The following is a 114,916-nucleotide window of genomic DNA, read 5'->3' as shown; positions in this document are numbered from 1 at the left end:
GGACTCTTATCCTTGCAGGCGCTGGGCTTAGGGCGATTGTTGAGGCGATTTGTCTAAATGCAAGTGCGCCTGGTGGAAATCTTCAACAGAAAATCAATGGCCTCGTCAGCCAGAACCTTCTTGCTCAGCCGCAGGCGGATCTCCTTCATGAAGAGCGGTACCTTGGCAATGCAGCAATTCATGAGGTCGAGCCGCCCTCCAGGAAGGATGTTGAAGACGGCTTGGCGATTGTTGAGACTCTGCTGAATACAATCTATATCGCTCCGGCGAGTGCGGCGCGTCTGCGGGAGGGACGCATCAAGAAGCAGACACAGAAGGCTAGGGCTGCGGCGCGGGCGAGTGGTGCGAAGAAGAAATAGAGTTAGCTGCCCGATTCGCCCGTTGCGCTGGGCGACGACATGCCCACTGAGGGATACAGCCCAGGACAGGTGTGGGAAGCGCGCCTCTCAAGCTGCAAGGCGCGGTTTGGTGCCACTGCTGTGCTGCCGTACGGGGGCTTTCCGGGGGTTGGGCTACTGCGGTGAACGTCGGAGGTGGCTGATTGGGCTTACGGCTTGATGGTGGGTTCTGTGGATGCTTCCTTGGGATGGAAATCCGCTTCCATAATTGAAATTCGCGGAGATGCGCGGCTGCCAGAGCTGTCGGATGGAGCCAGGTCGATAAGTCGTGGGTAGAGCGTCCAGTCGCCATAGACTACCTTCTCTGGCAGATCAACCAATGGGCCTGCTCTGCGAAAAACTACGAAAAACGCTTCGCGTATTGCATAGTGAGAGCCACGCAGACGGCCAATCGTCTCGTGCATTTGGTGAATGCCCCTGATGAGGTAAGACCTGGGGCTGTTGCCCTTGTACTGTTTTGCTTCGACATATAGCCGGGTGGGCTCCAGAATGTCGGGTCGCAGGCCGGCCGTCGGAACTTCGGAAATCGGGTTGAGTCCCTGGTCAAATAGGTATCGAACAAGCTCTTCGGTGAGGATCGTCTCCGTCTGGGACTTCTTGCCCTCTTCAGCCATCTCGTCTGCGAGGGCAGACATTCGACGCCGATCGTGCCACTCACAGCGGATCTTGAAACGATCGAATACTGCAAGGAGAGACCGCGCCGTGCCAATGCGCGTGATTACGATCTGGGAAAGGCGGTCGAGTGTCTCTTTGAGGGCAGTGACGGCCATGGTCAGTTCCTGCTTGTCGGCGGTAGTGCTCTTTTCGTACAGAAACTTATGAAGCATGTAGGGGTGAGGAAGGTTGTGCACTTCTCGGTAGTGTTCGATGCTGGGAGTCAAGGTGTGGTAACGGTCCGAGATAAGGTGGTCGAGGAAGCTTTCGATGTATAGCACCGCAACACCGGGGGAACTTGCCTCTGTATCTCTGTGGAGGCGCCAAGCTCGTGTGTGGGATGTCGCAAGTTGAGCTCGTCGTTCCTCAAGTGCTTCGAGATTCTCGCGAAGACTTTCGTTGTTTGTTGTGACTTTGAGGTGTTCGATTCTGCGGCGCAAGATTATGAGTAGAGATGCGGGGGGGCTCCAGTCGAGCATGTCGGGAATGACCTGAACGGATTCCCCTTTGGTGATTGCGTTGAAGCAGGAGAAGGTGTCCAACCATGGGTCGCCCCAATGGAAGTCCGTGGGTCTTTCGGTGTCTGAGTCGTCGCTAGTGGGGCACAGGGTTATGAACTCGTCTTTGATGGCGGATAGTTCTCTTGCGTGATCTGCGCATTGTTGCGCGAACTCCTTGAGTTCGCGGGCTGCTGACTGCTTTTCATCATCGAGAATCGCGGCGATGCGAGGTTCACGGCGAAGTGCGTCAATTGTGCGCCGCAATTCTCGCAAAAAGGCTGTGTCGCTTTGGCGAAGAAGGAATGCCAGCTGCCGGCTTACGAGTTCGACTAGGTCTGTGTTCATGGGATGAGTGCTTTCATGCGCCTTGAGGAATCTCGGCGCTGGAGACAGCTCCAGGTGTTCCTGACTCATGTCGACAATGGACTGTGTCCACGCAGTAGTCGATGACTGGACCTCGGCGAATACGCGAGTCGCCTTGGAGTCTGTGGATGCTACCCGTTCCTTGGCAGGAGTTTCCCCAGTTCATCGTTCTGGCGAGCCTAGCGCACGCATGGGCTGAGTACCCCCGTGAGTCTTGCGGATTAGTTGTGCGAGTCGCGGGTGAGCTGACGTACCGGCCCTATCGGAACCTCGCTGAGGGCCAGGCCCACTTCCACTTGGCGCCCGAGGACTTCGCTCGGGCCGAGGCGGACGGGGAGGTGGTGGCCGTGGTCCACTCCCACCCCAATGCCGCCCCGGAGCCGAGCGAGGCGGACCGCGTCATGTGTGAGCGCTGGGGCCTACCCTGGCTCATCGTCAACGTGCCGGTGGGGCACTGGTGTAACGGACCGGGGTAATGGATCGCAGGCGGGTCACCCAAGCTGTTCGTAGCGGGGTCGGCCAAGCGGATCTCCCCGGGGTCGGCCAAGCGGACCTTGAGTTGGAGCAGTCGGGACGGCGGTCCGCACACCCCTGAGTGTTGCCGAGCACGCTTGTTGATGGCCGGGTGAGCCGGCTAGATGATGGACGCCGGAATCCCGAGTCGGTTCAAGGCCCTACGGCCGCCTGGCGGCGGTGCCCGCCGGGCAGCCTTGAGCCGCCTCGTGCTCCGGCTCAAGCTGCAACCGTCGATTCCCCAAGGAGAATCGCCTCAAGAAGAGGCCATCATCGGCGGTGACACCCGGCCGCGCACGTTCGTGATGGACTCCAGTGGTTTCGCGCGTTTGCTGGAGGTGCCCATCAACGAGCCGGTCCGTGGAACGCCGTGGAACCATCAAAAAGCGTGCGCGGCAACAGTAGTCCGGGTTGCCACGGTTGTTGTACCGGCGCACCAGGTGCCCGGACAGCAACGTGTAGGACTCCAGCGCGCCCACCCACAAGAAGTTCGGCGCGTCGCCGCCCACGGTGAGACTGCGCACCACCTGCCCCCAGTCGGACAGCGTGTCCCAGTCCTCCCTCCTCACCGGGCCGGCGCCTTCTCCACCGCCCCACAGCCGCAGCCGCACCGGTGCCCCCAGGTTGAGGCGAAACGTCCCTCGCTTCGCCAGCCGCACGGTGGGCTCCAGTTGCACGAGGCCCTCGTCCTCCCGCGCGCCGCGCCGTGGCAGGAGCGTCAGCGACGTCGCCTCCATGCGCAGCAACCTCGTCCACCGCGAGCCCGCCTCGGTGGTGTCTGTTGATGGAGGTGCCGCCTCGGGTTCAAGCTCACGCGCCTCGGAGACCGGTTCGAGCGGCACCTCCTCATCCCGCTCGATGGCGAGAGCGTCCCCTTCCGGCACGACGTGGGGCGTGGTGCTCGCCTCCGTCCACGCCACGCTGGGGAGGAGCAGCAGCAACACCACGGCCCAGCTTCGACGCACGAACATCGACGCCTCCTGTGATTGCCCCGGCAAGGGAGAAAGACAGAGGTTCTCTGTTCGGTCCGACACGTCGGCGGACGCGGCGACGGGGGCGCTGTTGCGCCAGGCCGCGGCCGAGGCGGCGCGTCACTCCGACGCCTGAAAATAGGGACGCCCCGTTCCGGCCATAGGGGAGCCGGAGCGGGGCGCGGGGTGTGGCGACAGCGACTACAGCGTGGGGGTACCCACGCGATTGCTGCAGTACGCACTGGAGCCGCACGTGGTGCCGACGCTGGTGTACCAGGCCGTCTTGCGGGTGCCGTACTGACGGTTGTCCGCGTGCACGTGCGCGCCAGTGGAGTTGCCCGTGGAGCCCACGAGGCCCAGCGCGCAGCGGTCACACGTCTTGGAGCCGGAGGACACGTTGGAGTTCAGGTGGAGCTGACGGAAGTCCCAGCCAGTGGCGCCGGTGACGACGTAGTAGTTGCCCGCGCCACCGTTACAGGTGGTGCCTCCACTGCAGTTGTTCGCACAGCCGCCGTAGTAGGCGTAGTAGCGGCTGACGTTGATCATCCCCCGGTGGTTCCACTCGCTGCACGTGCCGTTGCTCATGTCGAGCGCGTTGTGGCTGCTGCCCGAGCACGAGTAGTACGTCGTGGAGCCCACGCGAGCGGCCGTGTCACAGATGGCGCCCACCGCCGTCGCGGACATCGCGCTGGTGGCCCATCCCGCCACGGTGAGCGCCACCGTGGCCAACATCCACTTCATTCCCTTCATGAAAACCTCCTCTGAGTTGTTTCGCTGCGGTGATGCAGGGGTCACCTCCGCAGCCGCTGCTTCTCGCGCAGCAGCAGGTGCCACTCCTGGAGGTTGAGCTTCAGCGCGGACAGCCACGCGTCGATTTCCAAGTCCATGCTCGCGTCCACGCCGCGCAGTGACTCCAACAGGGGCCGCGCGGAGGACTGACCCAGCCGGGCGATTCCCTCCAGCGCCGCCTTGCGCACCGCCGGATTCGTGTCGCGCCGGAAGGCCTCCACCAGCGAGCGCCGCGCCCCCTCCGCCTCCGCTCCCGGCACGCCGCCCAGCGCCGTGGCCGCCGCCGCGCGCAGGCCCGGGTCCTCCGATTTCAGCTGTCCGGTGACGCGCTCCACCGCCTCGTGGCCCACGGCCTCCATGGAAATCTCGCCCAGGAGCTTCGCCGCCACCGCCGGGTCCTCCGTCGAGGTCGCCACCGCCACCGCCGTCTCCGACACCGCGCGGTCATGGCCGGAGTACACCTGCGCGCTCTCCTCCAGCAGGTTGTCGGCCACGGCCCGGCGCACCTCGGGGGACGAGTCCCGCGCGAGCTGCTCGTACGTCACCACGCCGCCGTTCTTCGCCATGAACTCCACGGAGGGCGTGGCCCGCAGAGCACGCACCGCCGCCGCGCGCGCGGCCGGGTCCGCGTCTCCAGCGGCCCGGGCGAGCAGCGGCTGCACCAGCGTGGGTGACTCGGCGTGGCTCGCCTTGGTGGCCAGCGCCGCGCCCAGGGCCTCCAGCACCTCCGGCTCGCGCTCCCGCTCCAGCGCGGCTTGCAGCTCCGCGACGGGCAGGGCCAGCGCCGCCTCGCGCAGCCGCACCTTCACGTAGCGCCGCAGCGCGGGTGAGCCGTCCTTCAGCGCCGCGCGCACGTCCACCAGCATCGTCTCCACCGTGCACGTGGAAGGTGTCAGCAGGGGCGGGGCCGCGCTCGCGGGCAGCGCTCCGGACACCAGGGCGGACACCAGCAGCGCGCGCCCCAGGTGCTTCCTCACGAGGGCGTCCATCAGTGCGGCGCTCCTTCCTCGACGAGGCACGCGTGGTGCTCGCCCTTGCCCAGCCAGATGCGGGCGAAGTCCACCGCGCCCGAGGCATAGAGCTGCTTGAACTCCGCGTAGTCGCGCTGGAAGCGCGGGTCCTTCGCGGCGAGCCTCGCCAGCAGCGGCAGCGCCTGCTCCCCGGCGGCGCGCACGGCGAAGCGGAAGATGGCCCAGCGCACGCAGACGTCGTGCTCCTTCTCGAAGGCCGCCTCGTAGATTTTCAAGGCCTCCTCCGGCTCACGGGTGACGCCGAGCCGGAAGGCGGCCATCTCCCGCACGTCGCGCTCGCGGTCCGTGGTGAGGATGCGCTTCAACTCATCGAAGGACTCCGAGCCGATGAGCGGGTTGGAATACGACGGCATCTCCAGCGCGAGCAGCCGCACCGCCATGTCATCCGACTGCCCGGCGATGGAGAGCAGCTCCTTCCAGTACGGGGCATGAGTCCCGGTGCGCTCGAAGTCCTCCTTCATCACCCGGCCCAGGGTGCGAGTGGCCACCCACGCGGTGGAGTCCGTCGTCTCGTCCAGCGCCACGGCCTTCAGCCGCGCGAGGTCACCGGGGGACAGCCGACGCTGCGTCTCCAGCGCGTCCAGCGCCGCCGAGCGGTTCTGCAGCGGCAGGCTCTTGTCCTCGCCCAGCTTCAGCAGCGCCTCCGACACCTTGGCGTCGTGCACGGCCGGCGCGGCCTTGAGGGCGTCCAGGTAGAGCCCCAGCTGCGGAGGACTGGCCTGCTTCGCCCACTCGACGACTTGGAGCGCGCGGCCCGCGTCCTGGCCCACCAGCTCCGTCAGGCGCTCCTGGAGGTACGCCGCCAGCAGGTTGTCCCGATTGCCCACCGCCACGGCCAGCGCCTCGCGCAGCGAGTCCAGCGTGGCTGTCTTGTCGAGCTGTCGCAGCCCGTCCCAGCACCCCGGCATCGGGAGCTGCTCAATCGCCGGTGTCGGCTCGGTGGGAGGCGACGCGCCCGAAGGCGTGCCGACCAGGACGCCGCTCGAGGTGGGCTGCCTCACGGCACTCACGGAGTCGGTGCTGTCCGCGGAGGAAGGAGGAGTCCCGCGGAAGAGCAGCAGCGCGATGGCCGAGGCCACCAGCACCGCGCCCACCAGGGCCCAACCAGGCTTTCTGAAGGTCATCAGGAGAAAGTCGATAGGTGGTTAAAGCTGTGAATTCTTGATTACTTGGAAAATGCGCGAAGGGCAATGCCTTTGTCACGAGCGGGTGACGATGCCTGCTCCCTCCGAGGGCGGGCGTGGGGCGCGAAGAGGAGGCGGACATAGCTTTAAGCCTCCCATCACCGCCGATGCCTGGCAGGGGGAGTCCCATGCATGAGCCGCCACCCGCCGCGTCTGGAGAGGACGCCCGTGCGTCTTCTCGTGGAGCCGTGCCCTGGCATGCCCTGCCGCCCGAGCGCGTGTTCGAGCAACTGGAGAGCGGCGCGGAGGGGTTGACGGACGAGCAGGCGCGAGAGCGGCTGCTGCGCCACGGGCCCAACGTGCTGGAGCGCCAGAAGGGAGAAGGGCCGCTGCGGCTGCTCTGGCGTCAGGTGAACAGCCCGTTCATCTGGGTGCTCATCGTCTCGGCGGTGCTCGCGGTGGTGATGGGGAAGGTGACGGACGGGCTGGTGGTGGCGGCGGTGGTGGTGCTCAACACCCTCATCGGCTTCGTGCAGGAGTTCCGCGCGGGCAAGGCCATCGAGGCGCTGAATCGGATGGTGCCGGAGAACGCCACGGTGGTGCGGCATGGCGACAAGCGCGCGGTGCCGGCCGCGGAGCTGGTGCCTGGCGACGTGGTGGAGCTCGCCTCGGGCGACAAGGTGCCCGCGGACATGCGGCTGGTGTCCTCCCGCAATCTCCAAATCGAGGAGGCCGCGCTCACCGGTGAGTCGGTGCCGGCGGCGAAGCAGCCCGCGTCCGTCGAGGCGGACGCGGAGCTGGGCGACAGGACGAGCGTCGTCTTCGGCGGCACGCTGGTGACGTCCGGCGCGGCCACGGCGGTGGTGGTGGCCACGGGCGGCGCCACGGAGCTGGGCCGAATCTCGGAGATGCTCCGCGGCGCCACGGACCTCCAGACGCCGTTGACGAAGGCGCTCGCGAGCATCGCCAAGGTCATCACCGTGGCCATCCTCGTGGTGTCCGTCCTGCTGCTCGGGGTGGGGCTGTGGCGCGGCTACGAACTCAGCGACGCCGTGGTGGTGGCCATCACCCTGGCGGTGGCCGCGATTCCGGAGGGGCTGCCCGCCATCGTCACCATTGCCCTGGCCATCGGAGTGCAGCGCATGGCGGCCCGGCGCGCCGTCATCCGCAAGCTGCCCGCGGTGGAGACGCTGGGCAGCACCACCGTCATCTGCTCGGACAAGACGGGCACGCTGACGCGCAACGAGATGACGGTGCAGGCGCTGTGGACGCCGACGGGGCGCTACACCGTCACCGGGGTGGGCTACGCGCCTCGGGGAGAGCTGCGCCGGGACGGGCCTCCGCTCAGCGCGCTGCTGGTGCCGGAGGACGTGCGGGAGCTGCTGCTCGCGGGCGCGCTGTGCAACGACGCCGAGCTGCATGACCAGGACGGCGACTGGCGGATGACGGGAGACCCCACGGAAGGCGCGCTGGTGGTGGCGGCGGAGAAGGCGGGCCTCGGCGTGGAGGAGGCTCGCGAGCGCTTCCACCGGGTGGACGCCATCCCCTTCGAGTCCGAGCACCAGTTCATGGCCACCCTGCATGACGATGGCCAGGGAGGCCGCGTGCTGCTCCTCAAGGGCGCGCCCGAGGCCGTGCTGGCGCGGTGCGCGCCGGAGGGCGCCGCGTCGAGCGAGGAGGTGCTCGCGGAGGTGGAGCGCCTGGCGCGGCGGGGAATGCGCGTGCTGGCCGTGGCCTCGCGCGAGCTGCCGGAGGCTCGGGACACCGTGGCGATGGAGGACGTGGAGGGCGGCCTGGAGCTGCTGGGGCTGGAGGGGATGATGGACCCGCCACGCGAGGAAGCCATCGAGGCGGTGCGGGCGTGTCACGAGGCGGGCATCGTCGTGAAGATGATTACCGGCGACCATCTGGCGACGGCGGAGGCGATTGGCGCGCGGCTGGGGTTGCATGAGCCGGGGACGCCCGGTGTCGTGGGCGCGAAGCTGGGGGCGCTGAACGACGAGGAGCTGGCGGACGTGGCCGAGCGCACGAATGTCTTCGCGCGCGTGGCACCGGAGCACAAGCTGCGGCTGGTGCGCGCGCTCCAGCAGCGGCGGCATGTGGTGGCGATGACGGGGGATGGCGTCAACGACGCTCCCGCGCTCAAGCAGGCGAACATCGGCGTGGCCATGGGCATCACCGGCACGGCGGTGTCCAAGGAGGCGGCGGACATCGTCCTCGCGGATGACAACTTCGCCTCCATCGCGGCGGCGGTGGAGGAGGGGCGGCGCGTCTACGACAACCTCATCAAGTCGCTGGCCTTCGTGCTGCCCACGAACCTGGGCCTGGCGCTCATCCTCCTGTGCGGCGTGGCCTTCTTCCCCATCCAGGACTTCGGCGGCGGGCCGGTGCCGCTGATGGCGATGCTGCCCACGCAGCTGCTCTGGATAAACCTGGTGGCCACCGTGTCGCTCGCGTTGCCGCTCGCGTTCGAGGCGCGCGAGTCGGACATCATGCGGCGCAGGCCCCGAAGTCCGGACGCGCCGGTGCTCAGCCACTTCATCGTGATGCGCACGGGCCTCGTCGCCCTGCTGATGACGGCGGGCGCCATTGGCCTGTTCCTCTGGGAGTACTCGCACGAGGTGCCGGAGGTGGGGCACGCGCGGGCGCTGGCCGAGGCGCAGACGATGGCGGTGAACACCGTCATCAGCTTCCAGATTTTCTACATGGTGATGTGCCGCACGCTGACCGGCTCGCTGCGCAAGGTGGGACTGTTCAGCAACCCCTCCGTGTTCATGGGGATTGGCACGCTGGTGCTCCTGCAGCTCGCCTTCATGTACGTGCCCTTCATGCGGCGCATCTTCGGCACCGCGCCGCTGTCACTGGATGCGATTGGCCTGTCCGTGCTGGTGGGCGCGGTGGTGGTGCCGGTGGTGGGGCTGGAGAAGTGGCTGCGCGGGCGCAAGGACGGCGGTCCGGTGGGGCACTCCGGCTCGCACGAGCGCGAGGATGAGGAACACACGCCGCCTCCGGGGCCGCGTCAGCGCCTGCCGGCGTGAGGGACCTCAGCGCGCCGTGCGCGAGGGGCGCGCGGCGGCGTCCGGGAGCTCGGTGTCTTCTGGCTCGAAGACGATGCGGCAGCGGTCCAGCTTGGGCCCGCAGGCGTGGTCCAGGTCGGCGCGGGTGTCGCAGCCGGGGCGCTCCTCGCAGGTGTCGGGCAGGAAGGCCCAGACGAACTGGAGCACGTTGCCCCGGCGGCCCTCGGGCAGTGCGGCGAGGAAGTCCTCGCGGTAGGTGTCGAACAGCCGCGCCAGGTGCACGGTGTCCCGGTCCAGGCGCACGTGGCGCTTGTCGCCCACGAAGCGGCGGCTGGCCTCGTTGAGCTGCGCGTCGAGGTACTCGGGCTGGAAGTGGGAGCTGTCCATGCGCGGGCCGCCCCGGGTGGCGTGGAAGAGCGCGAGGTGGACGCGCGGGTCGGCGAACTCACCGGAGAGGATGCGGTGGCGCAGCGACCACAGGGTCATCCGCCGGCCGCCCACGGGCCACGAGCGCGCCCAGAAGAAGCGCCCCGGCCACGGCTGCTCCACGCTCTCCAGATAGGGATACCCATCCACCACCTGCTGGAGCACGAGCGCGTGGTAGGTGTTGAGCCAGAACGCGAGCGCGTCCTCCGACGTGGGAAAGACCTCCGGCCGGTTGTGCGGAGAGAACGAGGCGAGCGACGCGACGAAGCGGTCCAGCTCCTCGCGCTCGAGCCCCATGGAGGAGAAGTCCACGTCGCCGTCCGGCCGGACATGCCGCAGCACCTTCTCGAAGCCCTGGTAGTGGAAGGGCTCATCGGCGGAAGGCACGGAGGCGGGGAGCAGCCCCTGCACGTACAGCGTCGCCAGTGCCGCCAGCATGCTCATGCTGGCGAAGAGCACGGCGGCCACCAGGTAGCGTCGTCGGGAGGGCAGGGGAGCGTCCACGCGGCGTGCAGCATAGACCAGCGCGAGGCCACGCCACCTGCCCCCACTGGTCTCCCGCCCGGCGAGCACACAAATGGACGCCATGCCCACCGGCCACCCACCTTCGGACTCCTACGACGTCCGTCGAGTCCGCGCCGAAGTTGGCCGCTGTCTCGTCGCAACAGGGGCCGCCGCCATCCCGACGCCGAGGACTCCGCGCCGAAGTCGGCCGCTGTCCCGCCGCTACAGCACCAGCCGTTGCCCCGACGCGGAGGACTCCGCGAAGCTGTTCAGCAGGCGATGCAGCTTCAGCGCGTGCTCGAAGCCCGGCGCGAGCGACGTGCCCTCGGCGAGGTCCTTCGCGAAGGCCGAATAGAGCTGCGCGGTCTGGTGCGCGTCGTCGGTCAGCGCGCCCTTGGGGCTCAGGGTGTACTTCTCCGGCGTCGGCAGGGGCTGGAGCGGCTGGTTGTCGCCCCGCGCGCCGGACACGGTGAGGTCCTGCGACAGGTACAGGTCTCCCTCGGTGCCGGTGATGGTGCAGCCGATGACGCCGCCGTTGCGCTTGCCGGACTCGACATGGGCGGACAGCACCGCGCCGCTCTTCAGCGTGCCGGTGACGAGCACCTGGTCCGGCGCGGTGACGGGGATGACCTCGCCCGTCTCCGCCAGGGTGGTGCGCTCGAACTGGCGCGCGACGAGCGCGGCCACGCTCTGGAAGTCCCCCACCGCCGCCAGCACCGTGTCCAGGAAGTGCGCGGTGATGGTGGCCAGCACGTTGGCGCCCTTGCTGGCGTCCGCCGTGTAGTCATAGGCCTTGGGCCGCGTGTGGCCGAGCATCGACGTGGACACCTGCAGCGTCACCGAGCGCACCTGTCCCACGTAGCCCTCCTGGAGCAAGTCCCGCAGGTAGCGCGCGCCGGGTGCCAGCCGCCGCTGCAATCCGATGACGGTGCGCACGCCCGCCTCGCGAGCCAGCGCCGCCAGCTCCGTCGTCTCCTCCAACGAGGCGCCCAGCGGCCACTCGCAGAACACGTGCTTCTTCGCCGCGATGGCGGCGCGTACCAGCCGCGCGTGCTCGGCCGCGCGCACGGAGACGACCACGAGGTCCACCTCGGGGTGCTCCACCAGCGGCTCGAAGCTCCCGAACGCGTGCGGCACGTCGAACTGGCGCGCCGTCTCGTCAGCGCTCACCTGCCGCGTGGTGCTCACCGCCGTGACGCGGTAGCCCGGCAGGGTCCGCAGCGCGGGCAGGTGCGCGTACGTCGCCCAGCCCCACTGCGGGCTCGCTCCAATGATGCCCACCCGAATCCTCTCCGACGTGCCCATGGCGCCACTCCCTCGTTGGTGACAGGCGGCGCCTCCTCGCTCGGCGGACGCCACCCTGGCCGGCAAGGTAGCGAGCGACCTCGTGGGATTCAAGACGACTGGTCATATTCATGGAAAACCCATGGAGAATCATGGGGTTGGGGGTGATTTCCGCTGGGTTTTGACGGCCCGGGGCACGGGCCCTAAAAGGGAGCGATGCCGAGAGTCAGCGTTCGCGAGAAGCTGCTCGCCGCCGGTCTGGAGACCCTGCGCACGCAGGGGTTCAACGGCTGCGGCGTGCAGGACATCACCGACGCGGCCGGCGTGCCGAAGGGCTCCTTCTACAACCACTTCGACAGCAAGGAAGCGCTGGGCGCGGCGGTGGTGGACCAGTACATGCGCGCCAGCAGCGCGGACCTGTCGCTGCTGCGCGACACGTCCCTCACGCCGCTGCGACGGCTGCGCGCCTACTTCGCCGCGCAGGTGGAGTCGCTCGTCGCGGGCAGGTTCGAGTGCGGCTGCCTGCTGGCGAACTTCGCCGCGGAGATGGCCGACCACAGCCCCCTCATCCGCGAGCGCGTGGCGGCCTCCTTCACCGAGTGGTCCCTGCACCTGGAGGAGGTGCTCCGCGAGGCGCAGGCCGCCGGAGAGGTCGCCCAGGACGTGTCGCCCGCGATGCTCGCCACCTTCATGCTCGGGGCCTGGGAGGGCGCCGTGCTGCGCAGCCGCGTGGAGAAGGGCCGGACTGCGTTGGACGCCTTCCTGCGGCTCGCGTTTGACCGCACGCTGGAGCAGGGCACCCCCGCCTGCACTGTTTAATTAGGGATTGTTGCTTTCTCGCGGGTTGAGACAGAGTGCCTCCCGAATCACGGGAGGGAGTCAGCTTTGTCCATACGTGTAGGTCTTGCTCGCGGGCTGTGTCTCGCGGTCCTGCTCATTGGCGCGGGCGCATTCGCGCAGGGCGTCTCGGTCATCACCGGCACCATCACCAGCGCGGATGACAAGCGGTCGCTCGCGGATGCAGTCGTGACGGCGACGTCACCGAAGCTGCAGGGTGAGCGGGTGGTCGTCTCGGACACGAGCGGCCAGTACCGGCTCGCCCAGCTTCCGCCGGGCACGTACACGCTGCGCGTGGAGCGCGATGGCTTCGAGCCCTTCGTGCGCGCCGACATCGTCCTGCGGTTGGACCGCACCATCCGGGTCAACATCCAGCTGTTGCCCTCGTCCTTCGGCGAGGAGATTTCGGTCAGCGCGGCGCCCACGGTGGACGTCGGCTCCAGCACGACGGGCCTGAGCGTGGACGCGGACTTCCTGCGCACCATGGCCGTCATCCGCCCCGGCTCGAAGGGCTCCGCGTCGCGCTCCTTCGAGTCACTGGCGGAGCTGGCCCCGGGCGCCACGGAGGACCGCTACGGCGTGAGCGTCAGCGGCAGCAGCTCGCCGGAGAGTCAGTACGTGGTGGATGGCCTGTCGGTGAATGACCCGGGCGTGGGCACGCTGGGCACGCCGCTGTCCGTCGAGTTCGTCCAGGAGGTCAACGTCATCACCGGTGGCTACATGCCGGAGTACGGCCGCTCCACGGGTGGCGTGCTCAACGTCGTCACCAAGTCCGGCTCCAATGAGTTTCACGGCTCGGTGTTCGCCAACATGGCGCCCGGTGGGCTGCAGCGCAACGGCACGGTGGTCCGCCAGGAAGGCACCGTCATCTCCGCGCAGGGCCAGCCGTGGAACCAGGGTGACTTCGGCTTTGACTTGGGCGGCCCCATCCTCAAGGACAAGCTCTGGTTCTACGTGGGCGTGGCGCCGTCGTTCAATCGCATCCGCGTGGACCGGCAGCTGAGCACGCTGGACTTCTGCACGGAGGTGGACCCGGCGGCCGGCTGCGCCGCGGTGGGCCAGCGCCGCAGGGACCCGGAGACGGGCTTCGGTCAGGTGACGCCGATTGAAGGCTCGCGCACCACCCGCTTCGCCGACGAGCGCAGCATCCAGTACATGAGCAAGCTGACGTACCTCTTCAACCCGGACCACAACCTCTCCATCTCCGTCTTCGGCACGCCGCGCTCCTCCGGCGGCGACGGCAAGTATGCCTTCAGCGACGACGGTGACCCGGAGGTCTGCGTGGGCCTGTCCTGCACCGGCTTCGTGCAGGGCTCCTACGACTCCATCGCCACCCGGCGCTCCAACGGCGTGCTGGACATGGTCGCCAAGCAGTCCTCGTCGTTCTTCGACAAGAAGGTCCTCGTGGACGCGACGCTCGGCTGGCACCACCAGTCGGACAGCACGCTGCCGTCGGATGGCTCCGGGCTCTTGTCGACCACGGGCCTGTCCTCCCAGCCCAACATCGCCTGGCGCCGCACCCGCAACCCCGGTCCCCACACCATCACCGAGTTCGAGTCGCTGGGGGACCCCTCCGTCTGTGGCGCCACCGAGGCCGAGCAGCGCCGCAACTGTCCCGTCACCGCCTACTCCACGGGCGGCCCCGGCACCATCAGCGAGCAGGAGCTGGACCGGGTCCAGGGCAAGGTGATGGGCACGTACCTGTTCCAGGCGCTCGGCCACCACATCGTCAAGGCGGGCTTCGACGCGGAGCGGATGAGCTTCTACAACAACCGCGCGCGCACCGGCGGCGCGCCCTGGCAGGAGTGCACTGGCGGCGATTGCTTCTACACCCTCAACCAGTACGGCTACCTGGCTGGGCCGGACTCGCCGGTGTTCCTGGCCAGCAAGGAGGGCACGTCCACGTCGATGACGGTGGGCGGTTTCGTGCAGGACAGCTGGTCCATCATGGACACCGTCACGCTCAACGCGGGCCTGCGCTACGACGTGCAGACGCTGTGGGGCCTGGACGACAAGGTGGGCCTGCACCTGCCCAACCAGTGGTCTCCGCGCGTGGGCGCCGTCTACGACTTCACCCAGCAGGGCCGCTCCAAGCTGTTCGTCAACTACGCGCGCTTCTTCGAGAACGTGCCGCTGGACATGGCGGACCTGTCCTTCCCGCAGCAGCAGCTCCTGTCCGCCACGTACGGCGCGCCGTGCAACCCCAGCGACCGCAACTCGCTGGTGACGGACTGCGTGGCCAGCCGCAACCGTCAGCCTGTCGGCAGCCGTGAGAACCCCAACCAGGTCTGGAACGCGCAGGGTGGCGACCGCGTGCCGGTGGACCCGAACATCCGCGCCCAGTCCGCGGACGAAATCATGGTGGGCGGCGAGTACGAGGTGCTGCTCGGCCGCTTCGGCCTCCAGTACACCCGCCGCCAGCTCAACGACGTCATCGAGGACATGAGCCGCGATGACGGCAACACCTTCTTCCTGGGCAACCCGGGCAAGGGGTACTCGTCCGACTTCCCGGAGGCGGTGCGCAAGTACGACGCGGTGAACCTGTACTACCAGAAGGGGTTCTCCAACGGCTGGCTGGCCCAGGCCAGCTACACGTGGTCCCAGCTGCGCGGCAACTACTCCGGCCTGTTCCGCGCGGACACCGGCCAGCTGTCGCCCAACCTCACGCGCGACTTCGACCTGCTGTCGCTCACCACCAACCGCGATGGCCCGCTGCCTGGAGACCGCACGCACTCCATCAAGGTGTTCGGCGCGCGCGAGTTCCAGGTGACGAATGGGACGAGCATCAACATCGGCGGTGGCTACCGCAGCCGCTCCGGCACGCCGCTCAACTACCTGGGCGCGCACCCCCGGCGCAGCGGCTCCGAGACGTTCATCCTGCCGCGCGGCAGCGCCGGCCGACTGCCCTGGGTCCACAACATCGACACCCACGTGGGCGTCAACCAGAAGCTGGCCAAGGACTACACGCTGACCCTGTCGCTGGATGCGTTCAACCTCTTCAACTTCCAGCAGTACACCGCGGTGGACCAGACGCTGACCTTCACCCGCGTCTACGCGATTGAGCAGGGCGGGAAGCCGGCGGATTTGACGGCGTGCCTCACGGCCAACAACCCGGGCTGCAAGGTCATCTCCACTGCGACGAACCTCCCCATCCTCACCTCCGACATCAACCCCAACTTCAAGCGTCCCACCGCCTACCAGGCGCCGCGCTCCATCCGTCTGGGCGCGAAGCTCAGCTTCTAGGCCCCCACCATGAAAGGACAATCACCCATGAAGACTCGTTGGATGGGATGGGGACCAGGCGTCGCCGCGTCGCTCCTGCTGCTCGCGGGCTGTGGCGTGGAGGACCCGGAGCCCCAGTGTGTCGTGGCGCGCGCGGTGAGCGACGGCTCCATCGGCTCGTTCGCCACCGTGTACACGCTGTTGCCCGGACAGAACCCGGACCAGCAATGCGCGCAGCTCAAGCCGGAGGCGCTGGGCCTGCAGAAGTACTACAGCGAGGACGCCAACGCGCCGGACACCGTCGGCGTGCGCAGCTCGCGGCTGGGCAAGCTGGTGACGGTGGACTTCAAGGACCGCCCGGACCTGGACCCCTCGCACACGCCCTACTCGGTGGGCGCGCTGTCCAGCGAGGGCCCTGGAGCGGACCACTTCTGCGACGTGCCCCAGCTGAGCCCCACGCGGCTGGAGGTGCCCGCCACGGACACGCTGCCCGCGCAGAGCTTCCGCTACGAGTGGTCCAACCTGCGCATCTACAACACGCCTGGGATTCCGGGCACGCAGTTCAAGGCGGACCTCAGCTACACGGAGAACGGGTGCACGGCGACGTACCAGGCCAAGGGCATCTGGCCGGTGGTGAGCTGTGCCACCGCGGGCAAGCCGGACGAGACGAAGTGCGACCCGTACGCGGACTACTCCGTGGGCCGCCTGCGCGGCTCCGGCATCAACCCGGTGTTCCCCGTGACGTGTGACCCGGTCGCGCTCATCTGCGTGCTCACGGGTGACGTGCCGTCCGACGAGACGCCCTGAGTCGTGGTGAGGCAGGCCCCTTCCGTTTCATTGAGCGGAAGGGTGCCCGCCGGGCTCACTGGAACGGGGTGGACTGCTGGTCCACGCCGGAGGACTTGCGCCAGTCGGTGAGGTTCGTCTCCTCCTGGGGGTCCACCTTGAACGTCCCGTTGGAGCCGTACCGGTTCCGGTCCATCTTCAGGCCGGGCCGGTGCTGCCGCTGCCCCAGGCGCACCAGCCGGCGCCCCTGGATGCTGTTGCCCCGCACCGTCAGGTCCTCGCTGGGCGCGCCGTTGGAGCCCAGGCCGAGCATCATCCCGTAGCCCTGCGTGCCGGAGATGGCGTTGTCCACCACCTGCACCCCGCGCGAGTTCTCCACGCGGATGCCCGTGCCGTCGCTGCCGCCGCTCTGGGTGATGTCCCGGATGACGTTGCCGCTCACCACCACGTTCACGGGGCTGGGCTGGTCGCCGATTCGCGAGCCGCCCACGGAGATGCCCCGGCCCGCGTCGTAGATGATGTTGTCCTCCACGCGCACGTCCCGCGCGGAGTAGTGGATGACGACGGCCTCTCCGACGGACGTGGGGGACTTGCGGAAGCCGTACATCGTGTTGTCACGAATGACGACGCGATGGCACGTCTTGACGTCCACGCCGTTCTCGTCGTTGCCGTGGAGCAGGTTGTTCTCGATGAGGATGTCGCTCGCCGGAGCGTCTTCCGGCTTGTCGGGCAGCAGGCACTGCACGGAGTCACCTGAGTTGTCGTGGATGTCGTTGCCGCGCACCGTGATTCCGCGCGACGTGGCCTGGATGACGATGCCGTGCGAGTCGCCCTTGGGCTGCTTGCGGAAGTCGTGGATGTGGTTGTTCTCGATGAGGACGTCCCGGGCTCCTCCGTAGGTGGCGATGCCCGCTCCCAGGGTGCCGTGGTGGATGTCGTTGCCGGTGAGGACGGCGCCCGTGGTGTTGCCCTCGAAGAGGACGGCGAAGCGGGGCTGGCCGCGCACGTCGATTTCGAAGCCCTCGATAATCCAGTAGGGCTTGCGCACCTGGACCAGCGTCCCGCCTTTCGGCGTCGGGACGATGCGCGGCCGCCCCTCGCCCACCAGGGTGATGGGGGCATCCGCGCGGCCCGCCTTCACCGCGTTGTCGATGAGCAGGCCCTCCGCGTATTCGCCGGAGCTGACCCGGATGGCCTCGCCGGGGCCCGCGGTCCTCAGCGCGCGGCCGATGGTGCGGAACGGAGCCTGCTTCGTCCCCGCCGCCGTGTCCGAGCCCGAGGTGCTCACGTGCCACTCCCGGGAGAACTGTTTCGGCCGGCGCGTGGCGTGCCGCACGGTGTCGCCGTTCCCCTGGCCGCTCTCCTTCTTGGCGGACGGGGGCTTGTTCGCCGCCCATGCGGGGCTGAACGCCCACAGCGCGCAGGCAAGGCCCCATCCCAGTGTCAGCTGGCTGACCCTCATCCCCATCCCCTCCCCGTCAGAAAAACCCCGCTCCCCAAGTTGCGCACGATGGCGCGCCTGGGAAGCGGGGAAGGGCCCTTTGCCCGTCACACTGGAGACGGGCGTGGATGTGTGGGGCCGTCGTTGCCCCGGGGGCTCAGGGAGGGGCGGGCGTCTTGAACTCGGGGATGAGCTCGCCGGTGAGGCGGATGCTCTTGAGGACGGCCTCGTGCGAGAGGGCGCCCACCTGGTGGAAGGACATGAGGGCGTCGATGCCCAGCGACTCGTAGCGCTTGAGGCCCTGCCGCACCTGGTCCTTGGTGCCGACGATGAGCGAGTCCTGCGCGCTCAAGACCTCCCAGACCTGCTCGTCCGGCACGGCCTCGCCGGACATGATGCGGCCGAGGATGCGCTGGGCCTTGGACACGGGCGCGTTCGGGTCCTTGCCGCGCAGGTACTGGCCCGTGAGGCCGCCACCGGCGGGGTCCTTGGCGAGCGCCTCCAGCTCCGCGGCCGACCTGACGAAGAAGTCCTTGGCCTCGAAGAAGGTGAAGGAGCCGTTGGTGTACCAGGCCGCGGCCTTCGCGGCGCCGTTCTCCATGGCCTCGCGCTCGGAGTCCGCGCAGTGCACGAAGGTGAAGAAGGCCACCTGGTCGTTCACGAACTCACCCACGGGCTCACAGCGCGTCTTCAGCGCCTCGCGGTAGATGTGGATCATCTCGCCGACCTGCTCGGGAGAGGCCCACAGCGTCACGCCGAGCGCGCCCACGCCGTTGCGGCCGGCCTGCTCGAAGGACGCGGGGCTGGAGCACGCCTGCCACAGGGGAGGGTGCGGCTTGCGGTAGGGCTTGGGGATGACGCTGATGTCCTTGACGCGGAAGTCCGGCGTGTCCCAGGAGAACTTCTCCTGCGTCCACATCTTCGGAACCATCTCGAAGGCCTGCTGCATCTGCGAGCGGGTGGAGTCCGCGTCGATGTTGAAGACGCGCCACTCGGGGATGGTGCTGCGCGCCATGCCGAGCTGGAAGCGTCCGCCGCTCAGGTGGTCGATGAACGCGGAGCGCTCGGCGATGCGGATGGGGTGGTTGAAGCGCGCGGGCGCGAGCGCGGCCGAGTGGCCCACGTGGATGTTCTTCGTGCCCATCGCGATGGCGGTGAGCATGATTTCGGGCGCGGAGCTGTGGCTGAACTCCACCGCGGTGTGGTGCTCCACCTGCCACCAGACGCCGTAGCCCATCTCATCCGCGAGCCGCGCCTGCTCCAGCGTTTCACGGATGAGCCGGTGCTCATGGTCCGGCTGGGTCCAGTGTTCCTTCGGGTGCTGCATCTCCGAGAAAATATCGAGTCGCATGTCGGGTCCTTCCCCCTGTAGACCTCGGGTTGATGCGACTGTAGCACCGGGAGTGAGGCTGTCTTGTCCCATGGGTCAATCCTTGCCATGCGAGGGTCCGGGTTGACATCCGTTGTTTGTGTTGCATGGGGCCGCTGCGGGAATGCTCTACTCCGCCCGCCCGCACCTGCCTCCCTCGGGGAGGTGCGGGCTCAACAACGGCCCGTCTCCCTTCCCCTCACCTCGCGCCCCATCTCGCTGGGGAGCCCGGCCGATTCCTGCTCATGCTTGGAAAAGGAAGCTCGAATGCAAATGCAAGGCAAGGCGCGCTGGGGTTGGGCCTGTCTCATCATCGGGATGCTGGGAGTCTCCCTGGGGTGTGGCTCGTCGGAGGAGACGCAGTCGCTGGGAGCGGTGGAGTTCGTGGGGGCTGTATCGGAGGCGCTCGCGGGAGAGGACGTCACGCGAGTCACCGTGACGCTGACGGCCACGGGAGTCCCGGCGTCCACGGTGGCGCTGGTGCAGGACGCGGGGGCGTGGCGGGGGACGTTCCATCAGATTCCCGCGGGGACTGCGCGGACGTTCACCGCGGAGGCGTTCGATTCACAGGGCGCGCTGCGTTATCGCGGCGTGGCGGAGGGAGTCACGATTGTGGCGGGTGCGACGGCGGTGGTGGCCATCACCCTGCAATCCCTCTCAACGGGGACGCCGTTCGACAACACGGTGCCGTGCATCGACTCGCTGGTGGCGTCGTCGAGCATCGTGCTGCCGGGTGGCGACATCGTGCTGCGGGCCACGGCGCACGACAAGGATGTGACTGACACGTTCTCCTATGCGTGGAGCGCCACGGGTGGGGTGTTCACCACCACGGGCACGTCGACCACGACGTGGACGGCGCCGCAGGTCTCCGGGGAGTTCGCGCTGACGTTGACCGTCACGGACTCACGCGGCGCGGCGACGAGCCTGCGCATCGATGTCCGCACGATGTCGACGGACGGTGGGCCGAACTCGGGCGGGGCGAGTGTGAGCGTCGCGTTCAACATGGCGCCGACGGTGCGGGGAATCACGGTGACGCGTTCGCCGGTGCCGGTGGGACAGAGCACGACTGTCACGGTGGACGCGGTGGACGCGGATGGGGACGCGCTGACCTACCAGTGGGCCACGGTGTGCGCGGGTGCCTGGACGCAGGCGACGTCGTTGTCGGCGTCCTTCACGCCGAGCGCGGTGCCGTCTGGAGACCCGTGTGGCAACTGCGCGCTCAACGTGACGGTGTCGGATGCCAAGGGTGGGAAGGGGCAGGGGACGCTGCGCGTCTGCGTGGGTCCGGGCACCGGCCCGAGTGTTCCTCCGCGCATCGTGCTGGCGAACCAGTCCGCGAGCACTGTGGCGGGTGGTGGGGCTGTCACGCTGCGAGTGCTTGCCGAGGATGGAGATGGTGCGGCGCTCACGTTCGGCTGGGCTTCGAGCGTGGGAACGCTGGGCACGGCGACGAACGGCTTCACGTCCAGCGAGGTCCGCTGGACGGCTCCGGCCTGTGTGGCGCAGGGCAGCGCGCCGACTGTCACGGCGACGGTGACCAACGCGCGGGGCTTCTCCGTGGCGCACACGTTCAGCGTGAGTGTGGTCAACGGGCCGGACTGTGGCAGCGGCACGGTGGCGCGGTGGGATGCCACGGGCAGCATGCTCGGCGCACGAGTTCGATTTGGAGCCGTCCTGCTTTCTTCGGGCAAGGTGCTCGCGGTTGGCGGCTACTACGGTTCGACGTTTTTGGCGTCCGCCGAACTCTACAACCCGGAGACGGGGGCCTGGACCGCCGCTGGCGGCCTGCGGAGGGGGCGCTACAGCCACACGATGACCGTGTTGCCTTCGGGCAAGGTGTTGGTGGTGGGTGGCTCTGTCTCGACGCTGTTCGCTTCGGCGGTGAGAGATGTCGACCTTTATGACCCCCAGACCAACACGTGGACCGCAGGGGCATCAATGACCTTTGATCGCAGCGGCCACACCGCGACTTTGCTGCCCTCAGGCAAGGTGCTCGTCATTGGTGGGATAAATAGCTCGGAGAGCATGGCCCGTATCCCGGAGCTGTATGACCCGGAGACCAACACGTGGACGCCTGTCGCGAGTATGGTGTTGGCATTCAATCGAATGGGGCACAGCTCCACCTTGCTTCCCTCGGGCAAGGTGCTGGTTGCTGGAGGTAGCTATGCGGCTGAACTCTACGACGTGGCAACGGACTCATGGACACCCGCTACGGGGCTTACGGGAGCGTCCGGGCCAGAGGCTTACCTCCTGCCTTCAGGCAAGGTCCTGCTTCAGTCCGGCGTCTCGCTGGTGCTGTATGACCCGCAGCTCAACGTCCAGAGTGTCGTTGGCAGATGGACGCATGGTCGTAGTTCTGGGTTCCAGTTGATGCTGCCCTCGGGGCGACTGATGGCGACGGGCGGGTCAGAAACCATCAGTGCTACCACCGAGCTGTTCGACCCCACGACTGGCCTTACCCAGTACTCCGTGAGCATGCCCCACGCCCGGTACAACGGACAGCCTGTCCTGCTCCAGAATGGCAAGGTGCTCATTGCCGGAGGGATGAGCACGGAGGCTGTCTACAACACGGCGGTGCTCTACACTCCGTGAGCCACGCGGAAGTAACCACCTTCGTTGGGTGACACACGCCGAGGATGACGTCCGCCTCCCGGGTACCCGTCCGCTTCCCAGGCCGGGTGCCCGGGAGGGCCTACGTCTGGAGCCTCCTGACACGGCGTATCCGTCGCAGCAGCTATTTTGTACATGTTCGCCGCGCCCCAGCCTGTCCCGTCACGGGGGGAGACGGCGAACATGTACGACAGCTCCAGCTTGGGCCCGAGGCGCCCGCGTCCGACACCTCCAACTCGGCCTGGAGGGCGCCACCGCGAAGCACTGCAGCTCTAGCCCGGTGACTCAGCGCGGAGATACGCGCCCGCCAATCTCCGGGAAGCGCTCATACGCACGCACGAGCGCATCCAGGTGCGTGGGGTTGTCGAGATCGAGCGGCGTATCTGTAAGTCGAACGATCCACCCGCCCGTCGCGGTGCGTCGCGCCAGAGAGAGCAGGTCCGCGTCACGCGAGGGGTCCGGGAAGCCGATAGCCCGAGCGGCAACATCGGACCAGTAGTTCAGCCACCCGAGGTAATAGGGAATCTCTGGCGCGCGGATATCCTTGAAGAGCTTCAGGGCAGGCAGCCCCCGGCGTGGGGACGGCGGCCCTTGCCGCGTGGGTGCTGTCTGATACGCGATGTCCACCTTGGCGGCGTACGGCGTTGCACACCCCCAGAACGCGCGTGCCCCTTCCGCCACGCCTTCCAGCACATCCGCCGCTGCTGCGATGCCGACCACATCCAGCGGCAGTTCTGCATGGATATCGAGCAACGGCTGGCCGCCCGGCGCTTGGAGTCCGGAGGTCCGTAACCCATAAACCGTCACCGGGTAACTCTCGTCGCCGTTACACAGCATCGGGAAGTCCCCGCGCAAGGCCGCCTCAGCGAGCCATCGATCGCGTTGCGTCAATACGACGGGCCGCCCCGCCTTTGTCAGCTCCCATTCCAAGCGCACACCGGGGAACGCCCGTTCGATGCCGTGGACGACCGCGAGCGGGCGGCTGTCGTCACCCAGGAGCGCTGGTGCGTAGACGATGAGGACGAGGGAATCTTGAGGGGTCATCGTATGCATCCCGTGACGACGATATCGAGGGACTGATCCTCGGCGAGCAGAGCGTCTTTGTGCGCTTGGGTGCTCACCCCAACGACGAAGCCATATCCACATGCCGCCGCGAGATCCTGTTCTTCCCGCAGCAACGGCAGTTCCTCTTGGATCGTCATCCGCCGGATGAAGGCATTGTACGTGTCAAATCGATGGGTCTTGATCTCCCACAGCACGCGCACGCCGACTTGCAGCGCATCAAAGCGCTTACCGCCAACGAGCACGTCTTTGCCGGGGTAGCGGTTCGGCGGAAACTTGTCTGCGCACTCGTTATGCGGGGCATCCTCGCCCGCGTGCGGCACCTGGATGGGGTCGCACTTCAGGCGGCGCTCCGCCATCACCGGGGCAGGCGGGTCCCTCCTGTTCGCGCTGGACTTCTCCGCTGTGGGGTTCGCCTCCGGTTCCTTCGAGGATTGAGGAGCATCCCCGGCCCAAAGACCCGGCTCCAGGGTGGGCGGCAACACGCGCTTGTTCGGGCTCCTTGGCAGGGGCTGGGGGCGAACCTGCCCTGGCTGACCGGGGGTGGGGAGGCCCGTTCCGGGCACAGCGGGTGGGCGTACAGGCGCCCAAGCGTAGGTCGCAGGCGCCTCCTGAGTTTCAGGCATATCTTGAGAAGTGGCGCACCCAGCCACGACAACGGCAACGGCTTGGAGGAGTGCGCTGAAAGTTCGGAAGTTCATGCCACGTCCTTTCAGCGTGATGGGCGTGGCCCGGTTCCGTCGACAGGTTGGCTACGCTGCCAGCCTATTCGTTGTGGCCATTCGCTCGAACTCGATAGGGCCGACATAGCCCAGGGAGGAATGACGCCGCTTCCGGTTGTAGAGCACCTCCATGTACTCGAACAACGCTCGCTTCGCTTCCTCACCTGTACTGACGCGAGTGGTGTAGACGAGCTCCAGCTTCAGCGCGGAGAAGAAGCTCTCGGCTACCGCGTTGTCCCGGCAACCGCCCTTGCGCGACATGCCGCGCTCCTCGAGCAACCGGGCCAGCTTCTCGCGTTCCGCTGTCGTCAACGCGCCGGGCTTGCCTCGCCCCTGTCCGTCTTCGTCTGCTTCACCCACAGCCGCAGTGCCGACCCCGTCAGGTCCAGGTCGCGGGTGACCTGCGTGAGGGACTTGCCCTCCACCAGCAGCAGCCTCACTGCCCCGGCCTTGACCTCCTCCGTGTAGCTACGTTGCAGGCGTCGTGGCTTCTTTACTTCCTTCATGTCGGACACCGTACCTGCCTCTTCGTTGGTGTCCACTGAAGCGGCTCTCCCGCACTTGTCCGTCTTGGCCTGCTCCACCCACCTGCGGAAGGCCGTCTCGGTCAGGTCCAAGTCCCGCGCCACCTCCGCGACGGACTTGCCCTCCTCCAGCACCAGCTTCACCGCCCCGGCCTTGAACTCCGGGCTGAAGCTCCGCCGCTGCCGTCTTTTCTTCTCGCTCTCCGACATCGAACACCCTTCCATCACATCGGGGGGGTCCACGGAAGCGGGGGACTCTCACCTTGTGGCCTCACGGGCCAGGACCTGCGCGGCAGGGAAGCGGGGAAGGGGCCCTTGCCCATCACATCGGAGACAGGCAAGGGTGTGTGGGGCCGTCGTTGCCCCAGGGGCTCAGGGAGGGGCGGGCGTCTTGAACTCGGGGATGAGCTCACCGGTGAGGCGGATGCTCTTGAGGACGGCCTCGTGCGAGAGGGCGCCCACCTGGTGGAAGGACATGAGGGCGTCGATGCCCAACGACTCGTAGCGCTTGAGGCCATGCCGCACCTGGTCCTTGGTGCCGACGATGAGCGAGTCCTGGGCGCTCAAGACCTCCCAGACCTGCTCGTGCGGTACGTCCTCGCCGGACATGATGCGGCCGAGGATGCGCTGGGCCTTGGACTCAGGGGCGTTCGGGTCCTTGCCGCGCAGGTACTGGCCCGTGAGGCCGCCACCGGCGGGGTCCTTGGCGAGCGCCTCCAGCTCCGCGGCTGACTTGACGAAGTAATCCTTGAGCTCGAAGAAGGTGAAGGAGTTGTTGATGTACCAGGCTGCGGCCTGGGCGGCGCCGTTCTCCATGGCCTCGCGCTCGGAGTCCGCGCAGTGCACGAAGGTGAAGAAGGCCACCTGGTCGTTCACGAACTCGCCCACGGGCTCACAGCGCGTCTTCAGAGCCTCGCGGTAGATGTGAATCATCTCCCCGACCTGGTCGGGAGACGCAAGCATCGTCACACCGAGCGCGCCCACGCCATTGCGTCCAGCCTGCTCGAAGGACGCCAGGCTGGTGCACGTCTGCCATAAGGGAGGGTGCGGCTTGCGGTGGGGCTTGGGGATGACGCTGATGTCCTTGATGCGGAAGTCCGGCGTGTCCCAGGAGAACTTCTCCTGCGTCCACATCTTCGGAACCATCTCGAAGGCCTGCTGCATCTGCGAGCGGGTGGAGTCCGCGTCGATGTTGAAGACGCGCCACTCGGGAATGGTGCTGCGGGCCATGCCGAGCTGGAAGCGTCCGCCGCTCAGGTGGTCGATGAACGCGGAGCGCTCGGCGATGCGGATGGGGTGGTTGAAGCGCGCGGGCGCGAGCGCGGCCGAGTGGCCCACGTGGATGTTCTTCGTGCCCATCGCGATGGCGGTGAGCATGATTTCGGGCGCGGAGCTGTGGCTGAACTCCACCGCGGTGTGGTGCTCCACCTGCCACCAGACGCCGTAGCCCATCTCATCCGCGAGCCGCGCCTGCTCCAGCGTCTCACGGATGAGCCGGTGCTCATGGTCCGGCTGGGTCCAATGTTCCTTCGGGTGCTGCATCTCCGAGAAGATGTCGAGTCGCATGTCGGGTCCTTCCTTCTGTAGGCATTGGGTTGGTGTGACTATAGCATCCAATGAGTCAGTCATTGTCATGTGGGGGTCGTGGTTGTCATCCATTGTTTGTGGCGCATGCGGTCGCTGCGGAAATGCTCTGTTTCGCTGGCCCGCACCTGCTTCCCTCGGGGTGGTGCGGGCTCACGACCGGCTTGTCTTCCTTTCCTCACCTCGCTGGTGAGCCCGGCCGACTCCTGCTCACGCTTGGAAAAAGGAAGCTCGAATGTAAATGCAAGGCGCGGTGGGTTTCGCGAGGGCTGTCCTTGATGCGCTGTCGCTGGCAGGGGCGTTTGGGTGCGGGCCATGGGTGCGGGCGTCTATGATTGCCTCGAATTCGCGGTGCCGAGTCCGCGTGTTCAGAGTTGAACTGTGCTGATTGGCTTGTGTCTATTCATGGCTTGTTCGATTTCAGGTCGTGAGTATTCTCGAAGTCCCCAAGGCAAAGACATCGCACGCAGCTCTGGCGAGATTCAATCCCGGCTGGGATGGCCCGGTCGGACTCGGCTTGGTGGATGTGATGCCCATGGACTGAAAACCAGGTGGCGCCCTGCTTTTCGTATCACCTACCCGAGGTCGTGGAGGTCGTACTCCGATGAGCAACAGGCTCAACCTTCTGACTCCCGAGTTCATTGAGAACCCGCATCCCTACCTGGCGGAGCTGCGGCGCAGTGGACCCATCGTGCAGGTGGACCCGGGAGGCATGTGGGTGGTCACCCGTTTTGACGATGCCCAGTACGTGCTCAAGTCGCCCCAGCTCTTCTCGTCGCAGGGGCTGCGGATGGGCCTGGAGCCTGCATCGCTCGGGCGCCCCAATCCCATCGTGGACTCCCTCATTTTCCAGGACCCGCCAGAGCACGGACGCCTGCGGGTGCTGGTCAGCCGTGCATTCACCCCCGCGACGCTGGCGCAGTTGGATCCGCGCATCCGTGCTGTCACCCAGGCACTCGTGCGCCGCATGATGGAGGAGCGGAAGGTGGACTTCGTGGACGCCTTCGCCGTGCCTCTGCCCGCCACCGTCCTCGGCTGGTTCCTGGGGTTGGACCCCTCCCTGCAACGTCACTTCAAGCGCTGGACCCACAGCATGGCCGCCATTGGCGCCGCCCGTCCGGAGGACACCGCGCTGATGGAGCAGTGCCGCCGCACTCTCGGAGAGATGGAACAGTATTGCCAGGGCGTCCTGGCCGAGCGGCGGCGGTCCTTGGGGGATGACATCGTGAGCAATCTCCTCCGAGTGGAGGTGGACGGGGAGGCGCTGACGGACCGGGAGCTGATGGGCTTCTTCTTCCTGCTGATCTCCGCGGGACTGGAGACGACGACCAGCCTGCTCTGCCATTGCGTGCGGGTGTTTGCCATGAACCCGGGGTTGCTGCTCCGCCTCAGAGAGAATCGCGCACTCATCCCTCGCTTCATCGAGGAGACGTTGCGCTATGAGCCCAGTTTGATGACCACGATGCGCCTGTGCCGCCAGGATGTGAAGGTGGCCGGCGTGGCGCTGCCCCAGGGGGCCCTGGTCCTGGTGTCGCTGGCCTCCGCGTCGCGCGACGAAAAGTACTTCCCCGACGGTGACCGCTTCGTCCTGGAGCGGGAGGGTCCGCCGCAACTCTCCTTCGGCCATGGCCCCCACTTCTGCCTGGGTGCGATGCTTGCTCGACTGGAGGCGCGCGTCGCCCTGGAGGAAATGGTCTCCAGCGTGGGCCGGCTGGAGCTGTGGACGGAGCACATTGAGTGGACGCCCTCCTTCCTCGTCCGTGCGCCGCAGGCGCTGCCCGTCGAGTTGTTTCCTGTCTGAGTCGTGAACGGTGGCTGCCGGGATGCGTCGTGTGGGCGGCGGGGGCTGTCTGGAGTGTCTGTAATTTCTTGGGGCAGGAAGTGGTTTGCTGAATAGAAATTGGCCGAGAGGCAGGAGACCGACACATGTTAGAGGCGGAGCTTCATCCCAGGCTGACTCGAATCAAGATTCAGGAGTTCCGGACTGAAGCGGAGAGTGCTGTCCGCTCGGGTGAATTACGAAAACTGATAAGGCTGCTCGGCCCCGTGCCAGGAGACCCGCTCCCTCAGGATGTCCCCGCCTTCCAGCCGACCTTCGACGTGGCTGAGATTGAGCGAGAGGCGCGTGTCATCCGAGAGGGCGCACTGGCCCGGGGCTTGGACATCAGTGAGCAATTCACCCAGGCCATGGTCTTCATGCGCCACATCATGGTCCCCGTCAAAGACCCCGCACTGGGGCTGGCCCTCAGCCGTATCTGGAGCATCGTGTTATCGACCGACCTCGAGTCCGAGTATGAACGAGACTTGAGCTTCCTTGTTCTCAAGCACGCGAGCGGAGTGGCCCATCAACCCTCGCCGTTGACCGACTACATCGACCACGCCTTCGCCGAAATAGGCCACTATTGCGATACGGAGTTCCTCGCTCTCTTCAAAAGTCTATTCTACCGGGCCTACGTCGGATTTCTCTTTGAGGTGATGGTGGTCCAGGCAGGCGCGGAGCGCACCGCCCACAGCGCCCGGTACATCCGCGACCAGAATGGGTTCGGCGAATTCTGGTACATCACGCTCCAGTTCATCGACGAGCGCCTGAGCTTCTCTCGTAACCCGATGTTCTGGGTGGATACCATCGAAGCCGGGCGGGACTTCATCGGGCTGGCGAACGACGTTTTCTCTTTCTACAAAGAGGCGCTGGCTCCGGCGGACTTCGAGAACAGCTATCTATTCAGGCAATCCGCGGTGCAGAAGCGCCCCTTCCTGGATGTCTTCAAGGAGACCGTCGACACGACGTTGAGGAGTTACCAGGCCATCCTGGAGGCCGCGTCCTCCGGCCCACCTGAACTTCGCGCCCATGTGGAGTATTACTTGAAGAGCTTCCTTTTTTATCACGTCCGGAGCAGCCGGTATCAACTGAGGGATGTCTATCCCGAGCTGCGCTATTGGGATGAACTCCCCCCTCCCGCACCCGGGCTGGTGGGCTGAACCCGCCTTGAGGAGGACACCCTGTATGCTGAGCGCATGAGCCGCGCTGACTCCCGTGGAATCCTCTTCGACCTCGACGGCACGCTGGTGGACTCGCTGCCGGACATCATCGACAGCTTCCTGTACGCCTTCCCAGCGAATGGCCTCCAGGCACCCACCTACGCGCAGGTGCGCGCCCTCATCGGCCTGCCGCTCGACATCATGTACGCGGAGTTCGCGCCCCAGCACGTGCCCGCGCTGTGCGCCTCCTATCGCGAGCACTACCCGCTGAACTTCCACAAGCGCTCCCGCCCATACCCCGGCGTCCTCGAACTGCTCCGCACCCTGCGCGAGCGCGGCTACCTGCTCGCCGTGGCCACCACCAAGAAGAGCCCCATGGCCCGCCGCTTCGTCGACGCCATGGGCCTGGGCGAGGTGCTGCACCACGTCCAGGGCACGGATGACTTCCCTCACAAGCCCGCCCCCGATGTCCTCCTCCGCGCCCTCGCCGCCCTGGGCACCCAGGGCCTGTGGATGGTCGGCGATACCTCCCTGGACCTCCGCGCGGGCAAGGCCGCCGGCCTCCGCACCTACGGTGTCACCTGGGGCACTCACCCCGTGGAGGACCTCGCCCGTGAAACACCGGACGAACTCCAGCCCGACCTGCGCCGGTTGCTGGAGCACCTTCCTCCCCTGTCCTGAGTCGCTCGCTATACTTGGAAAGTATGGAGCCACTGCCCGACGTCCTCCGTCACTTCCATCCCGTGCTCCCCGCCGCCTCGCTCCGCAAGAAACCCGTACGGGTGGAGGTGGCCGGTCGCGCCTACGCCCTGTTCCGGGACGCGGAGGGGCGCCCCGCCGCGCTCGCGGATGCGTGTCCCCACCGCTTCGCGCCCCTCTCGAAGGGCCGCGTGCGCCCGGATGGTCGGCTCCAGTGCCCGTACCATGGCTGGCGCTTCGACTCGCGGGGCCAGGGCGCCAACCCCAGCCAGCCGGAGCTGCGTCACTGCAACGTGCAGAGCTTCCAGGTGGCCGAGCACCGAGGCTACTTGTGGCTGGCCCACCACGACACGCCGCTGTCCGCCCTGCCGGAGCTGCCCGCCAACGAAGGCTATGTCTTCGGCGGCAGCTTCTCCGTCCTCTTCGAGGCACCGCTGCACGTCGCGCTCGACAACTTCAGCGAGGACGAGCACACGCCCTACGTCCACACCCGCCTGGGCTGGGATGACCCCCACGCGGGCCAGGTTCAGTTCGAGGCGCACAACCGCGAGGACCACACGGAGGTGCGCTACCTCGCGCCTCAGCGGCCCGCCGCGCTCATGAAGCTCCTGGGCGTGCGCGACGGTGACTTGTTCCGCAACGAGTGGGTGACGCGCTTCGACCCGGTGCACACCCAGTACACCGTGAGCTGGGAGACCCCCTCCGGCAAGCAGCGTCCCTTCATCACCCGCGCCAACATCTTCTTCGTGCCGGAGACGGCGAAGACGACGCGCCTGCACGTCTTCTCCTTCCTGCGCTGCGTGCAGCCGCTGCTCACCCCCTTCCTCCCGGTGGCGGCCCGCGTGGCCCTGGAGCTGACGCGCTGGGAGGTCATCGACGACGCGCGCTTCATCCCCACCGTCGCGGGCACGCCCTACAGCCACAAGGGCATGCGCCTGGACCGCTATGACAAGCCGCTCGTCCACCAGCGCCGGCTGATGGAGCGCATCTACTTCCACCAGTCGCGCGCCACCACCGAGGACGAGGTGCCCGTGACGCTCGCCCGCGAGGCGGTGGGCTGAGGACCGCATGAGCCTGGACGCGCGCGTCGTGGAGAGCCTGGTGGCCCAGCGTCGCCGCTTCCTCGCGTTCCTCGCGCCGCGCGTGGGCAGCCCCGAGGAGGCCGAGGAGGTCCTCCAGCTCGCCCTGGTGAAGGGGCTGGAAAAGGGCGAGGGCCTACGCGACGAGGAGAGCGCGGTGGCCTGGTTCTACCGGCTGCTGCGCAACGTGCTGGTGGACCGCCACCGCCGCGCCCGCCGCGAGGAGCGCGCCCTGGCCGTCGAGGACGTGGAGGCCCCCCGCTCGACGGAGGACACCGAGGACCTGGAGTCCTCCGTGTGCGCGTGCGTGGCGGGGCTGACGGACACGCTCAAGCCCGAGTACTCGGCCGCCATCCGCCGCGTGGACCTGGAGGGCACCAGCGTGACGACGTTCGCCCGCGAGGAAGGCCTCACCGCGAACAACGCCGCCGTCCGCCTGCACCGCGCCCGGCAGGCCCTGGGCCGTCGCCTCATCGAGCTGTGCGGCACCTGCTGCACCCACGGCTGTGTGGACTGCGCCTGCGAGCCGGGCCGCCCCCGCGTCACCGGAAGTCCCTGACGAATTGTCGGTGTAATGCCGCCCGGAGTCCGAGCGTCAGCCCTGGCATCAGGGGCGGGCGGGTGCTCGCCCCCTTCGTCGAGGACTCCCATGGACGCCGAATCCCTCCACCGCCTCGCGCTGCCCGTCAGCGCCGTCGCCTTCCTCCTCTTCGCCCTGGTGCTGCCCACCGCGCGGCTGAGCCGCCGCACGGGCCGCGCGGCCTTCGTGCTCCACCGCCGCGCCAATCCCTTCCAGCGCGTCATCGGCGTGTGCATGGGCCTGTTCATCCTCGGGCTGACGGCCTGGAGCGCGCTGTACGCGGCGCTGGGCCCGGAGTCGCTCGGCGTGTGGCCGGTGCCGGACGCCCTCCGCTGGCTGGGCTGGGCCATGATGGCCGCGGGGCTCGTCCTCGTGCTGGTGGCCCAGGTGCAGATGGGCGCCTCGTGGCGCGTCGGCATCGACCGGGAGCCCACGGCGCTGGTGACGGACGGCCTGTTCTCCGTCGTCCGCAATCCCATCTTCGCGGGCATGTTGTGGGTGGTGGTGGGGATGGCCTGCGTGACGCCGAGCGCGTGGACGTGGATGGCGTGCGCCGACTACGTGCTGCTCGTGTCTCTTCAAGTCAGGCTGGAGGAGGAGCACCTCGCGCGGCTGCACGGCCCGGCGTATCGCGAGTACGCGGCGCGGGTGGGTCGCTTCCTGCCAGGGGTGGGGCGATTGGCGGCGGCTGAAGTCACGGCCTGACGGGCCGTCTTGCTTCGTGGAGTCTCGTGCTCCACGAAGTCTCGACGGGAACCGCTGGCCGGTGTCAGTGCGCCGGTTGGACGGGTTCCTGCTGCTGCTGGGGTGCGACGCCGGTGCGGGCCTCGAACGCATTGCAGCCGCTGGCGCCAGAGACCTTCAGGTCGTAAGCACTCAGGTCCGCCTGCATGCAGCGTTGTGTTTCGTTGTCACTGGGATTGGCGTTGCCGCTGGCGAAGTAGCGACAACTCTTGCAGTTGCCCCACGGTCCTTGCGCCATGATGACCTCCTCGGAGAAAGGGGTGCTGCTGTCTTCCTTCCGAGGGTGGGGTCGGTGACGGAGCCTCACAAGCGGGGCTCACACCACCGCCCCAGGAGGCGGTCGGTCCGGCGCCTGGGGTTCAGGCGCCGGACGGTGAAACCTTACGGCTGCTCCACGGGCTGCTTCTGCTGCTCGAGCTGCGCGTCCGGCGGCACCTGCATCCCCGCGGGGTTCTGCTCCGTCGCGCCGGGCAGGGGCTGCACGGTGGGCGGCACCGCCGTCTCATCCTTCAAATCGGAGTCGAGCGAGCGGGCCTCGAACGCACCCACCGAGCGCAAGAGGCGCAGCGCGGCGACCGAGGCCTGGAGGCGCTCGCTCACCAGGCCGATCTCCGCGTTGGTCAGCGCGGTGTTCGCGTCCGCCACTTCCAGGTACGTGGCCACGCCAGCCTTGAAGGAGACGTCGGTGAGGCGCTGGGACTCGCGCGCCAGCTCCACCGTCTGCTCCGCCTTGAGGCGGTTGGCCAGGGCGCTCTCCAAATCCAGCTGCGAGCGCTTCACTTCCTCGCGCGCCGTCAGCTCCGCCTTGCGGGCGTTGGCCTGGGCCTCGACGATTCGCGCGGACGCCTCCGTGAGGTTGGCCTCGCGCAGACCGCCATCCCACAGCGTCCAGTTGGCGCCCAGGGTGATGAGCCAGATGTCCGCGCGGCCGGCGAAGCCCGCGGCGTTGGCGACGCGGTAGGTGCCGGTGAGCCCCACGGTGGGCAGGTAGCTGAACCACACGCCGCGCTTGTTGATGCGCGCCAGCTCCGTCGTCTCACGGGCCGCGGCCACGTCCGCGCGCTGCTCCAGCGAGCGCTGCACGAGGATGTCCGAATCCGTCTTCACCGGCACCTGCGGCTCGGGCGGCGGAGCCACCTCGAAGTCCGCGCTGTCCAGCGCCAGCAGCGTGGCCAGCACCAGCTTCGCGGACGCCAGCGCGTTGCGGGCGCGGATGAGGTCCTGCTCCGCGCGGGACAGGTCCTGCTCGGCGCGCAAGAGCGCCACGCGCGTCACCGTGCCGGCGTCGAAGCGGACCTTGGTGTCCTTCGCGCGAGCGCCGTTGAGCTCCACCAGCCGCTCCTGCACCGTCACGGCCTGTGCCTGCGCCGTGGCGCCGTAGTACGCCTGCGCCACGCCGAAGAGGATTTCGCGGCGCGCCTGCTCCACGTTGAGCGCGGCGACCGTCTCGCTCTTGTAGGCCGCCTGGATGCCCGCCCACAGCTGGGGCGCGATGATGGCCTGGCGCAGCTCCGCCTGGAACTGCCGCTGCACCAGGGGCTGGATGACCACGGGCTCGGGACCCAGCGGGCCGGGAGGGATGACGGCCGCGTTGGAGTTGCGGACGATGGCCGCGCCCACGGCGATGGTGGGCAGATAGCCCGCCCACGCCTTGCGCGACGCCGTGTCCGCCTGACGCAGCCGCGCCTGCGCCGCCTTCAGGTCCAGGTTCTCTTTACGCGCCTGGATGAGTGCGTCTTCCAGGGTCAACACGGGGGGCGGTGCCGCGGCCAGGGTGGCCGCCAGGGTCAACGCCAGAAGTGAGCTCATAACCGCCTCTGCCTCCTCGTGGGGTCCGCGCCGGCGCGAGCCCCATGGGTCCTAGATGGACCAACTACGGGTTGTGTCTTGGGTCCGCGCTCCAGGCGTTGTGCCCAGGCGCGTCATGAACGTCAGGAATTCAGCGCGAAGGGCCGCCCCGGCTCTTATGAAGGTCTTCCGCCGCCGCATTGGCTTCTTCCACGGTCCTGTTTCGGGTCGGCCCCACATAGGCCATGTCGTTAGATTTTGGAAGCTCCGGAATGTAGTAACCCTCAATAGTTGATGAAGTCAATTGTTTAGGTGTCCGGGGTGAATTACCATGAGTGACATGAGTGGAAGCAGCGAGAATCTGGAGCGACGGGGCAAGTCACCGCACTCCGGGCCGGAGGCCCGGGAGGACGAGCCGGGGGACCTGCCCAAGCAGGCGTGGACGCTGCTGTTCGAGCTGATGCACGCCCACATGAGGAACTTCCCGGCGCTGGCGGCCGAGTTCGAGCTGTCCCCGGTGCAGGCGCACGTGGTGCGTCAGCTCGGCGAGGGCCCGCTGGCGATGAGCACGCTGGCCAACTACCTGTCGTGTGACGCGTCCAACGTCACCGGGCTGGTGGACCGCATGGAGGCGCGGGGCCTGGTGGAGCGGCGCAGCAGCGAGCAGGACCGGCGCGTGAAGATGCTGGTGCTGACGGAGCCGGGCGTGGCGCTGCGGGAGCGGCTCCTGGAGCGGTTGGCGGAGCCACCGGAGCTCATCGCCGCGCTGTCGGATGATGACCTGCGCGCGCTGCGCGACATCATGCGCCGGGCGCTGCGTCCGCAGTGACACGCGCGCGGGCCCCAGCCCTCCCGGAGTGGAGGCGGGGCCCGGCGTGCCTCAGTCCAAGAGGAACGTGTACGAGTACTTCATCTCCGTGGAGACGGCCTCGCCCTTCTTGATGGCGGGCTTGAAGCGGAAGCGTTTGATGGCGTCTCGCGCCGCTTCATTGAGGCCGTAGCCGGGGCCGGAGAGCACCTTGGCGGCGACGACGCGGCCCTCGTTGTCGATGGTGATGGACAGCGTCACCGTGCCCTCGATGCCGGCGCGGCGGGCCTCTTCCGGGTAGGGGACCTTCACCTCGGAGGCCACGGTGGGCTCGGAGTCCACCTGGTAGATGGGCGTGTACTTGGGCGCGGAGTAGCCCTTCACGTCCTTGGGGTCCTTCGCGATGCCATCCGCCTTGCCGTAGGCCGTGTTGCCCACGGGCGCGGCGAACGAGCCCGCGCTGGTGGTGGAGGACATCGTCATGCCCACCACGAGCGGCGGCGGCTTGGCCTGGGGCGTGGGCGGCGGCTCGTTGGGGGGAGGCGGCAGCTGCTCCGGCGGAGGCGCTTGCGGCTTGGGGACCTCCGCCACCTTGATGGGCGGGGGCTTCACCGCCTTGGGCTTGGGCGGCGGCGGCTTGGGCTCTTCCTTCTTCTCCTCGGGAGGAGGCGGAGGAGGCGGCTTCTGGACCTCCACCATGACCAGCTCCACCGGGCGCTGGACGACGGGGCGCGGGCGCTCGGCCATGAGGTTCAGGTACCAGAACCCCACGCCGTGCAGCACCAGCGACACGAGGAGGAAGATGCCCACCACCATGAGCGAGCGCTCACGGCGGGGGAACAGGGGAGGGGAGGTGTCGACGGCCGCCTGGCTCATGCGCTGGGCCTTGCGTCAGGGTGTGGCGGGCGCGGCCGCGGGGGCCACGTCCTTCTCGATGTTGAGCGCGAACTTGGCGATGCCCTGGCCCTTCACCGTGTCGATGAGCCGCATCACCTGTCCGTACGCGATGCTCTGGTCGGCGCTGATGATGGCGCGGGTGTCCTTGTCCTTGGCGATGGCCTCGGCCACCTTCGCCCTGAGGTCGGTCTCATTCACCGGGGCGCCGTCGAAGTAGAGCTTGCCCTCCTTGTCGAGCACCACGTTGACGAGCCCCTGCACCGTCTCGCCGCCGTTGGCCGCGCGGGGCAGGTCCACCTCCACCGTCTCGCGGACGATGAAGTTGGCCGTCACCATGAAGATGATGAGCAGCACCAGCACGATGTCCACCAGCGGGGTGACGTTGATGCCGGTGATTTCCTCGTCGTCCTGCTGTGCGCCTCCGGCCATGGGCTAGCGGCCCTCCGCGGCGCGAGCGGCCGTGTCGGGCGTGCGGCCCTCGGCGCGCATGCTGCCCACCAGCGCGTAGCCCAGGGCGTTGGCGCGGCTGGTGAGCGTCTTGAGCTGACGGTTGAAGATGTTGAAGGCGACGACGGCCGGAATCGCGACGGCCAGGCCCACCGCGGTGGCGACGAGCGCCTCCGAGATGCCGCCCATGACGGTCTGCTGAATCGCCGCGCCCTTCACGTTGGCGGAGCCCAGGTCATGGAACGCCTTGATGATGCCGAGCACCGTGCCGAACAGGCCGATGAACGGGGCGTTGTTGCCCAGCGTGCCGAGGAAGGACAGGAAGCGCTCGTACTGGGGACGCTCGCGGGACATGGTGGACGCAATCACCTGCTCCACGGTGTCCGCGCCCTGCGGGGCGGAGGCGAGCGCCTCGCGGATGATGGCGGCCTCCATGCCCGTGCGGCCCTGCACGGCCTTGCGCGCCGCCTCGAAGTCACCGCGCGCCAACTGCACCGCGAGCGCCTCCGAGTTCGGCAGGCGGTTGCGGGCGAAGTACACCGTGCGCTCCAGCATGATGGCGATGGAGAGCACGGAGAGGACGACCAGAATCCAGAGGACCCACTCGGCGGAGGTGAGCGTGACGCCGAGCAGCTTGCTGCTGAGCCAGCCGAGCTCGGGTTGCCCTGTCTGGGCCAGGAGGAGGGAAAGCGTCATGAAGGGAAGCCTGGGGGGAAGTGGGTGACGGGTGTCGGTAACCCGGTTGCCAACTCGTGCGCCCATCTCTTGTTCCGTCGGCCCGGAAAGTCAAATGGATCAGCCTGTTTGTCCGCTTCCCGCGCCATCTGGCACCGACTGGAAACACATTTGTCGCCCGGCCGTCCGCCTTCGTTCCGGGTGGCTCCACGCGAGGGTGCTCGCGCCGCTCCTGGCCCCGTGGCTCAGAGCGGTGCGCCAGCGCGCGGGGTGACCTTGAGCAGTCGGCCGTTCGGCGCGTCGGTGAGCAGGTAGAGCGCGCCCTCGGGGCCTTGGACGACGTCGCGGACCCGAGCGTTCCCCGCCGGCTTCAAGCGCTCCTCTCCGATGACTCGGTCGTTCTTCAAGACGAGTCGGATAAGGGCGTGGCTGGACAGGCCGCCGATGAAGAAGTTGCCCTTCCATTCAGGAAAGAGGTTCCCCGAGTAGATGGTCAACCCAGACGGGGAAATCACGGGGTCCCAGTAGTAGACAGGCTGCTCCATGCCCGGGCCCTGGGAGCTCTCGTGGATGGGCGCGCCGGAGTACTCCTTGCCGTAGCCGATGGTGGGCCAGCCGTAGTCGTTGCCCGGCTCGACGAGGTTCAGCTCATCGCCGCCCAGTGGCCCCATCTCCACTTCCCAGAGCCGGCCCTGGCCGTCGAGCGCGGCGGCGAGGACGTTGCGGTGGCCCCGCGAGTAGATTTCCGGGCGCGCCGCGGGGTTGTCCACGAAGGGGTTGTTGGCGGGCACGGTGCCGTCGGTGTGGATGCGGACAATCTTGCCGAAGTGGCTGTTGAGCTGTCGGGCCTGGACGCGGCCGGTGAGGATGGAGCGCTCGCCCAGGGTGACGAAGAGGGTGCCGTCGTTGGCGAACACGAGGCGGCCTCCCGCGTGCCACCGCGAGTCCAGCGTGGGCTTCATGCGGAAGATGATTCGGAGCGCTTCGATGCGTGGCTGCGGGCCGTCCCTGAGCCTCCCGCGTCCCACCGCGAGCCCGTTGCCGCCTTCGCGTGGCTCGTAATAGGTCCAGTAGATGAGGCCGTTGGTGGCGAAGTCGGGGTCGACCTCCACGTCGAGCAGTCCTCCCTGCTCGCGGCCGTCCACGGGAGGCAGCCCTTCGACGGGCGCGGACTTCACGCCCTGGGGCGTGACGATGAAGAGCTTCCCGGTGGGCTTCTCCGTCACGAGCATGCGCTGGTCCGGCAGGAAGGCGACGGACCAGGGGTAGTTGAAGCCGCCGGCGATTTCGGTGACCTGGTACTGCGTCTGGGACTGCACGGCGGGCGCGCGCGTCTGGCCTGGGAAGGCCGGGTCGAACGCTGACACGTTGGGAGGCGCTGTCCGTGGACCTTGCGCGGCGTCCTGGGCCCAGGCTGTTCCCGCGATGGACAAAAGGGTGGTGCAGGTCAGGGTCGTCCACAAGACACGCAGGTGCATGGGGTTCCTCACGGGGGTGGGGAGAGGGGTGAAGCAGACAGGTATTGGCCCTGGAGCGCGTGCCGCCCATTGGACTCGCGGAGCGTTGTGCGCGGGGCAACACGGCATGCGTGGAGGAGTCAGCAGTGGAGGAAGGGACGCGTCCCTGGCATGTGTCCACTGGTGAAGTGGTGCCCCCGCAGACAGACGAGCGATGACCCGCATGGACTCGGACAAGCTGCTCCTGGTGCTGGACCTGGACGAGACGCTGATTCACGCCCGCGAGTCGCCCTTGGAGCGCCCCGCGGACCTCCGCGTGTTCGGCTTCCACGTCTACCTGCGGCCCCACGTGGAACGGTTCCTCGCCGAGTGCGCGGCACGGTTCCGCCTCGCCGTCTGGTCGTCCGCGTCGGAGCGCTACGTCGAGGCCATCGTCCAGCACCTCTTCCCGCCGGAGCGTCGCCCCGAGTTGGTCTGGGGCCGCGGCCGGTGCACCTTCACCGTGGACCATGCGCGGAGGCTGGAGGAGGGCGGCATGGACTCGGCTTCGCACTACGAATATGCGAAGAAGCTCAGCAAGCTGAAGCGTTTGGGGTTCCGGCTGGAGCGCATGCTCATCGTCGACGACACCCCCGCGAAGTGTCTGCACAACTATGGCAATGCCATCTACGTGCGGCCCTTCGAGGGACAGGAGGATGACGCCGAGCTGCCGGCGCTGTCGGACTACCTGGCCACGCTCGCGGAGGTCCCCAACGTGCGGGTGCTGGAGAAGCGGGGCTGGAGGAATCCGCGCGGCTGAGGGACAGTTCGGCTTCCCGACATCAGGAGCGCATATGACGAAGCCACCGCCGAGGCCCCCCGGCATGCCGCCGCCGCGTGGCGGGCCATCGAGGGACCCTCGGATTCCGGAGGACAGCGCGGACTACTCCGCCGCGCTGGTCGATGCCTCCGCGTACAAGCGCGGCGACATCTCCTTCGACGAGCTGCAGCGTCGAGTCCTCGCGCGGGAGCTGCCGCCGCATCGGCTCGGCGATGCCTATCTCATGATGTCGCCGCCGCCCCCGCCGCCGGGCGTGCACTACGACCCGCTCGTGATGCCCTATGACTGGGCCGGCACCTGGGGCGAAGTCGCGATGACGCTCTTCGCGGGAGAGCTCACGCATCCCGAGTACCAGCGGCTGCACGCCGCGGCGCATCCGAAGTGCCCGCGTTGAGCTGAGGGACGCGGGCGGGGAGCGTCACTCCGGATAGGTGTTCTTCGCTCCCTTCTTGCGCTCCTCTTCCGCGCGCTCGCGCTCCCTGCGCTCGTGTTCGTACGCGTTCGAGCGCTCGCGCCGTTCACGGAGTCCATCGGGGTACTGCGCGGCGATGAGCGGGGCGAAGTGGTAGAGCGCGGCCTTGAGTTCGGGGAAGGGCACCTCGTCCTTCTCGACCAGGACTTCCCAGGGCTCGGACATGGAGCCTCGGGTCATCTCGAAGCCGACGTTGCTCCAGGTCGACGGGACGCGGATGGTGACGGACATGAAATCGCCCGCCGTGCAGGTCCTCGTGAAGACCGTGTCGGGGTGCTTCCGGTGACCCCGCTTGTCGCGCGTGTTGTAGGTGATTTCGCAGGCCTCGAGTGGCCGGAGCTGCTCCTGGATGGACGCCAGCTCCGCGAGGCCGCCCACATCCGTGGTCGTCAGGAAGCCCCCCTTCTTGAGGCCCACGCTCACCACACCCAGTCCGATGCCAACGAAGAGCGTGCCCGCGATGAAGAGGAGCACTTGCGTGCTGGAGTACTTGTTGACGGGTGGGGACCCCGAGGTGCTCTGGGAAGATGGCTGTTCCATTGCCGGAGACGATGCGCCATCCCCGAGCGAAGCCTCAAGGGGATTCCGTACCTCGGAAACATCAGGAACTTGAGCGCTCGAGACTCGGAGTACCGTGCGGCCTCATGGCTCGATACACCGTTCGACTCGACACCGCCCCCGCAGGTCACTCGCTTCCCCCGCTGCTGGTGGACTTCGGGAAGTGGCTCGGCACGCAAACCTACGGGAGCCTTGGCGACTTCGAGCTCATCGCGACCGCCGTGCCCCAGGAGTGGAACCCGAAGGTCGCCGAGCGGCTCCAGCGGGACGCGTTCTGTTTCCTGAACCTGCCGGATGGCTCGTTGCTGGCGCTGCTCCGCTTCGACGCGGAGGCGCCTTGGGCGGTGGTGCTGCTCGGCTCGGAGGGTGAGTCGCGCACCATCTCCTCCAGCCTGGAGGGATTGCTGCACGCCATCGCCGAGGGGAACACGGACATCTCCGATATCGACGATGACGGTGACGGGCGCGAGGCGCTGTCGGACTGGCTGGATGATGCCCGCGTGGATGTGCCCGACGTGGCCGACGCGCTGGACTTCAACGTGTATCTCTCGGCGGGATGACGACACACCTGGGCCTCGTGGACCCGGCGACCGCCGTGCGTGGCTGAAGACGGCGTGAGGTGCTCACGCCGCCTGGCCGGCGCGACGGCTACTTGCAGATCTCCTTGGTCAGCTTGTCTCGCTGGGTCTGCTCCGCCGTCGCCCGCTTGACGGCGTCCTCCATGGCGTCATCCGCCTTCTCCAGCGAGTCCAGGGCGCGGCTGTGCGCGCGCCCCTTCTTCGCGGTGAGCACCACGTCGCGCATGTCCTTGCGCGCCTTCTTCAAGGTGGTGAGCTGTTCCTCCCGCTCCGCGAGCTCCTTCTTCGCCGACTTGCATTCAGGAGACTGGGCGGAAGCACTCGACGCGAACAGCACCGCGGTGATTACGAACCAACGCACACGCCACCTCCAGAGGAAGAGCCTGGAGCGAGTATAGGGCGGCGCGGGAGGTCGTTGAACCGAAGCGCACCGACCTGCTCGTCCTCGCGCTCCGGCGTCAGTGGCTTGTCGCGCGACAGCCGTGCTTCAAATCTTCCGGTCGGGCACTTCGGTGAGGGCGGGGTTGCGCTCGACGACGGGGCCGAGCACCTCGTCGATGCGGCGCATCAACTCCGCCTCCAGCTTCACGCCGGCGGCCTTCGCGGTGTCGTGGACCTGCTCCGGGCGGGAGGCGCCGATGATGGCGGAGGAGACGCCCTTGTTCTGGAGCACCCACGCGACGGCGAGCTGCGCCATGGTGAGCCCCGCCTGCTGGGCCAGCGGACGCAATTGCTGCACGCGGGTGAGCACGTCGTCCTTCATGAAGCGGGCGATGAAGCGCGAGCCGGTGGGGTCCGTGGCGCGGCTGCCCGCCGGAGGAGGCTGGCCGGGGAGGTACTTTCCGGTGAGCACGCCCATGGCCATGGGGGACCAGACAATCTGACCCAGGCCTTCCTCGAGCGACGCGGGGATGACCTGCTCCTCGATGACGCGCCAGAGCATGGAGTACTGGGGCTGACTGGAGACGAAGGGGATGCGCAGCTCGCGGGCGAGCGCGGCTCCCTGGCGAATCTGGTCGGCGGTCCACTCGGAGACGCCGATGTAGTGGGCCTTGCCCTGACGGACGATGTCCGCGAAGGCGACCATCGTCTCCTCCAGCGGCGTCGCCGTGTCGAAGCGGTGGGCCTGGTACAGGTCCACGTAGTCCGTCTGGAGGCGGCTCAGGGAGCCGTGGATGGACTCCATGATGTGCTTGCGCGACAGGCCCCAGTCGTTCTTCCCGGGACCGGTGGGCCAGAACACCTTGGTGAACAGCTCATAGCCCGCGCGACGCTGGCCCTTCAGCGCGCGGCCGAGCACGGACTCCGCGCGGGTGCCGGCGTAGACGTCCGCCGTGTCGAAGGTGGTGATGCCGACGTCCTGCGCGGCCTTCACGCAGGCCAGCGCGGCGTCCTCTTCCACCTGGGAGCCGTGCGTGAGCCAGTTGCCGAACGAAATCTCACTGACGGCCAGACCGCTGCGACCAAGATGACGGAAGTGCATGGGACGCCAGCCTACCAGCGATTCCTAGACAGGATGACCGCGCTGTAGGCCCCCAGTGAGAGCGCGCCGCGCGCGGGCAGCCCGTCCCGTCCGCCCCATTCCCCCCAGACATCGTGCACGGCGGTGTCTCCGAAGTCCGGCGAGTAGCCGCGCCAGTCTCCATTGAAGCGCACCCGCCACAGCCCGTCCGAAGGCAGGCCCAGCTCGTACCCCGTGAAGGCGCGGTGCCCCAGGTTCACGATGACGACCACGTCATCGCCGGGTCCGCCGTGCTCCCAGCGGTGGAACGCCATCACCTTGTCCACGTGGTTCAGGTGGAAGACGTGGACGTGGTCGCCGCGCAGGCCCGCGCTCGTGTCGTGCCAGTTGCGGCGCAGGCGGATGAGGTCCCGGTGCGCCTGGAGGATGCCGCCGAACCAGCCCGGCTTGTTCCAGTCGAGCGGATCTCCATCATCGAAGTGGCCATCCTCCAGGAACTCCTGCCCCATGAAGAGCATGGGGATGCCCGGCGCCGTCAGCGTCAGCACCGCGCCCAGCAGCGCCTTCTTCTTCGCGAGCAGGTCGCCCGGGTTGTAGGGCGACACCTCCGTGGGCAGCCGGCTGCGCCCGTTGGCCACCTCGTCGTGGCTCTCCGTGAAGATGACCCGCTGGGTGGCCGCGCCGTTGTAGTTGAAGTACAGCGCGTCACGGACGGCGTTCAAATCCCGCCCCTCGTCGAAGGGTGCGATGAGCGCGGCGCGCACCGGGTGCACGAAGGCCGCGTCCCACTGCGCGTCGAAGCCCGCTCCTTGTGGATGTGTGACGGCGGGGTCGGCCGCCATGTCCTCCGCGATGAGCAGCTTCCAGGGGAACTCGCGCTTCACCGTCTCGGTGATGGAGCGCAGCAGCTCCCAGCCCGCCGGGTTGTCCACGCCGCTGGCGGTGCGAATCTCCTTCGTCGCATCCAGGCGCAGGCCATCCATGTGGTACTCGCGCAGCCACATCAGCGCGTTGTCGCGCAGGTAGTCGCGCACCTCGGCGCGGCCGTAGTCCGGACGGGTGTCACCCCAGGGTGTGCTCGCGCGCCAGTCCGCGTAGAAGTACACGCCGCCCCGGCCGAACGTCTCGCCGTCGAAGTCCCAGTGTGGCAAGTCGCTGGGCCCCAGGTGGTTGTAGACGACGTCCATGATGACGCCGAGACCACGCCGGTGCGCCTCGTCCACGAAGCGCTTCAAGTCATTGGGCGTGCCGTAGGAGCTCTCCGGCGCGAAGGGGAAGGTGGGGTTGTAGCCCCAGGAGAAGTCCCCCGCGAACTCGGCAGAGGGCATCAGCTCCACCACGTTGACGCCCAGCTCGCGCAGATAGTCGAGCTTGTCGATGGCGCTCAGCCAGTGGCCGGGCCCCCAGCCGGGCGCGTCGTTGAACGTGCCGATGTGCAGCTCGTAGATGACGGCCTCGCGGAAGTCCGGCATCTGGAAGTGGCCGTCGTAGCGCCAGACGAAGTCGCGATGGTCCAGGATGACGCTGTTGCCCGTGGAGTTCGTCACGTCCGCGGCGCGCGGGTCATTGCGCCAGCGCCAGTCGCCGTAGCGGCCCTGGACGACGAACTGGTACTGCTGGCCGTGGCCCGCGCCTGGGATGTCGCGGGAGAAGTTGCCGGAGGGCTCGCGCGCCAGCTCCACCGCGTGCCAGTGGCTGAAGTCGCCCACCACCTGCACCCGCTGCGCATGGGGCGCCCAGACGCGGAACGTCGCGCCGCCGTCGAAGGGGATGACGCCCATTCCCGGCCGCCAGGAAGCCTCCGGCTGTGGCTCCAGCGGGACGAAGGCCGTGAGGAAGCCCGGCGCCTGGAGCTGGTCCGCGGGACCGAACAGCTCCGGCGCGGAGCGAGAGCGCGTGGTGCGCTGCAACACCTGGTTGCCGCGCTGCTTGCACGCGGCCTCGCTGAAGTCCTTGCGCGACCCGCGTGACTCGTCTGGTTTCGTCTCTCGTGTCGACATGCTTCCCTCGCTCCGCGGACGCCGCGCGATGCGCCGCATTCCGACAGCGGGAGGGCCCCAGGGTAAATCCTCCCCAGGGGGCCGACGCTCGTTCAATTCAAGGCACTGGTGGGGTCGTCCGCACCTGCCCAATTCCTATCGTCCCAACTTGCAAGGATTAGTCTGGAGCGGAGAAAAAGGTAAATCGAAAATTAAATGAAATTCGTATAGAGGGCGTTGCGCGACGCGATGTAGCTCCTCGCAGTACAAAGGATGTGTATGAATCTGTTTCGGAAAAGTCTGCTGTCAGTGTCATTGGTCCTTGGGATGAGTGGTTGTGGTGTCGCCGAGATGCCGCAGGACGAGATGGCCACCCTTGACCAGGAGCTGGCGACCGCGGACGCCGTGCCCCTGCCGCTCCCGGTTGGGTGCCTGCTCACCTCGCTGGACACGGACAAGGATGGCATCTGCGACATCGTCGAGATGGTCCTGGGCACCAATCCCAACAGCACCGACACGGACGGGGACCGCCTGAGCGACTACGCGGAGACGTTCGGCTTCGGTGGTATCGACCTGGCCGCGCTCGGGTCGAACGCGCGCAAGAAGGACGTCTTCGTGGAGTTGGACTACTACCCCGGCCTCCAGCCCACCCAGGCCACGTTGAACCGAGTCATCACGGCGTTCGCCAACGCGCCGGTCAGCAACCCGAACGGCACCACGGGCATTACGCTGCACCTGGTGGTGGACCAGCAGATTGCCGCGGCGGACGCGGACGCGGACCTGAACCCCGTCTGGACGGACTTCGACAAAATCAAGTCCAAGTACTTCGCGGCGAGCCGGGGGCCGTTCTTCCACTACATGGTCATCGCGACCCGCTACGACGGGGGCAACTCCAGTGGCATCTCTCGCGGCATCCCCGGCCATGACCTCGTGATGACCCTGGGCTTCGCCGGAGGCGGCTCGTCGCTGGACCAGGCCGGCACCATCATGCACGAGCTGGGGCACAACATCGGCCTGCGCCACGGCGGCACCGACCACGCCAACTTCAAGCCCAACTACCTGAGCATCATGAACTACGAGTACCAGTTCCATGGGTTCAGCATCGGCGGGGTGGCCAACGTGCTCGACTACTCGCGCGTGCAGGTCGCCGCCTTCAACGAACTGGCCGTCAACGAGGGCGCGGGCTTCGCGCCCGTCGCCCCCACCACCGAAGCGGACCTCGCCCGCATCAGCGGGCTTCGCTTCAACGGCGTGTCGGTCGTCGGCAACGCGAGCACCAACACCGACTTCAATGGCAATGGCGTCCTCGACGCCGCGACCTACAGCCGGGACTTCAATCGCAGCGGCTTCGCGGACGTGTTCCCCGCGACGCAGAACGACTGGACGGCCCTGCTCTATGACGGAGGCGGGCAGATTGGTGACGCCGGCCTGGGCATCCTCCGGAGCCTGAGCCGCCAGGAGCGGTTCCTCACCACCCCGGATGAGATGGAGCCCTGCCAGACCGTGAACGAGAGCCGCATGCCGTAGTCCCTCGCTCCACGGGAAGCTTCACATCCCAAGGCCGGGTCCTCCTTCGTGGGGGCCCGGCCTGTTGTTTTTCAGTTCGAGGCGGAAGTCTGGCAATGGGGCGGAATGGTCCTGTTCAACTCTTGACGGTGATGGATTTGTCAGTGTTGTCCGGCCATTGCACTGACTTGAATCCGACAGGGATTGCGCGCCGCGCGGAATGCGCTGCCCGACGTGATGCGAATCCTCGCCGCGAAAGGAAGTGTATGAGCCAGCTTCAGAAGGCGCTGCTGACAGCTTCTCTGATGTTCCTTGGGTTGAACGGATGTGGTGGCACCGAGGTCCAGGAGGCACGGACGGCGAGCACCCGTCAGGACGTGGCCCTGGCCCCGCCGCTCCCGCCCGGGTGTCTGCTCGAATCCCCGGACACGGACCAGGACGGAATCTGTGACGCCGTGGAGGCCACCCTGGGCACCCATCCCAACAGCTCCGATACGGACGGTGACCGTCTGAGCGACTACGCGGAGGCGTACGGACTCGATGGCGTGGACCTGCCCTCCCTGGGAGCGAATCCGCGCAGGAAGGACCTCTTCGTGGAGGTGGACTACTACCCCGGCCTCCTGCCCGCGCAGACCACGCTGGACCGCGTCACCTCGGCGTTCACCACCGCGCCGGTCATCAACCCGGATGGCTCCACGGGCGTCTCGTTGCACCTGGTGGTGGACGAGGAGATTGCCTCGGCGGACGCGGACGAGGACCTGGACCCCGTCTGGACGGAGTTCGACCTCATCAAGGCGAAGTACTTCGCGGCGAGCCGGGCGCCGTTCTTCCACTACCTGCTGCTCGCGAACGAACACAGCGGGGGGAACATCAGCGGTAGCTCTCGAGGCATCCCCGGTCATGACCTCGTGGTGACCCTGGGCTTCGCTGGCGGTGCCACGGCGCTTCAACTGGCCGGTACCCTCATGCACGAACTGGGGCACAACCTCGGCCTGCGCCACGGGGGGGACGACAACGCCACGTTCAAGCCCAACTACCTGAGCATCATGAACCACGAGTACCAGTTCCATGGCTTCACCCTGGGCGGGGTGGCCAATGTGCTCGACTACTCGCGCGTGCGGGTCGCTGCCTTCAACGAGGCGGCCGTCAACGAGGTCGCGGCCTTCACTCCGGTCGCTCCCACCACCGAGGGGGACCTCGCGCTCATCGGAGGGCTTCGCTTCAACAACCGCCTGGTCATCGGCAACGCGAGCGCCAATCTCAGCTTCAATGCCAACCTCGTCATCGAGGCCACGAGCTACGCCCTGGACTTCAACCACAACGGCGTGAAGAACAACGTGTTCCCCGCGTCGCAGAACGACTGGCTGGCCCTGGTCTATGACGGCGCCGGGCAGATTGGCGACTCCCAACTGGGCGCCCTCCGGAGCCCGAGCCGCGAGCAGCGGTTCCTCGTCGCCCCGGACCAGATGGAGCCCTGCCTCACGGTGGACGAGCGCCGCACTCCGTAATCCCAAGGACGGGGCCTCCTTCCTGGGTGACCCGGCGCTCGGTTACCGCTCCGCGTGGCTTGTGGGGGCCGTCCGAGTGTCCGACACTGCCCTTCCTCATGGCCGCCAGCGAAGAACGTCGCCTCCAGGCTCTGGTGCTCGCCCCGGTGCGGCGCGTGCAACGGCGTCTCAACGCCGTGGCCTGGGCCCAGGCGAGCATCGTTCCCTTGTGGGTCACCGTCACGGCCTGCGTGCTCGCCCGGCTGCTCTTGCGTGACGCGTGTGTCTGGGCCCTGCCGCCGTTGGTCCTCGCGGGACTGACGTGGGGTGGGCTCCGGGCTCGCGCGCGCGGCGTTTCGTTGGAGCAGGCGGCCGTGCTCGCGGACCGCTCGGCCAACGCGGGCGGGCTGCTCCTCACCCGCCTGGAGCGTCCCGTGGGCGAGTGGGAGCTGACCGTCAATCAGCTCGTCCGCGACGTGAAGCCGCCCGTGGTGGCGTGGCGCCGCCCCGTGGGGGCTCTGCTGGGGGCGCTGCTGTTCCTGCTCGTCGGCTTCCTGCTTCCATTGCCCGCGCCCCGGGGACCCCGCGCCGTCCACGCCGCCGCCGCCGCGAAGGTGGACGCGGTGCAGGCGCAAGCGGAGGCGCTGTCGCGCGAGGAGCCGCTGGGCGAGGCCGTGGAGGACGAGCTGCGCCGACTGGCCGAAGAGGTCGCCGCCGGTCGCTTCGACTCCGGTGATTGGGAGGCCGCTGACTCATTGGAGCGACGACTCGCCGAGCGCGCCGCCGAGGCCGCCGCCGAGCTGGCTCAGGCCTCCGAGGCCGCGCGGGATTTGGAGGAGGCGCTGGGCGCGGCGGGTGGCGCCGAGGCCGCTTCACGCGAGCGCGAGGCGCTGGAGCGCGCTCTCATGGGGTTGAATCCCTCGGAGTCGGCGAGCGGCGAGTCTCAATCGGAGGGCGAGGACTCTCAGGGGCAGGGTGAGGCCTCGGCCCGTTCGGGCGAAGGACAACAGGGTCAGCAGGGCCAGGACCCGAATGGGACGCAGGGCACCTCTGCGTCGGGACAGCAAGGCACGGCGGAGTCGGAGGGCTCGAAGGAGCAGGCCCGCGCTCAGTCAGCGGGCTCCCTGGACCAGATTTCGGAACTTCGCCAGTCGCTGGAGCGTCGACAGCAGTCACTCGCGCAGCGCTTCGAGCCGCGTGAAGGCCAGGGCCAGCAGGCGAGCTCACGACGCTCGGGCTCGCGTCAGCGGCAGGGCGCACGCGAGCGGGGTGAAGGCGCGCCGCGACCCGGCCAGGACGGTGCGCAACAGGGCGAGGGGCAGGGCGAAGGCGAGGGGCAGGGCGAAGGCGAGGGACAAGGACAGGGGCAGGGGCAGGGGAATACGGGCCATGCGAGCCGGGGGACACGGAGCGGCATGGGGACGGAGGGCGGAGGGCCGAGTCCTCTCGTCTTCGGCGGTGAGGCGGAGATGGACCCGGACCGGCTCGCGTTCGAGCCGCTTCCGGAAGGACAGGGCGGCGAGGCCGGAGAGCTCTGGGGGCTCGAGGCGGCGGACCCTCGCAAGAACACGGGGGCGGCGGGAGGGGCGGGCTCGAAGGGGACGAGCGCGCGGGGTGAGGCGACGGCGGGGCCGGGAGCGCAGCCGTTGTTGCCGCGCAATCGAGACCTCGTGAAGCGGTACTTTGGTGGCGAGTAGTCCGGAAGGGGAGACACACGTGGCAGCGGAGCTTCTCAGTCCCGCCGAGGCACAGGGGGCGGCGGAGGTGGCGGCACGGCTCAGGGACAGCCTGAACACGGTGCTGTTGGACCAGGAGTCCGTCGTCGAGCAAGTCGTGGTCGCGGTGCTCGCGCGCGGGCACGTGCTGCTGGAGGGCCTGCCCGGCCTGGGCAAGACGGAGCTGTGCAAGTCGCTGGCGAAGCTGCTCGCGCTGCCCTTCCGTCGCATCCAGTTCACCCCGGACCTGCTGCCCGGAGACATCACCGGCACCTACGTGCTGGAGGGCGAGGGGCGCCGCGAGTTCGTCTTCCGCGAGGGGCCGCTGTTCGCGAGCCTGGTGCTGGCGGACGAAATCAACCGCTCCAGCCCCAAGACGCAGTCCGCGCTCCTGGAGGCCATGCAGGAGCGCCGGGTGACGGTGCTCGGCCAGACGCGCACGCTGCCGGACCCGTTCTTCGTGCTGGCCACGCAGAACCCCATCGAGCTGGAGGGCACCTACCCGCTGCCCGAGGCGCAGCTGGACCGCTTCCTCTTCCGCATCCAGGTGCCGCCCGTGGGCGCGAAGACGCTGCGCGCGCTGCTCACCACGCGCGTGCGCGGCGCGCCGCCGGAGCTGTCTCCCGTCCTCGACGCAGAGGGCCTCGCGCGCCTGTTCGCCGCAGCCGACCGCGTGCACCTGCCCGGGCCGGTGGCGGACTTCATCGGTCGGCTGGTGGAGGCCAGCGACCCGCGCCAGGCCTCCGCGCCCGACGCCGTGCGCCGCTTCGTGCGTTACGGCGCCAGCCCCCGCGCCGCGCTCGCGCTCGCCGCGGCCGGACGCGCGCGTGCGCTCTTGAGTGGCCGTCCCAACGTGGGCTTCGACGACGTGGTGGCCGCCGCGCCCGCCGCGCTCAACCACCGGTTGGTGCTCGCCTACGAGGCCTCCCTGGAGAAGGTGTCATCGCCGGACGTGGTGCGCGCGCTGCTCCAGGCCGTGCCCGAGGTGCCGCGTGACTAGCGTCGCGGTGCTCTCGCTGTGGCTCCTGCTGGGCACGTCACCCCCGCCGCCACCTCCCGGCAGTCCCGCCGCCATCGCCGAGGAGGCCGCCGTCGCCGCCGAGGCCGCCATGGCCGACAAGGCGCCCTTCGGCTATCGCGACGCGAGTGGCAGCGCGGACTCCGTCACCCAGGGCCCCCTGCGCGTCACGCTGCACGGCGGCGCGCTGAAGCCCCAGCGCGGGTACTGGGCGACGCAGGTGGTGCTGAACAACAGCGGGGCCCAGCCGCTCCCGGTGCGCCTCTCCTTCAGCCCCGCGTATGGAGACACGTCGCGCTCCGTGACGCGCGAGGTGGAGGTGGGGCCCCGACAGCGCGTCGTCGCCTGGGTGCCGCTGCCCGTGGCGTGGCACTCGGTCGTCGTGCGAGTCCTGGCCCCCGGGCTGGAGCCCATCAACGAGTCGCTCTACGCGGACTCCGACCGCTTCGAGCCGGTGCTGGTGGTGGGGACCTCGGGGGACTTCGAGAACGCCACCGCGCTGACGAAGGCGGGAGAGCAGGACGAGCCGTTCTTCTCCACCCGCTTCCTCGACCCCCGGGATGCACCGCGTGAGCTGGCCGCCTACGTGGGCTACGAAATGGTGGTCGTCACGAGCGAGGCCACGGCGGTGCCGGCGGATGTGTGGGCCGTGCTGGAGGCCTACGCCGTGTCGGGAGGGACGCTGGTCATCACGCGTCCCTCGCGTGACTTGCGTGAGCGCCTGCCGCTGCTGCCGGAGGCGACGGCCTCGGAGATGCCCTATGCCTTCGGCAAGGTGTGGACGTGCGACGGCGTCGAGCTCGAGTGCCAGGCGCGGATTCGCGGGGGCGTCAGCAACATCGAGCCGGCGGCGCGGGGCGCGGTGATTCCCGTGGGCTCGATGCCTCGCTGGGTGTCGCCGGTGCTGGGCGCGCACCGGGAGGCGCTGCCCTTGCTGACCAATGCCCGCACGCCCGTGGGGCGCTTCCTGCTGGTCATCTCCGCCTTCGCGCTGGCGGTGGGCCCGGGGGCCTGGTGGTTGGCGAGACGCCGGGGGCCGGTGGCGGTCCTCATCGCGGTGCCCGCCATCTCCCTGGTGACGTGTGTGGCGCTCATCTTCTGGTCCGTGCTGGTGGATGGCTTCTCCGTGCACACCGCGCGCTACAGCTTGACGTGGCTGGACGGAGCACGCTCTCGCGCGGTGACGGTGGGCTTGAGCGCCTGGTACGCGAACCTGTCGCCTGATGTGCTGCACCTGCCCTCCGCCAGCGTGCTCCTCCCGCCCCCTGAGCTGGAGGATGCGATGGCGGACATGGATTGGACGGGAGGCCTCACGGTGGGCGACGGCTTTCTTCCCCCGAGGACGTATCGCGAGTGGGGAGAGGTGGCCGTCCTCCCGTCGCGCGCCCGGTTGGTGGTGAAGCGCGGAGGGGACACGCCCCGCATCCAGAACGCCTTGGGGGCGCGGGTGGAGGAAGGGTACTTGCGGCTGGAGGGGAAGCTGTGGCGTCTGCCGGTCCTGGCGGAGGGCGAGGAGGGCGCGCTCACCATCATGGAGCCCGAATATTTCTCGGCGAGCGAGCGGCTGGGAGAGGGCGCCGAGCTCCGGCTGTCGAATGCCCTGACGTCGTTTGGCGCGAACACTCCCGAGAATGGCTTCATCGCGCGGCTGAGCGGAGCGGGGTTGATGCCGACCAGCGGCCTGCCCGCCGAAGTGGAGGCCGGGGTGCATCTCATCCGGGGGGAGGTGCAGCCATGAGTCCGCTGCTGGAGGTGAAGGGGCTGCGACGCGACTACGGCGCGCTCAGGGCGGTGGATGACGTGTCCTTCCAGCTGGAGCGGGGCAGCATCCTGGGCTTCATCGGTCCCAACGGCGCGGGCAAGAGCACCACGCTGCGCATCCTCGCGACGCTGGATTCGCCCACCTCGGGAGAGGTGTTGCTGGGCGGCCACTCGCTGGTGGATACGCCGGACCGGGTGCGTCCGCTCATCGGCTACATGCCGGACCGGTATGGCACCTATGACGATGTCACCGTCTTCGAGTTCCTGGACTTCTTCGCGCGCGCGTATGGGCTGACGGGCGCGAAGCGGCGCCAGCGCGTGGAGGCGGTGATGGGCTTCACGGGGCTGGGGCCCCTGGCCGACAGGCTCACCACGGCGCTGTCCAAGGGCATGCGGCAGCGCGTGGCGCTGGGGCGCACGCTGCTGCACGACCCGAGCCTGCTGCTCCTGGACGAGCCGGCGGACGGCCTGGATCCGCGTGCTCGCATCGAGCTGCGCGAGCTGCTGCGCGCGCTGGCGGACCAGGGCAAGGCGGTCATCATCTCCAGCCACATCCTCACGGAGCTGGCTGAAATCTGTGACACGTGCGCCATCATCGAGCAGGGGCGCCTGCTGGCCACGGGCAAGGTGGAGGACATCCTCCGGCAGGGCACGGGCGTCGCCGCGGTGGAGTTGATGGTGCGGCTGGCGGTGGCCTCGGGCATGGATGCGACGTGGGCGCGGGCGGAGCGACTGCTCCTGGAGCAGCCGCGCGTGGCGCGTGTCTCGCGCGAGGGTGAGTCCTTGAGGGTGGAGCTGGAGTTGGAGGCCGGTGGTGGCGCGGGGCAGGTGGACGCGGCGGCGGCGGCGCTGCTGGCGGCGCTGGTGACGGCGGGCCTGCCGGTGTGCTTCTTCGGCACGCGGGAGCGCAACCTCGAGGACGCCTTCATGACGGTGACGAAGGGGAGGCTCGCGTGAGCGCGCCGGTGGAATCGAGCGCTGGGAGCACGTCCTTCCAGGAGCGGTGGGGAGATCGCCTCAACCCGCTGGTGGTGAAGGAGGTCCGTCAGGGGCTGCGCACGCGAATCTTCTGGGCGAGCTTCGGCTTGAACCTGATTGCGTGCGTGGTGATGGCGCTCGTGGCCTACGTCCAGACGCGGGAGCTGTCGTTCTCCCATCATGGCCAGGGCTACTTCTTTGCGTTCTTCATCTGCCTGGCCGTGGCGCACTACTTCGTCATTCCGTACGGCGCGTACCGCTCCCTGGCGCGAGAGCGCGAGGACGACACGTGGGTGCTGCTGGTGCTCACGGGGCTGGGGCCTCGCAGGATTCTGCGGGGCAAGGTGGCCTCCGCCCTGGTGCAGGCGGGGCTGTATGCCTCGGCGGTGGGGCCCTTCCTGCTCTTCAGCTACTACCTCAACGGCATCTCCCTGCCCTCCATCCTCACGGTGCTGGGGTTGGGTGGGGTGTGGCTCGTGTTCCTCACCGTGGTGGCGGTGTGCGCGGCGACGCTGGCGGACGGTCGGATGGGGCGCGCCGCCGTGCACTTCCTGGTGCTGGGTGGGCTGGGCATGGCCTTCAGTACGGGGCTGGGGGTCGCGGGCGCGATGAGCGAGTCGGGCAGCCGGCTGTTGAGCCAGTACGGGGTGCGGCTGACGATGGCCGTGGGGCTGGGGGTGATGCTCCTGGATGGCTGGCTGTTGTTCGAGGTGGCCGCGTCGCGGCTGTCGCTCTCCACGGAGAACTACACGAAGGGGCCTCGGCGGGCGGTGGTGGTGCAGATGGTGGTGGCCGTGTTGGTGGGCCTCGGTTTCTGGTGGTACGAGGACCGCAAGCACGTGGTGACGGAGATCTTCTCCATCTTCGGCACGGTGCATCTGACGCTCGTCGGGCTGTTCATGGTGTCGGACGTGGATGGGCAGGCGCGTGCGCTGCGCGCCGGCACGGGCCCGTTGTCCCTGTTCCGCCCGGGGGCGCTGCGTGGCTTCAGGCTGACGGTGCTCCTGTTCGTCATCTGGGCCGGCGCGTGGGCGGTGCTGGCGTTCATGTCGGACGACACGAACACCAACAGCGAGGCCATGCGGATGTTGATGGTGGTGATGCCGGCCTATGCGGTGCTCTATCTGTCCCTGGCGTTGGTGCTGGGGCGGATGCCGAGCTCGGACCGGTTCTCGTCGCCCGCGTCGGTGCGGCTGCTCTTCGTGGCGGCGGTCGGTGTGGCGGCGGGCTTGCCTCCGCTGCTGGCGGAGCTGGCGGGGTTCGAGATGGGAGACCCACTGCTGAACCTGCTGAATCCGGTGGTGGGCATCGCGAACTTCGGGACGTATGACTACTCCTCGAGTGAGCCGGAGATGACGTGGCCGCTGGCCACCTTCGTGGTGGGCGTGGCGTTGCTGGTCGCGTTCCTGGCGGACCGGGCGCTGGTGATGCGTGAGAAGCGGGCCCAGCTGCCGTGAGCGAGCGCCTGGACGAAGCAGCGGTGGGACGGCTGGCGCCGGGGCTGGCGCTGGCGTTGCCGCGAGGGCCTCATCGGGGACGCGTGGGCGAGGTGCGCGCGGCGTCCACGGGAAGCTCGCTGGAGCTGCATGACTTCCGGGCGTACCAGCCGGGCGATGACCTGCGGCAGCTCGACTGGAACGCGGTGGCGCGCACCGACGAGCTCATCCTCCGGGTGCGGCAGGACGAGGTGTCTCCGCGCGTGGAGGTGGTGCTGGATGGCTCGCGCTCCATGGCGCTGTCCCCGCGCAAGGCGGCGTGCGCGCGGGAGCTGGCGTTGCTCGCGTGTGAAGTGGGGGCGCGACAGGGCTTGAGCCCCACGTTGTTCGCGACGGGGGTGCGGTCGGAGCGGGTGCAGGGGACGGCGTGTCGGACCGCGCTGCGGGCGCTGGAGTTCGATGCGGGGGATGACCTGGTGACGGCGCTCGGGAGGCTGCCTCCGCCGAGGGCCTGTGGGTTGCGTGTGGTGGTGAGCGACTTCCTGTTCGAGGCGGACCTGGCGGCGATGGTGGCGCGGCTGTCTCGGGGGGCGGCGGGGTTCTTCCTGGTGCAGGTGCTGGACGCGGAGGACCTGGCTCCGTCGGGCGGGGAGGGTGCGCGGTTGGTGGACTCGGAGAGCGGCGCGGCGCTGGAGGAGCTGCTGACGGAGGACGTGCTGGCCGCGTACGCGAGGCGCTTCGAGGAGCACCAGCGTCAGTTGAGGGCGGCGGCCCTGCGCTCGCGCGGTGCGCTCCTGACGGCGCCCGCCACGGAGTCACTGGATGCCCTGGTGCGGGGCGCTCTGCGGCCCTTGTTCGTCGCGGGGGGGCACGCGTGAGCGGCCGCTTCCACGGGGCGTGGAGAGGACGTGGCTCGCCTTGCCGCCGCGTCGTCGGGGGAGGTGAGGCGTGAGCTTCGGCTTCCCGTGGGGCTTGCTGGCCCTGGGCGCGCTGGTGCCGCTCGTGGCGGCGTACTTCCTGCGGCGCCGGCAGAAGCCCGTCGTGGTGAGCGCGCTGTTCCTGTGGCGCACGCCGCGCCCTCGCGCGGAGGCGGGGCCTCGCTGGGAGCGCTTCACGCGGGAGGCCTCGCTGCTCTTGGAGGCGCTGGCGGTCATCGCGGCTGCGCTGTACCTCGCGGACGTGCGCCTGGGCGAGACGGCGCGGACCAGGCACCTGGTGCTGGTGGTGGATGGGAGTCTGTCCATGTCCGCGCGCGGCCCCGACGGCGTGACGGTGCTGCAGCAGGTCCGTCGCGAGGCCGCGAAGCGTGTCGAGGAGGAAGCCGCCACGCGGGTGACGGTGCTGGCCACGGGACTGACTCCGCGGGTCATCGCGGGCCCGGAGGCCGAGCCCTCGCGTGCCCTGGGGGAGCTGGAGTTCTTCGACGCGCTCGGCGCGGACCACGACCCCATGCCCACGCTCCTGTGGGCCCAGGAGCTCGCGGGCGCGGGAAAGCACGTGGCCTTCTTCACCGACGCGGCCCCTCGGGAAGGACTGGTCATCCCAGCCCCCGTGCGATGGACGGCGCTGGGAACGGCGCGCGACAACGTGGCGTTCATCTCCGCGCAGCGCAAGGACGAAGGTGGCGCGGCGACGGTGACGCTGCGAGTGGCCCGCTTCGGCGCGGGCCCCGAGTCCGTGGAGGTACGTCTCAGCGCGGTCCCGGGGCCCGGGGCGAAGGAGGGCACGAAGCGTGTGGAGAAGGTCTCGCTCCAGGGAGAGGGCACCGCCACGGTGCGCGTCACGTTCCAGAACGCGGGCAACATCCAGGCTTCCCTCACGAGCGATGCGCTGCCGGATGATGGTCATGCACGGCTCGCGGTCTCACCCACGAGGCCCCTCGCGGTGAGTCTGGCCCAGGGCATGGGCTCGCTTGAACGCGACGCGCTGGAGCGCTTCCTCGGGGCCTCGCCTGAGGTGGCGCGAGACGGCGCGTCGGGCGAGGTGTTGCTCATCGGTCCACGTGGCACGGACGCGAAGGTGACGGTGGGCGCATCGGGCAAGTCGCGGACCTTCGTGGGGCCGTTCTTCTCCGAGAAGGGCCACCCGTTGCTGGATGACGTTCAGCTCGCGGGCGTGCGGTGGTCCGCGGGTGAGAATCCTCCGGGACGGCCGCTCGTCACGGCGGGGGACGCGGTGCTGGTGTCCGAAGAGGACGACGGCCGTGTGCACCTCAACGTGGACCTGTCCCGCTCCAATGTTCAGCGCGTGTCCGCCTGGCCCGTGCTGTTGGGCAACGTGGTCCGAGAGGCACGTCGCGCACGCGAGGGCTTCGTCCGACGACAGCTCTCGCTGGGTGAGCCGCTCCAACTGGTGACGCTGCCAGGGAAGCGCTACACGCTGAGGGGCCCCGGTGGCGGCAGGCCGGTGTTCGGCGCGGGAGCGGTCAGCCTTCCACCCCCCGCGGAGCCGGGACGCTACGTGCTGGAGCGCGACGATGGGGACGAGGTGGACTCGGCGGACGTCTTCGCGCTGGATGCTCGGGAGTCGGACCTGCGTGGACGCGGGAGCGTGGACGTCCCCGCGAAGGAACCGGGAGAGGACGAGGCTCGCGCGAACGCCTCGGACCGGACGCGCTGGCCGCTGGTGTTGTTGCTGCTCGCGCTGGTGGGCGACTTCTACGTCACGAGGCGGGTGTCATGACCTTCTCCCTCCCCCAGGCGTGGGTGCTGTTGCTGCCGCTGGGCCTCTTCCTCTGGAAGTTCGGTCGGCGACCCGGCCCGCCCATGTGGCTGCGCGCCACGCTGCTGGTGCTGACGGTGGGCGCGCTCGCGGGCCCGGAGCTGCGGCGAGCCGATGCGGGCAGCGACGTGGTGGTCGTGGTGGACCGCTCCGCGTCGATGCCTCGGGACATCGACCGCACGGCGCAGGAGCTGGTCTCCCATCTGGAGTCACAGCGGCGTCCCGGTGACAGGGTGGGCGTCATCGCCTTCGGCCGCGAGCCCCGCGTGGAGCAGCCCCTGTCCACGGGAGGCTCCTTCGGTGGCTTCACCCGTCAGGTGGACGCGGAGTCGTCGGACCTGTCCGCCGCGCTCGATGCCGCCAACGCCCTCATCCCCCAGGAGCGCACCGGCCGGGTGCTCGTCCTCTCTGATGGACGGGCCACGGGCACGGACGCGCGAGGCTCCGCGCGAAGGCTCGCGGCGCGCGGAATCGCCGTGGACTGGCGTCAGCTCGCCAGGCCCGCGCCTCCGCTCGATGTCGCCGTCGTCTCGGTGGACGTGCCCACCGCCGTGGCCGTGCGTGAGCCCTTCCAGTTCTCCGCGAGCGTCCATGCCTCGGCGGCGGTGACGGGCACGGTGCGGTTGGAGCGCAATGGCCGCCTGCTGGTGAAGGGGCCCTTCGACTTCCAGCCCGGCCCCAACGTGCTGCCCCTGAGAGACCTCATCGACGAGCCCGGCCTCGTGCGCTACCAGCTCACCGTCGAAGTCCCTGGCGACGGCGTGGTGGAGAACGACAAGGGCCTCGCGGTGCTGCGCGTCGAGGGTCCCCGGCGCGTGCTGCTGGTGACGAACCAGCCCAAGGGCACGCTCGCGAAGGCGCTGGAGGCGACGGGGTTGCTCCTGGAGGTCCGCGCGCCCTTCCGCCTCACCCTGGATGACCTGGATGGCGTGGGCTCTGTCGTCCTGGAGAACGTGGACGCGAACACCCTGGGCGAGCCGGGCCTCAACGCGCTCGCGTCCTATGTGGAGCAGGCGGGCGGCGGGCTGGTGATGACGGGAGGGCGTGAGAGCTTCGGCGAGGGAGGCTATCGCCGCTCCCCCGTGGAGCCGCTGTTGCCCGTGTCCCTGGAGATGCGCGAGGAGCAGCGTCGCGCGTCCATCGCCATGAGCATCCTGATGGACTGCTCCTGCTCCATGGGCGCCACCGTGCCGGACGGCCGCACGAAGATGGAGGTCGCCGCCGAGGGCGTCGTGGCCGCGCTCACCCTGCTCAACCCGCAGGACGAAGCCTCCGTGCACATGGTGGACACGGAGTCGCACGAAATCTTCCCGCTCCGCTCGGTGGAGGCGGGCCTGCCCTTCGACAAGGTGGCGCGCGGCTTCAGTGGCGGGGGTGGCATCTACGTGGGCGAAGCGTTGCTCACGGGCCGCAAGCAAATCCTGCGCAGCGAGAAGGCCACCCGCCATGTCGTGCTCTTCTCCGACGCGGCCGACTCCGAGGAGCCGGGCGACTACCGTCGCATCCTGTCGGAGCTGCAGGGGCAGCACGTGACGGTGTCCGTCATCGGCCTGGGCACGACCAAGGACCCGGACGCGGCGCTGCTGAAGGAGGTCGCCCAGCGGGGCGGCGGACGCATCTACTTCGCCGAGGATGCGATGAGCCTGCCGCGCATCTTCAGTCAGGAGACGCTCGCGGTGGCCCGCGCCACCTTCATCGACGAGCCCGCGTCCATGGAGGCCGCGCCGGACCTGCCGCTCCTCGGGCGGTTGCCTTCCGAGGGACTGCCCCAGGTGGGCGGCTACAACCTCACCTATCTCCGCCCTCGCGCCAGCGTGGCGTTGCGCACGCTCGACACCCATGCGGCGCCCGTGCTCGCGATGTGGCCGCGCGGCGCGGGGCGGACAGTGGCCTTCACCGCGGAGGTGGACGGGCCGTTCACCGGCGAGCTGCGCCAGTGGGGTTCGCTGCGGGCAACTCTGGAGGCGATGGTGCGCTGGACCATGGCGGGCACCGCGCCGCTGGGCGAGGCGGTGGTGCGCTCGGAGCGTCGAGGGCACATGCTGCGCGTGACGTTGGACCTGCCCCCGGATGAACCGCTGCCCGCGACGCTGCCCACGCTGATGGTGCTGTCGGGGGACGGAAGGTCCGCGCCCACCGAGCATCTCATGCGCTGGGAGGATGACGACCGGCTGGTGGCGGAGCTGCCGCTGGAGGGAAGCGGCACGTGGCACCCGGTGGTGCGGGTGGGCGAGCGCGCCCTGCGTGCCCCGCCTGTCGCGTTGCCGTATGCCCCGGAGTTCGAGCCGGGGAGTCCCAAGGAGGGGCTGACCTTGCTGCGCTCCGTGGCCGCCGTCGGCGGTGGCGTGGAGCGGCTGTCCATGACGGGGCTCTTCGCGGAAGCGCCCGAGTCCGAGGGACTGCTTCCCCTGGCGCCGTGGCTCGTGGCCCTGGCGCTCGCCGTGTTGCTGGCCGAGGTGGTGGTGCGCCGGTTCCTCTCGGGGCCGCGCGTGCGAAGGCCCGTCGTGGCGACAGCGCCCGCTTCGAGCGCTCCGTCGATGCAGCAGTCGGTGCCGCCCGAGAGGACCGCGAAGGCTTCCGCGCGAGGTCCTTCGACAGCGCCCGACGCGACTCCGGCGGAGGCGAAGCCTTCTGGAGCGGAGCCGAAGTCCGGAGAAGGCGGCGTGGACTCCGCGCTGGAGGCCGCGCGCGCCCGCTCCCGTCGTCGACTGGACCGGTGAGCGGCGAAGCCGAGGCCCGCCGCCCACTGGAAGGTTGCTAGAGGTACGGCGTGCCGCTCACCGGGTTGCCGAACTCGCTCTGCAGGGTGATGCGGATGGAGGAGCTGAGCGGCCACCGCCACGTGTGCTCGAACACGTCAGACAGGTTGACGCCCGCGGCGCGGCTGGCGGCGAGCACGAAGTTGTCCGCGGACGAGTACGGGCTCGTCACGGTGCCCAGCTGCTCCACCTTGCGCCAGAGCTGGAAGATGAAGGGCCAGCCGTGGACGTCCTTGAGCTTCAGCACGAAGGAGGCGAACAGGTCCGTGGTGCCCAGGCCGTTGATGCCCTGGTTGGTGAGCAGCGTGTTCTGCCAGTCGTGCTGGTAGCACGTGGAGCTCCCCGGCCCGATGGGCGTGTTGCTGGCGCCCGACGTGCCGCAGGTGGCCGTGGTGGTCCGGTACGTGTACGTCAGCGCCTTCACGTTGGTGTAGAGCGTGGAGTGGCTCGAGGAGACAGGCAGCCCGTGGTACTCCATGGCCAGGAAGCGCATGAGCACCGCGTAGCCTGTCACCATGGCGTGTTCATAGCTGGGGTTGTTGGACTTGAGCTGGTTGCCATAGAACCAGAAGTTGCGGCCCAGCTCGTAGAAGCCCACCTGGTTGTGCAGGCCCAGCGCGGCGTCGGTGCAGATGTTCGAGTTGTACAGGTCGTACTTGAACTCGATGCCCGTGGAGCCGACGTGGCCGCAGGCCGGGTCCGAGGCACTTCCACAGCCCGTCACATGGCCAGACGGAAGCACCGCGAGGCTGGCCAGCCCCTGGTAGTTGCGGAAGAGCGAGGGAGTCCTGCCGGTGACGTCCCTGTAGAAGGTGTAGCCCTTGTCGAGCCCATCCACCAACAAGGCGATGCGGGGCAGGTCGCAGGTGGTGACGTCCGGGGTGCGCAGGGCGATGTACTGCCCCTTCCAGGCATACAGCGAATGCACCATGTTGTTCTGCGACGTGTAGTTCGCGCGCAGCTGGCAGTACCAGGAATAGGGGTCGCTGAAGTTCCGGTACACGGCTTGATAGCCGTTGACGTGCTGCGTCTGGCAGGCCTGGTTGAGGTCCATCCCCAGGTACTGGCCATTCTTGTAGCAGGACCAGCCATAGGCATTGTTCTGGGTCAGGGTCGCGAACGCCCCCGAGCCATAGCGCTGGACGCAGTGCGCATTGAGGTCCATGGGCGGCAGGTACAGGGCGGCCAGGGCGCTCCCCGGCGCGGCCACTCCCAATACCAACAGCACCGCTCCCACGGCGTTACGACATGAGCGAGCAATCGCGGAGCGCTCAGCGCTCCACGGATGGTTCTTCAGCATGTAGGAATTCCCCCTCTACGGATGTGGCACGGGCCGCCCCCGACTTGGAGGTGTCATCACGATGAGGGGGGCGGCCCGCTCCCTATGAAGCTCACAGGGTAAAGACGAGATACACGGAAAGAACGGTTACCACAACTGGGTCAAAATAATTCCCCCCTACCGAAATCCGGGAATGGGTAGGGAGGCCTCCGCCCGTCCTGGTGGGCGAGGCCGAGGGCGCCGGGGATTCGAGGTATGAGGCGCCGATGACGTACGCACGTTGGGGGCGCCTGGGACTCGCGTTGGCGCTCCTCGCACTCGCCCTCCAGGCCGCGCGGCTGGCGTTGCACAAGGGCTTCAGCATCGACGAGTTCCAGTACGCGCACGCGGCCTGGCTCGTGTCGAAAGGGCAGGTGCCCTACCGGGACTTCTTCGAGGTCCACTTCCCGTTGCTCTACCAGGGGCTGGCGCCGCTGTTCTGGCTGATGGGTGATGCTCCTCGGGGCGTGCTCGCGTTGCGTCTGTCGATGCTCGTGCCGCTGGCGGGAGCGTGTGTCTCGGTGGCGGTGCTCAATCGCCGCGAGGGCCGTGTTTCGATGTGGCTGGCTCCGGTGCTGCTCCTGGCGCTGACGCCGTTCACGCGCTTCGCCACGGAGATTCGTCCGGACGCGCTGGCCTGTGCCTTGTTTCTGGGAGGGCTCGCCGCGTTGTCGGTGCGGCCCGGTACACGGACGCTCGGCTTCATGGCGGGGTTGTTGTTCGCCGCCGCGCTGTGGTCGTCGCAGAAGGTGTTGTTCTACGGCGGGGTGGTGGGCGCGGTGCTCGCGGTGGATATCGTGTGGCGGTGGGGCAGGGCCTCGGCGCTCGTGGCGTGGCCGAGCGCGTTCCTCGCGGGCGCGGGCGTGGGGCTCGCGGCGGTGGCGGCGTATCTCACGGTGACAGGCTCCTGGAGCGACTGGTGGCAGTGGTGCTTCGTGTGGGCGGCGGAGCATCAGCGGCACTACCCGGGCTTCTCGTGGCGGGACTACCTGCTGCCCATGGTCCGCGAGCAGCCCTGGCTCTTCGTGTTGGCGTTGCTGGGGCTCCTCGTCTCGGTGCGCGCGTGGTGGCGCTCGGGAGCGGAGCGCTGGGGGAGCGCGGACCTGCTGTTGCTGCTCGCGGTGCTGGCGACGTTCGGCTCGTATGCGCTCCAGCGCGCGCCTTTTCCGTACAGCCTGCTGCCGTTCCTGGGCGTGCTCGCGCCGTTCATGGCGCGCGGCGTGGTGGCGGCCTTCAGTGGTTGGAGTTCGCCCCCCGCGCGAGTCGTCGCGAGCCTGGCGCTGGGGATGTTGCTCTGTCTTCAGCTCTGGCGACTGGAGGCCCTGCTGGACGGAGGGGGCAATGCCAGACAGCAAGACGTGCTCGCGCGCATCGGCACTCTCACGGGGCCCGGGGATGTCGTCTACGACAACTCGGGGGGCTACGTGAGCCGGCCGCACGCGCACTTCTACTTCTACACGGATGCCTATCTGCGGGGCTCCATCCCGGAGGTCCTGGCGCGCGAGGTGCCCCAGGCCCTGGTGGAGCGCGGCTGCGTGCTGCGCGTGGATGACCTGCGGACGTCGGGATTGCCGCCGTCGCTGCGAGGCTTCCTCGACACGCATTACCAGCCCTACGACGGAGACCTGTTCCTGTGGGGGCAGCGGTACGACGTGTCACCCGGGAGCGCGCTGGAGGACCGCTTCCTGGCCGTGCGTGACGGGCGCTACTTCGTCCAGCCCGCGTCCGCGCTGGAGTCGGGTGCGCTGTTCATCGATGGAGCCCGCGTCACGGAGGTGGAGTTCACGTTGACGCGAGGCGAACACACCGTGCGGTACGAAGGCCCGGTGGAGCGCCTGTATGTGTTGTGGCTCCCGCGAGACGGACAGCGCTGGGTGCCGCGTCCCGAGGCGAAGCCCATCTACTCGCGCTTGTTCTGAGCGACGAGGCCGCGCGAGCAGCCATCCTCTGGCCTGGCGCTCCGTGACGGCGCCCGTCGCGCCTGGGTGCCTCCGAGCGGAGTCCCCGGAAGCACCCGCCTGCCCAGGTGACTGCTACGGCGCGCAGGGCGCCTGACCACCGGCGCGCTTGTAGGCATTCACGCGGTTGGACAGGTTGCCGTTGTCGGTCTCCGGCGAAGTCTGTCGGCCTTCACCCGCGCCGAAGGAGAAGCCGACGGAGTGCGCGGCGGCCAGCTCCGCCGTGTGCGAGAAGAAGTAGTCCACGCGGTTGTCCTTCCACCGCTGGTGGGTGTTCGGCAGGTTCATGTTGCCCACCGGGAGCTGCCACCAGAAGTTCGGCTTGTTGAGCCGCTCGGAGATGGCGCTGGCCCAGGTGAACGCCTGTCGGAAGTGGGGCAGGGTGGTGTTGTTCGCGTCCCACCACGTGTCCTCACCGACGCTCTCGTAGAAGCCCGCGTCGCGGTCCGCCGCCTCCACGACGATGAAGTCCGTGTCCGCCGCGCCCAGCTTCAACAGGAAGTCGGCCACCTTGCGACCCTCCCCCGCGATATCGAAGGACGCGTTGGTGTTGAGGTACACGTCCGTGCGCGTCGACCAGGGGCTGGCGTGCAGGCTCACCTTCGCGTTGGGCGCGTACTTGCGAGCCATCGCAATCATGCACCGGCTCACGCCCACGGCGTTGTTCGGCATGCCCGAGCAGTCCGTGGCGTTGGCGCTCGCCACCTGCGCGGGCACCGTGGCCGGGTCTCCATTCGTGGCGAAGAACTGGAGATAACCCCACAGGTCCGGCTCGATGTGGAGCAGGGCGCGCTCGCTGCCCACCTGCTGCAACGTGAAGCGCCAGTCCGCGAAGTAGCGCCGCATGATGGCCACGTCGTTGAGCGACTGGAGCTGCTGCTCGCCCTCACGCGCGGGCCCGACGCCGCCCAGCAGCTGCTGGTAGTAGGTGATGAAGGGGAGCTGCTGTCGCCCCTTCGCTCCGGACACGTGGCCGCGCACGTACGCACCCGGCGGCTGCGACACGTCCTGCCAGCATCCCCACCACGCGCACGACGCGCCCGCGCAGGACGTGCCGGACGTGGTGCAGCCCGTGGTGCACGACGTGCAGATGTTCGTCGAGTCGACCAGGCCACTGGCGACGTACAGGTAGTGCACGTCGAAGGGCGCGCCGGCCGCCGTGCTGTCCTCCATCTGCGCGCCGACGAGGAGCCGGTTCTTCCCCAGGGACGTGAGGAACGCCTCGCCCATGCATCCGGTGACGACAGGGCCACCGTCCGGCGTCCCACCACCACCATCCGGCGTGCCAGTGCCTCCGTCGTCGGGGAGGTTCGTGCCCGCGTCCGTACCCGCGTCTCCCGAGGGCGAACGTCCATCATCGTCGGAGCTGGAGCAGCCTCCCAGCACCAGCAGGCAGAGGGTGAGAGGAGCGAATCGCTTCAGCCACGTCGAAGTGTGCATGCGCATGACGACAGTCACGCTACTCCGTCACGCCCTGCACGGCTCAAGCACCCGAGACTCCGGGACAGGGGGCCGCCATGACTGCTTCCTCGCACGACATCCAGCCTCGCGATAACAATCTGTTAATCTTTCAATTCAAGAAATTCTTGAATCGCGGTATTCGCGCCGACTACACGTGAGGGTTCCCCCCTGTCAGGCCCGCCAGGTGGCCGGGCTTCCTCGCGGGCGTGGCACATCCCCTCGAGGCCGTGATGAAGACGCGACTGTGGTGGCTGGTGGTGCCCGCATTGCTGGCGGTTGGCTGTGGTCCTGTCGACGACGGAGAAGGCGAGGTCATCGACGAGCTGACCGGGCAGGTGCTCCAGCGGGCCACGGTGAAGTACGACATGCACCGGCTCCTGGAGGACACGCATCTGTTGGGGTACCAGTGGATCACCACCGAGCAGGTGCAGGCGTTCCTGACGCAGCAGGGCTCGTACCTGGCGAACTACCGGGACCCGGCGTTCAGCAACAAGACGGCGGCGGCGCTCATCGTCGAGCGCTCCAAGGCGTACAACATCAGCCCGCTGTACATGCTGGCGCGGATCCAGGTGGAGTCGAGCCTGGTGCAGAGCGGCACCTCCACCAACCTGGCCAAGGCCACCGGCTGTGGCTGTCCGGACAGCAGCGGGTGTGACGCGCAATACACGGGCTTCGGCAAGCAGATTGAGTGTTCGGCGAAGAAGCTGCGCGGCTACTTCACGGACCTGGACGCGGGGCGGGCCACGGTGTCCGGCTGGAAGGTGGGGACGACGAAGGCGACGTTGGACCCGTGCTCGGCGAAGCCGGTCAACAAGGCCACCGCGGCGCTGTACACGTACACGCCCTGGGTGGGCGCGTACGCGACGCAGTGTGGCCGGACCACGGTGGGCGGCTCGTCGCTGGTGGCGGTCATCTACCACCGGTACGCGGACGGCGGCTTCAACTGGGATGCGCCCACGACGTCGGGCTGCGTGTCGGAGACGGCGGGCACGACGGTGCCGAACCTGGGCTGCGTGCAGAGCTCGTCGGACGCGGTGTGGCGGCAGTGCGTGTCCGGCGTCTTCACGGCGGGCAGCACGACGAAGCCCACCAACTGCACCCAGTCGTGGCCGTGGTGCTCCTCCGCCACGCTGGGCCGCACCGTGCCCGCGCGCACGTGCGTCCAGTCCTCGTCGGACCAGCAGTGGAGCCAGTGCGGCGTGGGCGGCGCGTGGGTGAGCTCGCCCATGGCGCCCAACAGCGGCGCCGGCCCCGTGGGCGCGTGCTTCGAGATGCACTGGCTGTAGTCAGCGGCGTCAGTACTCGTTGGTCCAGATGAGGTCCAGGCCACCCGAGCGCGCGTCGCCGTACTGGCCTTCCAGACTCCAGCGCGGTCCGAACTGGTATTCGAAGCGGACCGCGTTGGAGTTCTCTCCCTGCTGGATGTTGGCGCCGACGCGTCCGGTGTAGCCGACGTAGATTTTGTCGGTGACGTAGGTGCCCACCTCCAGCTTGGTGCCGGCCATGCCCGCGCCGCCGGCCTCAATGGAAAGCACGTCCAGCGGCAGCTTCGCGGCCAGGGCCTTGCGCGCCTCGTTGGCGACGAGCGAGCCCACCACGGAGGCGGCCTGGGCGCTGGCCGTCATCGACGCGCCGGAGCCGCGCTCCAGCGTGCGGCGGCCGGTGGCGAGCAGCGTGTAGATTTCGGACTCCGGCAGCGGCGGCTCACTGGTGGGCTTCAGGGTGATGTCGCGGCCCTGACCTCGGATGGTGACGAACACCGTGATGTTGGAGCTGTCGTTGCGGTGCTCCGCGGTGACGTTGATGTACGGGACGGTGGGCGGCCCGGTGAAGCTCACGATGCTGTCGCGCTGCACGTCGAAGCGCCGGCCCAGCACGTCCACCCGGCCGCGCAGCACGCGCACCTGACCGAAGAGGCGCGCCACGTCGGTGTATTCGACGCGGAAGTCCTCCGACAGCCCCAGCTCCACGTTGAGGTCGGAGCCCTTCACCCAGATGTTGCGCGGCGCATTCACGTTCACCCAGTACGCGCGGCCGGGGGGCGTCTCGTCGCCTCCTTCCTCCAGGTCCTCCTCGGAGCCTGGCGCGGGCGGAGGCTCGGTGGAGGGCTGCTGGTTCGGCTCGGGGGCTCCGGGCGAGGGCTGCTGCGCCTGCTTTCGCTTGCGTCGCTCGATGGGCGTGCCGTTGCGCACCAGCACCACGTCCCCGGGGCGCTCCAGGTCCTGGAGGTCCTTGCGCTTCACCTCGGGCAGCTCGATGGTCGCCTCGGGGATGGACACGTTGCGCAGGTTGACGAGCCGCTCGGAAATCGTGCCCTCCACCTTCGCCTTCATGCTCAGCACGGCCATGAGCTGGTCGTCGAAGACGATGGGGAAGTCGCGAGCCATCAATGGATAAGGCTTCCCCGCGGGGCTGGTCAGCTCGTAGTCGCCATTCTGGGTGCGCGTCGCCGTCAGCGGAGCGTCCAGCCACACCGTGCCGCCACCGGCCTTGGCGGACAGCGTCTTGATGGCCAGGGCCTCGCGGCTGGCCTCCAGCGCGAGCTGGATTTCGCGGTACTCCCCCAGGCCCATCAGCCCGAGCTTGCCGTCCTTCCACGCCAGTGAGCCCTGGAAGGTGGGAACGGCCGGAGTGCCCGCCAGCTTCGCGTCCGCCTGAATCAGCCCGCCGATGCTGCGCAGCATCTCCACCGCGCCGGAGAGGAAGGACGGGTCGAAGTCGCGCGCCTTGAGCGTCACGTCCAGCGGCGCCTTCGAGGTGTCGAGGCCGCGCTGAATCGCGGGCAGGGACACGTCCAGCTCCACGCCCCCTTCCACCAGCAGGGTGCCTCCCGCGGGCGCGGTGAGGAGCAGGTCGAAGGCGGAGCGCGCGTTCTGGTAGCCGTAGTGCAGGCGCGCCTGTCCCAGGGCCAGCTCGCCCATGCCCAGCTTCTGCACACCGGCGGTCAGCTCCATGCGCGGCGTGTCCAGCGTGCCGCGCGCGGCCAGCTCCACGGACAGGTCGCCCTGGATGCCCTTGGACGCGGCGCTCGCCTTCTGCGCGGCGGCGCCCGTCGCGCGGGCCTTCGCCACGCCGGGCAGGTGCTGGAGGGCCACCGGGCCCAGGCGGCCCTTGAGCTGGAAGGGGATGTGTCCGTAGACCTCCTGGTCCTGCAGCGCGCCCAGCGGCGCGTCCAGCGTCACGTCGAGCTGGACCAGCGGCCCTTCGTCCCGCTGCGCCGCCAGCGTCACCTTCACGTCCTGGTCATCGCCCACCACGCCGAGCTGCCCGTTCACCGGCGGCAGTCCGTACGCGGTGAGGCCCGCGGCCTTCACGCTCAGGCGCGCCTGCGGCACCAGCGCGGAGCCGGAGAGGGAGAGCTGCGCGGACACGGTGCCCGCGGGCTTCTGCAGGCCGCCCACGCCCTCGAACTGCGCCAGGGGCAATTCAGCGACGAGCGCCTCCAGGTCCACCGAGGCCGCGAGAATGTCATCGGCCGTGGGAGGCCGCGCCATCATCCCGCCCAGCGTGAAGGGCGTGTGCAGCACCACGTACGTCTGGGAGGCCAAGCCCTGCACGTCCACGCGTGCGTCCAGGGTGGCGTCCTCGCGGTCCGACGCCATGCGCAGCTCCACGTCCAAGGGCTGCTTCAGGGCGAAGCCGGGGGGAGGCGCGGTGTAGTTCAGCTTCCGGCCGCGCAGCACGAAGTCCAGCCGCGGCTCGCGCGCGGTGCCGTCGATGCGCAGCTCGCCGGCCACCACGCCGCTCACCGGCTCCGTGCGGCCCAGGAGCTTCATCGTCGCGGCGAGGTCCAGGTCCTCCAGGTCGACCTTGAGGGAGAGCGCGTCCTTGCGTCGCTTCAGCACGCCCTGCACCGGCACGTCGAAGTCCGCGAGGACCTTCGCCACCGGCAGCCCCGCCGACAGCGTGCCCGTGGCGCGGTCCTTCAGGTAGCGCGCATCCAGCGCGAGCTGGAGGTTCTCGTAGCCCTTCACCCGGCCGTCCTGCCAGCGCAGCTTCGTCTCCGCGTCCGGCCGGGGCAGCTTGCCCTTCGCGGTGACGAAGCCCGACACCGTGCCGCCCAGGCCCAGCGACTCCGGGACGGCGATGCGCGGCAGCAGTGTGAGGTCCACCGCCGCCAGCTCCACGCGCGCCGTCACCTGCTCGTTGACGAACGAGCCGAGCACGGACAGCGACTGCTCCCCCGACGCGAGCTTCATCGCGGGCTCCACCTTCACGCCGCCACCGCCGAAGCCGACATGCGTGGGCGCCTGGAGCTTCCACGTCGCCTCCGGCCATGAGAGCACCAGCGATTGGATTTCCAGGCCCTGGTTGTCTTCATCCACCAGCCCGTTCAGTCCCAGGCCCAGCGTCAAATCGCCCAGCGCTCGCACGCTGACCTCCAGGCGACGCTCTTGCGTGGTGATGGTGGCGGACACGTCCCGGAAGGAGCGCTCGCCGGAGCGCAGCGAGCCCACCACCAGCGTGGCGTCCGTGGTGAGCGGACGGGTGACGTCCGGGACCTCGGCCTGGAGCGTGAGGTTCTTCACCGCGATATCCCCATAGGAGAGCGCGGTGAAGTTGCCTTGGACCATCACCCCCGGCGTGCGCGCGGGGCCCTCGGCGCGGAACTCCAGCGTGCCGCTGCCGGACAGCGGCGGCACGGCGCCGGGGAGCAGCTTCGTCAAGGTGTCGGACAGCATGGCGAGGTTGCCCGCCGTCAGGCTGCCATCCACGCGAATCGCATCGAGGGTGCCCGCGCCCTTGGCCTGGAGGGACGCGCCCGGCACCAGCACCAGCAGGCGCGACAGCGTGTAGTTCCCGTCCTTGGCGCGGGCATGCAGCTCCACGGGCCCCAGCGGCTGGCCCCGGAAGCGCGAGGGCGACACCGTCAGGTCCACCTCGCCGTCGAGCGTCTCCAGGCTCGTGCCGCCGCCCTTCGCGTCCAGGTTCGCGGAGAGGCTCGTCTTCGGTCCCTCCTTCACCAGCGCGGACAGGTCCACGTCGCGCGCCTTCACGGAGACGCCGCTGGAGCGCATCCGCTCCAGGTCCAGGTCGCCCTTCACGTCCAGCTTCGAGTCCGCGGCCGTCCCCTGCACGTCCACCTTCGCCAGGTCGCCGTCGATGCCCGCCTTGCCCGCGAGGTTCACCGGCACCAGCAGCGGCCACGTGGGCAGGAAGCCGCGCGTCAGCTCCGGCGGCACGGTGAGGCGCCGCACGTCCACGTCGGCCTTCAGCGCGCCCGCGGGCTGGCCCGGCGGCGGCTCGGGAGGAAGCTGCGTGGAGGCGCTCGCGTCGAGCAGCAGGCCCGCGAGGTCCAGGTCCACGTCGGCCTTCAGCGCGCCCTCTTCCCCTCCGCCCTTGAGCGACAGCCGCAGGGGGCCCTTGGCGGGCAGCGCGAGTCCACCGGTGGCCTCCAGCGTCGCGTCGAAGCCCTGCGTCGCCGCCGCGAAGTGGCCGGACGCCTTCGCGTCGAAGTCCTCCAGCCGCACGTTGCGCTCGCCGCCTTCTTCCAGCTCCTGCTTGAAGTCGACGTAGCCGTCCTCGAGCACCAGCTCGCGCAGCTCCACGCGCAGCTTGCCGCGAGGGGAGGGTGGCTCCTCGGGCTTGGGCACGCGGGGCGCAATCGCTCGGGTGAGGTTCAACCCGCGCTCGTCCTGGGCCAGGTAGAGGCGGGGCTTCACCACGCGTGCTTCGGTGAGGTCCACGTGCTGCTGGATGAGGCCGCGCAGGCGCACGCGCGCCTCGACGCGGGCAATCTCCGCCACCAGCTCACCCTCCGGGTCATACAGCTTCACGTCGGTGAGGACGGCGCCCGGAGGCGCCAGGTCCAGCCCACCGACTTCCAGCCGACCGGAGAACTGCTCGTTGGCCAGCTGGAGACCCTTGCGGACGAGCCAGCCCTCACCCGGGGAGGACGTCGCCCAGACGAGCGCGCCCAGCACGGCGAGCACCACCAGGCCCACCACGCCGAGCAGTCCCCACAGCAGTCGTCGTGCCCAGCGTCGCCCCTTCAAAACGCCTCTCCAATCGACAGGTGCAGCGCGCACTGACCGTCAGGCGCTCCCGCGAAGGTGGCCCCGCGAGAGGTGGGGCCGTCGGGCTTCCACTTGCTGCCAATGCCGAAGCAGCCTCCGGACGTCGGATAGATGTACCCCGGGGTGGCGACGGGCAATCCCTGGCCCAGATTCAGTCGTCGCGCGATGTCCAGGCGCACCGGGCCCACCACCGTGAGGTAGCGCAGGCCGAAGCCCACCGCCTGGTAGTGGTCGGGACCGAACAGTCGCGGCGCGTCGCGCGAGTCGAAGCCCTCCACGCCCACCAGGCCCGTGTCCCAGAAGGCCGCGAGCACGATGCTGGTGGAGATCTGATAGCGCAGCTCCAGCGACGTCTCCACGAGGCTGTTGCCGCCCACCGGCACCGTCTCCCACTCCTCCGTCTGCGTTGTCTCCGGCACGCCGTCGCCGTCCAGGTCCTCCTCCTTGGCCAGCGCCGCCAGGGGCGACAGGCGCTGCCCGTTGAAGCCGCGCATGGAGGTGGCGCCACCGGAGAAGAAGCGCGTGACGATGGAGCTCTGCGAGCCGCCCGCGGGGTTGAGCGTGCCCGCGCGCAGCTTGCCCGCCAGCACCAGGCGCTTGTCCTCGCCGAAGGAGTAGTAGAAGCGCAGGTCCGGCAGGATGCGGATGTAGTTGAAGTCGCCGAAGAAGATGCTGCCGCCCTTCTGCACGGACAGGCTCAGGTAGTAGCCATCCCGAGGCTCCACCGGGTCATCCCGCCGGTCCCACGAGAAGGCCACCTCCAGGAAGCTCAGCGCCACGTCACACTGGATGGTGTTCTCGCCACAGCCCAGCACGACGGGCGGCACGCGCGAGTCCGCGCTCACCCTGCCGGACAGCCGATAAATCTGGAGGTTGTAGGAGGGGAACACGGAGAAGTTGCGGTGCGGCTGCCAGATGACGCCTGTCTGCAACCTGCCGCCGTAGAAGTCGTAGGCCTGCTCCAGGCCCTTCTCCAGCGTGAGCGACGTCTGCTGGCGCAAGTCGCGGAAGAGGAAGCGCGGCTGCTCGTACTCCCCCGTGATTTCAAAGACGGGGCCCTGCTTCGACGGCGACAGGACGTGGGGGATGAACGCGTAGCCGGCGCGGCCTCTCAGGGTGACGCGGCGCAGGCCGCCCAGGAAGTTGCGGTTGGTCCACTCACCCAACACGCGCGCTTCCTGACGGGCCGCGTCCACGCCGATACCGCCGCCCAGTCGCACCGAGCGGAAGGGCGCCTCGCGCACGTCCACGACGACGGGCACCGTGGCGGACTCCCGGTCTGGCGCACCGCGGTTCACCTTCACCGCGCCGAACACGCCCATGCGGAACACGCGCGCCTGGGCCTCCGCCAGCGCCGTCTCGCTGTACCAGTCGCCCTTCTTCAGCGCGCCCTGCACCTGCTCGATGATGCGGCGCGGCGGCACCTGGGGGTTGGCGTCCGTGGCGACGAACGTGTTGCCAAAGCGGTAGCGCGGCCCTGGCTTCACGTCGAGCCGCACCTTCGCCTGGCGGGTCTCCACGTCCACCTGCACCTCGCCCGACACCTCGGCTTCCGCGTAGCCCAGCTCGCGCAGCTGCTCCTGCACCCGGGCCTTGGTCTCCTCCCAGGGCGCCTCGCGGAAGACCTCGCCTGTCTTGAGGGGCAGGTCGTCCATCACCCGCTCGTGATGCTCCTTGCGGTGCTGCTCCGGCAGCGTCTGGAGGCCCTCCACCTGGATTTCGCTGATGCGCGTGGGCTCGCCCTCGCTCACCTGCACCTGCAGCTCCACCTCGTTCTTGCCCTTGGGCTTCACCGCGCTGTCCACCACCTCCGCCTGGTAGAAGCCCTGGGCCTGGTAGAAGCGCTCGATGCGGCGCAGGTCCGCCTGCCACGCATTGGGGTCGAAGTAGTGGGGGCTGCCAAAGGGCCAGAACGCCCACCATGGGGTCTCCGAGGTGAGGATGCGGTCCTTGATGTCCCCCTTGCGCACCTGTTTGGTGCCCTCGATGTCCAGGCTGGAGACCTTGGGGCCCGGGGGCGGGGTGGACGTGGTGGCGCACGCCGCGACGCTCAGGAGCGAGGCGACAGTGGCGAGGCGGAGGAGTCGGAGAAGGTCAACGGCCACGGACTGTTCATACAAGGAAGGCAAGCGGCTGACGCGTCCTCTGGCGGACGACCTCATCCCTTTGTCGCATTCCAACGTCTCATCGCCCGGTCCTGTCGGCTGGTCCTTGCTGGACGGACACGGAGACGTGCAAGCCGCGCCAAGGTGCGCCAGATTGGGGGCCATGCTCCTGTCCCGGCGAATCAGAGTCCTGGTGTTCTGCGTGGTGTCGGCGCTCGCCACCGCCGCCTGCGGCGTGGATGATGACGAGGTGGTGCGCGTGAAGGAGGGCGAGAGCCTGGCCGACGCGGACTACTGCGGCTCCTTCGGCTGCGCGGACTCGTTCGAGTTCTGCGCCGAGGTATTCCTGGAATTCGGCCGCTCGCCGCCCATCTGTGTCACCGAGGACGTCTGCGCGCGGCTGGAGTGCGCCAACGCGAACCGCCGCTGCGCCATCTTCGATGGCTTCCCCGGTCAGGTGAAGTGCATCGACTGACAGCCGCGGCGTGAGCACGGCCGCGTCCGGGAGGAGCTCCCCCCGGACGGGCCAGCACCGCCCGACACGTCAGCGGCGAGCGGAGGCGGTGAGCCAGGCCAGCTTCTCGGCCGCTTCCTTCGTCGTGGAGTCCGTCATCAGCGCGCCCACGTCCTGGGTGATTCGGTACGCCCAGTTCGAGTCGCTCATGGAGCCCGGCAGGTTGATGCGGTCCCGGGTGCCGAGCACGTCCTGCCAGGGCAGCACGCACAAGTCGCTGCTGGAGTTGAGCGCCGAGGCCAGCAGGCCCCGGTGCACCTCCGGAGTGAACTCGCGCGTCACCGTCACACTCCGCAGCTCCGGCCAGGCGCGCGCGGCGGCCTGACGCTCGTCGTCGCGGGCGCCCTCCCACCACTCCGCCATCGTGTCGGTGTCATGGGTGCCCGTCGTCACCAGGGACACGGTGGGGAACTGGTGCGGGTCGCGGTAGACGCTGTCGTCGCGCTCCCAGCGCATCACCCGGTAGCCGGGCAGCTTCAGCTCCGCGAGAATCTGCCGCACGAAGGGGGGAATCACGCCCAGGTCCTCGGCGACGATGCCCGCGCCCTCGGAGAGCAGCTCGAAGTGCTTGCGTCCCTGCCGCTTGTGGCTCTCCTCGTCCGCGGGGATGAAGCGCCCGGTGGGCGTCTTCTCGTCGCGAATCCACTGCCGGAAGTAGCCCACCGCGTGGTCCACGCGGCGCAAGTCGTAGTAGCTGGCCGCCTTCTTCGCGCGGGCCTTCAGCCACGCGTAGTCGTCCTTCTGCATGGCGGCGAAGTCGAAGTAGGGCAGGCCCCAGTCCTGGCCGGTGGCGGAGAAGTCATCCGGCGGCACGCCCAGCCGCGCGTCGCGGCGGAGGATGGTGGGGTTGGCCCAGCAGTCCGCGCTGTCCTGGCCGATGATGAAGGGCTCGTCGCCGCACAGCAGCACGTCCTGCGTCCTGGCCCTGGCGCGCGCCGCGTCCCACTGCTGCTCGGCCACCCACTGGAGCCAGGCGTGGTAGCGCACCCGGCGCTCCAGCTCCGTCCCCTTGGCGCGAAGGGCCTCGGGCTGGCGCGTGCGCAGGCCCTCCGGCCACTCCCACCACGCGCGGCGCTGCTCCTGCTCGCTGATGGCGGTGAAGAGGGCGTAGGTCTCCAGCCAGTCCGCCTGGGCCTCGCGCCACTGGCGGAAGGCGCGGGCGCGCTCCGTCTGCTTGGACCAGTGCTGCTCCTCGAAGGTGTCGAAGGCGCGCGCGAAGGCGGCGTCCTTGAGGGGGAAGACCAGGTCGTAGCGGACGCGGGGGGCGGAGCGGGCCTCGGCGAGCTGCTTGCGCTGCTCGTCGGAGAACGCGCCCTCGCCGCCGGAGGAGATGAACTCCGGCAGCGCGTGCAGGTCGATGAAGAGCGGGTTGAGGCCGAAGGCCGACCGGGTGGCGTAGGGGCTCGAGTCACCGGGCGCCGTGGGCAAGAGCGGCAGCAACATCAAGAGCTTCTGGCGCGCGGCCTTCATCCAGAAGAACAGCCCCTCCAGGGCGCCGAAGTCGCCGATGCCGAAATCCGTCGGGGCGCGGAGGGAGAACAGCGGAAGCAGGAGACCGGAGAGCCGGCCGGGGGTGGACATGGTGCGGCGCAATCTGCACCACCCCTGCCCCGGAGTGAACTGGTCCCGTGGCGAGAAATGCGCTGCGGGTTTTCGCTGGCGGACGGAAGCACCTTCTCCGGCGCACCCATGTGTTGGCCGGTACAATCCCGGGGTGACCGTGACTGCCTTGCCCCCTTCCTTCTATGCGCGGCCGGCCCTGGTGGTGGCCCGTGAGTTGTTGGGAACCCTCCTCGTGGTGGTGGACGCCGCTGGCCAGCGCCGGGTGGGTCGCATCGTGGAGACGGAGGCGTACATCGGGGAGCATGACCTGGCCTGCCACGCCGCCAAGGGGCTCACCCCGCGCACGGAGGTGATGTTCGGCCCCCCCGGGCGGGCGTACATGTACCTCGTCTACGGCATGCACCACTGCTTCAACGTCGTCACGGATGCGCCGGGAGTCGCGGCGGCGGTGCTGGTGCGCGCGGTGGAGCCGGTGGAGGGCCTCACGGCCGGAGCGCGCACGGACGGGCCGGGCAAGCTGTGCAAGGCGCTGGGGCTGACGCTTCTGCACAACCGGCTGGAGCTGAGCTCTCCGGGGCTGCACCTGCTGCCGGGGGTGGAGGTGGCGGAGGCACGGGTGGAGCGGGGGCCGCGCATCGGCGTGGACTACGCGGGGGCGTGGGCCCAGGAGCCCTTCCGGCTCTGGGTCCGGGACAGTCAACACGTCAGCAAGCGGCCTTCGACGAGAGCTCGCAACCGGCCTTGACGAAGGCGCTTCTGGCTGGTTGGGTGCGCCCCGCCATGCCCGACGAGGTCGCCACGGAAGATGATCGCCAGCTCCTCGCCCGCGCGCAGGCTGGGGACATGTCCGCCTTCGAGGCCCTGGTGGAGTCACACCAGGACAAGGTGTACGGTCTCGCCCTGCGGATGACCCGCTCGGAGGCGGACGCCGCCGAAATCACCCAGGACACCTTCCTGTCGGCCTACCAACATCTCAAGGATTTCCGCGGGGATGCGGCCTTCGGCTCCTGGGTGCACCGGATAGCGGCCAACCATGCGCTCATGCGCTTGCGCCACCGGCGGGTGACCCAGGCGGCCGAGGCGGAGCTCCAGGGGCCGGAGTTCACCCCCCGGGGTACGCTGGCGGACTACCCGGTGTCGGATTGGAGCCGGGACGCCGAGGAGAAGGCCCTGGACGCAGAGCTGGGTCAGGCCATCCGGCAATCGGCGGATCGGCTGCCCGAGGGGTATCGTGAGGTCTTCCTCTTGAAAGACGTGGACGGCCTCAGTTACGAACAGATTGCAGAGGTGACGGGGGATTCCATCCCCGCCATCAAGAGCCGCCTGCACCGGGCTCGTCTCGCGCTCCGGGAGGCGATCGACGCCTTCTATAACCGGGACAATCGCGGGCCGTGAAACGCAACCGGGGGGCTCCGCATCTTCCGAAGCGAGGACGAGGGCGTGCCGCAGCCAGCCGAGGTTCGGATGTACACCTGTAAAGACTCAATCAACCTCCTGCTGGAATACCTCGAGGGCGAGATGTCGCCCGAGGAGTCGCGCCACCTCCAGGAGCACCTGTCGGGGTGCTCGCCCTGTGAGGAGTTCTTGAACACGTACCGGGCGACGCCCAGTCTGTGCAAGCGCGCGCTGGCGGCGAGGATGCCGAAGGAGGTCAGCTCCAAGCTGACGGAGTTCCTTCGCACCAAAATCAAGTCCGCCTCGTGAACCTGAAGCAATTGTCGCTGCCGGAGCTGGCGGAGGCGCTCGCGCCCTTCTCCCCGTCCCCCACCGCGGTCCGCAAGGTGTTCGCCGCCGTCTTCGCCCACGGGCTCGGCTCGGTGGAGGAGGTCGCCCGCTCGCCCCAGGTGCCCCGGCGGGTGGCGGACCACCTGAAGGCCCACGCCGAGATGCCCAGCCTCCAGGTGGTGGAGCGGCGTCGGGCGGACGACGGCTTCGTGAAGTACCTCTTCGACTCGCCGCTGGGCGGGCGGATTGAGGCCGTCCGGATTCCCATCTTCGATGAGAAGTACGTCCTCTGCGTGTCCAGCCAGGTGGGCTGCGCGCTGGCGTGCGACTTCTGCATGACGGGGAAGTTGGGTTTCAAACGCAACCTCCAGACCTGGGAGATTCTGGACCAGGTGCTTCAGGTGCGGGCGGAGGCGGACCGGCCGGTGCGGGGTGTGGTGTTCATGGGGATGGGGGAGCCGCTGCTCAACTACAAGGAGACGCTGCGGGCGGCGGGCATCCTGTCGAATCCGGCGGGCTTCTCGATTTCGGGGCAGTCCATCACCTTCTCCACGGCGGGGCATGTGCCGGCGATTCGTCGCTACACGCGGGAGGGGCATCCGTACCGGCTGGCCTTCTCGGTGACGAGCGCGATTTCCGAGAAGCGGATGAAGGTGCTTCCGATTGAGAAGACGCATCCGTTGCCGGAGTTGATTGAGGCGATTCGCGAGTACAGCCAGGTGCGGCGCGAGCGGGCGATGATTGCCTATGTGGCGATATCGGGCTTCAACCTGGGGCGGGAGGACGCGGAGGCCTTGAAGGTGGCCTTCGAGGGGATTCCCATCAAGGTGGACCTCATCGACGTGACGGACCCGACGGGGAAGTACCTGCCGCCGTCGGCGGAGGAGCTGAGCGCGTTCCGTGATTACTTGCAGATACTGAAGGCGCCGGTGGCGCGGCGGTATTCAGGGGGCAAGGAGATTGGAGCGGCGTGCGGCACGTTGGCTGCGACGCAGTACGGGGGCACGGTGATGCCGGTGCCCGTGTCCGAGTCGACTTCGCCCACCACGTGACAGTGTGCCCTGCTGGGCGAGCCGAGGGTGCGGGGTGGGGCGGTTAGGGTGCCGTCGTTTCCGGGGCCCTCCGGCTGGTGCAACGGCATACGGGGAGCAGGCCATCCGGTGACGGAGGTGTGTTCCCGTGTCCCTGCTCTCGGAGTTCAAGCAGTTCGCCCTGAAGGGCAATGTCGTGGACTTGGCGGTGGCGGTGGTGATGGGGAACGCGTTCTCCGCCATCGTGACGGCGGTGGTGGCGGACCTGGTGATGCCAGTGGTTGGCGCGGTGCTGCCGGGAGGTGACTGGCGCAACGCGACGGCGACGCCGCTGAACCTGCGGCTGGGGCACCTGCTGGGCGCGGTGCTCGACTTCATCATCATCGCGTCGGTGCTGTTCATCGTGGTGGCGAAGGTGGGACAGGCGTGGGCGAAGCGCGGGAAGAAGGGTGAGCCCGCGCCGGCCACGACGAAGGTGTGCCCGGAGTGCCGTGAGACGATTCCGTTGGAGGCACGGCGGTGCAGGGCGTGCACTTCGGTGTTGGTGACGGTGTGAGGGATTGAGTGCCTACTGGGTGGGCTTCTTGGAGAGACCTTGGCGTGCCTGGGTGCTTCGTGGCTTCTTGGCGAGGTCGGCCTGTCGGGGCACCCAGTGAGGGGAACCGGAGTGGTACCACTCCTGGTTTCCGAGCCAGTCGTCGTAGCGGTGGAAGATGGTCCTGGGGCCGTCAATGGATTTCCTCTCGGCGAGGAAGGTTTCGAGGGTGTCGAACAGGAAGACGACGTTTTCGGGCTTCTCTTCCGTGGGGTCGAACTCCGGATGACCTGATTTTCGTGCCAGGAGAACCACGAGCCCTGGCCAGGCGAAGTTGGACGCGCCGTCGACTTTGACGATCAGCCACTCGCGAAATCCGAAGAGAAGCCCACCAGCCCAGGCGGAGTCGAAGCCCTGGACGAAGTCGGCGCAGCCGTCGAAACTTGGGCGTGCGACATACATCCCCGGAGTCCTTCTGACTTGGTCCAGGACTCGGGGCAGGTGTGAAGGGTTGGGCGGGGTAGAGGAAGCACCCTTCTTGCTGTTGCCTCGGCGACGTGAAGTGGATGGCGGCACTGTGGGAGTCTATCCGATCCGGTGAAGGAGCTACTCTGCGGCAGGGGCCAGGTGCGCGCGCGCGAGATACTCAGTGCCTTCGTCAACGCCGAGCACAAGTGCCTTGTTGATGGGCTCGTCGAAAAAACGCTCATCATATCCTTCGATTCGTTCTGCTGGGGAGGCTCTTGCCTGCTTGAGCCACAAGACAAGGATTCGGAGTGCCGCGGTCCGCAGGTTGAAGTCATCGTGCTCGCAGAGACCGGGTAGCGTGAGTGCAAAACGCGCTCGTCCCCAGCCCCGCATCTTCGAGGCCATCAGGAGTGCGTTCTTGAGTTGTCGAGGAGTGCCGGTTCGTTGTTCGATGATGTTCATCAGGAAGTCAAAGGACTCCTGTTTCAACGAAGTGAACTCGCGCTGGATGGGGCCGGGCAGCGGCCCCTCCCTGTCTAATTCCGCTGTAAGGCGTCTCCATGGGCTCTTGGGAGTGTTCATGATGGAGTCTGGATGCACCTTTCGGGGCCACGGGCAATTCCCGGGCTTCACTCAACCCCTTTCAGTGCCTCGGGAGCGGTTCAAGTATCGCATCCAGTGCGTCGTCAGTCAGATTCCCTCGAAGCATCAATTCCACGACTGTGCGGGAGAGTCGTGCCATGAAGTTCGGGCTGGAGCCCACCGGCACATGGGCGGCCGTATGGTCGCGAAACCGACAGCGTGAATCAAAGGCGCTGTCGACCCCGCGGATACCACTCGGCTGGCTATGCCTGATGCATCCATCGGCGTCGCGGGGTGACCCCAAGCCAAACGTTCGTGCGACCAAAGCGACCAAATTCAAGAGTCCTCATGGATTCTCACAGAGCGTGCGCCATGCTGAGCTGCTGCTCGGCGCGAACTCTTCGAATCCCGCAAGGTGTCGTCCGGAAGTTGCTTCAGTCAAGCGAGCGGCTGTCCGGGCTGGGCCCATATCAGGTCCTCGCTGCTCCTGTCTTCGGGGTGGGCACAGGCCTGATCTGGAACCGTGGCCTATGCCCCTACTGAGGAGGCCCCGCGATCTGGAAGACCGCGAGCCCATCCTCATCTACCCCGGAGCCGATCTTTCAGCCGACATGGTTATCGAATTGTGTTCGCATCCTCTTCATTGTGCAGGTCGAAGACGGTGCCCTTGCCATACTTCTCCGAGAGAAGCATGTAGGCTTCTTCAATGTCGGTTGCCATCACGGTTACCCGCAGACTAGGCTCAGTCTGAGCGCTGCCCCCGATCTGGATGATTGCTCGGTACTCTCTCAACTTCTTTTCGGTCATGTCGTGTCTATCTGAAGGGTGCGAGGCAGACATCACTATAGCAGAGGCCTTCGACGATGGTTCCCTCACCTCGCAGGATGCTCGTAATCTTGTCGGGCGTCAGCCTGGTGACATCATAGACTTTCACGTTGAGGGCATCTCTCCATCGAAATGTGTCATCCCTGAGGAAAATTGGCGCCGAAGTGATCAGGCCCCCGCGCGAGCCGTGAGCCCCCGAGAGAATGTGTACATCGCCCTTCTGGCGGGCGCTTTCCACGAGGTGAGCGAAGTCAAACTGGATGATCTCCCCGTTGGAGGTCCAGACCTCTCCACCTGCTGCGTTCGTGGTCATGGAGAAAGAGCCACGGGGCGGGGGGGCGCGAGCCCGGAATGCTCGAGTTAAATCGTCCAGCGCGCCACGAGCACTCCTGACGGGGGTTCTGAGCGCGGATGCAACGCTACCTCCCGATTCGATGGCGGAAAAGATGCTGGCGCCAGACGCGAGTGTGTAGAAGGCCGTCTTCCCTGCGCCGACGACGCAGCGGCCCGTTTCCCCGTTGCCGCAGGCTGACCTGGTTTCGAGATAGCTCTCACCCGCTGACACGAACGGGATGAACTCGTTGATGGCGAAGCTGGCTGCGGCGAGCTTGCTGACAGGGGCGTACCTGTCATATGCCGCCGACGCATTCAGCATGCTGTCGAATTGCGAACCAACGATGGCTTTGCTTGCGCGGCATCCCAGGTGAGGTCCACAGGGGACCATCTCCGCGCCTTCGTTAAAGCTCGCGGAAGCCTTGGTCAACAGGGACGTCAAGGCTGACTTGGAGGAGCCGGAACTCTGCCCGATGTCGTTCGTGTGGCGCGCATCGGGCTGGGCCTTCGCGTCGTCGAGGGTCTCGACGCTTGGAACCTTGAGGTCGATGCTGGGCAGGTACAGGTCCGGCCCTGTCGCGGACTGGTGCCAATCCAGGGCACTCATCATCATGATCTGGTTTAACTGTGTTGTCCCCGTCAAACCTCCATCCCATCGGCTCACCAGGTCTCCACCATGGGGTGAGAAACCACTTGGGTCCGTGTAGCGCGTGGGATTGTTCAGCACGTAGGAGTAGGCGTTGTGCGCCTGCGCCGAGCCCGGTTCAGCGATGACCGGGTCCACGCTGAGGAACTTCATCAGCCGTGGGTCATAGACACGCCCACGCATGTTGATGAGGCCCAACTCGTCGTCGTGCTCATGCCCTGTGAATCCCCTTCGTGCCCCGAAGTGGCCCGTGGTGAAGGACTGAGCCAGGTTGCTCGACTGTCTCCTGGCTCCGAAGGGCTCATACTTGATGCGCTCGAGCACAGTGCCCGAGGCGTCGGTGACGGTGTCGGGACTGCCCTGCGGGTCATTGAGGAAGTATCGCGTGGACTCCGTGGCGGAGCCTTCATTCCAGGAGACCTCGGCAATGACGCCCTCTGGACTGGGGATGCTGAGGATGTGGGTGGTGGTCAGTCCCTGCTTGCGACGCTGGTAGAGACCACCGAGATAGACGGTCTCCTCCTGGCCATCCGCAGAGCGCTTGCGGACGCGGCTGCCGGAGGCGTCGTAGTCGAAGCGGACAGTACCGCTCGAGGCGGTGACGCTCTCGGGGAGGTTGAAGGAGGTGTACTGCACCGCCCGAACCAGGGCGCCCTGGGCATCACGCGAGGCAATCTGGTTGCCGCGGTGGTCGTATTCGTAGGTGAAGGACTCGGCGCCGAGCTGGGCTTGTTTGACAGCGTGAGGGCCACCCGTGGGGCCTGACGTGTAGTCGAGCGTTGCGGAGGGCTCCGCGCCGGTGACGGGAGCGCGGCTGAGCATATTGCCGAGCTTGTCGTACTGAAATTGGACGTCGAGATTCGGGCAGTTCTGCTGCACCTTCCAGCGCTCGAGGCGGTCGAGCGCGTCGTAGGTGTACTTCTGAGTGACGCCGAGTTCGAGGTCGTGACGCTCTGAGAGATTGTCGTTCTCGGTGTACTCGTAGGCGAGCCGCTGGACGTTGTTGCCTCCGCGCTTGGCCTCCGTGAAGCGCAGGCGGCCCTGGGGGTCATAGCGGAAGAGGCGTGCGACACCGTTGCCATAATGGGCCGTCTTGAGCCGGCCCATGCTGTCCTGCTCGTAAGCCCGCCAATAATTGGTGATGGAGTTGCTCCGGTAGATGCTCGAGAGGTCTCCTCGGTCCGTATACGAGCGGTTGATCGAGAAGGGCACGCCATTGAGCGCCACCGGATAGGTGAGGCGGCTCGTGCGGCCGTAGTCGTCATACTGACGGCTCGTCACGAGCGTCTCGCCGCCCACGCGCTGCGCGAGGTCCGTCTCGCGCCCGAAGGCGTCGAAGACGTAGTCCGTGATGACGACTCCACTGGGGTTTCCGACAGGGGTACGGGTCGCGCGCGTCAGGCGGCGCATGGCACCAGGCCCGTCGTCGTACACATACTCCAGGCTCTCCTTCTGACTGGAGGAGGCGAGGACGCGACCGAGAAGGTCACGCTGGTAGGTAGTAGTGAGGCGCCCGGCCGCACCGGGGGGCGCGTCGGACTGACTCTTGAGCTCGCCGAAGGCGTTGTAGAGGAAGAAGCGAGTCCCCGCATTGGGGTCGACGGTGTGATCCAGGCGACCCTCGGCGTCGTAGATGAGGGAGTTACGATTGCCAGCCGGATCAGTCATGAAGTCCAGGCGACCGAAGGGGCCGTAGGAGTACGTCATGGTTGCTTCCTTGGATGTTCCCACGGCCTCGGTGGCGTGGGTCATCAGCCCACGGAAGTCGATGAGCGTCTTCTTCACCTGTCCGAGTGCATCCGTGGACATCGCCTGCGAGGTGTAGGGCGCGGGCAAGGAGTAGCTGAAGCTCTCGACGAGCTTGCCAGAGAGACCCGTGGTGCCATCGCCGAAGCGACGAGCGGCGACTCGGTTGAGCGCGTCGTACTCGTAGCCTTCCCACGCGGACTGCTCGCCGCTGGTCCGGGGCATCTCTCGCTTCACCACGCGCCCGAGGATATCGTAGGTGACGGTGGATCTCACTGTCTGCCCGTCGAAGCGTGCGGACTGGGTCGTCACTGGACGTCCCATCGCGTCGAAGCGGGTAAGGGTCTCATCCTTCACGGAGGCGCTCGTAGCCACCTGGGTCCGGTGCTGTGGCAGGGGCCCGTTCCATTCGTAGTGCGTCTCGACGATGGACTTGTTCGCGGGTGCCATGGAGGGGCCCCGGTACATTGGCGTGACGATGCGCTGGCGACCGAAGCCGTCGTACTGGAAGCGCACGTGGACTCCATTGGGGTCGGCCGTCTGCGCGAGGACCCCCAGGCCCGGATGGAAGAGGTAGCGCCAGGTGGCGCCCTCCGCATCCGTGGTGGTGGAGAGCTGCGTCTGGTCGAGGCCGTCGTATGTCACTGACTCAGCGCGGGTAATGCCGCTGCCTTGCTGAGACACCTGCTCGACGAGGCCCTTGGTGTTTCGGGTGAAGAGCGTCTTGAGGTACGTCTCGGAGGTCGTGGGAGTCACGGCCTCGCCGACGAGAGACGGCTCGTTCTCGGCGCTTTCGACCTGACCGCGCGAACCGTAGGTCACCTGCTGAGTCCGAACATTGTCGGCAGTGGGCTGCCCTGCGCAGCCGACCACGGGCGACCTGGCGCAGGACATCCAAGACGTGGTAACGCTCCAAGTGCCCTGGGGCAGCCAGGTGCTGGTGTTGAAGTTCGGCACGGTGACCGTTTTCACCTGCTCGGTCGTGCTCGCTCCGTGGATGAGTGCGGTCTGAGAGAGAGGGGTGCCGTAAACATCCAACTCGGTGAGCGTCTCCGACTCGGAGACCACCGTCGAGGAGCCGTTCCTGATTTCGCGAACCGTCTCGACGATGCGGTTGGCATACTGCTGGTACGTCGAAGCATGGATCGCTGGCGTGCGGGTATAAAACAACTTGCGGTGCGTCTGGAGATGGGTGTCCGCATCCATCGGTACTTCGACGGTCTCCTCCTGAGGCAGGTGTGCCAGAGGTGCCTTCGCTTGGCGGTGCAAGCCTTCGATTGTCGTTCGGTTGTCGTAGGTCGTTGTGGTGCGAATCCCCGTCACCTCGTCGATGACAACGCGCTGCCCGAAGCCCAACCAGCCCAGGCCGCGCGTGTCTGAGAGACCGTCCCGATAGAGATGGCGCCAGCTCTGCACTCGCTGCTCATTGGAGTTGAGTGACAGGCGTGAAACGACACGCATTGTCTCGGGCGGCAGTCGCAGCCACGGCGGCATAGGCAGCCACGGCGGCATGGTCGGATCCGCGGTGTAGCTCTTGGCGTAGAAAGGCTCGCTCGGCGTGACGGGCCCGTGCGGGTTGCTCTGGGAGAGCGGTGCGTACTCGAACGAGTAGTTCAGGCCTGAGTAACCCTGGTACGTGGCGAGCTGGATGTTGCCATGCACCCGCTTGAGCTCATCCACCGGCTTGCGCCGCCGAGCGATGCGCAACTCGTTGCCCACGCGGTAGGTGAAGTCCAGGATGCCGTCGTTGTTGACGTCGATGACCTGCGACCAGTCCTTGGTGTCCCCGCTGGGGACATTCGACAGGTTCATGAGCTGGGTGAACTCACCCTGGGGGCCCGCGAGCAGCAGGTGGACCGGCGAGCCCGGCCGGAAGATGGCGAGGTCCACGCGGCCATCCCCATCGAAGTCGCCGTGCTCCGTCTTGGCATTCAGCAACACGGTGCTGAAGTTGCTGGGAAGTACCGTCTCGCGCGCCTCGGTGAAGCCCCTTCCGGTGTTGAGCTGAATCAGGAACTTGAGCGTGGCATCGGTCGCCACGGGCTGTCCCAGCGTCACCGCGTCCAGGAGGCCGTCACCGTTCACGTCGATGAAGTCGAAAGTGAAGGCGAACAGGTTTGGGAAGACTGGGGCAAAGTTGGGGGGCCTGCGCAACGTGGTCGGTACGACCTTCAGCTCACCGTCGGAGTAATGGCGAGATGGGATCTCCCGGAACCTGACCGCGTCCAGGAACATGCTCGGGCTCCGGCCCAGGCCCACCAGACTCATCTTGCCGGTGCCATCGAGATCCGTTACGCGCAAGCCGAGGCGAGAGCTCTGGTAGATGAGCGACTCTGACATGGGGCTCAGCCGGGCGTAGGGCACCATCGGCTGTCTCATCGTGGAAGGCGGAACAGGGTTGTCGATGACGACACGACGTCTGACGGACGGGTCCGGGTCGTTCGGGTTCGGATTCTTGATGTCTACCTCGTGTCGCCCCACCCACACGCGTTCATTGCGGCGGTCACCATCCAAATCCAGCCAGTACTGCGGATTCGGCTCGGAGCCGACTACATAAATCTTCTCGCCTGGGAGATTGGATTTATGGCCATACACGGGAGTGTAGTTATCAAGGCCCCGGAACAAGCCCCAATGACAGGAGAGCCCGACGACGGTGGAGTGACCGGCACCATCCCAGTCTGTCACCATGGGATACAGATTGCGGTCTTCGCGATCGCCGCAGAAGTGGTTCTCATCGCCGCCACCGAAGATGCCCCCATCGTTATTGAAGTAGGGATCCCAGCGGACGCGGCCGTTGATGTCAGAAGTATCGAGCGTAGTAGAGGTGGCGTCCGGGTACTGCAGCAGCCGCATCCGGTCCTCCCAGTTCTGCACGGTGTTGTCCGTGGGATAGTCGTAGTCTGTCTCGTCTTTGAGGACGGAGCCCGTGAAGTAGGCGAGGCCTTGTCGGCCGGCCCCCAGCCCGAAAGCATTGAGACCCGCGCCCGCCTTGGCATTGCTCACGTTGCCGGCCGGCAGGTAGTCGAAGTCCCAGGAGCCCTGCTCCCAGTCGAAGCGAATGGGCGTCTTGCAGACGTCGCGGCCATCGCACTCGCGCAACTCCGTCAACAGACTGCGCCGACTGACGGTGCCGGGGTGGTACTGCAACTTGTAGGAGCGCAGCAGGACCGTGGAGACCGTGTTCCCATCTGGAGAAAGGCTCGGGCCGTTCATGTTGATGCGTGACAGCCGGAAGTCGCGTCCGACCTTCACCCCCGAGAGGTAACCGGTGAAGGTATCGGGCCGGGACTCGTACTCGAAGGCGACCTCACGTCGGCCGTCTTCGCCAGTGACCTGCGTCGAACCGGTCTCAGGGTCGTCGGCATCGCGGCGGAAACTGGTGTAGACGATGCGGGACGGGCGATGCCAGGCGACGGACGTCTCGTCGACGGCGGGCGCTTGGTCATAATACACATCCATCTGGTTGCCGAAGCGGTCCCTGATGGAGGCGAGCGCCCAGGTGATGGTCACGACACCTAGGTCGGTTGTCTTGATGCTGCCTGTCTCGAAGGTGCCTGCATCGAAGATTTCATCGAAGGTCTGACGCTCGAAGCCCCTGTGAAAGCCTTGAATGAGTGCGTCATCTCGCGACGCTCCCTGGACCGTGGTCGTGCGCCCGTAGGTTCGGATGAGTCCATCGCGTCCACGCACCTCGAAGGTCTTTGGATTGGCGGGATTGTCGCTGTCGGGGATGTGGATGCTGATGTAGGCGTCCTGCTCCATCTTGAATTCACGAGTGCGGCCAGCAGGCGCCAACCGCGCGCCGTCCAGGCAATAGACTCGCTTGTAGAAGTCGAAAGCTCCGTCATCCGACGGGAGAACCCAATGGCGGAAGTCCACGGCCTGAAGGATGCCGTCGCGTGCGAAGGAGTTGGGGCAGAGGGTGATCTGAGACAGGCCCGCCAGGTTGAAGCCCGGGCCGAGCAGTCCGTCACTGCCCTGGCTGTCATAGACGACCGAAAGCGAGGGTTGGATGCCCGCACGTCCCGGGGGAACCCAGAGCGGGATCGAGACGGCGGCCGAGCCGGTGGCCGTCACGTTCGCAGTGAAGGGGGTGATGCCAGGCGCTTCGGGCGTGGCGGAGGTGGTGTCGAGAATCGTGTCGGGGCGCAGCTCGAAGGGAATGGTGTCGAGCGCCGCCCGGGCGCGTACGACCTCTGATGAGTCGCTTCCATCCGAAGGTGAGTCCGCGGGTACGCAACCGCTCAATAGCTGCGTGCCGTAGAAGAACAGCGTGAGGTTCGCCGCGAAGCGCTTGATGCGCCCCGGGGGACGTGGGGATTGAGAGTCGTGTCTCATGATCGATACTCGCGAACGAAGAATGCGGGTTATTGGCAGAGGGACTGGTCGCAGACGTTGCCTTCGTCTGTCGACCCCGAGCAGTTGTTGTCGATGCCGTCGCAAATCTCGACGGCGCCTGGTCTCATGTCAGCCTGGGTGTCGTCACAGTCTCCTCGAAGCCGGGATGTATTCGCGGGCTGTCGACAGGCGCTCAGGGGCTCCCAGTTGGCGCCATAACCATCATGGTCCTGGTCCGCGAAGAACTGGACCCATGTGGAGGTGTCGCTGGCGTCATCAGGCCAGCCATTGCAATCGTCGTCGAGGCCATTGGCGCAGACCTCCGCACGAGGTTGACCTGGGACGCAGACGCCATGGTCCCCCCATTCGCACACCTGCCTTGGAGGTTTGCCGTCCTCGGTCTCTTCCTCCCAGCATCCCATGGCACATGCGGGAACGCTGCGAATGCAGGCACCCACGCCACACGTCTTGGGCGGAACGTCGTCCACTTGCCCGTTGCAGTCGTTGTCGATCTGGTCGCAGGACTCCGTCTCGGGAGGGCGCGGAGTACAGGTCTGCTCGGTGCCGTTGACGCAGGCCTGGACGCTGGTTGCGCAGGTACCCACGCCACAGTGCTTCAGGGCACCTGGATGCACCGCTGCGTTGGCATCGTTACAGTCCAGGCCGCTGGAAGACTTCCCGGCAGGCACGCTGCAACTGGTTCCAATCGGAGCCCCCGCTCCATGCCCATCGCCGTCCCCGTCGCGATAGAGCGTCAGCAGGACGCCTTCGTCTGTGGTTCCATTGCAGTTGTCGTCCGCGCCGTTGCAGACTTCGGCTCGAGGCGTGCCCGGCTTGCAGACATTGGCTCCCCAGGTGCACACCTCAACGGGTGGCTTCCCATCGCGAGACTCTTCCCACTCGCAGTGGTTGGCGCAGGCGGCCACCGTTCGCAGGCAGAGGCCCACACCACAGGAGACCGGCGGCAGGTCATCCACCTGTCCATTACAGTTGTTGTCGACCTGGTCGCACACTTCCGTGGTCGCGGGCTTGGGGATGCAAGCTGACTCGGCACCGTTGACGCATGCCGGGATGCTGTTGGTGCATGCTCCAATCCCGCAGGACTTGAAGGCACCGGGTTTGATGGATGCCGACCCATCGTTGCAGTCCGTGGCATCCGTGACGTAGCCAGCAGGCTTTCCGCACGCATCCTTCCAGTTGCCCGGAGCTCCGAAGCCGTCACCGTCCGCGTCGCGGTGGTACCTCACCCATTGCCATAGGGAGGAGTTGTTGTCGTCGCAGTCACTGTTGTTGGTGACCCACCCTTGGGCAAGGCAGCCTTGTCGGCCAGGGCCGGCGCCTTTCTGGTCTCCATCCGCATCTCGATAGAGGGTGAGGGAGACTCCTTCGTCGATGAGGTCGTCGCAGTCGTTGTCGCGCCCGTCACAGCGCTCGGGCTCGCAGACCTCTTCTGGCGGTTCGCAACCATTGCAGCCCATAGGGGCCGCGATTGCTCCCGCATCCAGTGATTGCGATGTGGCTGCCGGCTGCGCCGCCAGCGTCGGGAGAGCCATCGTGATGATGAGGAGTGCGATCCGGCAGGCATGGAGGCGCCATTGCCGCGTGTCGGCACGGGAGATTCGAGGCATGGTGAGCTTTCAGGGCTGGCGAGGAAATCGTCTCGCGAGGCGCCTGGCTGTGGGCCGAATCTGCCCGGCTCGCGCCGGTAGAGGACTCAGCGGTCGCCAGATGCGCTCGCGGTGTCCACGTGTTCTGCAATGGACGCGCCGAGAGCTCTTGGAGGAGAGTGGCTTCGTCGCTGGCGAGCAGTCCGTCCACGGGACGGGACGTGCATCCAGCCAGGGTGAGGGGTGGACACAGACCTACGTGGAGGTCAGCGCGGCTCGTCTGCACGCGAATCGCTCATGACGGTCGATGTACCGTGAGCGGGCAGTCAGGGGAGGGGTTGTCCAGGCGGGCGCCGCAGCAGGTCCTCGCCGATGGACTTGAGCTCCGAGAAGCGGAGGCTCCTGTAGACGATCTGCCCCGCAGCGCGTGCAGCCTCGGGGAGGTCGCTGAGTCGCACGGGGACTGCTGGTGCGGCGGTGAGGTGATAGGGGCCGCCGTGGAACGAGGAGTCGAAGGCATAGAGCCCCCCTCGCGGCCATCTGTTGCCATGGGTCCCCAGGCTCGAAGAGTTGCCCAGGTTCGGGTATCGGTTCCGTGTTCGACGCTAGGGACCGGATGACGGAAATCGCCTGGTTGTGTGCGGCGACATCGTGGAGGAGTTCGTCCGGCGCGTAGCCCCCGCCAGCGGTGCTGAAGAAGCCTACGAATCCGTCCTCGTCGCAGGCCAGCCAGTCGTACTCAAACCCCTGATTTGCGTCGAGTCGTTGGAGCCTTCTTGGCGCGCTTGCGCGAAGGCTGCTTCGGTGCTGGTGGTGGGAGCCAGTAAGGCGTCGGCGGGTCGTACCACTTATGTCTCCTGAGCCAAGCCTCGTAGTGGAAATAGATGGTACTCAGTCCGTCGCGAGACTGCTGCACCTTGAAGAACTCATCGAGGGTGTCGCAGAGGAAATCGATCCGCTCCCTCTCTCCCCACTCACGGGCCTCCGGATTTGAAGCGGCTCGTTGGTGCATGAGCATGCTCACCAGCGTAGGCCAATGGAGATTGGTCCCGTCCCGAACCTGGGTGATGAGCCACTCGCGAAGGCCGGTGAGTGCTCCTCCGCCGGTTGCTACATCGAACCCGAGAATGTACGCGACCAAGGTGTCGTAGCCCTCCGTGGGCATGAACCCCAGCTGCATGGTCCGCAGACGACCGACGAGTTCCGACAGAGGTGTCAGCTTCATCTAGAATCCGGAGTTGAGAGTGTCACGATAAGGACAGAGATTTTTGTACTCCTCAAGGGGCAATCCCTTGTGTGAAGTTACACCGGTTCAGGTGAGTCCGTTCCTCTGTGGGAGAAGGACTGAGCGAGACTGAAGCAACTTTATCAGCGCTTTCCTCCAGGTTCGAAGCGGGCGAGGAAGACCTTGAACTGCAGTGCGACGAAGATGGGACGCGGGGCCACCAGTGAGGCCTGGGCGAGCATCGCGAACAGGGCCGCGTCGGATTCGATGGGACGGATCTCCACCATGCGCTTGCGCCGATTCTCCAGCGCCTCGGAGGGGATTCCATGGGCCCGCAGCCGCCGGAACTCCACGTTCGTCAGCTCGGGGTCATTGCCGACGCGGCAACCCACGACGAAGGGCGCTCCGGGCTTGAGTCTCCGGGTCACCTCTCGCAGTAACTCAAGCCGGGCTTCCTCGCCCTCGACATGGTGCAACACACCCATCATCTGCGCGCCGTCGAACAGTGGGCCAGGAGGCAGGGTCTTCAGCTCGCCCACGTGCAGCTGCGTCCGAGAGAGCAGGCCCTCGGTCTCCAGGCGCTTACGGGCGACGTCGAGCATGGCCTCGGACGGGTCGACGCCCGTGAATCGCCAGCTGGGGACATCGAAGCGCAGATAGGGCAGCAGCTCCGTGCCAGTGCCCATGCCCACGAAGAGCAGGGAGGCCGCCTCCTGTCCGTCGAGCTGTGCGGTCAGCGCGCTGACACCGAGTTCATACATGGCCTGGGCACCGGCGAGGTTGATGGCGGCCTGGGCGTCGTAGTGGGTGGCGCGGTCGGCGCCGAAGCCCGGCACGATGTGGTGGGCGGAGTGAGCGGCGTGTTCATGGGCCATGACGTGTCCTCGATGGGCCCGCTGGAGGCGGACGATTGTTCGAGGATGCGTGTCGGGAGGCCGAACCGGTAGGGCGGGGATTCAGGCCGCATCGGCGGATTGTCTGGCCAGTTCGGGCTCGCCATGCGCGTGAATGCGCGGCGCGGGGCGCGACCGGGCAGGTGTCTCGTTCCAGCGAGGGACTACGGCCCCGGCTGTCGCCACTCCGGCCTTCGGCGCGCATACAGCACGAAGGGCACGGCGGCCAGGGTGAAGACCAGTCCTCCCAGTCGCGCCACATAGGCGATGGGTTGTTCCACCTTGAGCTGCTTGGGCGGCACGAAGCCCACGATGAAGGCCAGGGTGCAGGACACGATTCCCACCCAGGCGAGCAGGGGCAGGGCGGGCGCCCGGTAGCCTCGCGGGATATTGGGGCGCGTGCGTCGCAGCTTCAACGCCGACACGAACAGCAACCCATACATGGGGATGTAGAGCTGCGTCGTCATGGCGGAGAGCGCCCAGTAGACTTGATTGACGTCCTTCGCGACGAAGAACGCCAGGGCGAGCAGCGCCACCAGCACGGCCTGCGTGGCCAGGAGCGCCGTGGGAGTGCCATGGCTGTTGGTGCGCTGGAAGAGCGGCGGCAGCAAGCCCTTGCGCCCCACCAGCAACAGGCTGTGATTGGGGCCCAGCATCCAGGTGAGCACCGTGCCCAGCGTGGCGAGAAGGAACAACAGCGCGAAGACCGAGGCCACCCGCTTCAAGCCATAGCCGGACAGGTATGTCTCGAACGCCTGGATGAGCCCCGCGCTCAAGTCCAGTTGCTTGCTCTGGACGGCCACGGAGACGCCCAGCGTGGCGAACACGAAGATGAGCGTGGCGAGCAGCGCCATCAGCACCATGGCCTTTGGATAGCCATGGCGCGCGTCCTTCATCTCCCGGACGTGCACCGCGCTCACCTCCACGCCGCCGTAGGCGAGGAAGTTGCCCACCACGAGCACCAGCCCTCCGATGCCGGACCACGGCGGCAGGAAGTGACTCGCCTCCAGCGGCGTCGCCGACGCGTGGCCTCCGAGGAGGTACAGCACCGCCAGCACCGTCAACAGCACCGTGGGGAGCACGATGCCGAGCACCACGCCCCACACGGAGAAGCGCGAGGCGTGACCCACGCCATGCAGGGCCACCGCCGCGCACAGTCCGAAGCCCGCCATCACGAAGGCGCCATTGAAGGGGCCGCTGCGCGCCAGCTCCGGTGACACCACGTACGCGAGGTTGCCCGCGGCGAAGGACAACAGCAGGGGATAGAAGATGATGTTCTGCGCCCACTGCTGCCACGCGGCGCAGAACGCCCACTTCTCACCCAGCGCTTCGTGCACCCACGTGAAGACACCTCCGGGCCAGGTGCTGCCCAGCTCGGCGGCGATGAAGGCCGCAGGCAACAGGAAGACCAGCGCGGGGATGAGGTACAGCACCACCGAACCCAGCCCATACTCGGCCATCGCCGCCACGTTGGTCAGGTTGATGACGGCCGAGGCCGACAACAGCCCCATCGCGGGCCAGCTCATTCCCCGACCAGGGCGGCTCGCGGGAGTCTCGGGGGACGGCACGGTCATGTCGGTCAACCTCTCGTCAGGGAGGTCCCACTGACGCTGCCTTGCGTCAATGACGCCACCTCGCTCGACGTGCGCGATTGAAAGTCCCGCTCACCGCAATGGGGTGTGCAGTGCGTTCCCTCGCACTCCGGGCCGCCCCAAGCGTTGGCTGTCATTCTTTTTCCGCGCCACCGACGACGCCTGTTCCTCTAGGCTCCCCGGCCATGAATTCGACGGTGAGCGCGCTCCTCGACGAAGTCAGCACTTCCTCCGGTGTGAGGGATCTGCTCCCTCGCGTCGAGCGACTGGGCGAGCAGGGTGACTTCGAGACGTTGGTGGCGCTCGCCGCCGGACTCGAGGCGCGCCAGGAGTCCACACCCCCCGAGGAGCGCTGGCGACTGCACGCCCTCTCCGACCGGGTGGGAGAGGTGCTCGCCCGCGACGGGCAGCTCGAGAGCGCCCTGGCCCTGCTGGAGCTTGCTCGGCAGCCCCGTGACTCGCGCTTCCAGGGACGGCACTCCTCCGCGCGACGGGCTCGGGATTTCGCTCACCTGCTGGCCGCTCATCGCTCCGCCGCGACGTTCGTCGAGCTGCTCGCGCGGCGTCAGGGCCCCGAGGACCTCACGGAGCTGTTCGCCTGCGCCGCGCAGGAGCTCGTCCTTCGCGGCGCCGCGCTGGACGAAGAGCCCTTGGTGCGCGAGCTGTGGGCCGCGCTCGCCGACCGGGAACACCCGCTGGCGGTGCTCCCCTTGACGCGCATGCCCTGGGAAGCCTCCCTGGGGAGGGACGTGGGCGTCGACGACCTGGCCTCCGCGGTCGACTTCCTCACCGTTACCATCTCCAATACGTCGAGCGAGGACGACGAGGACGAGATGACCACGCCCAACGTCAAGCTGACGCTGCGGGACGAGCCCGTGCCTCATTCGCTCGCCGCCGTCATCTCGGGACGGGGTGATGATGGCTTTCCCAGTCAGGTCGAGCAGCGCGTGCTGAGGCTGCGCCCCGCGCTGCCCATGGCCCCACCCGACAGCATCACCTCGCTGCTCGTCGACCTGGACCTGGCGCTGCTGCGCGGTGATTCGCACGTGGACTGCGAGCGGACGAAGCCCGATGCGCTGGTGTCGGAGCTGTTCTCGCTGGCGGCGCGGGGCGCGCGTGGCTGGCAAGGCGCAGAGGGCGCGGCGTACGGTCGGCTCGCGTTGTGGCGCACGCTGGCGGGGCTCAGTGGCTTTGACGCACCGCTGGAGGCGTCGGCCCTGTCGGCCCGACTGAAGGTCTGCAGGTGGTACCGGTTCCAGGTGCCGTCGGATGAGCCCATGCGCGGAACCCCAGGCCTGGGGGTCGCTTGTCTGCGCCCCGGGGGCACGTCGCTCGCGCTGCTCGCGGTGCGTGACGAGCCCGAGGCCCCGTAGGGCCGCGCGTCACGCGGGCGTGTTCCTGCGCTTGAAGAGGAGGAAGGCGCGACTCGACGAGCGTCCCTCCGGGTCCTTGGGGTGGATGGACCGCACGAGTCGCTCGCGTATCAGCTCCGCGGCGATGAAGCTCACCGGACCGCTGCCCGTGGGGTGGTCCATGTCCCGGTTCTCACGGACGACGTCCTCGAAGAACCGCAGGCCCTCCTCCGAGTCCTCGGCGAACCCCTGGTAGACGAGGAACCGCCACGCCTCCTCGGGATTCCCGTTGAAGTCGACGGCGTGCAGGGTGGCGGTGAGCCTGTCCCAATAGAGAGGAGGAATCATGGCGGTGGGCGCGAAGCATAGCCGACGTCCCGGCACGTTCGCTCACACGACTCTGTTCACCAGCCACCAGCAACGCTTTCCCCTCCGCGGGTGCTGCCTTATGACGGATGTCTGGCACCTGGAGGAGGTTGTTCGCGCGGATGGTGGAATACATCGACCAGCTCATCGGAGCGCTCGGCCCGCTGGGGCTGCTGGTGCTGGGGCTGGCGGCGGCGCTGGAGTACGTCGTGCCACCCTTCCCCGGAGACACCATCACCCTGCTGGGGGGCGTGTACGCGGCGCGCGGCGCGCAACCGTGGCTGCTCGTGTTCCTCGTCGTGACGGGGGGCAGCGTCGTGGGCGCGGCCATCAACTACATGGTGGGGCACTGGCTGGCGGGGCGCTTCGACAAGCATCCTGGCCGCAGCTACTTCGGAATCACCCACGCGCGCCTGGAGCAAGTGCAGTCCCGGATGCGGCGCAACGGGCCCTGGCTGCTCCTGGCCAATCGCTTCCTGCCGGGCATCCGAGGCCTCATCTTCGTCGCCGCGGGCGCCGCGCGCATGCCTCGCGTCAACGTCCTGGGGCTGGGCGCCGTGTCGGCCATGGCGCACACGGGCCTGGTGCTGGCGCTGGGCGTGGCGGTGGGCGGCAACCTCGAGAAGCTGACGGCGCTGATGAGCCGCTACCAGTACGCGGTGGTGGGGCTGGTGGTGGTGGGCGTGGTGGCGGTGCTGGTGCGCATGTTCGCTCGGCGACGCGCGCCCTCTCCCGAGCCTTGAGTCCTTGGGCGGACGGCCTCTCACGCCGACGTTGCGCATCCCCGCCTGGGCGCGCTTGAGTCGGCTCCATGGCCTCGCGCATCCACCCAGGGACTTCGTTGCTCGTCGCGCTCGTGCTGTCCGTGGCGGGTTGTCGCTGTGGAGATGACCCGGGTGTGGGCGGCGCGCGCCAGGGCTTCCGTCCCCAGGAAACGGCGGTCGACTTCGGTCGAGCGCTGGAGGGCTCGCTGACGCGTCGTCAGGTGACGCTGCTGGCCACCGGGCGCGCCAGCGTCACGGTGAAGGCCTCCTCGGACGCGCCCTTCAGCGTGGACGTCGCCGAGGTGACGGTGCCGGGCAGCGGCACTGTCGCTGTCTCCGTGGACTTCCTCGCGGGCAACGGCGCGGCGGAGGGCACGCTGTCGTTGACGGGCGCGGGACGCACGGAGACCGTGCGCCTCACCGGGCTCGGCGTGAGGCCGCTCAACTGTGTCCCCTCCAGTCCCTGTCACGAGTCGAGCTTCGACCTGGCCACCGGCACCTGCGTGGAGCGGGCGCTGCAGGACGGCGCCACCTGCATCCCCACCAGTCGATGCCAGGCGAACGGCCGCTGCGAGTCGGGCGCGTGCGTGGGCAGCCCTCGCTCGTGTGACGACGACAACCCGTGCACGGTGGATGCGTGCTCGCCCACCCTCGGGTGTGTGACGTCGCCCGTCGCGTGTCCGGTGCCGAAGAACCCGTGCAAGGTGGGCGTGTGCGACCGCGACAACGGCTGCGAGGAGGTGGACGCGAAGGACTTCATTCCGTGCGGGTCGGTGGACTGCAAGACGTCCAACCTGTGCTTCGGGGGCTCGTGCAAGGAGGTGCCCACGCCAGATGGCATGACCTGCGCGCCCGCCACCGCGTGTCAGGGTGAAGGCACTTGTCAGGGGGGCGAGTGCGAGAAGCCCGACGCGGGAGACCTTCCGGTCGACTTCAGCCAGGACCTGGGCGGAGAGCCCGTGGGCCAGCCCGCGCTGCTCGTCCAGGACGGCGCGCTGTTCACCTCGTTGTGTGGCGGTGACGCGGGCTGCCGGCTCGTCTCCTTCACGCAAGGTGGCCTCCTGCGCTACGAGTCCTCCTATCCCGATGGCGGCACCCGCGCCCTGCTGGCCGCGTCCGATGCGGGCGTGGTGGTGCTCGCTCCGGAAGGGCTGGAGTCCTATGCCCCTCGTGGACCGGGCGCGCGGCAGTGGGAGGCTTCGTGGGAGTCCATGGGCGCCCCCTCGGATGCGGGGCCCTGGTTGGGACACATGGAGGCGGGACAGGTCGCGTTGACGTCGGAAGGAGACGTGGTCGCTCACGTGGCCTGGGGACCCGTGCCGGATGCGGGCGCGGATGGCGGAGTGACGCCTCCGCTGGCGCCGGAGGGCGCGCGGTGGGTCTGGCTCGCCGGACATGAGGACGCGGGCTCGGTGGTGCGCGCGGGGCCCGTGGAGCCCTGGCGCGGTGAGGCGCGGCTCGCGCTCGACGTGGAGGGCTCGGCCTATCGCTACACGGTGGATGGACGGCTGGAGCGCGCGGACTTCGCGCCCGACGGTGGCACGGAGGTCCTCATCTCCGCGCTCGGAGACGGAGGCGTGCCGGGCGGGAGCGCGTCGCTGGCGGTGGCGGGAGGGACGCTGCTGGTGGGCACGCGGGCCTTCGTGTCCACGGACGGTGGCGCGCAGGTGGCGGTGGACTGGGATGCGGGCACGCGCACGTTGACGCCTCGGGCCGAGCCCGCGCTGCTGACGGCGGCGGGCACGCCCGGCTATCTGTTCGCCCAATCCTGCGACCGCGTGGATGGTCTGCCGTGCACGCCAGAGGAGGAGCGCACGGTGCTGCGCGCGGTGGACTCGGCGACGGGGCAGACGACGTGGGAGGTGGACGTGCTGCCCTTCGAGGACCTGCCCGGGACGCTGCACGACGCGGCGCTGATATACGGCGGCGCGGTGGGCGTGCTCTCGGACGCGGCGCTCCCGGATGGGCGGCAGGTGTGGCTCCAGCTCTTCGCGCGGGGGCAGAAGCTGGTGATGTGCCCGCTGCCGGGCCGCCCGACGGTGGTGGCGGGCGCGTCCTTCTTCCAGGACAAGCTGCTCGTCGTGCTGGAGCGCGACGGCGTGTGGAAGCTGGAGTCCTACGGAATGGGGCCCGGCGTCCAGGTGGAGCCGAGCGGCTGGCCCTTGCGACACGGGACGCCGGGCGGGACGCGGCGCGAGTCGCCGTGAGTCACTCGGAGCTGTTCGGGTCCACCCACAGGTCCTCGTAGCGGACCTGCGGCGGCGTCTGGTGCAGGCGCAGGCCCTGCACCGTGGCGCTGGCCGCCGCGTGGACTCGCTCGTGGTACAGCGGGATGAGCGGACAGTCGTCGCGGAAGAGGTGCTCGGCGCGCACGTAGAGCTGCTGACGCAGCCCCGGGTCGATGGACACACGCGCCTCGGCGGTGATGCGGTCCAGCTCCGCGTTGCGGTAGCCCAGCGGGTACACCGTCTGCGCGCTGGAGTGCAGCAGGAAGTAGAGGAACGTGTCCGGGTCCGGGAAGTCCGCCAGCCACAGCGTGCGGAACGCCGGCACCCGTCCCTCGCGCAGCCGCGCCGAGTACTCCTCCGGCGCCATCTCCACGTGCTTCAGCTCCAAGAGGCCCGCCTGCAACAAGGGGCGGAAGAGCACCGCGTCCTCGGCCGACGTGTCCCGGCCCGCGGGGTGGTGCAGCGTGAGCCGCAGCCGTCGCAGGCCCGCGTCGCGCAACAGCTGCTCGGCCAGCGCCACGTCGGGCGCGGGCAGGGGCCCCACCTCCGTGCCGCCCATCAGCTCCGGCGGGGTGAGCGTGCGCGCCACGCGGGCGCCCGGGTGGAACTGCTCCACCGCGCCGACGATGTCCATGCCCGCGCGCAGCGCGCGTCGCACGCGCACGTCGTCGTAGGGCGGCTCGCGCAGGTTGAGGGCCACGAAGGCGGTGGAGGGCGTGGTGCTGGCCAGCACCTGGAAGGCCTCCAGGCCCGGCACCTCCACGTGCTCCGCGGAGAGGAAGGACACCAGGTCCGCGGCGCCCTCGCGCAAGCGCGTCATGGCCTCCTGCCGCGAGTTCACCAACTGGAACTCCAGCCGGTCCAACAGCGGCGTGCCCGCGCGCCAGTAGGACGGATTGCGCTCCAGCACCACGCGCTCCGGCTCCAGCGACATGACGCGGAAGGGGCCGGTGCCCACCAGCCTGCCGCTCGAGTCCACGCGCGCCACCGCCGTGGGCGTCAGCGCCATCAGGTGCAGGAAGAACGCCTTGGGCTCGCGCAGCCGGATTTCCAGCGTGGCGTCGTCCAGCGCCTCGATTCCCGACACCTCGCGCGCCATGCCGGACGTGTACTCGGGCGCGCCCTCCACGTCCTCCAGGAGGCTGCGGTCCGGAGAGCGCACCGCCGGGTCCAAGAGCCGCTCCAGGTGGCGCTTCACGTCGCCCGCCGTCAGCATCGCGCCGTCGTGGAAGGTGACGCCCCGGCGCAGATAGAAGCGGTAGCGGCGCGCGGAGGGGTCCGCGTCCCAGCGCTCGGCGAGGTCCGGCTCCAGCCCGCCGTCCTCCAGGCGCACCAGTCCGGAGAACGCGCACGCGGTCAGCTCGGAGAGCTGGTTCTCCACGCTGAACAGCGGGTCCACCGCCTGGCGGTTTCGCAGCGAGGCCGCCTGGTGCAGCACCACGCGCAGCATGCCGCCCGTGCGCGGCTCGGGCAGCCGGAAGCGGAAGACCTCCGTCTCCAGGCCCAGCGCCTCGTGGCCCAGCTGGTCCACCGTGCGCGTCAGCCCATCGCCGATGCGGATGACCCGGCGCGCGTCCTCGCGCACCTGCGCCACCTCCTCGCGAATGGACGAGTCCGCCTTGGTGAGCACCACGTTGGCGGTGCGCAGCTCTTCAATCGCCGCGCTCAGGCGCACCACGGACTCCGACAAGTCGCGGCCCGTGCGTGCCTGGTCCTCCGCCTTCTGCGAGGCGCCATGGCCCACGCGGGCCATCTCCTGCGTCTGCCGCACCAGCTCGCGCGCGTGGCCCGATTGTTCAATGGCCATGCGCGTGACGTCTTCCACACGGCGGGCCACGCGGCGGCTGGCCTCCACCACCGTGGCGCCCTGGGCCTCCAGCCGCTGCGTCTCCATCACCGTGGCCTCCACGGCGCTGAAGGTGCGCTGGGTAATCGAGCGAATCTCCACCAGCGCCTCGGACGCGCGGTCTCCCAGGGCCACGCCCGCGGTGGCCTGCTCGCGGCCCTCGTGCACCAGCGTCACCGCCGTCAGCACCGCGTCACGGACGCCGGACACCATGGCCGCGATTTCGCGCGTGGAGCGCGTGGTGCGCTCGGCCAGGTTGCGAATCTCGTTGGCCACCACGCCGAAGGGCCGGCCGTGCACGCCCGCCTGCGCGGCGATGATGGCGGCGTTGAGGGCGAGCAGGTTCGTCTGGTCGGCGATCTCCTGGATGACGTCGACGATGCGGCCAATCTCCGTGGAGCGCGAGCCCAGCGTGCCCATCAGCTCCGCGGCCTTCCGGACGGTCTCCTCCACCCGGTACATGCCCTTGACGCTGTCGCCCACCAGCACTTCACCGCGCTCGGCCGTCGCCGTCACCGCGAGGGCCAGCTGGTTCGTCTCGCTGGCGCGGCGGCGCACGGAGTCGATGCCGCCCTCGACGAGCGCCACGAAGTCCTCGGCCTCGCTCGCGAAGCGCGCCAGCTCGTCACCGGAGGAGGCGATGTTGGCCAGCCGCTCGCTCATCGCCTGCATCAACGACGTGGTGTGATTGGCGAAGTCGTTCACCTGCGACAGCGACTCCACCACCTGCTCCAGCCGCTCGGTCATCTCCAGCAGCGCGCCCGTCGTATCGACGGCGAACACCTCCAGCTGGTGCACGCGCTTGCCCACCACCTGGAGGCTGCCGCCCATGCCGCTGACGGAGTGCAGCGTGCGCTCCACCGCGCCGCCCTGGCGCCGCGCGGCCTCCAGCAGCATGCGGGCCTGCTCGCTCACGTCCGTGCTGGTGCGGTGCAGGTTCGCCGTCACCCGCTGCACCTGCGACAGGGCGCGGCGCAGCGACAGCACCAGGCGGCGCACGTCCTCGTGTCCCTCGTACTTGTGCCCGCCCGTGGTGGTGAGGTCGCCCTCCGCCAGCCGGGCCATGACGCGCCGACGCGCCAGTCGCCGCAGCGCCGCCCAGCGGAACCACGCCAGATACCCGCCCGTCAGGTACAGCACGGGGGTGGCCACGACGAGCGCCAGCCAGGAGGACGCCACCATCCGCTGGCCGCTCAACTGGAGGATGACTCCCAGCGCGAGCGCGGACAGCAGGCCGGCCGCCAGGCCGAACGCGAAGAGGTACCGTTTGGCGCCCATGGACCCGCCGAGGCTACCCCGCCTTCTCGCGCCGGTCCTCAAAACGCCGCAGACTGGGCAGCCTCGTGTCCGTCCTGCTCGCCCTCCTCGCCCTCGCTCTCCCCGTGAATCCCGCCAGTCCTGAAAGTGGAGGCGGCGCCCGGCTCACTCGGGGGGAGGAGGCGCGCTTCGTCTTCTCCTGGCGCGGGGTGCCGGTGGGGACGGTGACGTTGACGCAAGACGCCGGACGTTTCACGTATCAAAGCCGGCACCTGCACACGCGAGGGCGTGAGTACGGGGAGCGTCGGCGCGAGGCGGTGTTGGAGGTGGACTCGGCGGGTCGGCTGGCGGGGCGGGCCGTGGTTCCCCAGGCGCTGTGGCTGTGGCGGGGGCCTCCCGCGCCGGGCTGCGTGACGGGGCGTGAGGAGCTGTCCGGCCGCGAGGGCCCGCACTGCGTCACGGGCGGCACGGCGCCATGGGTGGAGGGCACGCTGCTCGGGGCGGCGTTCCGGGCGCGCTACGACGTGGGCGGGCGCATGGACGTGCTGGAGGTGGGCGAGTCGCGCTTCACCGTGGCGGCGCCGGGCGAGCGGCTGCGCGCCCCGCCGGACTTCTTCGCCAAGGGGCTGCCCGTGGAGGGCGAGTCGGGGGCGCTGGCCCTGGTGCCGCCGCTGGAGGTGCCTCCTCGCCTGGAGGGCATGACGCCCTGGACGCTGGGGGCGGCGCGGGCCCTGGCGGCGCGGGTGCACGCGGCGTTTCCGGAGAAGGGGCCTGGCGCGGCGGACTGGAGCGAGGACGGCGCGGGCGAGGCGGGGGCGTGCCTGGCGCACGCGCTGCGCTTCGCGGCCTGGGCGCGCGAGAAGGGCGTGAAGGTGGCCCTGGTGCACGGGCTGCTCGTGGTGGATGGCGGGCCCGCGCGGCCTCACGCGTGGGTGCGCGTGGCGCTGGTGGGCGGGGGCACGCTGGAGCTGGACCCCACGTCGCTGGATGACGTCCGGGCGGACACGCACCTGCCGGTGGCGCTGGAGGACGCGCGCGGCCCGGCGCTGGAGGCGGGCGCGCGGTGGCTGTCGCTCCTGCGCGGGACGCACCGGGTGGTGCGCCGTCGGTGAGGCGCGCTACTCGAAGGGGATGATGGACAGCTTCGCGCCCGCGCTGGCGCCGAGGATTTCCTTGGCGCGGGCGGGCAGGTAGGCCACCTGGTTGTCGAGCCGCGCTTGGCAGCGCACCGAGCGGAAGCGGTTGCGACCGGACTCTCGCTCGAACGCGACGAGGATGTCGTCGCCCTCCAGCTCGAAGTCCTCGTCCGCCAGCTTCACGGTGCGGTACTTGCGCACCAGCGACACGTCCGCGGTGTTGGCCTCGAAGTGCGGCCCCCCGTCGAAGGGGTCGATGCGCTCCACGTACCGGAAGCCGATGCGCTCCAGCATGCGCTGCACGCCGCGCGTCTGCGGCCCCACCTCGCCGAGCACCTTCTGCACGCGGTCCGGGAAGAGCGACGCGTAGATGTCCGACGCGGGGAACAGCTCCTTGATGAACTCCTTGTTCTGCCGGCTGAGGCGGTCCGCCTCCAGGTACGTCAGGCCGGTGAACTTCTTGCCGCACGCCTCCCACAACAGGCTGCGCCCGTCGGGGAGCAGGGGCGGGAGCAGCTCCGCCAGCACGCGCGGACGGAAGATGCGCCGGTGCATGGCGAGGAAGAGGAAGCGCACGTAGGACAGCTGCTTGCCGGGCTTGTCCGGCGTGGCCCGGTAGGGCGGGTCCACCACGAGGCCGCCGATTTCGGTGGGGCCCTCGTAGTTGTAGGCGATGGACAGCACCTTGTGCCGCAGGTGCCGCTCCAGGGAGGCGGAGTAGTGCTCTCGCTCGCTCACCTCGTAATAGATGTGCGGCGCCTCGTACGTGCCGTGCTGGGCGATGATCATCGACGTGCCGATGATGAGCCCGTTGCGCACGTCTTCGAGGACGAAGAGGTACTCCCGCTCGAAGGGGTTCTTCACCTTGCCGGCGAAGCTCTTCACCGACTTGTCGATGATGTTCTCGAGCGTCTCCTCGTTGTTCGGCAGGTTCACCGTGTTGAGCACGGCGGCGAGCCGCTTGAGGCCGGCCAGGTCGGTCTTCTGGACGTCACGCAGGACAAGCATGGGTGCACCCGGGACGCCCCTGGAATGGGCGCCGGAAGGGGTGGGGACCATACACCACACCACCTGCCGGCGGTCAGCTCACGCTCGCTTGTTTCCTTGCGTGACGCGCCGAGTCATTAGGTGAACTATCCGCCCTGGCAGGCACGCGTGGCCCTCTGCCGGGGCTCGCGGGGTGAAACATTTATCAAACGTCCAACCCCTTGCCTGGAAGCTCGCCCTGTTGTCAGGCGAGTGGGAACAACCCGAGGGGGGAATGAAGCCTGGAAGGGTTTCGGCTACGGTGCGTCGACCGTTTGCCTTCAAACCTTCGCAAGGACGCGTGCCTTTGAGAGTCTTTGTTCCTGGATTGCTTGCGATGTGGATGGTTCCCAGCCTGGCGTTCGCTGGAGTCGTGTGGCGCGGCGACTTCGAGACGGGCAACCGCTCACAGTACTCAGGCGAGCAGGTGGTCAGCTCCGACCGCCTGCTGGTGGTGACGAACCCGGTGGCGGAGGGCAAGTACGCGCTCAAGGTCACGGTGAAGCAGGGCGACGACCCCATCAACTCCAGCGGCAATCGCAACGAGCTGGTGTACCAGGGCAAGGAGAAGGAAGGCTCCGAGTACTACTACCGCTGGAAGGTGATGTTCGCGACGGACTTCCCCAGCGTGGACACGTGGCAGCTCTTCACGCAGTGGCACCATGACGGGTGCTGCGGCTCACCTCCGCTGGAGTTCTACGTGCGCGGGGAGGAAATGCGCATGGCGCTCAACTCCGACTCCACCATTCCGTGGCGCGGCAAGCTCCAGCGCGGCGTGTGGCACGAGTTCATCCTGCACGTGAAGTGGTCCGCCAAGGCGAGCACGGGCTTCGTGGAGCTGTGGCACAACAAGGAGAAGGTGCTGGCGAAGCGGAGCGCCGCGACGATGTACTCGGGCCAGAACAACTATTTGAAGCTGGGCCTGTATCGCAGCGACACGGTGAAGCCGGTGGGCGTGCTGTACCACGACGGCTTCATCCAGGCGACGACGCTGGCGGACGTGCTGGACACGACGCCCACGCCCACGCCGGACGCGGGCTCTCCGACGGATGCGGGGACGCCCACGGTGGACGCGGGTTCGGACCCGAAGCCGGAGGAGCCCACGGACGCGGGCACGCCGCCAGGAAGCGATGCGGGCACGTTGCCGGAGGAGGGGCCCGGTGGAGTGCTGCCTCCCTCGGGTGTGTCTCCCGACAGCTCGGACGGCGAAGCCGCGGGGTGCAACAGCTCCGGCGGGCCGCTCGCGGGGCTCGCGCTGCTGGGGTTGATGGGATTGGCGCGGGTGCGTCGTCGGCGCGCTTGAGGCTCACGCCGGGGCGCTGTGCTCGGCGATGTGGACTCGGGGGCTCGTCGTTGAAGCTCCCGAGTCTCGGGCCACCGCTCACAGCTCCCGGGTCTGCTCGCGCTTGCGCTCCAGGTCCAGGTCTTGTGTCGCGGACCGCTTGCTCAGGTGGGGCTCCAGGTAGCGGCTCACGTAGTCCAGGGTGAGCTGCTTGGAGTCATCGGGCTGCTGCCAGCCGGAGAGCTGGAGCTTCGTCTCCGAGTCCTTCCACGTCTTCTCCAACTGGTAGTCCGTCTTGGCCGCGAGGGCATCGATGCGAAGCCGCTCCTCGTAGGCGTGGTCGTCCCCGGTGGTCCTGGAGTAGCGGGTGCCCTCGCCCAGGCTCCGGTTGTAGGACTCCGCGCCGCGCAGTCGCTCCTCCGCGTCCTCGGCCGTGTCCCGCCGTGAGGTGGGCGCGCCATACTTCATGCTCAAGAGCTCCGAGAGCGCGCCGAAGTCCTCACGCAGGGGCGCGTCTGTGTCGAAGCGCAGCGACACGGCGGCGAGCTTGTTCAGCGTGAACTTGAAGTCCACCGTCGCCGGGCGCTCCGTGACGCGAGTGGCGACGCGGAGGTCGCCTTCGGACGAAGTCGTCCGGGCCTCGGGATAGAGCGCGCGGACCTCGTCGGGGGACATGCCCCACCGGGTCTCCTGAAACCCGCTCGTGCCGCGGAAGTTGGCGAGCTCCTCGGCGGCGAAGGCGTCATTGGAGGTGCGGATGGCCTCCCGGCGCTCCAGCAGCGCCTGGTGTCGCGCCGAGGTTCCGCACGCGGTGGCGAGCAGACACAAGGGAAGAAGTCCGACGAGGGTGCGACGCATCACGGGCTCCAGGAGGCGAGGGTGCGCTCCTGGGACGCCACGGGCCTCCAGAAATTCACGGGAGTTTTGGAAAGGCGGGAGATGCTGTTTGACAGTCATCTGTCAGTCAGACAGCCTTCTGTCCATGGCGAAATACACCACGGCCGGGTCGACGTTCACGGACCTGGTGCTCGAAGTCTTCCGGAACAACGGCCTGCTGCTCGCGGCGGGTGAGCGCCTCTCCGAGCCGTCGGGGCTCACGAGCGCGCGGTGGCAGGTGCTGGGGGTGGTGGACCATGAGCCGACGCCGGTGGCGAACGTGGCGCGCACCATTGGATTGACGCGGCAGAGCGTGCAGCAGACGGCGGACGCGCTGGAGGCGGAGGGGCTGGTCGAGTACCAGGAGAACCCGCACCATCGCCGGGCCAAGCTCATCGCCCTGACGACGAAGGGGCGCGAGCGGCTGCGTGAGGTGGAGGCGCGACAGTTGGCGTGGGCGAACAAGGTGGGAGGCCGGGTGTCCGTGGCGTCGCTGAAGACCGCGCTGGCGGCGCTCCAGGAGGTCCGTGAGGCGTTGGAGCAGGACTCCTCCGTGGCCAGTGAGGCCTGAAGCCATGGATTGGCCCCGGGTGTTCGAGTTCATCCAGCAGCGAGCCCCGGCGTTCCTGTCGGGCCTGGAGGGGGTGCCAGACGCCGCCATCTCGGCCCTGGCCGCCGAGCGGGGCGTCACGCTGCCGGGCTGCTATGTGGAGTTCTTGCGGCGCATGGGCGGCGACAGCAACGGCTACCGCCCGTTTGGTGCCACGCAGGACCATCGCTTCTCCATCATCTCCGAGCGGCTCCGCGAGGAGGACGACGCGCCGGACGACCGCGTCTTCCTCGTGGCCGTCGAAACAGACGAGTCCCAGGTGGCGTTGTACGACCATCACCTCGACCTGCGGCATGTCGAGGATGATGACACGCCCCTCGTGCTGCTGGAGCAGGGGATTCCGTTCGATGGGCACTCCCAGGTCGAGTATCGAGAGACCTTCGGTGAGCGCATCACCGCGAGCGTGTTCAACCACTTCGAGCTGAGCCGCCGTGCTCACCACGAGGTGGTGTATCAGAGCGGCGGCGTGTTGCCGGAGGCCGTGACCCTGCTGCGAAGCGCCGGGTTCGCGCCTGTCCTTCCGTTGCTGGGCCGCGTGGCCTGTTTGCAGGAGGGTGCGCTCGGCGTGCATGCCCAGGTCAATGAGGAGTACGGGCTGCTGTCGCTGCGGCTCGGCGGAGATGACCCGAAGGCCGTGGAGGCGCTGGTCACCCGGTTGCTCGCGGAGTTGCCCGAGGCGCGGCGGCCGACGAGGCCGCGTGGAAGGGGCTGAAGCCGAGGCGCTCCACCGCGCTCATGGAACAATCACACGCACGGTGAATACAGGGCGGCGGTGTGCGTCATCAGGCGCATGCACGACACATGGAGGGTGTGCACGACATCAGCGAGGACGGGCGACACCTCATCCTGAACGCAAGGGGCGGTGTCATCGGCGTGTACGACAACGACACGGACGAGTTCGCCTGGTTGAGGAACCTCAACAAGGTCACCGACGCGGGGTTTGTCGATCCGCGCTGAAGCCGCGGGGGCACGCCAGCGCTGGAGGTGCTGGCGTGCAAGTCGAGCCCCTGCGCGCGATGGGGCTCACCAACCGTGGCGGTCGAGCCAACCCTGGAGGGCGCGGGCGATGTCGTCGGGCGCGTCCTCCGGTGCGTGGTGTCCCGCTGCGGGGAGTGGAACGATTTCGAGGCCTGGGAGGGCCTTGCGTGCCCACTCGATGACTCCGGGGGCACTGAGGCCGGCGTCGCCGAAGGTCAGCAGGAGCGCCGGCTTCGCGGACGGCTGTGCGAGCCACGCGTCGTAGCGCTCGACGACGGCGACGACGTCGGCCGGCTCGCCGTCGATGGGAATCTCACGCGGCCACTGAAGCATCGGGCGCCGTGACGCCGCGTCGGGATAGGGGGCGTAGTAGGCCTCGCGGGCGCTCTCGGTGAGGCCCGTCTTGACGCCATGGCCGAGCGAGCGCACGAGGAATTGATTCTGCTCGAGCACCAGCTTCTCTCCGACGCCGGGCGTGCGCAGCGCGCGGAACATCTGCTCACCCTCGGGCGACCAGTCGCTCCAGTGCATCGGTCGGAGGAACGTCTCGAAGACCACGACGCCGCGCACGCGGTCCGGATGTCGTGAAGCCCAGTCGAGGGCGAGCACGCCACCCCAGTCGTAGCCGACGAGCACGACGTCGCGCAGGCCCAGCGCGTCGAACCAGGCGTCGAGGTACCGCGCGTGGTCCCCGAAGCGATAGGCGATGTCGGGCTTGCCGGAGCTCCCCATCCCGATGAGATCGGGCGCGAGGCAGCGGCCCCGGTCCGCGAGCTTGGGAGTCACGTTGCGCCACACGTACGAGGACGTGGGGTTGCCGTGCAGGAACACGATGGGGGAGCCGGCTCCTTCCTCACGATAGGAGATGAAGGAGTCGAGGACGGGGACCTGGTGGGTGGAGGGCATGGGCGTGCGCTGGGGAAGGACGGGTGGAGAGGCGTGGCACGCGATGAGCGCGCCGGTGAGGAGCCAGCCGAGCAGTCTGTGCATGCGCCCAATATGCGGCCGGAGAGACCTTCCTGGCCGTGATGGTTCGTGAGCGGTATCCTCACTGAAAATGAGCATTCAGATAGGGGCCATCGACCTCAACCTCCTCCTGGTCCTCCACACCGTGCTCGCGGAGCGCAGCGTGGTCCGCGCGTCCGAGCGGCTCCACGTCACGCCGTCGGCCATCAGCAACAGCCTGGCCCGGCTCCGCACCCTGCTAGGGGACCCGCTCGTGACTCGCAAGGGGCGTGGCATCGTCCCCACTCCGAGAGCGCTCGCGCTGGCTCCGGCCATTGGACGCGGGCTTCGGGAGATGGAGCTCGCGCTCCATGAAGTCCCCTTCGAGCCGCCGCGGTGCAAGCAGACCTTCACCCTGGCCGCCGCCGATGCGGGACAGCTCACGTGGGTGCCACGCATCGCGGCGCTGATGCGCGAGGAGCTGCCGAACGCTCGACTGAGCGTGGTCGGTATCGATTCCCTCGTCTCCCTGGGAGACCTGGGGGCGGGACAGGTGGACTTGCACCTGGGTGTCGCGGGGCAGGGGACGGGCTTGCACATCGAGCCGTTGTTGACGGAGCGCACCCAGCTCGTGGCGCGTCGAGGGCATCCCATGCTGGGCAAGCGGTTGTCGGCGCGAACGCTGGGCGGACTCCGGCATGTCCGCGTGGAGATGGTGCCGGGGAAGAGCTTCCGTGACGCCGTCGGCGCCGCCTACGCGCGCGCGGGCATCCCGCGAGAGGTCGTCATGACGGTGCCTTCATTCACGGCCGCGGCGGCGGTGGTCGCAACGACAGAGCTGGTCGCGACGTTGCCGGAGTCACTCGTGGTGGAGCAGGGGGCGCGCTTCACGGTGCAGCCGGTCGACGCACCCTATCCCGCGCACTCCGTCAGAATCTCCATGTGCTGGCACGAGCGCACCCACCTGGACCCGGCGGCGCGCTATTTCCGCGAACTGGTGCGGAAGGGTGTCCTGGCCGCGTGAAGAGGACCGCGCTGGAGCAGGACGCTGACGTCGAACAATCACACGCACGGTGAATACAGGGCCGGTGCGTTCGTCATCAGGCGCATGCCCGACATCTTGCGCAGCACGGTGCTCACCGCACTGCTGGCCACGTCCGCGACGGCGTGGGCCGAATCCTCCGCAGCTCCAGAGCCCACGGTGTCTCCGGTGCCTTTGATTGCCTTGGCCCCGGGGAAGGTCGTCTACGTCGACCCGGAGGGCTCTCGAATCCTCGCGGACTGCGAACAGGTCCAGGAGTCGCGGATGCTGTCGGGGCCCGACAAGGGCAAGGTGAGTCGAGAGCCCAGGCCCTGCCCGCTCTCGTTCCTCGCCGTGCATCCCCCCACGGGGCGCTGGGCGATGGGTGCGACGGTCAACGGCGATATCTCGTGGCGCCGAACGGTGAGCATGACGGTGGCTGGCCGCAAGGTCGTCATGCCCACCGACAAAGCGGGGCGGGTCAAGGACGGTTTCATGCTCGTGATGGGGGACCTGGAGGGCGTCGTGGCCATCACTCCCGGAGTTCCGGCGCAGTGGACCGACGGCAGTGTCGTCCATTTCCAGGTCCCCGAGCAGTTCACGGCCGACGGCTCACGCGTGCTGGTCTCGAACGGGACCGTGAGCACCAAGGAGTGGTGGAGCTGGAGCTTCGGGCCCAAGCCCGAGGGGATTCGCGTGCTCCCGGCGGGTGTGACGGATGTCGGAGGCAATCGCCTGGTCCTGGGGGAGTCGCGCACCGTGGTGAGGCATGAGCGCGGTGGAGTCCGGGTCGCCACGTTGGACCCCACGGGCACGAAGCCCTGGAAGGTCGGCCCCTCTTTGAAACACAAGCGGAAGGGATTCCTGACGCCCATGGTGCTGGGCGACACGCTGGTCTACTACCGCGAAGGTGTATGGGATGAGGGTGGCTGCGACGAAGCGAACCCCGGCACCTATCGTCGCATCGACTTGCGCACCGGTGAGGAGAAGGTCTGGAGGACTCACGAGACCTGGTGCAGCTCGGGCGAGTTCAAGGCGGCGAACCCGCGGCGCAGGACGCTGATTTTCGCCGAGGGCAATTACTACTACGAGGGCACCATCAAGTTGTTCGAGTACTCGCTCGACCGGGATGAGGTGCGTGAGCTCAAGATTCCACCGACCGAGGGCGTGAGCGACATCAGCGTGGATGGGCGGACGCTCACCCTGCTCGCGAGGGGTGGGGTCGTCTCGGTGTACGACGTCGACACGGAGGAGGCGACCTGGCTGGAGGGCCTCGAGAAGGTCACCGACGTGGGGCTGCTCGACCTGCGCTGAGGCGGCCCGTGCACGCCAGCGTTCGAGGCGCTGGCGTGCGGACCGACGAGACGTGGTGTCAGCGCTGCCCGGACTCCAGGCCCGGGCGGTCGTCGAAGAGCTGGACCCAGCGCCCGTCGAAGCCACCGCTCGTCGGCGAGTACCACGCGCCCGGCAGCCAGAAGCCGTGCTCCACGCCGTCCTTCGAGTCCGTGAAGCCCGTGTGCACGAAGTAGTCGTGCTGCCACCAGAAGGTACCCGGCGACGTGCCGAAGCCGCTCGCGCTCGCACGCGTCCTGCCGCGAGAGTCCGCCACGCTGCTGGCATAGGCATTGTCGTGGAACGCGTTGGAGCCACCGCCGCCGAAGTCGGAGGCGCTGTCGTTCAGCTCGAAGGTGCCGAGCAGCCACTTCTTCGCGATATATCCCTCGCGGTCATCCTCGTTCTCGATGTCGCGCGTCTGCGGGAAGAAGCGCTGCATCCCCGCGCTCACCTCGGCCTGACCCACCTCGTTGACGATGGGGCTCTCCAGCCAGAAGTCGATGGGTGACGTGTCCTTCCAGTGCGTCGTGTAGCCGCCGTATTGCCAGTGCGTGGGCAGGATGTCCGCGAGGTCCTGAAGCTCGTACGTGATTCGCTTCACGTTGGGCCAGGTGATGGTCTTCCCGTTGTCGTAGCGGCTGGCCAGCGCGTCCGCCGTCGCATACGTGAGCGCCTGCGCGCCGAACGCCGCCACCGCGTCCGCCGAGCCCTCCGGCACGAAGGCATAGTGCACGTTCTTCTTGCCGTCGTTGTTGACCCCGGCCTCCGCCTTGCCCGCGCTCGCCATGCGGCCCGCGAAGAACGAGTAGGGGTCCGTGCAGAAGCGCAGCTCCTGGCCGTGCGCAGCAGCCAGCTTGTCGGACCACTCCGCCTGCCAGATGAGCAGGTGCTTGCCCGTGGCCGTCTGCATGAAATTGAGGTCCACGTGCCCTGCCCGGCGCACGACGTTGCGCTTGTGCTGCGTCACCACCGCGTACGCGACGGACTCGCCGCTGCCCGGGTTGCCGACGACGTTCTGGACCAGCATCTCCACCCGCTCCCAGTCGTGGAGCTGGTAGTCCCCAGCCGCGTTCTTATCGAGCGCGTGATACACGTGATAGATGAGGACGAGGTTCTTCCCACCGTCCATGAACTCGATGAGCGACGTGTACAGCGTCGGGCGGACGCGCCAGCCGGAATAGGCGCTGGGGCCCGTGCGCGACGCATCGACGTACTGGGGGATCTGCTTCCAGTTCAGCTTGTTGTTGGAGAAGTTCGCATCCTGGTCGAAGTCGAAGTTCGTCACCCAGTCGTAGCCGTGCCGCCCATCGTTTCCGTTGCCTCGCTTGAGGACGACGGGCGCGTAGTACTGGAGGAACGCCTGTCGCTGGGCGCTCGTCAGGGACCACGCCTGGGCCTGGGCCTGTGAGGGCCAGCACAACGCGGCGAAGGTCAGCGCGAGCACGGCGTACAGGCCGAGCCCTCGATACATCGGTGCACGTCTCGTGGTGTCTGGGGTCATGCCCGGAGCAAACCATGAGTCTTCCCATATCAATGTACGGAAAACGTGAATAAGTCCGTTTCCTGAAAGGATGGCGCCGTGCGTCGCTTGAAGCTTCACGGGGCCCGTGCCAGGAACCGCGCATGAGCGACGACTCGACTGGCGGTGATGGAGGCGTGCCCCACCTGAGTCCGGAGGAGTTCCGGAAGCTCGGTCACCGGATGGTGGACTGGATTGCCGACTATCAGGCGCGGCTGGAGTCCTTCCCCGTGCGCTCGCAGGTGGCGCCCGGTGGCGTCGCGTCGAAGTTGCCCGCGCATCCTCCCGAGGATGGGCTCGCGGGTGAGTCCGGTTGGGAGGACATCTTCAAGGACCTGGAGGACATCATCCTGCCGGGCCTCACGCATTGGCAGTCACCGTCCTTCTTCGCGTACTTCCCGGCGAATGCCTCCGGGCCCGCCGTGCTCGGAGAGCTGCTGTCCGCGGGCCTGGGTGTGCAGGGCATGCTCTGGTCCACCAGTCCCGCCGCGACGGAGCTGGAGACGCGGGTGGTCGACTGGCTCGCGGAGCTGACGGGCCTGCCCGAGGACTTCCGCTCCACTTCCGCCACTGGGGGCAGTGTCATCCAGGGCACCGCGAGCGAGGCCACGCTCGTCGCCATGGTGGCTGCACGCGAGCGTGCCCGTCGTCACGGCGCTCCCGCGGACTCCGAGTGGGTGGCCTATGCGTCCACGCAGGCGCACTCCTCCGTGCTCAAGGCGGCCATGTTGTGCGGAGTAGCGCATGGCGCCGAGGACACGACGCATGTGCGGCTCATCGAGACGAATGCTCGCTATGGGATGCGGCCCGAAGTGCTGGAGCGTGCCATCCGCGAGGACCTCGATGCGGGGCGCAGGCCCTTCTTTGTCTGTGCCACCGTGGGGAGTACGTCGTCTGGGGCGGTGGACCCGGTTCGCGCGGTGAGCGAGGTGATGGCGCGCACGCCCATGCGGTCGTCCGGCGGCTGGCTGCATGTCGACGCGGCCTGGGCGGGCGCGGCGCTGGTGTGCCCCGAGCATCGCGGCTTGCTCGATGGAGTGGGGGGCGTCGACTCGCTCGCGTTCAATCCACACAAGTGGCTGCTCACCAACTTCGACTGCAATGCCTTCTACACGCGGGACAGGAAGGCGCTGCTGGATGCGCTCAGCGTGACGCCGGAGTACCTGCGCAACGCCGCGAGCACGAGCGGCGCGGTCATCGACTATCGTGACTGGCAGGTGCCGCTGGGACGCCGCTTCCGCGCGCTGAAGCTGTGGTTCGTGCTGCGTCACTATGGCGCGAAGGGCCTGCGGGCCCACATCCGTGAGCACGTGCGGCTGGGGGAGTGCTTCGAGTCGTGGGTGGCGGCGGATGCGCGCTTCGAGGTGGTCGTGCCCCGCTCCCTGTCGCTGGTGTGCTTCCGCTTGAAGCCGCTTCAGGGAGAGACATCCCAGGCGACCGATGCGCGCAACCGGGAGCTGCTGGAGCGGGTGAATGCCTCGGGCAAGGTGTTCCTCTCGCACACCGTGTTGCCGACGGTGGAGGGGGCTCCTGCTCGTTACGTGCTTCGGATGGCCATCGGGGCTTCGACGACGCAGGAGCGCCACGTTCGCGCCGCATGGGAGCTCCTCGCCTCCGCCGTCGGCTGACGTCCTCCGACAACAGGGCCAGGGGTTCGACCTCGTCCGGCCCGCCCCCGCCGCGCCCACCGCCCGCTGAGGCGCCTGCTCCCACAGGTCCTCGCGGCCCGGGCCATGTGGCATCATGCGTTCGCTCATGGTGCCGCACCGTCCTGTCTCGCTCGTCCTCAGCTATCAGTACCCGGGCAAGTACGCCTTCACCGTGCTGGCGGGCGCCGTCGAGTCGGACCCGGCGCTCGCGGACGTGAAGCTGTTCTTCCCTCGCGATAGGGAGACGCTGCTCTCCACCGTGAAGGAGCGCGCCGACGCGGGCGACACCGTGGTGGCAGCGTGGTCCTTCTACTCGGCCAGCTTCGCCGTCTCGGTGGCGGAGCTCGCGTGGGTGCGTGAGCGACTGGAGGGCCGCTCCGTCCTCTGCATCGCGGGTGGGGTGCACGCGACAGCCGAGCCCGTCCAGACGCTCCAGGCGGGCTTCGACCTCATCGCGATTGGGGAGGGGGAGTACTCGCTGCGCGAGCTGCTCGGCCGCGTACAGCGCGGAGAGGACCCGCGTGACACGCACGGCGTGGCGCACCTGAAGGACGGCAAGCTGGTGCAGCACGGCCGCGGTGAGGGCGTGAAGCTCGACGACTTCCCGCCCTTCGCGGCGCGTCACGCCATGTACGGCGCCATCGAGATTACGCGCGGCTGTATCTACGCGTGCCGGTTCTGCCAGACGCCCTTCATGAGCAAGGCGCGCTTCCGCCACCGCTCCGTGCCCAACATCGCGCACTGGGCTCGGGAGCTGCGGCGCTCGGGACGGCGGGACATCCGCTTCATCACGCCCACGTCCATGTCCTACGGCACCGGCGACGAGACGATGAACCTGGCCGCGGTGGAGGAACTGCTCGCCGCCGTGCGCGAGGCCATGGCTCCCGACGGGCGCGTGTACTACGGCACCTTCCCCTCGGAGGTCCGCCCCGAGCACGTCACGCCCGAGGCGCTCGCGGTCCTCAAGCGCTACGTCCACAACGACAACCTCATCATCGGCGGCCAGTCCGGCTCCGAGCGCATCCTCCAGGCCACGCGCCGGGGCCATGACGTGGAGACGGTGGTGCGCGCCACGCGGCTCGCCGTGGAGGGCGGCTTCATCCCCAACGTGGACTTCATCCTCGGCCTTCCCGGCGAGGCGCCCGAGGACGTGGAGGCCACCGTCGTCCTCATGGAGCGGCTGGCGGAGCTGGGCGCGCGCGTGCACGGGCACACCTTCATGCCGCTGCCCGGCACGCCCTATCGCGACGCCGCGCCAGGGCGCGTGGATGAGGAGACTCAGCGCAAGCTGGACAAGCTCGCCTCTCAGGGGCGGCTGTATGGCCACTGGAAGCAGCAGGTGGCGCTGGCGGAGGGCATCGCCTCGCGCCGCAGGCCTCGGGCGGGCTAGCGTCCCCCTCGCATCACTTCGTCGGGCCCGCGAGCGCCCAGGCGCTTAGGATGGAAACGCGATGTCCTCCGACGAGACCCCTCCCTACTGGTTGCTCATCTCCGTCCTTTTCAGCTCCCAGCCGCTGACGCCCTCGCTCGCCATGACGCTGCACCAGACGGCGTACGAGCTGCACGAGCGGGGAGAGGGCGCCAGGGACGTCGCCGGGGACATGCTGAGCGGCAAGGTGCGCAACCTGCGCAAGGACGTGGCGCTCGGCGGAATCGCGGGGCCCGCCTTCGAAGCGGACATCGAGACGGAGCGTGGCTCCGGCCTGGTGCGCTTCATCCTCACGCGCCAGGGCCTGGAGATGATGCGTCAGCAGCCCGCGACGCCGCCTCGCCCGAAGTACCTCAACTGAGGTGACGGGGGCCTGGTCGCCGGCCCTCTCGCTGCGCGAAGTGTCTGGTCGTCCCCACCTTCGAGTCACGGGCTGAAGGCACCCTCGAAGGAGCGACACCCATGGACCCGAAGGAATATCTCCAGAAGTCACTCGGCATTCCGCTGGACCCCGAGAAGCAGAAGGACCCGGAGGCGGATGGCGACCACGTCCCCGCGGAGGGACGCGCCGAGTTCCTCAACGACGTCGGCGGCCAGGACGGCGGCCAGCGCACGGAGGTGGGCCACCCGTATGACGGGGCGGGGGACCTCCAGCAGGGCCAGCGCGCCGAGTACCTCAAGCGCTCCGAGAAGAAGACGAAGAAGCGCTAGCTCTCCAGCGACACCTTCGTGCGGTTACCCATGTGGAAGATGGAGTTGCTCAGCGTCGCGGCGGACAGCTCCGCCAGCTCCATCATCACCTTCTGCTCCTCCGCTTCCTTGGAGCCCGCCGCTGGCGTGGACGCGGCCTGCGCGCCGTCCGCGGAGCTGGCGTCCTTGGTGACGGGGGGGCGGCCCACGGCCGACAGATAGGAGTTCAGCAGCCCGCCGTGTGAGGAGCCTCCCACGGAGTTGAGCGCCGACTGCACCACCAGGCCGCCCGTGGACATCGACGGGTCACCCGGACGGTTCGCCGCCGACATCATGTTGTTGTTGTGCTGCTGCATCACGGAGCCGAAGGCCGTGCGCGAGGACGCGGCGCTGGCCTGCGGCGTGGGGACCTGGACCCGAGGACCGGTGAGGTTGTTGATGCGGCTCATGGTGGGCTCCTTGGCTATCCGAGGGCGCACGAAGCGCGATTCTCGGAGGTCTGCCCACATTATCGCCCGAGGCCCCGGGAAGTTGCGTCCGGACGCGCGGAGCCTGCCTGCTCGGCGGAAAAACGACCGAAGGCCGCGGACTTACGGGCAGGGTGCCCTTGGTCCACGGCCCTCGGAGGGATCAGCGGAAAAAGGCGCCGCTTAGAACTGGTGGGCCTCGGTGGACTCGTGCAGGGCCAGGGTGCTGGCGGAGCCGCCGGAGATGACCTCGGCGACCTGGTCGAAGTAGCCGGTGCCGACCTCACGCTGGTGACGCGTGGCGGTGTAGCCGTCCTTCTCCGAGCCGAACTCGCTCTGCTGGAACTCGCTGTAGGCCGCCATGCCGCGGTCCTTGTACTTGCGGGCCAGCTCGTACATCGAGTGGTTCAGCGCGTGGAAGCCGGCCAGGGTGACGAACTGGAACTTGTAGCCCATGGCGCCCAGCTCACGCTGGAACCTGGCGATGGTGGCGTCGTCCAGGTTCTTCTTCCAGTTGAAGGAAG

93 protein-coding genes and 2 pseudogenes (2 of these 95 running past the window's edge) are annotated in these 114,916 nt (G+C 68.2%); 49 read left to right on the top strand and 46 right to left on the bottom strand.

The features are described from left to right. A protein-coding gene (locus ACN469_RS31770; RefSeq protein ID WP_498774003.1) for a DUF4145 domain-containing protein crosses the window boundary here: on the top strand, positions 1-359 show its 3' portion. It extends 343 nt beyond the left edge of the window; 359 of the gene's 702 nt are visible here — the last part of the coding sequence; the start codon falls outside the window, past its left edge; its stop codon occupies positions 357-359. 188 nt (positions 360-547) lie between these two features. Here the strand turns inward: ACN469_RS31770 and ACN469_RS31765 are convergent, their stop codons facing one another. Then, on the bottom strand, positions 548-1,966 hold the full coding sequence (locus tag ACN469_RS31765; protein WP_498774001.1) for a hypothetical protein: 1,419 nt from the start codon (positions 1,964-1,966) through the stop codon (positions 548-550). Positions 1,967-1,998: 32 nt separating this feature from the next. Here ACN469_RS31765 and ACN469_RS31760 point away from each other — a divergent pair, with 32 nt between their 5' ends. After that, a complete protein-coding gene (locus ACN469_RS31760; protein ID WP_498773999.1) occupies positions 1,999-2,391 on the top strand; it encodes a C40 family peptidase in 393 nt (130 codons plus the stop codon). A 198-nt stretch (positions 2,392-2,589) separates the two neighbouring features. Here ACN469_RS31760 and ACN469_RS31755 read toward each other — a convergent pair whose 3' ends face one another. From ACN469_RS31755 to ACN469_RS31740, 4 genes are all read right to left on the bottom strand, one after another. After that, on the bottom strand, positions 2,590-3,399 hold the full coding sequence (locus ACN469_RS31755; RefSeq protein WP_498773997.1) for a hypothetical protein: 810 nt from the start codon (positions 3,397-3,399) through the stop codon (positions 2,590-2,592). A gap of 201 nt (positions 3,400-3,600) precedes the next feature. Continuing rightward, positions 3,601-4,149 carry a M23 family metallopeptidase gene (locus ACN469_RS31750; RefSeq protein WP_498773995.1) on the bottom strand — a complete coding sequence of 183 codons (549 nt, stop codon included), beginning with the start codon at positions 4,147-4,149 and terminating at the stop codon, positions 3,601-3,603. 41 nt (positions 4,150-4,190) lie between these two features. Beyond that, positions 4,191-5,177, bottom strand: a complete 987-nt coding sequence (locus ACN469_RS31745) for a HEAT repeat domain-containing protein (RefSeq protein WP_498773993.1) — start codon at positions 5,175-5,177, stop codon at positions 4,191-4,193. Further along, positions 5,177-6,343, bottom strand: coding sequence for a HEAT repeat domain-containing protein (locus ACN469_RS31740; protein WP_498773991.1), 1,167 nt, complete (start codon positions 6,341-6,343; stop codon positions 5,177-5,179). Before ACN469_RS31740 ends, ACN469_RS31745 begins: the two co-directional genes overlap by 1 nt. A 188-nt stretch (positions 6,344-6,531) precedes the next feature. On the opposite strand from ACN469_RS31740, the gene ACN469_RS31735 reads away from it, so the two are divergent. Continuing rightward, the gene (locus ACN469_RS31735; RefSeq protein WP_498773989.1) at positions 6,532-9,381 is read left to right on the top strand and encodes a cation-translocating P-type ATPase; all 2,850 of its coding nucleotides are present in this window, start codon (positions 6,532-6,534) and stop codon (positions 9,379-9,381) included. Positions 9,382-9,387: 6 nt separating this feature from the next. Here the strand turns inward: ACN469_RS31735 and ACN469_RS31730 are convergent, their stop codons facing one another. Next, the gene (locus ACN469_RS31730; protein WP_498774139.1) at positions 9,388-10,230 is read right to left on the bottom strand and encodes a DUF547 domain-containing protein; all 843 of its coding nucleotides are present in this window, start codon (positions 10,228-10,230) and stop codon (positions 9,388-9,390) included. Positions 10,231-10,512: 282 nt separating this feature from the next. After that, a complete protein-coding gene (locus ACN469_RS31725) occupies positions 10,513-11,595 on the bottom strand; it encodes a Gfo/Idh/MocA family protein (RefSeq protein ID WP_498773987.1) in 1,083 nt (360 codons plus the stop codon). A 195-nt stretch (positions 11,596-11,790) separates the two neighbouring features. Between ACN469_RS31725 and ACN469_RS31720 the strand changes: the two genes are divergently transcribed. The 3 genes from ACN469_RS31720 (at position 11,791) to ACN469_RS31710 (ending at position 16,440) form a co-directional block, all read left to right on the top strand. Next, positions 11,791-12,393, top strand: coding sequence for a TetR/AcrR family transcriptional regulator (locus tag ACN469_RS31720; RefSeq protein ID WP_498773985.1), 603 nt, complete (start codon positions 11,791-11,793; stop codon positions 12,391-12,393). Between the two features lie 66 nt (positions 12,394-12,459). Further along, complete coding sequence (locus tag ACN469_RS31715; RefSeq protein WP_498773983.1) at positions 12,460-15,654, top strand: TonB-dependent receptor; 3,195 nt, start codon at positions 12,460-12,462, stop codon at positions 15,652-15,654. A gap of 27 nt (positions 15,655-15,681) precedes the next feature. After that, positions 15,682-16,440, top strand: a complete 759-nt coding sequence (locus ACN469_RS31710; protein WP_498773981.1) for a hypothetical protein — start codon at positions 15,682-15,684, stop codon at positions 16,438-16,440. Positions 16,441-16,495: 55 nt separating this feature from the next. Here ACN469_RS31710 and ACN469_RS31705 read toward each other — a convergent pair whose 3' ends face one another. Further along, positions 16,496-17,881 (bottom strand): right-handed parallel beta-helix repeat-containing protein, encoded by a 1,386-nt coding sequence (locus ACN469_RS31705; protein WP_498773979.1) that lies wholly within the window; start codon positions 17,879-17,881, stop codon positions 16,496-16,498. Positions 17,882-18,017: 136 nt separating this feature from the next. Continuing rightward, complete coding sequence (locus tag ACN469_RS31700; RefSeq protein WP_498773977.1) at positions 18,018-19,211, bottom strand: LLM class flavin-dependent oxidoreductase; 1,194 nt, start codon at positions 19,209-19,211, stop codon at positions 18,018-18,020. Positions 19,212-19,496: 285 nt separating this feature from the next. On the opposite strand from ACN469_RS31700, the gene ACN469_RS31695 reads away from it, so the two are divergent. Continuing rightward, entirely contained in the window at positions 19,497-21,821 is a 2,325-nt protein-coding gene (locus ACN469_RS31695) for a Kelch repeat-containing protein (RefSeq protein WP_498773975.1), read from the top strand. A gap of 303 nt (positions 21,822-22,124) precedes the next feature. Here ACN469_RS31695 and ACN469_RS31690 read toward each other — a convergent pair whose 3' ends face one another. From ACN469_RS31690 to ACN469_RS31665, 6 genes and pseudogenes are all read right to left on the bottom strand, one after another. After that, positions 22,125-22,883, bottom strand: a complete 759-nt coding sequence (locus ACN469_RS31690; protein WP_498773973.1) for a DUF5953 family protein — start codon at positions 22,881-22,883, stop codon at positions 22,125-22,127. After that, entirely contained in the window at positions 22,880-23,386 is a 507-nt protein-coding gene (locus ACN469_RS31685) for a DUF6310 domain-containing protein (protein WP_498773972.1), read from the bottom strand. Before ACN469_RS31685 ends, ACN469_RS31690 begins: the two co-directional genes overlap by 4 nt. A gap of 267 nt (positions 23,387-23,653) precedes the next feature. Next, positions 23,654-23,914: pseudogene (locus tag ACN469_RS31680) on the bottom strand (IS3 family transposase); the annotation flags it as partial. A gap of 17 nt (positions 23,915-23,931) precedes the next feature. Next, positions 23,932-24,129, bottom strand: a complete 198-nt coding sequence (locus ACN469_RS31675; protein ID WP_498774137.1) for a transposase — start codon at positions 24,127-24,129, stop codon at positions 23,932-23,934. A 65-nt stretch (positions 24,130-24,194) separates the two neighbouring features. Next, positions 24,195-24,357 (bottom strand): annotated as a pseudogene (locus tag ACN469_RS31670) (transposase); the annotation flags it as partial. A gap of 162 nt (positions 24,358-24,519) precedes the next feature. After that, positions 24,520-25,713: an LLM class flavin-dependent oxidoreductase gene (locus tag ACN469_RS31665; protein WP_498773970.1), complete on the bottom strand. Its 1,194-nt coding sequence runs from the start codon at positions 25,711-25,713 to the stop codon at positions 24,520-24,522. A gap of 622 nt (positions 25,714-26,335) precedes the next feature. Here ACN469_RS31665 and ACN469_RS31660 point away from each other — a divergent pair. From ACN469_RS31660 to ACN469_RS31635, 6 genes are all read left to right on the top strand, one after another. Beyond that, positions 26,336-27,532 (top strand): cytochrome P450, encoded by a 1,197-nt coding sequence (locus ACN469_RS31660; protein WP_498773968.1) that lies wholly within the window; start codon positions 26,336-26,338, stop codon positions 27,530-27,532. Between the two features lie 125 nt (positions 27,533-27,657). Further along, positions 27,658-28,710, top strand: a complete 1,053-nt coding sequence (locus tag ACN469_RS31655; protein WP_498773966.1) for a hypothetical protein — start codon at positions 27,658-27,660, stop codon at positions 28,708-28,710. Positions 28,711-28,746: 36 nt separating this feature from the next. Then, positions 28,747-29,391 carry an HAD family hydrolase gene (locus ACN469_RS31650; protein WP_498773964.1) on the top strand — a complete coding sequence of 215 codons (645 nt, stop codon included), beginning with the start codon at positions 28,747-28,749 and terminating at the stop codon, positions 29,389-29,391. A gap of 23 nt (positions 29,392-29,414) precedes the next feature. Continuing rightward, entirely contained in the window at positions 29,415-30,470 is a 1,056-nt protein-coding gene (locus ACN469_RS31645) for a Rieske 2Fe-2S domain-containing protein (protein WP_498773962.1), read from the top strand. A gap of 7 nt (positions 30,471-30,477) precedes the next feature. Next, positions 30,478-31,047 (top strand): RNA polymerase sigma factor, encoded by a 570-nt coding sequence (locus ACN469_RS31640; RefSeq protein WP_498773960.1) that lies wholly within the window; start codon positions 30,478-30,480, stop codon positions 31,045-31,047. Between the two features lie 90 nt (positions 31,048-31,137). Next, the gene (locus ACN469_RS31635) at positions 31,138-31,773 is read left to right on the top strand and encodes a methyltransferase family protein (protein WP_498773958.1); all 636 of its coding nucleotides are present in this window, start codon (positions 31,138-31,140) and stop codon (positions 31,771-31,773) included. A gap of 64 nt (positions 31,774-31,837) precedes the next feature. Here the strand turns inward: ACN469_RS31635 and ACN469_RS31630 are convergent, their stop codons facing one another. Next, a complete protein-coding gene (locus tag ACN469_RS31630; protein ID WP_498773956.1) occupies positions 31,838-32,050 on the bottom strand; it encodes a hypothetical protein in 213 nt (70 codons plus the stop codon). A gap of 143 nt (positions 32,051-32,193) precedes the next feature. Then, on the bottom strand, positions 32,194-33,621 hold the full coding sequence (locus ACN469_RS31625; RefSeq protein ID WP_498773954.1) for a TolC family protein: 1,428 nt from the start codon (positions 33,619-33,621) through the stop codon (positions 32,194-32,196). Positions 33,622-33,931: 310 nt separating this feature from the next. Between ACN469_RS31625 and ACN469_RS31620 the strand changes: the two genes are divergently transcribed. Then, entirely contained in the window at positions 33,932-34,429 is a 498-nt protein-coding gene (locus ACN469_RS31620; RefSeq protein WP_498773952.1) for a MarR family winged helix-turn-helix transcriptional regulator, read from the top strand. Positions 34,430-34,480: 51 nt separating this feature from the next. Here the strand turns inward: ACN469_RS31620 and ACN469_RS31615 are convergent, their stop codons facing one another. From ACN469_RS31615 to ACN469_RS31600, 4 genes are all read right to left on the bottom strand, one after another. Continuing rightward, positions 34,481-35,284 carry an energy transducer TonB gene (locus ACN469_RS31615; protein ID WP_498773950.1) on the bottom strand — a complete coding sequence of 268 codons (804 nt, stop codon included), beginning with the start codon at positions 35,282-35,284 and terminating at the stop codon, positions 34,481-34,483. 15 nt (positions 35,285-35,299) lie between these two features. Continuing rightward, positions 35,300-35,734: an ExbD/TolR family protein gene (locus ACN469_RS31610; protein WP_498773948.1), complete on the bottom strand. Its 435-nt coding sequence runs from the start codon at positions 35,732-35,734 to the stop codon at positions 35,300-35,302. A gap of 3 nt (positions 35,735-35,737) precedes the next feature. Then, on the bottom strand, positions 35,738-36,448 hold the full coding sequence (locus ACN469_RS31605) for a MotA/TolQ/ExbB proton channel family protein (protein WP_498773946.1): 711 nt from the start codon (positions 36,446-36,448) through the stop codon (positions 35,738-35,740). Positions 36,449-36,672: 224 nt separating this feature from the next. Beyond that, entirely contained in the window at positions 36,673-37,905 is a 1,233-nt protein-coding gene (locus ACN469_RS31600; RefSeq protein ID WP_498773944.1) for a PQQ-dependent sugar dehydrogenase, read from the bottom strand. Positions 37,906-38,107: 202 nt separating this feature from the next. On the opposite strand from ACN469_RS31600, the gene ACN469_RS31595 reads away from it, so the two are divergent. Together ACN469_RS31595 and ACN469_RS31590 are read left to right on the top strand one after the other, a co-directional pair. Beyond that, on the top strand, positions 38,108-38,683 hold the full coding sequence (locus ACN469_RS31595) for an NIF family HAD-type phosphatase (RefSeq protein WP_498773942.1): 576 nt from the start codon (positions 38,108-38,110) through the stop codon (positions 38,681-38,683). Between the two features lie 34 nt (positions 38,684-38,717). Then, the gene (locus ACN469_RS31590) at positions 38,718-39,098 is read left to right on the top strand and encodes a hypothetical protein (RefSeq protein WP_498773940.1); all 381 of its coding nucleotides are present in this window, start codon (positions 38,718-38,720) and stop codon (positions 39,096-39,098) included. 24 nt (positions 39,099-39,122) lie between these two features. Here ACN469_RS31590 and ACN469_RS31585 read toward each other — a convergent pair whose 3' ends face one another. Further along, complete coding sequence (locus ACN469_RS31585) at positions 39,123-39,716, bottom strand: hypothetical protein (protein ID WP_498773938.1); 594 nt, start codon at positions 39,714-39,716, stop codon at positions 39,123-39,125. 104 nt (positions 39,717-39,820) lie between these two features. On the opposite strand from ACN469_RS31585, the gene ACN469_RS31580 reads away from it, so the two are divergent. Beyond that, complete coding sequence (locus tag ACN469_RS31580) at positions 39,821-40,294, top strand: hypothetical protein (RefSeq protein ID WP_498773936.1); 474 nt, start codon at positions 39,821-39,823, stop codon at positions 40,292-40,294. Between the two features lie 88 nt (positions 40,295-40,382). Here the strand turns inward: ACN469_RS31580 and ACN469_RS31575 are convergent, their stop codons facing one another. The 3 genes from ACN469_RS31575 to ACN469_RS31565 form a co-directional block, all read right to left on the bottom strand. After that, on the bottom strand, positions 40,383-40,673 hold the full coding sequence (locus tag ACN469_RS31575; RefSeq protein WP_498773934.1) for a hypothetical protein: 291 nt from the start codon (positions 40,671-40,673) through the stop codon (positions 40,383-40,385). A gap of 126 nt (positions 40,674-40,799) precedes the next feature. After that, the gene (locus ACN469_RS31570) at positions 40,800-41,795 is read right to left on the bottom strand and encodes an aldo/keto reductase family protein (protein ID WP_498773932.1); all 996 of its coding nucleotides are present in this window, start codon (positions 41,793-41,795) and stop codon (positions 40,800-40,802) included. Between the two features lie 11 nt (positions 41,796-41,806). Further along, on the bottom strand, positions 41,807-43,774 hold the full coding sequence (locus ACN469_RS31565; RefSeq protein ID WP_498773930.1) for an alpha-amylase family glycosyl hydrolase: 1,968 nt from the start codon (positions 43,772-43,774) through the stop codon (positions 41,807-41,809). 345 nt (positions 43,775-44,119) lie between these two features. Between ACN469_RS31565 and ACN469_RS31560 the strand changes: the two genes are divergently transcribed. The 10 genes from ACN469_RS31560 to ACN469_RS31515 all read left to right on the top strand — a co-directional run bounded on the left by ACN469_RS31560 (position 44,120) and on the right by ACN469_RS31515 (position 59,095). Continuing rightward, positions 44,120-45,280: a hypothetical protein gene (locus ACN469_RS31560; RefSeq protein ID WP_498773928.1), complete on the top strand. Its 1,161-nt coding sequence runs from the start codon at positions 44,120-44,122 to the stop codon at positions 45,278-45,280. Between the two features lie 245 nt (positions 45,281-45,525). After that, positions 45,526-46,767, top strand: a complete 1,242-nt coding sequence (locus ACN469_RS31555) for a matrixin family metalloprotease (RefSeq protein WP_498773926.1) — start codon at positions 45,526-45,528, stop codon at positions 46,765-46,767. Between the two features lie 98 nt (positions 46,768-46,865). Next, the gene (locus ACN469_RS31550) at positions 46,866-48,443 is read left to right on the top strand and encodes a hypothetical protein (protein ID WP_498773924.1); all 1,578 of its coding nucleotides are present in this window, start codon (positions 46,866-46,868) and stop codon (positions 48,441-48,443) included. A 19-nt stretch (positions 48,444-48,462) separates the two neighbouring features. After that, positions 48,463-49,461 carry an AAA family ATPase gene (locus ACN469_RS31545; protein WP_498773922.1) on the top strand — a complete coding sequence of 333 codons (999 nt, stop codon included), beginning with the start codon at positions 48,463-48,465 and terminating at the stop codon, positions 49,459-49,461. Beyond that, the gene (locus tag ACN469_RS31540; protein ID WP_498773920.1) at positions 49,454-51,217 is read left to right on the top strand and encodes a hypothetical protein; all 1,764 of its coding nucleotides are present in this window, start codon (positions 49,454-49,456) and stop codon (positions 51,215-51,217) included. Before ACN469_RS31545 ends, ACN469_RS31540 begins: the two co-directional genes overlap by 8 nt. Further along, positions 51,214-52,197: an ABC transporter ATP-binding protein gene (locus ACN469_RS31535; protein WP_498773918.1), complete on the top strand. Its 984-nt coding sequence runs from the start codon at positions 51,214-51,216 to the stop codon at positions 52,195-52,197. The genes ACN469_RS31540 and ACN469_RS31535 overlap by 4 nt, the downstream gene beginning before the upstream one ends. Continuing rightward, a complete protein-coding gene (locus ACN469_RS31530; protein ID WP_498773916.1) occupies positions 52,194-53,675 on the top strand; it encodes an ABC transporter permease in 1,482 nt (493 codons plus the stop codon). The genes ACN469_RS31535 and ACN469_RS31530 overlap by 4 nt, the downstream gene beginning before the upstream one ends. Next, positions 53,672-54,532 (top strand): DUF58 domain-containing protein, encoded by an 861-nt coding sequence (locus ACN469_RS31525; RefSeq protein WP_498773914.1) that lies wholly within the window; start codon positions 53,672-53,674, stop codon positions 54,530-54,532. Before ACN469_RS31530 ends, ACN469_RS31525 begins: the two co-directional genes overlap by 4 nt. 70 nt (positions 54,533-54,602) lie before the next feature. Further along, the gene (locus ACN469_RS31520; RefSeq protein WP_498773913.1) at positions 54,603-56,336 is read left to right on the top strand and encodes a BatA domain-containing protein; all 1,734 of its coding nucleotides are present in this window, start codon (positions 54,603-54,605) and stop codon (positions 56,334-56,336) included. Then, positions 56,333-59,095, top strand: a complete 2,763-nt coding sequence (locus ACN469_RS31515) for a VWA domain-containing protein (RefSeq protein WP_498773911.1) — start codon at positions 56,333-56,335, stop codon at positions 59,093-59,095. The genes ACN469_RS31520 and ACN469_RS31515 overlap by 4 nt, the downstream gene beginning before the upstream one ends. Before the next feature lie 37 nt (positions 59,096-59,132). Here ACN469_RS31515 and ACN469_RS31510 read toward each other — a convergent pair whose 3' ends face one another. Beyond that, positions 59,133-60,434, bottom strand: a complete 1,302-nt coding sequence (locus ACN469_RS31510; protein WP_498773909.1) for a calcium-binding protein — start codon at positions 60,432-60,434, stop codon at positions 59,133-59,135. Between the two features lie 245 nt (positions 60,435-60,679). Between ACN469_RS31510 and ACN469_RS31505 the strand changes: the two genes are divergently transcribed. Next, positions 60,680-62,371 (top strand): glycosyltransferase family protein, encoded by a 1,692-nt coding sequence (locus ACN469_RS31505; RefSeq protein ID WP_498773907.1) that lies wholly within the window; start codon positions 60,680-60,682, stop codon positions 62,369-62,371. 114 nt (positions 62,372-62,485) lie between these two features. Here ACN469_RS31505 and ACN469_RS31500 read toward each other — a convergent pair whose 3' ends face one another. After that, positions 62,486-63,856 (bottom strand): hypothetical protein, encoded by a 1,371-nt coding sequence (locus ACN469_RS31500; RefSeq protein ID WP_498773905.1) that lies wholly within the window; start codon positions 63,854-63,856, stop codon positions 62,486-62,488. Positions 63,857-64,101: 245 nt separating this feature from the next. On the opposite strand from ACN469_RS31500, the gene ACN469_RS31495 reads away from it, so the two are divergent. Beyond that, positions 64,102-65,157, top strand: a complete 1,056-nt coding sequence (locus ACN469_RS31495) for a hypothetical protein (protein ID WP_498773903.1) — start codon at positions 64,102-64,104, stop codon at positions 65,155-65,157. A 9-nt stretch (positions 65,158-65,166) separates the two neighbouring features. On the opposite strand, the gene ACN469_RS31490 is transcribed toward ACN469_RS31495, so the two are convergent. Both ACN469_RS31490 and ACN469_RS31485 read right to left on the bottom strand, forming a co-directional pair. After that, positions 65,167-69,867 carry a translocation/assembly module TamB domain-containing protein gene (locus ACN469_RS31490; RefSeq protein WP_498773901.1) on the bottom strand — a complete coding sequence of 1,567 codons (4,701 nt, stop codon included), beginning with the start codon at positions 69,865-69,867 and terminating at the stop codon, positions 65,167-65,169. Beyond that, a complete protein-coding gene (locus tag ACN469_RS31485) occupies positions 69,864-71,993 on the bottom strand; it encodes a BamA/OMP85 family outer membrane protein (protein ID WP_498773899.1) in 2,130 nt (709 codons plus the stop codon). The genes ACN469_RS31490 and ACN469_RS31485 overlap by 4 nt, the downstream gene beginning before the upstream one ends. Positions 71,994-72,156: 163 nt before the next feature. On the opposite strand from ACN469_RS31485, the gene ACN469_RS31480 reads away from it, so the two are divergent. Then, positions 72,157-72,468 (top strand): hypothetical protein, encoded by a 312-nt coding sequence (locus ACN469_RS31480; RefSeq protein ID WP_253998330.1) that lies wholly within the window; start codon positions 72,157-72,159, stop codon positions 72,466-72,468. A 69-nt stretch (positions 72,469-72,537) separates the two neighbouring features. On the opposite strand, the gene ACN469_RS31475 is transcribed toward ACN469_RS31480, so the two are convergent. Continuing rightward, complete coding sequence (locus ACN469_RS31475) at positions 72,538-74,088, bottom strand: 4-alpha-glucanotransferase (RefSeq protein ID WP_498773897.1); 1,551 nt, start codon at positions 74,086-74,088, stop codon at positions 72,538-72,540. A 139-nt stretch (positions 74,089-74,227) separates the two neighbouring features. Between ACN469_RS31475 and ACN469_RS31470 the strand changes: the two genes are divergently transcribed. The 5 genes from ACN469_RS31470 to mscL all read left to right on the top strand — a co-directional run bounded on the left by ACN469_RS31470 (position 74,228) and on the right by mscL (position 77,382). Continuing rightward, complete coding sequence (locus ACN469_RS31470; protein WP_498773895.1) at positions 74,228-74,815, top strand: DNA-3-methyladenine glycosylase; 588 nt, start codon at positions 74,228-74,230, stop codon at positions 74,813-74,815. Positions 74,816-74,850: 35 nt separating this feature from the next. After that, positions 74,851-75,465 (top strand): RNA polymerase sigma factor, encoded by a 615-nt coding sequence (locus ACN469_RS31465; RefSeq protein ID WP_498774135.1) that lies wholly within the window; start codon positions 74,851-74,853, stop codon positions 75,463-75,465. Between the two features lie 69 nt (positions 75,466-75,534). Then, complete coding sequence (locus ACN469_RS31460) at positions 75,535-75,774, top strand: anti-sigma factor family protein (protein WP_141640579.1); 240 nt, start codon at positions 75,535-75,537, stop codon at positions 75,772-75,774. Further along, positions 75,771-76,847: a radical SAM protein gene (locus tag ACN469_RS31455; protein WP_498773893.1), complete on the top strand. Its 1,077-nt coding sequence runs from the start codon at positions 75,771-75,773 to the stop codon at positions 76,845-76,847. Before ACN469_RS31460 ends, ACN469_RS31455 begins: the two co-directional genes overlap by 4 nt. 127 nt (positions 76,848-76,974) lie before the next feature. Continuing rightward, positions 76,975-77,382 (top strand): large conductance mechanosensitive channel protein MscL, encoded by a 408-nt coding sequence (gene mscL, locus ACN469_RS31450; RefSeq protein WP_498773891.1) that lies wholly within the window; start codon positions 76,975-76,977, stop codon positions 77,380-77,382. A gap of 12 nt (positions 77,383-77,394) precedes the next feature. Here the strand turns inward: mscL and ACN469_RS31445 are convergent, their stop codons facing one another. The 8 genes from ACN469_RS31445 to ACN469_RS31410 all read right to left on the bottom strand — a co-directional run bounded on the left by ACN469_RS31445 (position 77,395) and on the right by ACN469_RS31410 (position 91,550). Beyond that, positions 77,395-77,823 carry a hypothetical protein gene (locus ACN469_RS31445; RefSeq protein ID WP_498773889.1) on the bottom strand — a complete coding sequence of 143 codons (429 nt, stop codon included), beginning with the start codon at positions 77,821-77,823 and terminating at the stop codon, positions 77,395-77,397. Positions 77,824-77,967: 144 nt separating this feature from the next. Next, positions 77,968-78,411 carry a hypothetical protein gene (locus ACN469_RS31440; RefSeq protein WP_498773888.1) on the bottom strand — a complete coding sequence of 148 codons (444 nt, stop codon included), beginning with the start codon at positions 78,409-78,411 and terminating at the stop codon, positions 77,968-77,970. A gap of 615 nt (positions 78,412-79,026) precedes the next feature. Next, entirely contained in the window at positions 79,027-79,218 is a 192-nt protein-coding gene (locus ACN469_RS31435) for a hypothetical protein (protein WP_498773886.1), read from the bottom strand. A gap of 7 nt (positions 79,219-79,225) precedes the next feature. After that, positions 79,226-86,299: an RHS repeat-associated core domain-containing protein gene (locus tag ACN469_RS31430; protein ID WP_498773884.1), complete on the bottom strand. Its 7,074-nt coding sequence runs from the start codon at positions 86,297-86,299 to the stop codon at positions 79,226-79,228. Positions 86,300-86,328: 29 nt separating this feature from the next. Further along, positions 86,329-87,777, bottom strand: a complete 1,449-nt coding sequence (locus ACN469_RS31425) for a putative metal-binding motif-containing protein (RefSeq protein WP_498773882.1) — start codon at positions 87,775-87,777, stop codon at positions 86,329-86,331. Positions 87,778-88,645: 868 nt separating this feature from the next. After that, positions 88,646-89,131 (bottom strand): hypothetical protein, encoded by a 486-nt coding sequence (locus tag ACN469_RS31420; RefSeq protein ID WP_498773880.1) that lies wholly within the window; start codon positions 89,129-89,131, stop codon positions 88,646-88,648. A gap of 143 nt (positions 89,132-89,274) precedes the next feature. Further along, on the bottom strand, positions 89,275-90,006 hold the full coding sequence (locus ACN469_RS31415) for a methyltransferase domain-containing protein (RefSeq protein WP_498773878.1): 732 nt from the start codon (positions 90,004-90,006) through the stop codon (positions 89,275-89,277). A gap of 182 nt (positions 90,007-90,188) precedes the next feature. After that, a complete protein-coding gene (locus tag ACN469_RS31410) occupies positions 90,189-91,550 on the bottom strand; it encodes an APC family permease (RefSeq protein ID WP_498773876.1) in 1,362 nt (453 codons plus the stop codon). 251 nt (positions 91,551-91,801) lie between these two features. On the opposite strand from ACN469_RS31410, the gene ACN469_RS31405 reads away from it, so the two are divergent. Then, the gene (locus ACN469_RS31405) at positions 91,802-92,989 is read left to right on the top strand and encodes a DUF6183 family protein (RefSeq protein ID WP_498773874.1); all 1,188 of its coding nucleotides are present in this window, start codon (positions 91,802-91,804) and stop codon (positions 92,987-92,989) included. 9 nt (positions 92,990-92,998) lie between these two features. On the opposite strand, the gene ACN469_RS31400 is transcribed toward ACN469_RS31405, so the two are convergent. Continuing rightward, on the bottom strand, positions 92,999-93,316 hold the full coding sequence (locus ACN469_RS31400; RefSeq protein WP_498773872.1) for a hypothetical protein: 318 nt from the start codon (positions 93,314-93,316) through the stop codon (positions 92,999-93,001). A 140-nt stretch (positions 93,317-93,456) separates the two neighbouring features. Here ACN469_RS31400 and ACN469_RS31395 point away from each other — a divergent pair, with 140 nt between their 5' ends. Then, entirely contained in the window at positions 93,457-94,077 is a 621-nt protein-coding gene (locus tag ACN469_RS31395) for a DedA family protein (protein ID WP_498773870.1), read from the top strand. Positions 94,078-94,145: 68 nt separating this feature from the next. After that, on the top strand, positions 94,146-96,305 hold the full coding sequence (locus tag ACN469_RS31390; protein ID WP_498773868.1) for a hypothetical protein: 2,160 nt from the start codon (positions 94,146-94,148) through the stop codon (positions 96,303-96,305). Between the two features lies 1 nt (position 96,306). Here ACN469_RS31390 and ACN469_RS31385 read toward each other — a convergent pair whose 3' ends face one another. Then, the gene (locus tag ACN469_RS31385; protein WP_498773866.1) at positions 96,307-99,450 is read right to left on the bottom strand and encodes an ABC transporter substrate-binding protein; all 3,144 of its coding nucleotides are present in this window, start codon (positions 99,448-99,450) and stop codon (positions 96,307-96,309) included. Between the two features lie 65 nt (positions 99,451-99,515). On the opposite strand from ACN469_RS31385, the gene ACN469_RS31380 reads away from it, so the two are divergent. Further along, positions 99,516-100,541, top strand: a complete 1,026-nt coding sequence (locus ACN469_RS31380) for a lasso peptide biosynthesis protein (RefSeq protein WP_498773864.1) — start codon at positions 99,516-99,518, stop codon at positions 100,539-100,541. A gap of 6 nt (positions 100,542-100,547) precedes the next feature. Here ACN469_RS31380 and ACN469_RS31375 read toward each other — a convergent pair whose 3' ends face one another. Continuing rightward, positions 100,548-101,573 carry an arginine N-succinyltransferase gene (locus ACN469_RS31375; RefSeq protein ID WP_498773862.1) on the bottom strand — a complete coding sequence of 342 codons (1,026 nt, stop codon included), beginning with the start codon at positions 101,571-101,573 and terminating at the stop codon, positions 100,548-100,550. A gap of 355 nt (positions 101,574-101,928) precedes the next feature. Here ACN469_RS31375 and ACN469_RS31370 point away from each other — a divergent pair, with 355 nt between their 5' ends. After that, the gene (locus ACN469_RS31370; protein ID WP_498773860.1) at positions 101,929-102,894 is read left to right on the top strand and encodes a polysaccharide lyase family 20 protein; all 966 of its coding nucleotides are present in this window, start codon (positions 101,929-101,931) and stop codon (positions 102,892-102,894) included. Between the two features lie 78 nt (positions 102,895-102,972). On the opposite strand, the gene ACN469_RS31365 is transcribed toward ACN469_RS31370, so the two are convergent. Further along, complete coding sequence (locus tag ACN469_RS31365) at positions 102,973-103,731, bottom strand: hypothetical protein (protein WP_498773858.1); 759 nt, start codon at positions 103,729-103,731, stop codon at positions 102,973-102,975. Positions 103,732-103,855: 124 nt separating this feature from the next. On the opposite strand from ACN469_RS31365, the gene ACN469_RS31360 reads away from it, so the two are divergent. The 3 genes from ACN469_RS31360 to ACN469_RS31350 all read left to right on the top strand — a co-directional run bounded on the left by ACN469_RS31360 (position 103,856) and on the right by ACN469_RS31350 (position 105,316). Then, positions 103,856-104,320: a MarR family winged helix-turn-helix transcriptional regulator gene (locus ACN469_RS31360; RefSeq protein ID WP_498773856.1), complete on the top strand. Its 465-nt coding sequence runs from the start codon at positions 103,856-103,858 to the stop codon at positions 104,318-104,320. Positions 104,321-104,324: 4 nt separating this feature from the next. Beyond that, positions 104,325-105,071 carry an SMI1/KNR4 family protein gene (locus ACN469_RS31355; RefSeq protein ID WP_498773854.1) on the top strand — a complete coding sequence of 249 codons (747 nt, stop codon included), beginning with the start codon at positions 104,325-104,327 and terminating at the stop codon, positions 105,069-105,071. Positions 105,072-105,160: 89 nt separating this feature from the next. Beyond that, on the top strand, positions 105,161-105,316 hold the full coding sequence (locus tag ACN469_RS31350; RefSeq protein WP_498773852.1) for a hypothetical protein: 156 nt from the start codon (positions 105,161-105,163) through the stop codon (positions 105,314-105,316). 66 nt (positions 105,317-105,382) lie between these two features. On the opposite strand, the gene ACN469_RS31345 is transcribed toward ACN469_RS31350, so the two are convergent. Continuing rightward, positions 105,383-106,327 carry a haloalkane dehalogenase gene (locus ACN469_RS31345; protein WP_498773850.1) on the bottom strand — a complete coding sequence of 315 codons (945 nt, stop codon included), beginning with the start codon at positions 106,325-106,327 and terminating at the stop codon, positions 105,383-105,385. A 67-nt stretch (positions 106,328-106,394) separates the two neighbouring features. On the opposite strand from ACN469_RS31345, the gene ACN469_RS31340 reads away from it, so the two are divergent. Together ACN469_RS31340 and ACN469_RS31335 are read left to right on the top strand one after the other, a co-directional pair. Next, a complete protein-coding gene (locus ACN469_RS31340; protein ID WP_498773848.1) occupies positions 106,395-107,306 on the top strand; it encodes a LysR family transcriptional regulator in 912 nt (303 codons plus the stop codon). 84 nt (positions 107,307-107,390) lie between these two features. Beyond that, positions 107,391-108,617, top strand: coding sequence for a hypothetical protein (locus ACN469_RS31335; RefSeq protein ID WP_498773846.1), 1,227 nt, complete (start codon positions 107,391-107,393; stop codon positions 108,615-108,617). Between the two features lie 58 nt (positions 108,618-108,675). Here the strand turns inward: ACN469_RS31335 and ACN469_RS31330 are convergent, their stop codons facing one another. Continuing rightward, complete coding sequence (locus tag ACN469_RS31330) at positions 108,676-110,109, bottom strand: hypothetical protein (RefSeq protein WP_498773844.1); 1,434 nt, start codon at positions 110,107-110,109, stop codon at positions 108,676-108,678. A gap of 152 nt (positions 110,110-110,261) precedes the next feature. Here ACN469_RS31330 and ACN469_RS31325 point away from each other — a divergent pair, with 152 nt between their 5' ends. The 4 genes from ACN469_RS31325 (at position 110,262) to ACN469_RS31310 (ending at position 113,946) form a co-directional block, all read left to right on the top strand. Further along, on the top strand, positions 110,262-111,785 hold the full coding sequence (locus tag ACN469_RS31325; protein ID WP_498773842.1) for a pyridoxal-dependent decarboxylase: 1,524 nt from the start codon (positions 110,262-110,264) through the stop codon (positions 111,783-111,785). Between the two features lie 127 nt (positions 111,786-111,912). Continuing rightward, complete coding sequence (locus tag ACN469_RS31320) at positions 111,913-113,196, top strand: TIGR04013 family B12-binding domain/radical SAM domain-containing protein (protein ID WP_498774133.1); 1,284 nt, start codon at positions 111,913-111,915, stop codon at positions 113,194-113,196. A 61-nt stretch (positions 113,197-113,257) separates the two neighbouring features. Next, the gene (locus tag ACN469_RS31315) at positions 113,258-113,596 is read left to right on the top strand and encodes a hypothetical protein (protein WP_498773840.1); all 339 of its coding nucleotides are present in this window, start codon (positions 113,258-113,260) and stop codon (positions 113,594-113,596) included. Positions 113,597-113,697: 101 nt separating this feature from the next. After that, positions 113,698-113,946 (top strand): hypothetical protein, encoded by a 249-nt coding sequence (locus ACN469_RS31310; RefSeq protein ID WP_498773838.1) that lies wholly within the window; start codon positions 113,698-113,700, stop codon positions 113,944-113,946. On the opposite strand, the gene ACN469_RS31305 is transcribed toward ACN469_RS31310, so the two are convergent. Both ACN469_RS31305 and aceA read right to left on the bottom strand, forming a co-directional pair. Beyond that, positions 113,943-114,374 carry a hypothetical protein gene (locus ACN469_RS31305; protein WP_498773836.1) on the bottom strand — a complete coding sequence of 144 codons (432 nt, stop codon included), beginning with the start codon at positions 114,372-114,374 and terminating at the stop codon, positions 113,943-113,945. The genes ACN469_RS31310 and ACN469_RS31305 overlap by 4 nt on opposite strands. A 201-nt stretch (positions 114,375-114,575) precedes the next feature. Beyond that, on the bottom strand, positions 114,576-114,916 hold the 3' end of the coding sequence (gene aceA, locus ACN469_RS31300; protein WP_498773834.1) for an isocitrate lyase. Its footprint extends 946 nt past the window's final position; 341 of the gene's 1,287 nt are visible here — the last part of the coding sequence; its start codon lies beyond the right edge, outside the window; it ends in the stop codon at positions 114,576-114,578.

The organism is Corallococcus terminator, assembly GCF_049194865.1.
GTDB classification, from domain to species: Bacteria; Myxococcota; Myxococcia; order Myxococcales; family Myxococcaceae; genus Myxococcus; species Myxococcus terminator_A.
The sequence above is the reverse complement of the archived record's forward strand: the minus strand, read 5'-3'. Positions and strand labels throughout refer to the sequence as shown.

Bases quoted from the DNA above. Each gene is read 5' to 3' on its own strand.
- ACN469_RS31730 (WP_498774139.1), bottom strand. From the start codon at position 10,230: ATGAGCATGCTGGCGGCACTGGCGACGCTGTACGTGCAGGGGCTGCTC.
- ACN469_RS31355 (WP_498773854.1), top strand. From the start codon at position 104,325: ATGGATTGGCCCCGGGTGTTCGAGTTCATCCAGCAGCGAGCCCCGGCG.
- ACN469_RS31560 (WP_498773928.1), top strand. From the start codon at position 44,120: ATGGCCACCCTTGACCAGGAGCTGGCGACCGCGGACGCCGTGCCCCTG.
- ACN469_RS31655 (WP_498773966.1), top strand. From the start codon at position 27,658: ATGTTAGAGGCGGAGCTTCATCCCAGGCTGACTCGAATCAAGATTCAG.
- ACN469_RS31745 (WP_498773993.1), bottom strand. From the start codon at position 5,177: ATGGACGCCCTCGTGAGGAAGCACCTGGGGCGCGCGCTGCTGGTGTCC.
- ACN469_RS31465 (WP_498774135.1), top strand. From the start codon at position 74,851: ATGCCCGACGAGGTCGCCACGGAAGATGATCGCCAGCTCCTCGCCCGC.
- ACN469_RS31475 (WP_498773897.1), bottom strand. From the start codon at position 74,088: ATGTCCACCCCCGGCCGGCTCTCCGGTCTCCTGCTTCCGCTGTTCTCC.
- ACN469_RS31720 (WP_498773985.1), top strand. From the start codon at position 11,791: ATGCCGAGAGTCAGCGTTCGCGAGAAGCTGCTCGCCGCCGGTCTGGAG.
- ACN469_RS31705 (WP_498773979.1), bottom strand. From the start codon at position 17,881: ATGAGGGTCAGCCAGCTGACACTGGGATGGGGCCTTGCCTGCGCGCTG.
- ACN469_RS31425 (WP_498773882.1), bottom strand. From the start codon at position 87,777: ATGGGCTGCAATGGTTGCGAACCGCCAGAAGAGGTCTGCGAGCCCGAG.
- ACN469_RS31410 (WP_498773876.1), bottom strand. From the start codon at position 91,550: ATGAGCTGGCCCGCGATGGGGCTGTTGTCGGCCTCGGCCGTCATCAAC.
- ACN469_RS31335 (WP_498773846.1), top strand. From the start codon at position 107,391: ATGCCCGACATCTTGCGCAGCACGGTGCTCACCGCACTGCTGGCCACG.
- ACN469_RS31600 (WP_498773944.1), bottom strand. From the start codon at position 37,905: ATGCACCTGCGTGTCTTGTGGACGACCCTGACCTGCACCACCCTTTTG.
- ACN469_RS31430 (WP_498773884.1), bottom strand. From the start codon at position 86,299: ATGAGACACGACTCTCAATCCCCACGTCCCCCGGGGCGCATCAAGCGC.
- ACN469_RS31760 (WP_498773999.1), top strand. From the start codon at position 1,999: ATGACTGGACCTCGGCGAATACGCGAGTCGCCTTGGAGTCTGTGGATG.
- ACN469_RS31725 (WP_498773987.1), bottom strand. From the start codon at position 11,595: ATGGGCACGTCGGAGAGGATTCGGGTGGGCATCATTGGAGCGAGCCCG.
- ACN469_RS31515 (WP_498773911.1), top strand. From the start codon at position 56,333: ATGACCTTCTCCCTCCCCCAGGCGTGGGTGCTGTTGCTGCCGCTGGGC.
- ACN469_RS31580 (WP_498773936.1), top strand. From the start codon at position 39,821: ATGGCTCGATACACCGTTCGACTCGACACCGCCCCCGCAGGTCACTCG.
- ACN469_RS31395 (WP_498773870.1), top strand. From the start codon at position 93,457: ATGGTGGAATACATCGACCAGCTCATCGGAGCGCTCGGCCCGCTGGGG.
- ACN469_RS31740 (WP_498773991.1), bottom strand. From the start codon at position 6,343: ATGACCTTCAGAAAGCCTGGTTGGGCCCTGGTGGGCGCGGTGCTGGTG.
- ACN469_RS31330 (WP_498773844.1), bottom strand. From the start codon at position 110,109: ATGTATCGAGGGCTCGGCCTGTACGCCGTGCTCGCGCTGACCTTCGCC.
- ACN469_RS31435 (WP_498773886.1), bottom strand. From the start codon at position 79,218: ATGACCGAAAAGAAGTTGAGAGAGTACCGAGCAATCATCCAGATCGGG.
- ACN469_RS31420 (WP_498773880.1), bottom strand. From the start codon at position 89,131: ATGAAGCTGACACCTCTGTCGGAACTCGTCGGTCGTCTGCGGACCATG.
- ACN469_RS31550 (WP_498773924.1), top strand. From the start codon at position 46,866: ATGGCCGCCAGCGAAGAACGTCGCCTCCAGGCTCTGGTGCTCGCCCCG.
- ACN469_RS31585 (WP_498773938.1), bottom strand. From the start codon at position 39,716: ATGGAACAGCCATCTTCCCAGAGCACCTCGGGGTCCCCACCCGTCAAC.
- ACN469_RS31595 (WP_498773942.1), top strand. From the start codon at position 38,108: ATGGACTCGGACAAGCTGCTCCTGGTGCTGGACCTGGACGAGACGCTG.
- ACN469_RS31695 (WP_498773975.1), top strand. From the start codon at position 19,497: ATGCAAATGCAAGGCAAGGCGCGCTGGGGTTGGGCCTGTCTCATCATC.
- ACN469_RS31390 (WP_498773868.1), top strand. From the start codon at position 94,146: ATGGCCTCGCGCATCCACCCAGGGACTTCGTTGCTCGTCGCGCTCGTG.
- ACN469_RS31400 (WP_498773872.1), bottom strand. From the start codon at position 93,316: ATGATTCCTCCTCTCTATTGGGACAGGCTCACCGCCACCCTGCACGCC.
- ACN469_RS31440 (WP_498773888.1), bottom strand. From the start codon at position 78,411: ATGAACACTCCCAAGAGCCCATGGAGACGCCTTACAGCGGAATTAGAC.
- ACN469_RS31635 (WP_498773958.1), top strand. From the start codon at position 31,138: ATGGACGCCGAATCCCTCCACCGCCTCGCGCTGCCCGTCAGCGCCGTC.
- ACN469_RS31505 (WP_498773907.1), top strand. From the start codon at position 60,680: ATGACGTACGCACGTTGGGGGCGCCTGGGACTCGCGTTGGCGCTCCTC.
- ACN469_RS31630 (WP_498773956.1), bottom strand. From the start codon at position 32,050: ATGGCGCAAGGACCGTGGGGCAACTGCAAGAGTTGTCGCTACTTCGCC.
- ACN469_RS31700 (WP_498773977.1), bottom strand. From the start codon at position 19,211: ATGCGACTCGATATTTTCTCGGAGATGCAGCACCCGAAGGAACACTGG.
- ACN469_RS31460 (WP_141640579.1), top strand. From the start codon at position 75,535: ATGTACACCTGTAAAGACTCAATCAACCTCCTGCTGGAATACCTCGAG.
- ACN469_RS31625 (WP_498773954.1), bottom strand. From the start codon at position 33,621: ATGAGCTCACTTCTGGCGTTGACCCTGGCGGCCACCCTGGCCGCGGCA.
- ACN469_RS31350 (WP_498773852.1), top strand. From the start codon at position 105,161: ATGGAGGGTGTGCACGACATCAGCGAGGACGGGCGACACCTCATCCTG.
- ACN469_RS31480 (WP_253998330.1), top strand. From the start codon at position 72,157: ATGCTCCTGTCCCGGCGAATCAGAGTCCTGGTGTTCTGCGTGGTGTCG.
- ACN469_RS31750 (WP_498773995.1), bottom strand. From the start codon at position 4,149: ATGAAGGGAATGAAGTGGATGTTGGCCACGGTGGCGCTCACCGTGGCG.
- ACN469_RS31375 (WP_498773862.1), bottom strand. From the start codon at position 101,573: ATGCTTGTCCTGCGTGACGTCCAGAAGACCGACCTGGCCGGCCTCAAG.
- ACN469_RS31565 (WP_498773930.1), bottom strand. From the start codon at position 43,774: ATGTCGACACGAGAGACGAAACCAGACGAGTCACGCGGGTCGCGCAAG.
- ACN469_RS31535 (WP_498773918.1), top strand. From the start codon at position 51,214: ATGAGTCCGCTGCTGGAGGTGAAGGGGCTGCGACGCGACTACGGCGCG.
- ACN469_RS31510 (WP_498773909.1), bottom strand. From the start codon at position 60,434: ATGCTGAAGAACCATCCGTGGAGCGCTGAGCGCTCCGCGATTGCTCGC.
- ACN469_RS31385 (WP_498773866.1), bottom strand. From the start codon at position 99,450: ATGGGCGCCAAACGGTACCTCTTCGCGTTCGGCCTGGCGGCCGGCCTG.
- ACN469_RS31615 (WP_498773950.1), bottom strand. From the start codon at position 35,284: ATGAGCCAGGCGGCCGTCGACACCTCCCCTCCCCTGTTCCCCCGCCGT.
- ACN469_RS31660 (WP_498773968.1), top strand. From the start codon at position 26,336: ATGAGCAACAGGCTCAACCTTCTGACTCCCGAGTTCATTGAGAACCCG.
- ACN469_RS31415 (WP_498773878.1), bottom strand. From the start codon at position 90,006: ATGGCCCATGAACACGCCGCTCACTCCGCCCACCACATCGTGCCGGGC.
- ACN469_RS31315 (WP_498773840.1), top strand. From the start codon at position 113,258: ATGTCCTCCGACGAGACCCCTCCCTACTGGTTGCTCATCTCCGTCCTT.
- ACN469_RS31495 (WP_498773903.1), top strand. From the start codon at position 64,102: ATGAAGACGCGACTGTGGTGGCTGGTGGTGCCCGCATTGCTGGCGGTT.
- ACN469_RS31405 (WP_498773874.1), top strand. From the start codon at position 91,802: ATGAATTCGACGGTGAGCGCGCTCCTCGACGAAGTCAGCACTTCCTCC.
- ACN469_RS31620 (WP_498773952.1), top strand. From the start codon at position 33,932: ATGAGTGACATGAGTGGAAGCAGCGAGAATCTGGAGCGACGGGGCAAG.
- ACN469_RS31765 (WP_498774001.1), bottom strand. From the start codon at position 1,966: ATGAGTCAGGAACACCTGGAGCTGTCTCCAGCGCCGAGATTCCTCAAG.
- ACN469_RS31555 (WP_498773926.1), top strand. From the start codon at position 45,526: ATGAGCCAGCTTCAGAAGGCGCTGCTGACAGCTTCTCTGATGTTCCTT.
- ACN469_RS31310 (WP_498773838.1), top strand. From the start codon at position 113,698: ATGGACCCGAAGGAATATCTCCAGAAGTCACTCGGCATTCCGCTGGAC.
- ACN469_RS31305 (WP_498773836.1), bottom strand. From the start codon at position 114,374: ATGAGCCGCATCAACAACCTCACCGGTCCTCGGGTCCAGGTCCCCACG.
- ACN469_RS31500 (WP_498773905.1), bottom strand. From the start codon at position 63,856: ATGCGCATGCACACTTCGACGTGGCTGAAGCGATTCGCTCCTCTCACC.
- ACN469_RS31645 (WP_498773962.1), top strand. From the start codon at position 29,415: ATGGAGCCACTGCCCGACGTCCTCCGTCACTTCCATCCCGTGCTCCCC.
- ACN469_RS31590 (WP_498773940.1), top strand. From the start codon at position 38,718: ATGACGAAGCCACCGCCGAGGCCCCCCGGCATGCCGCCGCCGCGTGGC.
- ACN469_RS31320 (WP_498774133.1), top strand. From the start codon at position 111,913: ATGGTGCCGCACCGTCCTGTCTCGCTCGTCCTCAGCTATCAGTACCCG.
- ACN469_RS31650 (WP_498773964.1), top strand. From the start codon at position 28,747: ATGAGCCGCGCTGACTCCCGTGGAATCCTCTTCGACCTCGACGGCACG.
- ACN469_RS31345 (WP_498773850.1), bottom strand. From the start codon at position 106,327: ATGCACAGACTGCTCGGCTGGCTCCTCACCGGCGCGCTCATCGCGTGC.
- ACN469_RS31710 (WP_498773981.1), top strand. From the start codon at position 15,682: ATGAAGACTCGTTGGATGGGATGGGGACCAGGCGTCGCCGCGTCGCTC.
- ACN469_RS31570 (WP_498773932.1), bottom strand. From the start codon at position 41,795: ATGCACTTCCGTCATCTTGGTCGCAGCGGTCTGGCCGTCAGTGAGATT.
- ACN469_RS31735 (WP_498773989.1), top strand. From the start codon at position 6,532: ATGCATGAGCCGCCACCCGCCGCGTCTGGAGAGGACGCCCGTGCGTCT.
- ACN469_RS31665 (WP_498773970.1), bottom strand. From the start codon at position 25,713: ATGCGACTCGACATCTTCTCGGAGATGCAGCACCCGAAGGAACATTGG.
- ACN469_RS31610 (WP_498773948.1), bottom strand. From the start codon at position 35,734: ATGGCCGGAGGCGCACAGCAGGACGACGAGGAAATCACCGGCATCAAC.
- ACN469_RS31445 (WP_498773889.1), bottom strand. From the start codon at position 77,823: ATGTATGTCGCACGCCCAAGTTTCGACGGCTGCGCCGACTTCGTCCAG.
- ACN469_RS31690 (WP_498773973.1), bottom strand. From the start codon at position 22,883: ATGACCCCTCAAGATTCCCTCGTCCTCATCGTCTACGCACCAGCGCTC.
- ACN469_RS31365 (WP_498773858.1), bottom strand. From the start codon at position 103,731: ATGCGTCGCACCCTCGTCGGACTTCTTCCCTTGTGTCTGCTCGCCACC.
- ACN469_RS31340 (WP_498773848.1), top strand. From the start codon at position 106,395: ATGAGCATTCAGATAGGGGCCATCGACCTCAACCTCCTCCTGGTCCTC.
- ACN469_RS31675 (WP_498774137.1), bottom strand. From the start codon at position 24,129: ATGAAGGAAGTAAAGAAGCCACGACGCCTGCAACGTAGCTACACGGAG.
- ACN469_RS31640 (WP_498773960.1), top strand. From the start codon at position 30,478: ATGAGCCTGGACGCGCGCGTCGTGGAGAGCCTGGTGGCCCAGCGTCGC.
- ACN469_RS31360 (WP_498773856.1), top strand. From the start codon at position 103,856: ATGGCGAAATACACCACGGCCGGGTCGACGTTCACGGACCTGGTGCTC.
- ACN469_RS31605 (WP_498773946.1), bottom strand. From the start codon at position 36,448: ATGACGCTTTCCCTCCTCCTGGCCCAGACAGGGCAACCCGAGCTCGGC.
- ACN469_RS31325 (WP_498773842.1), top strand. From the start codon at position 110,262: ATGAGCGACGACTCGACTGGCGGTGATGGAGGCGTGCCCCACCTGAGT.
- ACN469_RS31755 (WP_498773997.1), bottom strand. From the start codon at position 3,399: ATGTTCGTGCGTCGAAGCTGGGCCGTGGTGTTGCTGCTGCTCCTCCCC.
- ACN469_RS31370 (WP_498773860.1), top strand. From the start codon at position 101,929: ATGTGGATGGTTCCCAGCCTGGCGTTCGCTGGAGTCGTGTGGCGCGGC.